We start from the raw sequence: 87318 nt of genomic DNA, 5'->3' as shown, positions 1-87318 counted from the left end.
AGAAGCGCGGCCAGGCTGACGAGGCCGGGCAGCGGCTGCCGGGGCTGACTGCCTGGCGCAGCGCGGAAGCCGCCTGGAAGAGCCGGCTGGCCCGTGTGTATGGGCAGGCCGGTACGGGCCGCTTCCGCCGAACGGGCAGCGGCAGCGCTTGCTGCGGCTGAAGCGGCTGCACAGGCTGCGCTGCAGGCGGAGGAGCCGGCCCTGCGCGAGTGCGGCGGCACCTACCGGCGTGCGGTAGAGGTCGCAGCCGAGCTCGGCGGGCTTCGCCGGGAGCGCGCCGCCGTGCTGGGGCGCCGCGAGGCCGTCTCCAGCGGGCTGGCTGCCGCGCAGGAGCGGATGAACCGGGAGCGGGAGCTTTTGGCCCGCGGCCAAAAGAAGCAGCAGGAGCTGCAGCAGAGCCTGCTGCCGCTGGCGGTCCGCTCCCAGGAACGGCAGTCTCTGCAGGAAGCGATGCAGAGACTGCAGGGGCTGCGCTCAGCCGAGACCCAGCGGGACTCGGCTGAGCGCGAGCGCCAGGGCCGCGCGGCGGTGCTCGCCGCCGCAGAGGCGCGCCTTGCCGCAGCCGGAGGCCGGCGGCAAGAGCTGGCCGTGCAGCGCGGCGGGCTGGTCGCCGCAGCCGCGCTGCACCTGGAGGTCCTGCGGGCTGCAGAAGCCGCCGCAGGAGAGGCCGCCGTGCGCCTGGAGCAGCACGGCGGCGCGCTGGAAGCCGCGCGCAAAGAGCAGGAGGTTCACCGGCTCTCGCTGGCACTCGCCGGTGAACTCCAAAGCGGGCTGCCTTGCCCGGTCTGCGGCAGCGAACATCACCCCTCGCCTGCGTCCGTCCAGGACGGCGGCGGGGACGATGAGCTGGCCGGCCGGCTGGAGCATGCGCGCCTGCTGGCCAGACAGGCGCTGGATACACGCCACCTGTTCCGCAGCCTGCTGGAACAGGACGGAGCGTGGCTCGCGCAGGTGTACGGCGAGAGCATGCCGGAGCTTCCGGCTGCAGCCGGTCTGGAGCAGGTCAGCGCTGCGGGCATGCACTCTGTGCCGGGGGCAGACGAGACGCTGCATGCCGGCCTGCTGACAGAGCTGGAAGACAGGCTGGCCGGCTGCAAAGCCCGCTCCGGCAGTCTGCGCAGCGACGCTGCGCAGTGGCAGCGGGCCATGCAGGAGCAGCAGCAGCTGTACCATAAGGAGGAGGCTGCCGTAGAAGCAGAGGCAGCCTGGCTGGCCGGGCTGGTGAGTAAAGCCCGGGAGCTGGCAGGTCAGGCGGACAGTCTGCACCGGGAGTGGGCCGCGCTGTTTCCCGGACTGGCGGCGGATGAGGCAGAGGCTGCTTACCGTGCGGTGCTGCTTAAGGATGAGCAGGCGGAGGAGATCCGGGGCCGTCTGGAGATCAGCGTGAAATTTCTGGATGACAAAAGCGCTGCCGTTCAAGCGCTGCAGGAGGAAATCTCCGGTCTGGATAAGGAGCTGGCTCACTTACACGCCCAGCTGGAAGGCAAGGAAGCGCTGGAGCGCGAGAAGGCGGAGCGCCTGCAGCAGTGGACAGGCGGCCGTGCTGCTGCGGAGCTGCTTGCTGAAAGTGAGCGGCAGCTGCAGCAGCTGCAGGCTGCGCTTGAACGGAGCAGGCTGAGCCATCGTCAGGCAGCCGAGAAGGCGCAGCATGAGCTCAAGGAAGCGGCGATTGCCCGCCAGGCGGCTGAGTCAGCCGGGGAGCATTATGCTGAGGCATCTGCACGCTGGCAAGAGAGCCTGGAGTCATCGCCGTTTGCTTCAGCCGCTGAGGTTGAGGCTGCGGCACTGCCGCCTGAGGAGCGGAATGCTGCGATGCTGAGCGTACGGAGCCACCGCGAGGAAGAGGCCGAAGTGAACCTGCAGCTGCGGAGCATAGCCGGGAAGCTGCAGGGTGCAGCCCTCAGTACGGAGGAGTGGCAGGAGAGCCAGGCTGTACTTCGCCAGTGCAGGGAGGACGATGAGGAGGCGCTGCGCAGCCGGGCACGGGCCGAGCGGGATCTTGAGGATCTGCAGCAGCGCCATATTCGCTGGATGGAGCTTGAGGGACAGCGGATCGGCCACGCTGCGCTGCAGGACCGCCTGTCGAAGCTGCAGACGGTCCTGCGCGGCAATGCCTTTGTCGAGTATATTGCCGAGGAGCAGCTGATGCAGGTCTGTCAGGCAGCGTCGCAGCGGCTGCGGTTTCTGTCCAAGCAGCGCTACGCGCTGGAAGTGGACTCCGGCGGAGGCTTTGTGATCCGTGACGACGGGAACGGGGGCGTCCGCCGTCCGGTCTCGACTCTGTCCGGGGGAGAGACTTTCCTGACCTCACTGTCTCTGGCGCTTGCCCTATCGGCGCAGATTCAGCTCCGCGGACAGTATCCGCTGCAGTTCTTTTTCCTGGACGAGGGCTTCGGCACTCTGGACCCTGACCTGCTGGATACGGTGATTACATCCCTTGAAAAGCTGCACAATGACCAGCTGTCTGTCGGCATTATCAGCCATGTTCCGGAGCTCCGGGCCAGACTGCCGCGTAAGCTGATTGTGGTGCCTGCCGAGCAGGGAGGCGGGGGATCGCACATTCTTTTGGAAAAAATGTGAAATTGGGGGTGTGATGTGATGTCGATCACAGAGACACCATCATGCCCCTGTTATAATACAGCTAAGCCGACATCATTTAGAAACACCTCGGCGGACGTATGACCGGGATGTACTCCTTTTCATACGTTCGCCGCCGAATCAGCCTTTCAGCTGATAGGGTGTTTCTTTTTTTTTTGTCTACCGGCCATTTAACGGATTATCTTCCGCTGTACCTGATACAGTTTGCTTGTGGTCTGGATGCTGTACTGTACCTAATACAGTTATCCTTCAGCAGCAAGGCAGCAGGCGTGCCTGTAGGAGGTGTTAGCCCTATCGGGCTGAACCCTTCTAAATGATGCGTTACTACATAAAATGGATGATCAGCATCTGCTAAGCCCCCCCTCATTATCATCATCGGCAATCCCTGCCGGAATGCCTCCCCGTAAACTGGTTTACAGCAGCTTTCGTATTGCCCAAAAATCCTGTATGATAAGACTCATAAAATAATATGGCGGAGAAGGCCGGACATTCCGACCGGGCAGGCCTGTATCCATCGTGATCATTCGCCTGTACGGTAACACGTTGTGCTGCTTATTCAAGCATCGCCGCTCCACACAACCTTGAGAAGGAGGTGTTGTATTGGAAACTGTTTTCAGCAAAATCATTGAGGGCACCATACCTTCAAAAAAAGTGTTTGAGAACGAACGCATTCTGGCATTTCATGACATCCAGCCTGCGGCACCGGTGCATGTGCTGATCATTCCCAAGAAGTTCATTGCTTCGATGAATGATGTGACTGCGGAGGATTTGCCGCTGATCGGTGAGATTCATGCCGTGGCCCAGCAGATCGCTGTAGAGCTTGGGGTTGCTGAGACCGGATACCGCTTGATTAACAACTGCGGACCCGACAGCGGACAGGCAGTGCCGCATCTTCATTACCACCTGATTGGCGGTGCCAAGCTGGGCGCCCTCGTCGGTATTTCGGATTCACACGCATAGCGCTGTATCCAATAACAGACCGCCTGCCAGAAAAAAGAATAACACGAAGGTTGACACCTTATTTCGGTTTGACCTATAATGAAAGTTGATGAACCGTGTTATGCTCTTGGACGGTCTGGTCGGAGGGAGGGAAAACTGGTGTCTGAAACGAAAGTTCGTAAAAACGAGACAATTGATGCTGCACTTCGTCGCTTTAAACGTTCCATCGCTAAAGATGGTGTCTTGGCTGAGGTGAAGAAACGCAAGCATTATGAGAAGCCAAGCGTTAAGCGCAAGAAGAAGTCTGAGGCTGCTCGTAAGAGAAAGTTTTAGGAGGATTACTGAGTCATGAATCTTAGCGAACGATTGAACGAAGATATGAAGCAAGCGATGAAGAGTAAGGACAAGTTCAGACTCTCCACCATTCGAATGGTTCGTTCTACGATAAATTATTCTGAAATAGAATTAAAGAGAACATTAGACGACAACGAAGTGCTTGATATCCTTAGTCGTGAAATCAAACAGCGCAAAGATGCCCTCCAAGAATTTGAATCAGCGGGTCGTGAAGAGCTTGCCGCGAATACGAAGGCAGAAATCGAGATTATCATTAAGTATCTTCCTGCGCAGCTTTCCGAAGAAGAAATTAAAGTAATTGTACAGCAGACCGTCCAGGAAACCGGTGCTTCTTCGAAAAGTGATATGGGTAAGGTCATGAGCGCACTGATGCCTAAAGTCAAAGGTCGCGCCGATGGTAAACTTGTGAACCAGGCGGTTCTGCAATTTCTGCAATAATATAGCGCTGACACCCCTTGTATAAGGGGTGTTTTTCATTTTCAGGGGACAAAGGCTAAGCATATGCTTACCGTTGTCCCTTTTTTTATATCCGGCAGAGTGGAGTCACATTTTGAAACGGATTGCCGGAAAAAGGCGTACTAGGAGTATGAATTGGGTTATCATGAGTGAGGGGAGGTTCAAATATGAGCAGATTCCGGAAAATGATTGTATCCTGCACTGCCGCTATGCTGCTGCTGTTGCTCTGCATACCGGTTATGGCCGGAGCATCCGGAACAACAGACAGGCAGGCCGGAGTTGCCCAAAGCGGCCCCGTTTTTATTATTCCGGTAGACCAGGAGATTGAACGCGGCCTGCAGAGCTTTCTGGAGCGCGGATTTGCAGAAGCGGCGAACTACGGCGCTGTTCTGATCGTGCTTACGATTGATACGCCGGGAGGTCTGGTGAACTCGGCCGAGCAGATTGGAACAATGGTCAGAGACAGTGAGATTCCGGTTACCGCCTTTATTAAAGGCGACGCTGCGTCGGCAGGAAGTTACATAGCGCTGAACGCGGACACCATAATTATGAAGCCCGGGAGCATGATCGGTGCGGCTTCGCTGGTGGATATGAACGGGAACAGCGTGGATGACGCCAAGATGAATTCTTACTGGAAATCGAAGATGGTGGGGGCAGCCGCGCTGAACGGCCGTGATCCTGACATTGCTGCAGGAATGATGGATGTGAACCTGGTGGTGAACAAGCCTGAGCTTGGCGTGAGCAAAACGGCAGGACAGATTATTGCACTGACCAGTGACGAGGCGCTGAAGGCAGGATATGCCGAGCATCTGGCGGCAACACCGGAAGAGGCGGTGGCCTGGCTGGGCTACTCGACTGACGACATCTTTCATGTTCAGCAGACAGGTGCTGAGAAAATGTCGCATTTTCTGACCAATCCGGTTGTAATGACCATTCTGCTCTTTGTCGGGATTGCCGGCATTGTCATCGAGCTGCTTGTGCCGGGCTTCGGCATTCCGGGTATCATCGGGACTTTGGCCTTCGCCCTGTATTTCTTCGGTAACTATGTGGCAGGCTTTGCGGGAGCGGAGACATGGCTGCTGTTTATTCTCGGGCTGGTCATGCTTGTCCTGGAGCTCTTTGTCCCCAGCTTTGGGATTCTCGGATTGCTTGGTTCCATCTGTCTGATTGCGGGGGTTGTACGGGCAGCCTTCAGCTATACGCATGCCCTGCTGAATCTCGGGATCGCATTTGCCGCTGCGGCGGTAGTCATTGCGGTCGTGGTGGTAATATTCAAGGAACGCGGTATCTGGAACCGGTTTATTCTCCATGAGAGCCTGACCAAAGAAGAAGGTTTTGTGCCTGCACTGGAAAGGCTAAACCTGATCGGCGCAGCGGGAATGAGCGTCACTCCGCTCCGGCCGGCGGGAACTGCGGTATTCAGCGGAGAACGGGTGGATGTAGTCACCGAAGGCAGCTTTATCAGTTCTGAACGCCCCGTTTCCGTCGTGAAGGTGGAGGGCGGGCGTGTGGTCGTCAAGGAAATGATTGAATGACCCTGCTGTCCGTTAGGCGGCAATGAATCGCTCTTGAATTAGCTTTGAAAAAAATGTTAACGGAGGTTGGGAACAGGTATGGGTGAAGCTTCTTTGATTCCTATTTTGCTGATCGCGGTTGTCGTGATCATTGTGTTGAGTGTGTTCTTCAGCTTCTTCCCGGTTATGCTATGGATTTCTGCATGGGCATCCGGCGTGAGAATCAGCATTATTACGCTGGTGGCGATGAGACTGCGCCGGGTTACGCCGAGCCGGATTGTTAATCCTCTGATTAAGGCTATCAAAGCCGGACTGGGGCTGAATATTAATCAGCTCGAAAGCCATTACCTCGCCGGAGGTAACGTTGACCGGGTCGTCAATGCGCTGATCGCGGCGCAGCGGGCCAATATTCCGCTTGAGTTCACACGCGCAGCGGCTATTGACCTGGCCGGACGTGACGTGCTCCTGGCGGTGCAGATGAGTGTTAACCCGCGTGTCATTGAAACACCGATTGTTGCTGCAGTAGCCCGGAACGGGATTGAGGTAAAGGTAAAAGCACGGGTAACGGTCCGGGCCAACATCGACCGGCTGGTCGGCGGTGCGGGTGAGGAAACGATTATTGCCCGTGTCGGGGAAGGTATCGTTACAACAGTAGGTTCCAGTAATTCACACAAAGACGTCCTGGAAAACCCTGACTCGATTTCCCGGACCGTTTTGTCGAAGGGGCTTGACTCCGGTACGGCTTTTGAAATTCTCTCGATTGATATTGCGGACGTTGATGTCGGCAAAAATATCGGGGCGTACCTCCAGACTGAGCAGGCTGAAGCCGATAAACGCATCGCCCAGGCGAAAGCCGAGGAACGCAGAGCGATGGCGGTTGCCCATGAGCAGGAGATGAAGGCAAAGGTTGTCGAAATGAAGGCGCTCGTTGTCGAATCGGAATCCCGGGTACCGCTGGCTATGGCGGAAGCGCTGCGTTCCGGTCAGCTTGGTGTTATGGATTATATGAATCTCAAGAACATCGAAGCGGACACGCAGATGCGCGGCTCACTCGGTAAAACGAACGACGGGGACGATCACAACCGTCCGACCAATAAATAAGGGGATGTGAGATCCCATGGGCAGTCTGATTTATATTGCTGTGATTATTCTGGTCGCAATCTTCACCAATGTGAATAAAGCGGCCAAAAACAAGAAAAAACCTAATGCAAGCGGCGGTATGCCGACCTTTGGCGGCGGGGGGGATGACCAGCCGATGCGGAGAGACCGGCGTCCGGGGCCTGACGGCAGTGCCGCGCGTCCGGCCGCAGCCGGCAGCGGCTTCCCTTCACCGGACAACGGCCCGGCGGCCAGCGCTTCGTCAGAGCAGCATGAGCATGAGCTTGCACCAGCCTGGCAGGAGCCCCCGCATGTGCCTACTCCTGATTATGAGACGGGTGAGGGAATGTCTTACGAGCAGCCCGGAGAGCAGGAAGACAGCGTGCAGGTCCGTACAGATCGGATGCAGCGCGAGCTGGAGCGCCTCCAGGCTGCTTATGATGTAATAGCGGCATATGGGCTGGACGAGGGCGCAGAAGGGCCTGTAGCGTCCCTGGAGCATGCCAGAGCCGCTGCTTCTCCGCTTCCGGGAAGTGCTGGCGGCAGCCGCCAGGCGCTGCGTAACGGGCTCGTCTGGTCAGAAATTCTCGGACCCCCGCGCTCGCGGAGGCCGCATTCAACCAGAAGATAATAAGCTGCAGTAAACATAGCCTCTATTCGGCGGTAAGAACCATAGTGCCGTGAAGCTAAGCCTTCGGACCCTACTCACAGGGTCTGAAGGCTTTTTGCTTGTAAGGGTCTTGCCAGGCTTGCAGGATTTCCGGACCTAATTTCTTCACACCCGTGTGAGTAATTCTCATAAAAAGCTGCAGTGCCGCATAAGGTGTAAAGAAGGCAGGAAGGGGGAGAAGTCTACATATGACCCGTATCGGCCGCAGGCTGCGGGGATGGACAAACGGGGTACTGGATCTTCCGCAGGATGTGCTGCAGGAGCTGCCCCGGATCACCCTGATCGGCAATAAAGAGCTGTATATTGAGAATCACCGCGGTGTGCTGCATTTTTCGTCCGCCCTGCTAACAATCGCTTTAGCCAAAGGGGCGCTTGAAATTTCCGGCCAAGAGCTGAAAATCCGCAACATTCTCGGCCAGGAACTGGCCGTAGAAGGCGTTATCGGAGAAATCAGATACAAGGGAAGCGAGGAGAAAACATGAAAGAGCCGCCTCTGTCAGTGCTGCGGGGGTTCGTTACACTGCATGTGACGGGACCTGCGGTGGAGAAATTTATCAATGCCGCAGCCGAAGCCGGCATCGTCATCTGGGAAGTGAAGCCTGCAGGGGACGGCGCTTCCCTGAATTTGCTGCTGGATGACTTTTTCCGCCTCCGGCCGATTTTGAAAAGTACAGGCTGCCGCATGCACGTTACCGCCAGAAACGGCCTCCCCTTCCGGCTGGCGAGGCTGTGGAGACGCAAGCTTTTTTCTGCAGGTATCCTGCTGTTCGGGGTGATGATTCTGCTGTTCTGCTCGATGGTCTGGACGGTCCGGGTCGATGGGAACCAGCGTATCGCCTCGGATGATCTGCTGGCAGCCGCACGGCAGGAGGGGATTTATCCGTTCCAGTGGATCTGGCGCATGGATGAGCCGGACAAGCTCTCCAAGAGGCTGATCTCCCGGGTGCCGGGTATTTCCTGGATCGGTGTGGAGCGGACCGGGACGAGCATCACGATCCATATTGTAGAGGCGGATCAGCCGGAAAACCGCCCGCTGCTGAGCCAGCGGCATCTGATCAGCAGGACAGATGCGGTCGTTACAGGAATTTATGCCGAGCAGGGCCGGCCGGTCGTCGGCATCAATTCCCGGGTCAAAAAAGGGCAAATCCTCATTTCCGGCGCATTGGGTGATAAGGAAAACATAGAATACGTTGTTGCCAAGGGCGAGGTGAAGGGCCTTGTCTGGCATGAATATAATATCGAGGTTCCGCTTAAAACCACCGGCAGCTCCTATACAGGAGAGCGGAAGGACCGGACTTATCTTGTCCTCGGAGACTGGGCCGTTCAGCTATGGGGCTACGGCAGCTCCGGCTTCAGTAAATCCCGCACGCTGACTGAGAACAATATGCTGTCCTGGAGATCTCTGCAGCTGCCTCTCGGGGTTATGACAGAGAAGGAGCTGGAAGTGGAGTATACGTCTGCGGTAAAGACGGCGGAAGAAGCTAGAGCGGAAGGAATTGCCCGGGCAAAAAGTGATATTTTAGCCCGTTACGGCACCGACAGCACCATTAAAAGTCAAAAAATTTTGCATGAGAAGAAAGACAATGGTAAAGTTTATATGAAAGTGCTGTTTGAGGTGGAAGAGAGAATTGCGGAAGAACTTCCGATAGTAAACAACTGAGGAGAATGAGGCTACTTGTCAGAACAGACTGCAAGCATACGTATATCTTTGCAAAATGCGGGAGAAGCGCAATCGCTGTTCGGCCCGCAGGATGGATTTCTCAAGATTATCGAAAGTGAAATTCCGGCAGTGATTGACTCGCGGGAAGCAGAAATTACGATCCGCGGGGCAGAGCGTGAAGTGGACATGCTGGAGCAGCTGTTCAATGTTCTGCTGTCGCTGATCCGCAGCGGTTACATGCTCAGCGAACGCGATATTCAGTATGCTGTGGAGCTTGCTAAGGAATTCCGCGCTGACCAGCTGCTGGATCTGTTCAAAGGTGAAATTACAACCACCTTCCGCGGCAAGCCGATCCGTGTTAAGACCATCGGCCAGAAGCATTATGTGACTACGATCAAGAAACGCGACATCGTCTTCGGCATCGGCCCTGCGGGAACAGGTAAGACCTACCTCGCGGTAGTACTGGCCGTCTCGGCCCTCAAAGAAGGCTCTGTCAAGCGTATCGTGCTCACCCGTCCTGCTGTAGAAGCAGGAGAAAGCTTGGGCTTTCTCCCGGGCGATCTGCAGGAGAAGGTTGACCCGTACCTCCGGCCGCTCTACGACGCGTTATACGACGTTATGGGGCCTGATCAGGTGGCTAAGGCACTTGAGCGGGGACTCATTGAGATTGCACCGCTTGCTTATATGCGCGGACGTACACTCGACGATTCTTTCATCATCCTGGATGAAGCCCAGAATACGACGCCTGAACAAATGAAGATGTTCCTGACCCGGCTCGGCTTCGGCTCGAAGATGGTCATCACCGGTGACGTTACCCAGATCGACCTGCCGCGCGGCAAGAAATCAGGATTAATCGAAGCTAAGGCGATTTTATCCGGCATTGAAGAACTCGGCTTTGTCTATTTTGCGGAACAGGATGTTGTAAGGCATTCTCTGGTGCAGAAGATTATCGTAGCCTATGACCGCTCTGCCGAAAACCTCGACTAACAAAGGGGACTGTCCTCATGGCTTCAAAGCAACCATCGAAACTAAGCGGATTCGTATACAGCAATACCGGATGGAAGTATAGCGCGTTGACGCGCTATGCTCTTTTCCTGTTCCTGGGGCTGGTCTTCTACTTCAGCCTGTCGTCTGACCTGCTGCCGAAACGTTATGATATCAAAGTAAATACTACCAGCGCCAAAGAGATTACGGCTCCCAAGCAGATATTGGATAACAAAGCCAAGCTTAAGGCCCAGGAAGCTGCGGCAGAGGGTGTACAGAACAAATATGCCATCATACCGATCCGGGCGGACAGCCTGGTTACTCTGCTGCTGGACCGGATCGACAGCCTGAATCAGGATGATCTGATCTCGCAAAGTGACAAGATCGGCATTTACAAGGATGTTATCCCGCAGCGGGCTAATGATTTTGTTCAGAGCTTTATTAATTCCAGCCGCAACGCCGGTACCTATTCAGATACGCTCCTGGAGGAGATCCAGACCGGCATTGCTGAACAGGCTTACACTATTCCTGAAGAGACTTATATCAAAATTCCGCGGCTGACTACCCAGGATATCATTGAGATGAAGCAGGTTGCCCGGGAGATTGTCATCAAGCTGATGAATGACCAGATTGTCGACGCCCAGACCGCCCGCGCCAAGGTGGCGGAGCAGGTCAGCGTCAGCTCGCTCAGCCAGCGCACAGCCCGCGAGGTGACTCAGGAGCTGGTCCGGCTGGTTATTATGCCTAATAAATTTTTTGATGAGGAAGCGACGAAAGAAGCCAAGGTCGAAGCCCGTGAGAACACGCCGGATGTATTTATTGAACAGGGCGATGTGCTGGTAGCCAAAGGCGAGACGATTACCCCTGAGCTGTACACATTGCTGGATGAGAACGGGCTGCTGAGCAATGAGGTCAATTACTGGCCGCAGTTCGGGCTGCTGCTGCTGTCGGTCATGCTCTCAGCGGGGCTGATGGTGTTTATCCGGTACTCCGGAGGCGCAGCCAGCTCGGGATTCAAGTACAATAACTCGCAGCTCCTGATGCTGATGCTTGTTTTTGTCATCACCATGATCACTATGAAGCTGGCTGCCTTCCTGCAGACCGATGTCCGCTACTATGTAGGGTTCCTGGCTCCGGTCGCCATTGGGGCCATGCTGATAGCTATGCTGCTGGATATGACCCTGGCCTATTTCTGCTCCATCCTGTTCAGTGTGCTGGCGAGCATTATTCTGAATGTGCAGCAGAATACCGTATTTGATTTTAACTTCGGCTTCTTTGCCCTGGTAGTGTCGTATGTTGCTATATTTGCCACTCACCGCGCGGGCCAGCGTTCCACACTGCTTAAGGGCGGAATCATGGTTTCCTTGTTCGGCACAGTTACTGTGTTTATGCTGAAGCTGCTCGGCGGGGGGGGCTGGAATGATACGCAGACCTTGTATTCGCTTGGCTTTGCTTTTGCCGGCGGGCTGCTGACAGCAGTGCTTGTAATCGGGCTGATGCCGTTCTTTGAGGCCACCTTCGGGATCCTGTCAGCGCTGAAGCTGGTTGAGCTGTCCAATCCGAATCATCCGCTGCTGCGCAAGCTGCTTACAGAAACGCCGGGAACCTATCATCACAGCGTGATGGTCGGCAATCTGTCGGAAGCGGCGGCGGAAGCAATTGGAGCAGACGGTCTGCTGTGCCGGGTAGGCTCCTATTACCACGACATCGGCAAGACAAAGCGGCCGTTTTATTTTATTGAGAATCAGAACAATATGGAGAATCCGCATGACTCGATTGAGCCGGCGCTCAGCAAATCCATCATTGTAGCGCATGCCCGTGACGGGGTGGAGATGCAGAAGGAGTACAAGCTGCCTAAGCCGATCCGCGACATTGCCGAGCAGCATCACGGCACGACGTTCCTGCATTATTTTTATCATAAGGCGCTTAAGATCGCGGAGGAAAAGGGTGTCACGCCTGACTTCACCGAAGAGGATTTCCGTTATCCTGGGCCGAAGGCGCAGTCCAAGGAAGCCGCTGTGGTTGGTATCGCCGACAGTGTGGAAGCAGCGGTCCGCTCACTCCGCAAGCCTACTGTTGTTCAGGTAGAAACGATGATTGAAAAGATAATTAAAAGCAGGCTGGACGACCACCAGTTTGATGAATGTGACCTGACGATCAAGGAGCTGGACATTATTGCCCGGACGCTCAAAGAGACGGTCATGGGGATTTTTCACTCGCGGATCGAATATCCTGAAGAAGTGAAAAAACCGAAGAAAGAGGAAGGGGCGGCTACAACATGAGTCTGGCCATCAACTGGAACAACGAGCAGGAAGAATACGAGATAACGGATGCTCTGATAGCGCTCCTTGACAGCATTCTGCAAAAAGCAGGCGAAGCCGAAGGGGTTGAAAAGGGTGAGGTAGATCTCACTTTTGTTGACAATGCGCGTATACATGAGCTGAACCTGGAGTACCGGGGAATCGACCGTCCGACAGACGTGCTGTCCTTTGCCATGAACGAGGCGGGAGAGGACGAGCCGGAGATTATATATGCTTTTGATGATGATGAATACGGAGAGGTCCCGAATTCGCTGGGGGATATTATTATCTCTGTTACACGGGCTAAGGAGCAGGCTGAGGAATACGGCCATTCCCTGGAGCGGGAGCTTGGCTTCCTGTTCGTTCACGGCTTCCTGCATCTGCTGGGCTATGACCATCAGGATGCGGAATCAGAGGCTGAAATGATGTCCAAACAGGAGAATGTACTGGCGCAGGTAGGGTTAACCCGCTAATGGCCAAAAATACGGCGGTAGGCCACAAAAAATTCTGGCATTCATTCCGGTTTGCAGCGCACGGCATTGCCTCCGCGTTCAAATCTGAGCTGAATATGAAGGTGCATAGCGTTCTGGCTGTAGCGGTGCTTGCCGCTGCGGCGTTCTTCAGGCTTCCTCCTTTAAGCTGGATACTGCTGCTGCTGGCAATAACGCTTGTACTGAGTACAGAACTGCTGAATACAGCAATTGAAGCGACGATTGATCTGGTATCGCCGGATATTCATCCCCTGGCTAAGACCGCCAAAGATACCGCCGCAGGAGCTGTGCTGCTTACGGCGGTTTTTGCCGTTATTGTGGGAATCTACGTTTTTTATCATCCGGTGATGGACTGGATCGCAGGATTTATGTCATAATCAGTTTACAACTTCAGCCAAAGCCTGAGGCGGACCGGCATTTATGCCCTCCGCCATCTTGCATGAGGCTGCTGTGCAGCATTATTGCAGGTGTGCCGGAATTTCATGGTGTGTAGACCGGCGGGCCTTGCTAATCACAAGGTAAGTGAAAGCTTAGGAAGCGGGATTAACCCGTAAAGTAATGCAAATCGTTAACGCCGGCAAAACGATATAGATAAAACATGAAAAAGTATACTATGCTGAACAAGCCTTTAGGAGGGCCACTATGGAATCTGCTCTACTTCTCCAGGAAGCGATTAAGGCCAGAACCAATGCATATATACCGTATTCCCGTTTTGGCGTCGGCGCAGCCCTGCTGGATCAGGACGGTCATGTCCACCACGGCTGCAATATTGAGAATGCCGCCTACGGCCCGACGAACTGCGGCGAACGGACCGCGCTGTTCCGTGCTGTCGCGGACGGCCACAAGCCCGGCACCTTCCAGGCGATCGCAGTCGTTGCAGATACAGACGGGCCTGTCTCCCCTTGCGGCGTCTGCCGCCAGGTAATGGTAGAGCTCTGCAGCCCTGATATGAAGGTGATCCTTGGCAACCTGAAAGGCGACATTGTGGAGACAACCGTGCGTGATTTGCTGCCAGGCGCGTTTACAACCGCCGATTTGGAGCAGGGGCAGGCGCCCGAGTAGACTGGCCGGCTGCTTTCAGGTTGCTGGCTGGTTAATGCCTCGCTAGTTGCTGCCAGGCCGGGTAATATCTGGCTGGTTATTATTAACTAGGCAGCTGCTGCCTGCCGGATTTCTGACGTTCCAGTTTAGCTGCACTTTGTACAACTAAACCAAGCTAGATTTGTCTGCAGCTGAGATTAACTGCAGTTTGTGCAACTATATTGCTGTTTTTTGACCGAAAACACTCAAATGTCTAAAAATAACTGCACAGAATACAGCTAAACCGGTAAAACACCTGGTTCGTGCTTAAATAATTGTACAAAATACAGTTAAAGCTGTGCTGTTCGGCTTGCCGTTTCCGCCAATCCCGGCCCAGCTAAAAAGCACACAAAATTGTTATGTTAGTTGACTAATATCCCTGTATCGCTGAGTGCTCCCTTAAGTAGGATGAGAGGACCAAAGGTTTTGATTAGTTGACTAATATCCCGGTCACCAACAGTCCAGCGTGTTCCCGCAGGGAACGAAAGCGCTCATAGCGCCAAATGTCTGTTCGAAGCGCCGATAACTACTAAAACGCCCATTTCCGGGTGTCCAGAGGGCCGGGGCCCTTGGGGTCTCCCTTGGCTAAGGGGGATTTAGGGGGATCGAAAAAAGGGTTTAAGCTTTTTCATTTTTGTTTTAACACGAAAGGGAAGATCATATGAAATTCAAATCAGGATTTGTCGCTATTATCGGCAGACCAAATGTAGGTAAATCAACACTCATGAACCAGGTGATCGGGCAAAAAATCGCCATTATGTCGGACAAGCCCCAGACAACGCGCAACAAAATCCACGGGGTGTACACAGCGAACAATTCGCAGATTGTGTTCCTGGACACGCCGGGTATTCATAAAAGACAGTCCAAGCTGGGTGACTACATGAACCAGACGGCGCTCAGCACCCTGCATGAAGTAGAGGCTGTGCTGTTCCTTGTGGATGCTTCGGAAGGGATGGGCGGCGGTGACCGTTTTATCGCGGAGCAATTGAAAGAGGTTAAGACACCGGTAATCCTGGTTATGAACAAGATTGACAAAATCGAGCCTGAAGTACTGCTTCCGCTGATTACGGAGTACAACAAGCTGCATACGTTTGCTGAAATCGTTCCGATTTCCGCTAAGGTTGGCAGCAACGTAAACACCCTGCTGGAACAGATTTCCAAGTATCTGCCGGAAGGGCCGCAGTATTATCCGGAGGACCAGGTAACAGACCATCCGGAGCAATTCGTCTGCGCCGAGCTGATTCGTGAGAAGATTCTTCACATGACCCGCGAAGAGGTGCCGCATTCCATTGCGGTAGGTATAGAGGATATGCGTGTTGAGCCGAACGGGGTAGTGCATATCAGTGCAATTATTTTTGTAGAACGCGATTCGCAGAAGGGAATTATTATCGGCAAGCAGGGGGCGCTTCTGAAGGAAGTCGGCAGACGGGCCCGCACGGATATCCAGAACCTGCTGGGATCGAAGATTTTCTTGGAGCTATGGGTAAAAGTGAAAAAAGACTGGCGCAACCAGGACCGCGTTCTGCGCGATTTAGGCTTCCACAAAGACCTATAATTCTGTATCCGCGGCTGTTATGGCAGGAATTGCAAGGATAAACCTCAGCACAGCGCACATCCTAGTTCTGAAGAGACATCGTGTTTCCGAAGAAAGGATGAATACGAATGCGAGACTTTTCGTGGAAGTATTTTGCAATGACTGGAGATGTCGATGCATATCTGCTGTACAGGCAAGCCGCAGATCCGCTGGAGGCGGGCGGACCGCTGATTGCGGAGGAAGAGCAGGTTCTTGATGAAGAAGCAGAGTAAAGACTGGTTGCTTGCCGGATGGTTGGGGGAAGAGGCATGCTACACAGGGTGGAAGGGATCGTCATCCGCAGTATGGATTACGGCGAAGGGAACGCCATCATTACGCTTTGCACCGAGAACGCCGGCAAAGTAGGTGTTCTTGTTCGCGGCGCCAAAAAGGTCAAGAGCCGCCATGCTGCGCTGATCCAGCTGTTTACAACCGGCGAATTTGTATTTTTCCGCAACAACGGGGGACTGGGTACCCTGAACGCAGGGGAAATTATTCAGTCCCGTCACGGGCTGCGGACAGACCTGATCAAAGCAGCGTATGCTTCATACGCCTGCGAGCTGCTGGACCGTGTATTGCATGACGAGGAGACCGGCAGCTTCTGGTTCCGCCAGCTGTCGGCATGTCTCAGTGCACTGGAGGAAGATAAGGAACCGGGCATCATTATTAATGTATTTGAGATGAAAATACTGCAGGCTGCAGGGTACGGACCGGAGCTGGATCAGTGTATCGTCTGCGGGCGGGAAAAGGCTGATGAAGAGCTGCGGATCAGTCCGCGGCTCGGCGGCGTCTTATGCCGCAGCTGCAGGCACAATGATCCGCCGGCGGTGGAAATTTCTCCGCGTGCCCTGAAGCTCCTGCGCCTGTTCGCTGCCCTTGACCTGACACGCCTTGGCAATGTCGATGTAAAGGAAGCGACCCGCAGCGAGCTGAAGACCGTAATGCGCGCCTTTATGGATGCCCAGCTCGGGCTGAGGCTGAAGTCACAGGGCTTCCTCGACCAGCTGGATAAATACAATATTTGACGAATCCCGAATTTTCCGTTACTATGGGAACAGTTTCTTTTGTAACTAGATGCCGATGTAACTCTGAAGCCTCAGAGATGTGCAGGGATCGGGAAAGTAATGAACGCATTTGCTGCTTAAGCGAGCCGGGGGGAGTGGAAGCCCGGTAGCACAAGGTTCATGAACAAGGCACCCGGGAGTACGGATTCGGCAGAATGAAAAGTGGATTTCGTCTATTCGTGTTGCAGCGGTGCATACAGCAGCCGGCAATGCGGTACGTAATCAAGTAGGGTGGAACCGCGGGAGTATATGTTAAGCTCTCGTCCCTATGTCTGGACTATCAGGCATGGGGGCGGGAGCTTTTTTGCATGCAGTATCAGGGACTTGTCCGGGTATTGCAGCATAGAAGAACGCCGCCTCCATCGCGGCACAGTAAAGAGCCTCACGGCAGCAATGCCAACAAACTTGTAAAGCGAAGGAGTCGGTAGTATGAATTTTCAGCAGATGATCTTAACGCTGCAGCAGTTCTGGGCAGAACAGAATTGTATTCTCGTCCAGCCGTACGATACGGAAAAAGGGGCGGGAACGATGAACCCCATGACGTTTTTGCGCTCACTGGGACCAGAGCCTTGGAAGGTAGCTTATGTGGAGCCTTCCCGCCGCCCGTCCGACGGCCGTTATGGCGAGAATCCAAACCGTTTGTACCAGCATCACCAGTTCCAGGTCATTATCAAGCCTTCGCCGGACAACATTCAGGAGCTATATCTGGATAGTCTGAAGGCGCTGGGAGTAGACCCTCTTTTGCATGACATCCGTTTTGTTGAAGATAACTGGGAGAATCCGTCGCTGGGCTGCGCTGGCCTTGGCTGGGAAGTGTGGCTGGACGGAATGGAAATCACGCAGTTCACTTACTTCCAGCAGGTTGGCGGAATTGAGACCAGTCCGGTAGCTGTTGAGATTACTTACGGCATGGAGCGTCTGGCTTCTTACATTCAGGAAAAGGAAAATGTGTTCGACCTGGAGTGGGTAGACGGAGTGACTTACGGGGATGTGTTCCATCAGCCCGAGGTCGAGCATTCCACGTATACTTTTGAAGTATCCGATGTGCAGATGCTCTTTACCCTGTTTAACACTTACGAACAGGAAGCACGCAGAGCGATGGATAACCATCTGGTATTCCCGGCCTACGATTATGTGCTGAAATGCTCGCATACCTTCAACCTCTTGGATGCGCGCGGAGCAATCAGTGTAACGGAACGGACCGGCTTTATTACAAGAGTGCGTAATCTGGCCCGTACGGTTGCCGCGACCTATATGGAGGAACGTGAGAAGCTGGGCTTCCCGCTGCTGAAGAAAGAAGGTGCTGAGCATGTCTAAAGATATTTTGTTCGAGATTGGACTTGAGGAAATTCCGGCCCGGTTTATCCGGGCGGCGATGGAGCAGCTTCAGGAGAGAACGGCCAAATGGCTGGAAGCTTCACGCATTGAGCACGGCGGAGTCACGGCTTATGCCACACCGCGCAGACTGTCTGTACTGGTAAAGGATGCTGCCGAGAAGCAGGCCGATGTCAGTGAAGAGGTAAAAGGCCCTTCGCGTAAAATCGCACTTGATGCAAACGGTGACTGGAGCAAGGCGGCGCTTGGTTTTGCCCGCAGCCAGGGAGTAGAGCCGGAACAATTTACCTTCAAAGAGCTGGCAGGCGTTGAATACATCTATGCGACCAAGAACAGTGACGGTGTTGAAACTTCCTCCCTGCTGAGTGAGGGGCTTACCGGTATTGTGAACGCGATGACTTTTCCGAAAAATATGCGCTGGGGCGCGTATGACTTCAAATTTGTCCGTCCGATCCGCTGGCTGGTAGCTTTGTTCGGCCAGGAGATTGTTAATCTGGAAATCACCGGTGTCAAAGCAGGTAATGTCAGCCGCGGGCACCGTTTCCTGGGTACGGAGACTGTCATTGCCCAGCCGGCAGATTATGTTGAAGCGCTGCGTGCGCAGCATGTGCTGGTGGATGTGAAGGAGCGCGAGGAGCTGATTCTGAACCAGATCAACAAGCTGGCCGCAGACAAAGAATGGACCATCGCGATTAAAGAAGATCTGCTGGAGGAGGTTCTGTTCCTGGTGGAGACACCGACGGTCCTGTTCGGCACCTTCGATGAATCATTCCTCAATATTCCGCAGGATGTGCTGATTACCTCGATGCGTGAGCACCAGCGTTATTTCCCTGTACTGGACAGTGCGGGCAAGCTGCTTCCGTTCTTTGTAACAGTGCGTAACGGTAATGCCGGGTCGCTTGATGTCATTGCAAAAGGAAATGAGAAGGTACTGCGCGCCCGCCTGTCGGATGCCAAGTTCTTCTATGAGGAAGACCAGAAGCTGCAGATCAGCGATGCCCTGGCTAAGCTGGAATCAATCGTCTATCAGGTAGAGCTGGGAAGCATCGGTGACAAAGTCCGCAGAATCCGGGCTATTGCTGACCGCCTTGCTGCTAAACTTGGACTCTCTCCCGCTGCTGCTGCAGAAGTCAGCCGTACTGCAGACATCTGCAAATTCGATCTGGTAACGCAAATGGTAGGTGAATTCCCTGAGCTGCAGGGTACGATGGGTGAGGACTACGCCCGCAAAGCCGGAGAAGCCGAGAATGTGGCAAAAGGAATCTTCGAGCACTACCAGCCGCGTTTTGCCGGAGACAGCGTGCCATCGACTGAAGCAGGTCTGGTGGTCAGCCTGGCCGATAAAATCGATACGATCGTCGGAAGCTTCTCCATCGGAGTAATCCCGACCGGCTCCCAGGACCCTTACGCGCTGCGCCGTCAGGCCGCAGGAATTGTGCAGATGCTGCTGGAGCATAAGCTGCCTGTCAGCTTGCAGGAAATTTTCACTGCAGCAGTGGAAGTTCATGAAAGTTTGCGCGGAGAGAAACATTTTGCCCCTGAACTGCGTAATAACCTGTACGAGTTCTTCGGCCTTCGTGTGAAGCGCCTGCTTTCTGACGACAATATCCGCTACGATGTTGTAGAAGCTGTAACAGCTGCAGGATTTGACGATATTGTTGATGTTGTCGGCAGAAGCCGTGCGCTAACAGAAGCTGTAAGTACTCAGGATGATTTTAAAATTACCGTGGATTCCCTGACCCGCGTCAGTAATTTGGCAGCCAAAGCTGCAGAGGGTGTCGCTATCCAGCCTTCTCTGCTGAAGGAAAATGCCGAAGTGAAGCTGTATGAGACATGGCAGGGCATTCATGAGCCGTACCAGCAAGCACTATCAGCCCGTGATGCCGCTGAAGCACTCCGTATTCTGTCCGGTCTGAAGGATGCCGTCACCGGATTCTTTGATTCCGTAATGGTCATGGCTGAGGACGAGCAAATCCGTTCGAACCGTCTTGCGCTGCTGGCAGGTGTGGATGCAGACTCCCGGGCCTTTGCCGATTTCGGCAAGCTGGTGTGGTAATCCATTTGCTGTAGAATCACTTTTTTTAAGCCGTTCGCCTAAAAAATGTTGTGATTTTGTGTGAACTATGGTATAGATCGATGGTTTGGGGTATAAATATACGGAACGGTGCCAATGCGTAAGTTGACATCCGTTCCGTATTTATGCTTTATCGAAAGAAGGATTTCGGTTTGCGTAAAGCGTATATATATTACACAGGACCTGGTGATGGCAATGGAAAAGTCCCAAAGAATGAAAATTGTAGTCGACGGGGACGCATGTCCGGTCAAAAAAGAAATTATCGCCTGCGCCCGTACCTTTGGCGTACCTGTTCTCATGGTTTCTTCCTATGACCATGTGCTTCAGGCGGAAGAGGGGGTTACTGTGGTTCAGGTAGACCGGGGAGCAGATAGCGCCGATCTTTATATCGCCAATCATATTACTGCCGGGGATATCGTGGTTACCCAGGATTACGGTCTGGCTGCCTTGGCGCTGGGCAAACGCTGCCGGGTGCTGTCGAACCGCGGACAGGAATATGAGGATTCCAAGATGGATTTTATGCTGGAAGGCAGGCATGCCAGAGCAGTGGAACGCAGGCGCGGACAGTATTCCAAAGGGCCGAAAGCGATCACCGCTGAGGAAAAAAATCTTTTTCAACATAAACTGACAAAACTTTTAACACTTTTGCAGGAGAATGTGCAGCTATAGCGAATTATATTTATTTGTATAAGAGATGAAGGTGGATAAAAGTGGCAAGCGGACACGGTAATATTCCGGAAGAAGTTATCGAGAGCGTGCTGGCGCGGCATGATATTGTAGAAACCGTCAGCAAGGTTGTCCATCTCACCAAGCAGGGGAAGTATTTATGGGGCCTCTGCCCGTTCCACTCGGAGAAATCCCCTTCCTTCACAGTAACCCCTGACCGGGGAGTATTTCATTGCTTTGGCTGCGGTATGGGCGGAAATGCCATCAAATTCAGGATGGAAATCGAAGGACTCTCCTTCCCCGAAGCAGTCAGAATAATGGCGGAAGAAAGTGATATTGCTGTTCCCGAGGGGAAGGGCGGAACACTGTCTCCCCCGGATCCTGAACGGGACCGGCTGATTTCAGCTTATGAATTGTCGGCAAAGTTTTATCATTTTCTGCTGAAGAATACGGAATACGGCACAGCCGCAATGAATTATTTAAGATCCCGGAACTTCAGCGACAAAATGATTGACCAGTTTCAGATCGGTTTTGCTCCGGACCGCTGGGATACGCTGCTGCAGTTCCTGGAGAAACGCGGGTTTGATCTTGCCGAAATGGAAAAAGGCGGGCTGCTGTCTGCCAGAGGTGAAGGCAAAGGCTATATTGACCGCTTTCGCGGACGGATTATTTTTCCGATCGCGAACCGGATGGGTAAGGTGGTTGCTTTTGCCGGAAGAATCCTCGGAGACGGTCAGCCAAAGTATCTGAATTCCGCGGAGAGCAGAATATTTAACAAAAGCCGGATTTTGTACAATCTGCACCAGTCCAAAGCATCCATCCGCAAAACGCGGCAAATTGTCCTATTTGAAGGATACGGCGATGTCATTTCGGCCTGGGAAGCAGGGGTGCATAACGGTGTGGCTACTATGGGCACGTCTCTTACAGAAAGCCATGTAGCACTGATGAAAAGTCTGGGAGACGAGATTGTGCTCTCCTATGACGGCGACAAGGCGGGACAAGCTGCAGCGCTGAAGGCAATCCCGATGCTGGAGGAAAGCGGGCTGCGTGTGAAGGTGGCCGTACTGCCGGGCGGAATGGATCCTGATGAATTTATCTCCCGTCACGGCGGGGAGAGCTTCATGGAGCGGATCATTGATTCTGCGGTCTCAGCCATAAAATTTAAGCTTATATATCTGAAAAAAAACCATATACTCCTAGAGGAAGACGGCAAAATCGCCTATGTCAAGGAGGCGCTGCAGATTATTGCCTCTCTGCAATCCTCAACCGAGCGGGAAGTATATTTGCGGGAAATATCCTCCGAGCTGGAGCTGTCTTATGACAGCCTGAAGCAGGACTGCAACCTACTCCGGGCATCGATGCAAAAAAACATGCCTGAAGGGGATAATAACGACAAAAGGTGGAATAATGGTAGGCATAAAAAAGGGCAGGTGCAAACACCGGCTTTGCTCCCCGCTTATCATGCTGCAGAACGGAGACTGCTGTCATTAATGATACAGGACCCGGATGCTGCCGCCTATGTGGGCGAACGCCTCGGAGAAGAATTCAACATCGATGATCATGCGGCAATAGCTGCTTATCTATATGCCTACTACGCGCAAGGAAAACCACCCGGCATCAGCCGGTTTCTATCATCGCTTCAGGATGACCGTCTGGAGAAAACCGCTACGGCAATATCCATGATGGACACCCCTCCGGACTGGAACACGCAGGTTCTGGATGACTGCATCCGTGAAGTGAGAAAATACCCTGTACAGCGCAAGATGGAGCAGAAGCGTGAAGAGATGATTCAAGCGGAGAAATCCGGTGACTTTTTGCGTGCGGCACAAATAGCAAGTGAGATTATAACCCTAGAGAGACAATGAGGAACTGACAGGATGTACCTAGGGAGGAGGGAGTCGAATTATGGCGAACGATCAGCATACTGAACTGGAAGCAGAATTTACTCTGGATCAGGTTAAGGACCAGCTTATTGAACAAGGTAAAAAAAGATCATCTCTGAATTACAAAGATATCATGGAGAAACTGTCGCCGTTTGATCAGGACCCCGAGCAGATGGAGGAGTTCTACGAGCAGCTCAGTGATCACGGGATTGAAGTGGTTAATGATAACGAGGATGAAGGCTCTCCGCTGCGTCAGGGTGAGGACAGTGAGAATAACGATAGCGATGATTTCAGCTTTGACGACGACTTGTCGCTTCCGCCGGGAATCAAAATTAACGACCCTGTCCGGATGTATCTAAAGGAAATCGGCCGTGTGCCCCTGCTCTCTGCGGATGATGAAGTAGAGCTGGCCATGCGGATCAAGAACGGTGACGAGGAAGCGAAGCGCCGTCTGGCGGAAGCCAACCTCCGTCTCGTTGTAAGTATCGCCAAACGTTATGTCGGACGCGGCATGCTGTTCCTGGATCTGATTCAGGAGGGCAACATGGGTCTGATCAAAGCGGTTGAAAAGTTTGACCACAACAAAGGCTTCAAATTCAGCACCTATGCCACATGGTGGATCCGCCAGGCGATTACCCGTGCGATTGCCGACCAGGCCCGCACGATCCGTATTCCGGTGCATATGGTGGAAACGATCAACAAGCTGATCCGTGTCTCCCGCCAGCTGCTGCAGGAACTGGGACGCGAGCCTTCGCCGGAGGAAATTGCGGCTGAGATGGAATTGACCGTGGAGAAGGTCAGAGAAATCATGAAGATTGCTCAAGAGCCGGTATCGCTGGAAACGCCGATCGGGGAAGAGGATGACTCGCATCTGGGCGATTTCATTGAGGATCAGGAGGCGCTGGCGCCTGCGGATGCAGCTGCTTATGAGCTGCTGAAGGAACAGCTGGAGGATGTACTGGACACGCTCACCGAGCGTGAAGAGAACGTGCTTAGACTCCGTTTCGGTCTGGATGACGGACGGACAAGAACACTTGAGGAAGTAGGCAAGGTCTTTGGCGTAACCCGTGAGCGGATTCGTCAGATCGAAGCCAAGGCGCTGCGCAAGCTGCGTCATCCGAGCCGCAGCAAACGGCTTAAGGATTTCCTCGAATAGATGTACTATACCCGGACCTTCTGCTGCACGGCGGCAGGAGGTCCTTTGCGCTTAAGAACAGCCTAAGCACCAGGGGGAAATGGGGGATCGGGCGTTGAATCTGGAAAAACGTGAGACCATTATTAAAGAGATTCAATACTGGAGAAGAAGCAAGCTGCTGCCGGAGCAATACTGTGATTTCCTGAGTAACCTCTATAATGACGAGGATAAAATCAAGGACAGTAATCCGGTGTCACTGCAGAATCTGCAGCAGGGAAGCATCAAAATATGGCTGTTTGGTTTTGGAATAATTTCCTTGATTTTCATGATTAGTCTTTATTTTAGCGTTTTTCCCTGGCCTTTGCAACTTGCAACGGCACTATGTGTCTTAGTCGTCTGTTACGGCTATTCGGCTATTTACCGGGACCGGAATCAGAGCATCAGCCTGCTGCTGGCCGGAGTCGGCAGCATCCTGACACTGGGCTTCGGCTTATGGCTGATTGCCCTGCATAACCTTGATCCTGATTTCTGGCGGCCTCTGCTGATAGCCGTGTGCGGACTGCTCTGGAGCGCGCTGGGCTTCATGCTGCGGATTGGATTGCTGCATTACTGCGGAATAGCCTTCTGGGCACTGCTGTATGCCGGATTCTCCGGGCAGATGCGCCCTGAGGCGTCCATGCTGGAGCTTGAGCTGCTCTGGCTGCCGCTGTGTGTAATCATGGTGTGGCTGAGCTGGCTGCTCTATCACAAGGTAAGCGGCGTGTCAGGCGTCTATCTGGGTGTGGGGGTTTCACTGTGGTTAATGCCGGAAGTTGATGCGCTGTGGCTAAGAGATGGCTTTCCGGATTGGGTATCGCTGTTACTGATAGTGAAGATTGCGGTAGGGCTGGCTCTGCTGTTTATTTTCCGAAAAAAATGGATAACGTGGGTGGCATCATGAACAAAGTAAAATTATCAGACCGGCTGCAGCTTCTGCTGGAACAGGTGCCGGAGGGGAGCAGACTTGCCGATATCGGCTCTGATCACGCCCTGCTTCCGGTAGCCGCTGTCGAGAGCGGCAAAGCTGTCTCTGCAATTGCCGGTGAAGTAAATCCCGGTCCGTATGATGCGGCGCGCAAAGGCGTTGCAGAAGCCGGATTAGGCGCAAGAATAGCCGTCCGCCGAGGTGACGGCCTGGAAGTGCTGGAACCCGGAGAAGCGGACTGTATCTCGATCGCCGGCATGGGCGGATCGCTGATCGCAGCCATTCTTGAACGCGGCCGGGTGCTCGGTAAGCTGGAGGGTGTTAAGACCCTGGCGCTGCAGCCGAATGTCGGTGAGGATATTCTGCGCCGCTGGCTGCTGAATAACGGCTGGGTTGTCACAACTGAGCATATTCTTGAAGAGGACAGCAAAACGTATGAAGTACTGACTGCGCTGCCGGAAGGACAGGCCTTCGGTCTGACAAATGAGCAGCTGTATCTTGAGCGTGTGCTGCCGGGCGGCGCTGTTGTGAGTCCGGAGCTGCTGCTGCAGATGGGCCCCTGGCTGCTGGAGAGACCGAATGCGGTGTTCTTTGCCAAATGGCAGGGTGAAATAACCAAGCTGGAGGGAATATTGGCTTCACTGTCCCGTTCTGAGCTGGAATCGGCAGAAGAGAAGCGGAATGCAATCCGGACGCAGATCAAGAGAATTTCGGAGGTGCTGGAATGTTTGCCAAAGGACAGACTGTAATCAGCTACATGGAGCAGCTTGCCCCGAAGCATCTGGCTGAGGAATGGGATAATGTGGGCTTGCAGCTTGGCAGCCTGCAAAAGGAAATCACCGGTGTACTGGTTGCGCTAGATGTAAATGATGCAGTCGTGGATGAAGCGGTTGCCAAGGGCTGCAATCTGATTATTGCGCATCATGCGATTATTTTCCGGCCGGTCAAAGCAATTCAGACTGACACCCCTATGGGTAAACTATACGAAAAGCTGATTAAAAACGATATTGCCGTCTATATCAGCCACACCAATCTTGATGTGGCTGAAGGCGGAATGAATGACTGGATGGCTGAAGCACTGGGTATTGTAGGCGGTGCGCCGATCAAGGACATTCATACGGATCAGCTGTCGAAGCTGGTCGTGTTCGTTCCAAAGGACCATCATCAGAAGGTGCTGGATGCAATCCTGAACGCAGGTGCGGGCTGGATCGGCAATTACAGCCACTGCAGCTTCAACATAGAGGGCTATGGTACGTTTGTGCCGCGCGAGGGCTCAGACCCTTATATCGGTGAAGCCGGCAAAATGGAGCGGGCCGAGGAAATCCGCATCGAAACGATTGTGCCGCTGTCTGTCCGCAACAAGGTGGTGCAGGCGATGCTGAAGGCGCATCCTTATGAAGAGGTTGCTTATGATCTCTATTCTATGGATCTTAAAGGCCGCAGCTTCGGTCTGGGCCGGGTAGGCAGGCTTGAGGAGCCGGTAACACTAGGGGAATTCATCGAAACGGTCAAAAAAGGACTGGACGTGGAACATGTCCGTGTTGTCGGTGACTTGAACCGCAAAATCCGCAAGGCCGCTGTAATGGGCGGCTCGGGGGCTAAGTATTATAACAGTGCTATTTTTAAAGGAGCCGATGTGCTGGTAACGGGTGATATTGATTACCATACCGCACAGGACGCCCACCTGGCCGGGATTACACTGATAGATCCGGGCCATAATGCCGAGAAGATTATGAAGGTCAAGGTAGCGGCGTTTATGAGCGGCAAGCTGACCGAGCATAAGTATGATACAACAGTCTTTGCTTCGGAAATCGGCACAGAGCCGTTCAGATTCCTCTAGAACCCTTTTATTTGTACTTGTGCAGGCTGGTGCAAGTCTGTATAATATACAATGTTGTTCGGGAAGTTTGACAGACAATCGCCGGCGGCTTGCCGCGGGAGGAAAGTCCGGGCTCCACAAGGCAGGGTGCTGGATAACGTCCAGTCGGCGCGAGCCGAAGGATAGTGCCACAGAAATGGACCGCCGATGGCCGCTTTCGGGCGGCACAGGCAAGGATGGAACCGAGGTGTAAGAGACCCCGAGGAACGCTGGTGACTTCGTTCCTGGTAAACCCCATCTGGAGCAAGACCTAATGAGACACAGCACTTCCTTAACCGGAAGGGCAGCCTTCGCCTGAGGCGTGTCTAGGTTGGTCGCTGGAGCTGTGCAGTAATGTACGGCCTAGATAGATGATTGTCGCTTATGGTGGGAGGGTTGTTCCCGTATGAACCACAACGAGCACAGAACCCGGCTTACGGCAAACTTTCCTAACTGACAACCTATTGTGACTGATATAGCTACTTATGAAGCTTATATACGGCAAGCTAGCGGCCCTCCTCTGGAGGGCCGCTTTTCTTTGTTCTTTGATATGCGTGCAGGGGACATACTGAGGTTAAAGGTGTCATTGAAGTCCGTCTTGCTGTGTCTCAAGGTCAGCTTAGTATCTCAGAAGTACCTAACCAGAGCCTGCTTAAGCCAGTGTGTCGACTGCCCCGGCTACCGACAGCCGGTAGTTCTCCAGCGCCTTCTCGAGCCGCCGTACAGCAGACGGCAGCAGCTCAGGCGGTGTGTGGGTGAAGTTGAGGCGCATGGCATTTTTCAGCGGGGATGCGGCATAGAAAACCTCTCCGGGTACGAAGGCAACGCCCTGCTCTACCGCGAAAGGCAGCAGCTTGGAGGTATCTATACCCTCAGACAGCTTCAGCCACAGGAACATCCCGCCGCGCGGCTCGTGGAAGCTTGCATTCTTCCAGCACTCTCCGCTGAGCTCACCTGCCAGCAGCTTCATCCGGGCGTTGTACTCGCGTGAGATGAGGCGGATATGAGCCTCGATGTCGAAGTGCAGAAGCAGTTCATGCAGGGCGCGCTGATCAATAGCGCTGGAGTGCAGGTCGGCAGCCTGTTTGGCTTTGGCGATGACGCTAATCAGTTCGGAAGGACCGGTGATCCAGCCGGTGCGCAGAGCCGGTGCGACAATCTTGGAAAAGGTTCCGGTGTATACTACACACGGGTCTTCACCGGAATTTCTGTCGATGGCTGCCATCGCGGGCGGATAGGCGCCGGGAGTTTCATCAAAGGCAATCTCTCCGTAAGGATTATCTTCAAGGATCAGCACATTATAGCGCCGGCATAATTCAACAGTCCGCTCCCGGCGCTCTCTGCTCCAGCTGCTTCCGGAAGGATTGTTAAAGGTAGGGACGGTATAGAGCACCTTAGGCTGGTGCAGCTTCAGCTGCTCCTCCAGATGACCGGGCAGCATCCCCGATTCATCGCTATCTACCGTAATGAGCTCAGCCTGGTAGGAGTGGAGCACCTGCAGGGCAGCCAGATAAGTCGGAGCTTCAACCAGCACCTTATCCCCCGGATCAAGCAGCACCTTGCAGAACAGGTCAATTGCCTGCTGGGAGCCTGTGGTAAGCAGCATATCGCCGGCCTGAACCGGAATGCCCTGACGCCCAAGTCTTGCAGCTACCGCTTCACGCAGCGGAGCATAGCCTTCGGTGAGCCCGTACTGCAGCGAGGAAGCGCTGCCCGAGAGGGCGCGGTTATAGGCATCACGCACCGCTTCCAGCGGGAAAAGCTCTTCTGCCGGCAGCCCGCCGGCCAGCGAAATAATATCTTTGCCTTGCGTAACCTTAAGAATGTCGCGAACGGCTGATGACCCGAGATGATGGGTCATCCCGGCGTAACGGATCTTCATAGAAATATATCTCCCCGCAGTTGAATTTTGTTGTATCATAACGGCATAGCGGTATAACAGTAAAGCGACGAATATAACAGTTGGGAGGCAGGCAGATGCATATCGATTTAATCCGCAGCAGCAGCAAATCCCTGCCGCAGCAGATCAGTGAGACGCTGGCTCAGCGTATCACCTCCGGTCTTCTGCAGCCGGGGGCGCGGCTTCCTTCCGTCCGCGGACTGGCGGGTTCCCTAAAAGTCAGCCAGGTCACGGTAAGCAAAGCCTATGACGATCTGGAAAGCCGCGGCCATATCATCTGCAGCCAGGGACAAGGCTGCTTTGTCGCCCGCAGGCCGCATCTAGGGCAGCAATCCGGCACGGCATGGCAGGACGGATATGATGATTTTTTGCCGCGGGCCCAGCTTTGGCGTAATTTTGACTTCTCAGGCGTGAAATATCCGTTTCATCTTGCAGCCATTCATGCAGAGCTGCTTCCGCTGGATTTTATCGGGAACGCAATGTCCAGACTTGTAACGGACCAGCCTGAGTTAATGGCTTCGTACGGTAATTTTCAGGGGGATGCCGAGCTGCGTGAGGTCATGCACCGGCATCTGCACAGCCGGGGAGTAGACGTGCATTCCTCCGATATCATGATTACGAGCGGTTCCCAGCAGGGAATTGATCTGGTGGCACGGACCTTCGTCGGTCCCGGAGATACCGTATACCTGGAGGCTCCAAGCTATACAGGAGCAATCGATGTGTTTGCCGGACGGGGAGCGGAGATGATCTTCGTGCCGATAGACAGCGAGGGTATGAGGGTGGATGTGCTGACAAGACTATGTGACACGCACCCGCCGAAGGTGATTTATACGAATCCGGCTTTTCAAAACCCGAGCGGTGTGACAATGAGCATGACAAGAAGACAGCGGCTGCTGGAATTGGCCAGAAGCTACCGCTGTCTGATTGTCGAGGATGATCCGTTCAGTGACCTGTATTTCCGCAAGCCGCCTCCGCCGCCAATCAAATCAATGGACACCGAGGGGCATGTAGTCTATATGAAAAGCTTCAGCAAAGTCATTGCGCCCGGCTGCCGGATTGCCTGTGTAGCTGCCGGAGGCAATATCCTCTCCAGGCTGATTGCCGCCAAATCGGCTAGCGATCTGGGCAGTCCCCTGCTGAACCAGCGGGCGGTGCTGCCGTTCATTGCCCGCAGGTATGATGCTTATGCAGCGCAGCTGCGGATATCCCTCCGCAGCCGGATGGAGAAGGCAGTAAGACTGCTGCGGCAATATGCCCCGCCGGGAGTGACCTGGAATGTGCCGGAGGGCGGCCTTAACCTGTGGCTGCAGCTGCCTGCGGCAGAGGGAATCGTTAAGCTGCGCACTCAGGCTGAGCAAGCAGGCGTTTCTTTTCTGCCGGGCGATGTCTGTTACTCCGGCGAGGTTGCCTCACGCCATATCCGGCTCTGCTATTCGCAGATGACGGAGGATGATATGGAGCAGGGGCTAAGGCTGTTTCTGCAGCTGCTGACAGAGCATCTTAGAGCTGACCCCAAAGCATGATCTGGGCAGCTGCCGGATACGGTATTATTCAATCTGCTGTACCCGTGTGCTGCTGCAAGTTCTTCAGCTCCCGGCCGACATGCCGGGGGTACAGCTGCAGCGGGACATCCTGTCCGCCTGCGGCCTGCAGTGTCTTATAAATATCAACCTGGCCCCAGCCGTAATATTTGTCATGGCCGGCATCTCCGAGGTCAACGGCATTTGCGGTCATCAGCTCCATGACCTCCCTGTTGCTTAGAGCCGGATTCAGCGAACGGATGAGCCCGGCCAGCGCGGCTACATGCGGACTAGCCATGGACGTCCCTGAAAGGGCGGCGTACTGATTGTCCGGATATGTGCTTGCTATGCTTTCACCGGGAGCGGCAACATCAATGTAATCGCCGTAATTGGAGAATGACGCTCTCTCGCCGTATGAATTGGTGGCAGCGACAGCGATGACCTCCTCGTAAGCAGCCGGATAGCCGGGGCGTTCTGTATTGTCGTTCCCCGCAGCTGAGACAATGACCACATCGCGGTCATAGGCATACTTAATGGCATCATGCAAAAACTGCGAATCGGCGTAGTTGCCCAGGCTCAGGTTGATTACCTTAGCACCGTTGTCGGCAGCCCAGATGATGCCCTCGGCAACGGAATAGGTGGTTCCCGCCCCGGAGTTGTCGAGCGCTTTTACAGGAAGAATCTTGTTGTACCAGCTGATGCCGGCCACACCCTCCTCATTGTTGATTATAGCCCCTATAATGCCGGTCACATGCGTTCCGTGTCCCACATCATCGTCCGGTGCAGAACCGCCCGAAATGGCGTTGTATCCGGCCAGCAACTGGCCCTGCAGATCAGGATGAGCGGCCTGGACACCGGTATCCACCACAGCGACAATCACTTCCTTGCTGCCCTTGGATAGCTTCCAGCCCTGTTCGGTTTCAATAGCCGGCAGGTTCCACTGGTAGGTGGAGAACAGCAGATCATTCGGCGTAATTACCCCGTCGCTCTTATTTTCGTATACAGTATCATTGGTTAAATACATATAGTGGGGCTCAGTATACTCAGGACTCCATTTGGATGCAAAATAAGTTTTGAGCTGCGAGTAGTTCATTTTTTCTGAACGGAAAATATAAGCATAACCCAGCTTACGCGGCTCTTTGCAGCGGATGTCGGCTGTTATCGTCTGCAGCTGTGCAGGGGTGGGATGGCCGTTCTTGAACCGCACAACAATTTCATTCTCGTAAAAATGGCTGGCGTTCTCATTGTCATGTCCGGTCTTGACCGTTATATCCTGCAGGGTGTCGGCATGGACCGATTCCACCCGGTATTTGCCTTCCTTCGGATAAGGAATCAGCCGCAGGTTTTTGAGCTGATGATCGGCCACACGGTTCAGAATATTCTGGCTGATCAGGGCGATGACGCCGATATTTCCTTCCCGGTCACGCTGAGCCGTAAAGTAATACTTTTTATCTCCGATAATAAAGGAAGGTGATTCGTAGGACTGGTGCCCTTTGATTGCGGCTTTTGCTGTATCCAGGTATTTCAGCAGCTGTTTATTCTCCTGATCGGTGCCTTCCGGCATTCCGGATTTAAAGGTGCTGGTCTTCTGGGTCCGGTAATCGATCCACATCAGCATGGTGATATGCCCGTGTCCCTGCTGCAGGCGCTTGGCATATGCTGAAATATCATCAGGGGAAGCACCATGGGTCTCGGACAGCATCGTGCGCAGATGTTTACTTACATCCGTCCGGTTTAAATGATCGGTAGCGCTGACATCCTGCACGAGTGAGGCTTTTTTAACCGTTTTTTCCTGTACGGGATTGGGAACGGCAGGAATTGCAGCCTGCTTCAGCTTTGCTTCCTCAGACGGGCGCAGCAGAAAGGTCAGCAGGACGACGGTAAACGCAGCGGTCAGCAGACCGGCAACTGTTACATTTTTTCGTGACATATTTTGCGCTCCTTCAAGGTATCGTATAGCTGTAGGTTTAGAAGAGCGCGCCGCTTTTATGCATCGGAGAAAAGGATGACGTGTCCCATGTTTATGTGATAATATCAAAAGGAATAAACGGCTTGAACAGCTTCTTGATATTGCAACAAAATCATCCGCTAAGGAGCGGTCCGGTCATCGCTGAGGTGCATCGGATGGGATTTTGTTATAATATCAACAAAGGACTAACATAACAGCAAGGACTAATAAGGGGGAGCAACCGCCATGTCAGCAGCTAATGTGCAGAAATTATGTGAATCGACGAGAGACAAACTTAAATCCGTAATCGGAAAAATGGAGCTATTCCTGAATACTCATGCATTGCCTCAGCTCGTAACTGAAGAAGATGAGGAAGCAGCGGCATTCTATCAAGGTTTCCTGTCTGATCTCCGCCATCTGCTGGTCTTCTCCGAGATGTCTTACGAGAAGCTCGGGGTTGCTTTGCGCCGTGCTACGTTTGATGAGGAATTTGCGCAAAAAGCGCTTTATAACGTATATCACTATGGAGTGAATAACTTCTTTTATCCTAAAAATGAAAGCTACTCCGAAGACGGGCGCTACGCCTACACAGGCCAGGATGCCATTCGTTTCCGTAAAAAGCCAGTCCGTCAAGCGCGCGATATTATCATGGATATTACCAAAGTATATGAAGAGCTCCGGGACGATCTCAGCTACTATGAGAATGATTACCTGACCGAAAAGCGGATGCAAAATCAGGTATAGAAATTCAGATGTAACCTGAACGGACGGAGCTACATTTTAACTGAATATTCAACAGAACATGGGACTGTGTCTGCCATAGAAAATATGGCAGGCACGGTCTCTTTTTGCTGATGATCAGCCGCATACAGATCAGGACGCGCGGACATAATGATCCTGAGGTGATGATAAAATGTCAAACGCCAAACCGCTTGTAAGATGCAGCGTCAGCAATTGCCATTATTGGGGCTCACAAAATGTATGCAGGGCCGAGGAAATCGTCATTGAGATCGACAAGCATGCAGGGAGCAGCTTCAATGAGGAATTTGCCGAGGAGATGACCTTTCAGAATCATCAGGACAACGCCGGCACTTCATCCGCAACCTGCTGTCTGACCTTTAAGCCGGGCGAATAGGGGGACATCCGATGGACTCGAACAATGAAGGAAGCAAGCAGGAGCGGGCTGTGCGCAGAAAAGTGATTCTCCGGCCGCGCAGCAGGGTAGATTATCCCAGAATGGATCCTTCTCATCAGGAAGAATATGCTGCTGAAGTGAGCCCGCCGCTTGTGCGTCCGCAAAGAGCGGCGGACAGCAGCACAGAGGTCCGGGACACAGCCGGTGAGCATAGTGACAGTAAGCAAATGGGCTATGTTGCCCTCGGTTTTGGAATTGTTTCGCTGTTCATCTGGTCCATTATAGCCGGGCCAATCGCTGCTGTACTTGGTTATTATGCCTATTCCCGCGGGCAGAAGACAGCAGGGGCATGGGCAATGGGGCTGGGAATTGTATCTGCCCTAAGCTATTTTGTAATGATTCCCTTTGCCAGATAGCTGTTCTGAACCTCAATAGTCTATATCGAAACAGGCTTTTAGACCTATCTATAAGGGTCGGAAGTCTGTTTTTTGTGGTCTGTATATAGCATTTACTGAAAATGAATTGTAAAATATAGGCGTATCTTAAATTTAAAATAGAGCCTCTATGTACCAGGAGATCATATAAAGATTGAACCGGAAAGAAGGTTGTACAGCATGAGTATAGAATCAGCGGCAGCAAACGGGCTTGGACAGCTGAAATGGGTGAATCTGCGCAGCAGCTCAGCAATTGGCCAGTCAGGCAGCAATAGCACAGCAGAAGCCTCCGGCTCCACAAAAGCCGAATTTGCCGCGATGCTCAGCCAGGCTGCCCGGCAGTCTGCGGAGGGAGGCAGCACCCTGGAAGCCGGTGCTACAGCAATGAGCAGCCTGATCTGGCAGCAGCTTGGTGCGACTGGCATAGGCTACAGCAGTATCTCCTCAGGAACCGAAGAGACTGTGCCAACGGACTATGAGGAGCTGATACAGACGGCAAGCGTCAAATACGGCGTGCCGGCCGATCTGATTAAGGCAGTTATCGATACCGAGTCCTCCTTTAATCCGAATGTCGTTTCGTCGGCGGGAGCCAAAGGGCTAATGCAGCTGATGGATGGAACAGCGAACGGTCTGGGTGTCTCTGACCCCTTTGACCCTGCCCAGAATATCGATGGAGGCGTGCGTTACTTATCCTACCAGCTGAAGCGTTATGACGGAGAAGAGAAGATGGCGCTGGCCGCTTATAATGCAGGTCCGGGCCGGGTAAATAAGCTCGGTGTAAGCAATGATGAAGAGCTGATGGACAAGTTGGGTCAGCTTCCGAAGGAAACTCAGGCCTATATTGCCAAAATTGAACGCGCCCGTGCTGAATACGCGCTATAATAACAGGATCAAACGAAAGCTGCCGGAACTCACTGGCGGATCTGACGTTTGGTCCTTTTTTTGCTTGCAGGCTTTATAAGAATTGCACAATAAGGTATTCTATAGGTCTCTATGTACCGTATGAATGGATTAGCCGACCCTAACAAAGGAGAATTTAAATATATGCTGTATTGGGATTATGCTGCTGCAAGCCCGCCGTATGAGGAGGTCGTGCAGACGATGGAGCAGATCATGAGGCTTATTTACGCGAACCCATCCTCGCTGCACCGGGCCGGGACAGAAGCCGCGAGGATGCTGACACGTTCCAGAGAGGTCTGTGCTGCTGCTCTCGGGGTAACGCCGCAGGAGATTTTGTTCACGTCGGGAGCAACCGAAAGCAACAACCTGGCGGTAAAAGGAGCGGCCATGCAGTATCAGGGCCGGGGGCGCCACATTGTTACCACACAGATCGAGCATCCTTCTGTGTACGAAAGCTGCCTGCAGCTGCAGGCACTGGGCTGGGAGGTTACCTTTGTGGCACCTGACAGCAATGGCGTAGCAGATCCGGCCGGGATTGCCGCTGCTGTCCGGCGGGATACCGTCCTGGTCAGCGTGATGCATGTCAACAATGAGACCGGTGCTGTACAGCCGCTTACGGAAATCGGGCGGCTGGTTAAGGCAGCCAACCACCGCACGCTGTTCCATGTGGATGGCGTGCAGGGCTTTGGTAAGCTGGCAACAGAGCTGAAGAAATGGCAGGCCGACCTGTACAGCCTGTCTGCCCATAAGCTCCGCGGTCCGCGCGGTGTAGGCATACTGTATGTCAGAGAGGGCGTTGCACTGTTTCCGCTGCTGACCGGCGGATCGCAGGAGCTGGGGTACCGGGCGGGAACGGAGAACACAGCCGCAATCGTCGCTTCTGCCAAGGCAGTACGGATGAGTGCAGAAAATAGAGTAACGTATAGTAATCAGGTTACACTGCTGCGGAACCGGCTGCTGGATTTTGTGTCGGGTATTCCGGAGTTTATGGTGAACAGCACATATAGCGGGGCGCCGCATATTGTGCATTTTTCCTATCCGGCTGTTAACGGTGAAGTAATGGCCCGCAAGCTGGAAGAGCTGGGGATGACCGTCTCAACCCGGTCTGCCTGCTCTTCAAGGCTGGCCGAGCCGAGCCGCATTCTGCTGGCTATGGGCAGGGATGCCTCTGCCGCGCTCGGCGGGGTACGGATCAGTCTGGGCGACACTCATACAGCTGCGGATATCGCAGCTCTGGAGCAGGCACTGCTGGCTGCAGTGCAAGCATTAAAGCTAGTGGAGAGAGGCAGGAATAAACAATGAGCGAGAATGGAACTTCTTCCGGGGCAGGCCGCGGAAGCAGTATAGATTATGCGGATATGCTGCTGCTGCGCTTCGGGGAGTTTATGCTGAAGGGCAAAAACCGCAACCGGTTTGAAAAGACGGTGCTGCGTCATGTTAAAGAAATGGTGAAGCCTTATCCGGAGGCTGTACTGAGCAAAGAATTCGGGCGGATCTATGTTACGCTGAACGGAGAGCCGGCACGTGAACTGGCAGAGGCGCTGAAGAACGTGTTCGGCATTGCTTCAATCAGCCCGGTCAAGGTTGCCCGTTCGGATTTCAATGAGATTCTGGAAGCCAGCCGGAAATTCCTTGAGATTATTGCCCCGCCGCAGGGGACAACCTTCAAGGTTAGCGCGCGCCGTGTATGGAAAGACTTCCAGTATGGCTCGATTGAAATGAATAAGCTGATTGCCACGCCGCTGCTGCAGGGTTATCCCGGGCTGCTGGTTGATGTGAAGTCGCCGGAGCTTGAGCTGAAGCTGGAGATCCGTGAGGGGGCAACCTATATATTCTGTGACCAGATTGACGGAGTCGGCGGATTTCCGCTGGGAACGAACGGCAAGGCTATGCTGCTACTCTCCGGCGGAATCGACAGTCCGGTAGCTGCCTGGTCCTCAATGCGCCGGGGGCTTGAGGTTGAGTGTGTCCACTTCTACAGCTACCCGTACACAAGTGAGCTGGCCCGCCAGAAGGTGGTGGACCTGGCGCGTGTACTTTCGCGGTACGCCGGCGTCATAAAGCTGCATCTGGTGCCGTTCACCGAGGTGCAGACCTCTTTTACCGGAATCGGACAGGACAACCTGATCATTACGCTTATGCGGCGGGCGATGCTAAGAATTACCACCAAGCTGGCTGAGCGCGAGGGTGCGCTGGCTATTGTAACAGGCGACAGCCTGGGCCAGGTGGCAAGCCAGACCTTGTCCAGCATGAATGTTATCGGCAGGGCTACCCCACTTCCGCTGCTCCGTCCGCTTGTGATGATGGATAAGAGCGATATTGTGGAACTTTCGCAGAGAATCGGAACCTATGACCTGTCGATTCTGCCTTATGAGGACTGCTGCACCCTGTTTGTTCCGAAATCGCCCACAACCAATCCGAACCTGCGGATTACTGAAAAAATCGAGGCTACACTGCCCGGATATGCAGCACGGCTGGATGAAGCAGTTGCTGGAACCGAGACGGTTATCATCACACCTTATGGTGACGAGAAGCCGCATGATCTTGTGCCTGCCCAGCCGGGGCTTCAGGAAGAATGGTTCTAAGCTCTAATCCGGATAAGCAGAAATAATAGGACAGGAAGCATAGCTTGCCCGCTGTGGACATACATGTAATACATGTAGTCCGGGGAGGTAAGAAGCTTATGGATTCAATAGTTTTACTTGGGGAAATTCTGATGATCAATCTTGTGCTGAGCGGAGACAATGCGATGGTGATCGCAATGGCCAGCAAAAATCTGCCGGAGAAGCACCGGAAAATGGCGGTCTGGTGGGGGGCGGCAGGAGCAGTGGCTCTGCGATGCGTGCTGACGTTCGCGGCTGTACTGCTGCTCAAAATCCCCTTTATTCAGGCGGGCGGGGGGATTCTGCTGCTGTGGATTGCCTTCAAGCTGCTGCTGGATGAGGAGGACGAGGTCACTGTACGCGATGAGGGCTCGAGTGTATGGAAATCGATCCGTACAATTCTGCTCGCAGACTTCATCATGAGCCTCGATAATGTATTGGCCATTGCCGGAGTTGCTAAAGGGGATCTCTCCCTGATTGTCATCGGAATCATGCTTAGTATTCCGATTGTCGTCTGGGGAAGCGGAATTATCGTCAATTGGCTGCACCGTTTTCCGGTTCTGGTCTACATCGGTGCATTTATTCTCGCCCATACGGCGGGGGACATGCTGCTGCAGGATGCCAAGTTTGGGCTGGTGGTCTCATTCTTCCTGCCGTCCTATCATACGCTTCTGCCGGTTGCGCTGGGCATCATTGTTGTTTTGACAGGCGTATTCAGGAAAAGGCTGGTATCGGCCTGAACTGAAGCGGGAATAATGGAGGCTGTGCCTGAAGCTGGATAAGCTTGGGTGCAGCCTTTTTGCTTTTCTCGGGTAAACGCGGTTTCCGCCGGGAAAAAGCTGCGGAATGATGGCGTTTTATGGCTGTTTCAGCTAAAATATAAATGGAATCCAGCGTAAAGAAGTGAACTTTGAAGGGATGGGTGAACATTGTCATCAAATAAAGACATGAAACTGGGGATATTCATTGCCGCCGCCGGCCTAATCATCTTGTTTGGAAAGCTGGGGGTATTCGGATTTCTCGGACGGGCCCTGTGGCCGCTCGTAATTCTGATTCCAGGCCTGTTCCTGCATGTGCTATTCTTCAGCCGCCGCGCTTCAGCTGCTGTGCTGATCCCCGCCGGTATCCTGACGGTGTACGGGCTTCTGCTGGGCTTCTGCAATACTTGGGGCTGGGGATACATGCGCCATCTGTGGCCGGTCCTTCTGCTTGGCGTAGCTGTCGGTCTCTATGAATATGCTTTTTATTCTCACGCCCGTAGCGGCGGCATTACAGCAGTTGCAGTCATTCTCGGTGTGCTGAGCCTGGTGCTCCTGGTGTTTAGTATGATTGGTACAGGAGTCTTCTATTTGCTCGGCATTATACTGGTTGCTGCCGGAATCTGGCTGATGCTGGGCCGCAGGAAGCAGGGAAGCCCTAAAAAATGGAATGGCGGCTGGTAATCAAGCAAATCGAATTAGAAAATTTACACGGAGTTGGAAATCGTTTTTTCATAAAAAGACTTGCTTTTCATGGTACTTTCACTATAGAATTAAGAAATGTTGGAGCGTCGGCTTTCTGCCAGGCGCTTCTTTTGTGAGACTGCCGTGAGAAGTCATGAATTTAAACATTTTTAATTTGATAAATGAGAGGATTTGGATACAAATCATGCATTCAAGAACAGAAATCCGCAATATCGCGATTATTGCCCACGTTGACCATGGTAAAACCACACTTGTCGATCAGCTGCTGCAGCAATCCGGTATTTTCAGCGCCCACGAAACCCTGCAGGAACGTGCAATGGACTCCAACGATCTGGAGCGGGAACGCGGAATCACTATCCTTGCCAAAAATACTGCCATTACCTATAAAGAATTCCTGATCAACATCGTAGATACCCCGGGACATGCTGACTTCGGCGGCGAAGTGGAACGGATTATGAAGATGGTTGACGGCGTACTGCTCGTTGTTGATGCTTATGAAGGCTGCATGCCGCAGACGAAGTTCGTTCTGCGCAAAGCGCTGGAGCAGAATCTGACTCCAATTGTTGTTGTGAACAAAATTGACCGTCCGGCTGCCCGTCCGAAGGAAGTTATCGACGAAGTTCTGGATCTGTTTATTGAGCTTGAAGCGAACGATGAACAGCTGGAATTCCCGGTTGTGTATGCATCCGCACTTAACGGTACATCAAGCCTTGATCCTGAGAAGCAGGACGATAACATGCAGGCACTGTACGACACCATCACTAAGTACATCCCGTCACCAACCGAAAAAGTTGACGAGCCGCTGCAGTTCCTCGTAACCCTGATGGATTACAACGAATATCTGGGACGTATTGCTGTTGGACGTGTCAACCGCGGCGTGATTAAGCAAGGACAGTCCGTAACGGTAATTATGCGTGACGGCAAGAGTAAGACTGCCCGTATTGAGAAGCTGTTTGGCTTCCAGGGCCTGAAGCGTGTTGAAACCGAAGAAGCCGGTGCAGGCGATATCGTTGCGATTGCCGGTATCAAGGACATCAACATCGGTGAGACGATTGCCGATCCGGCTAACCCGGAAGCATTGCCGGTTCTGAAAATCGATGAACCTACTATGCAAATGACTTTCCTCGTGAACAACAGCCCGTTCGCAGGTAAAGAAGGTAAATGGGTAACTTCCCGTAAACTGCGTGAGCGTCTGTTCAAAGAGCTAGAAACAGATGTCAGCCTTCGTGTAGATGAAACAGACAGCCCGGATGCCTTTATCGTATCCGGACGCGGTGAGCTTCACCTCGGGATTCTGATTGAGAATATGCGCCGTGAAGGCTATGAAATGCAGGTCTCCAAGCCTGAAGTAATTGTGAAGGAAATCGACGGAGCCAAAATGGAGCCGCTTGAGCGCCTGCTGATTGATATTCCGGAAGAAAGCATGGGTTCCGTTATGGAGAGCCTTGGAACACGCAAAGCCGAAATGGTCAACATGATCAACAACGGTACTGGCCAGGTACGTCTGGAATTCCTGATTCCTGCACGTGGCCTGATCGGCTACAATACACACTTCCTGACACTGACCCGCGGATACGGCGTAATGAACCACGCGTTCGACAGCTATGCTCCGCTGATCGGCGGCCAGGTTGGCGGACGTCACCAGGGTGTGCTGGTATCCAGCGAAACCGGAACAACGACATTCTACGGCATGATGGGTGTTGAAGACCGCGGTATCCTGTTCCTGGAGCCGGGTACTGACATTTATGAAGGTATGATCGTTGGCGAGCATACCCGCGATAATGATATTATCGTTAATATTTGTAAGGAAAAAGCACTGACTAACGTGCGTTCCGCTACAAAGGATGAAACGGTAAAAATGAAAACTCCACGTATGTTCTCGCTGGAAGGTGCGCTTGAGTACCTGAACGACGATGAATATTGTGAAATCACTCCTAAATCTGTTCGCCTCCGTAAAAAGATCCTGAACAAGGGTGAGCGCGAGCGTGTAGAAAAACAGCGTAAGCAGGCTCAAGCAAGCCAGGCTTAAGCTGACCATTCATGCCGCCGGATGATTATTCCGGCGGCTTTGTTATGTCCTTTGGCAATTGCTTAAATTTGAGGATTAATATGGGCAGGGATGATATAATGTAAGCGATCTTTAGATCCGAAGAGGAGTGACGGGCTATGCAGAGCTGGTTCGCTGATCATCCGATAGTCGCTTATATCGTCATTTTTGTTTTGCTGACTTATGTGTATAACCGTGTCTTCCGTGTTAATCAGAAGCTGCCGGTCGGCAAGGAAGTTGTGCTCTATCTGATGATGGCCCTCGGCTCCGGCATGCTGCTGATCTTTCAGCACGACAAGCTGCCGATCATTCAGTGCCTGCTGGTCGCAGTGGGGCTTATGCTGCTGGTACGGGTCCGCTATCTGGTGGAAGCCCGGCAGAAACGGAAGGCTGCAGCGGAAGACAAACTCCGGTAAGCGCAACTTTTGCATGCGTATCTCGTCTATTTAGTAGCTTGAACCAAAATCCATGTGAACTGAAAAGGACTTTATTCCATTATGAATAACAGCAAGGGAAGCCTGCCTCCAAGATCAAACGGACCACAGGGGAACAGAGGACAACAGAACCGGACTGCCCCGCAAACCAAAACAAATAAGAAAAAAACTAAAAAACGCGGCTTTTTTGCAAGATTAACCAGAATGCTGCTGATGCTGCTGCTGGTTGCAGTGGTTGGCGGACTCGGGTACGCCGGATATCTGTACTATAAGTTTGAGAAGGGCGGCTTCGGGACGGACCAGGCCGTCGACAGCGGGCAGCTTGCCTCGGCGAAGCCGCTGACCATGCTGCTGCTTGGCACTGACAACCGTCCGCAGCATCCCTCCAATCTGACGGATGTCATTATGGTGGTTGCACTCAATCCGAAGACAGAATCGGCAACCGTTGTTTCGCTGCCCCGGGATACCTATGTAGAGCTTAGCGGCTACAAGAAGAATAAAATCAATGCGTATTACGCCCGCTTTAAGGGCAGAGAGGACAGCTCAGGTATCTCTGCCAAGGATGAGATGAAGACGATGATGGGCAAATATCTGGATGTTGATATCGACTATGTCACTGTGCTTGATTTTCAGGGCTTCCGCGATATTGTTGATGAGCTTGGCGGGGTAGATGTGAATATCAGTGCGGATATGTGCTATACCGACAGTGTAGACGGCACGGATATCAATCTTACAAAAGGTCCGGCCCAGCTGAACGGTGATGATGCGCTCGATTATGTACGCTACCGCAAATCCAACTGCAGCCCTAAGACGGCGGCTTCAGATGACTTTGACCGGAACAAGCGCCAGAATGAGGTGCTGAACGGTCTGGTCGGACAGATGCAGTCGCTGGGCGGTGTGCTCAAAATCGGCAATGTAATGGATGCCGTCGGCAGCAATCTGACAACCGACATTGAGAATGAGCAGATCAAGAGCATGATTGCTACGTACTGGAAGATTTCCAAAGAGAATATCGCTTTCGTGCCGGTGACAGGAACCTGGCGCAGCCCGTATGTATATATTAACGATACAGAGCTGGAGAATGCGAAGAAGAGCCTGCAGAGTACGCTGGCCGGAGTTGCAGATACATCCGGGACACCCTGAGCACGTTATGGTAACATCTCGAAATTGAATGCAAGTTTGCGCGTGTGCTATAATATAATAAATTGAATGCACATTTGCCGCATAGGGGGCCTGTACTTATGTCCGAAGCCGTTGCTCAGCTCAATGAAACCCTGCTATCCATGCTGCAATCAGAAACGTTTGTTCTTCTTAACACAGTAGATGCGGAATCCGGAGGACCTACGTCCACGGCCATATCCTGGATTTATGCCGTGAGCCCTTCTGTCGTGCGCCTGGCGGTCGATCACCGCTCCAGACTGGTAAATAATATGAAGGTCAATCCGCTTGTGACGATCACCGTTTTTGGCGAGGGTACTGTTCATGCTATTAACGGGCGTGCTGCTGTGAGACAGGATCCGCTGCAGGATGTGCCTTTTAAGATGTGCTGCTTTGACATTGAAATTGAAGCGGTCCGTAATGCGCTGTTCTACGGCGCAATGCTTGAGTCCGCCCCGAGATATGCGAAGGTATACGACGCGCGTGCGGCTGAGAAGCTGGACGGACAAGTGTTTGCCGCCATGCAAAAAGCCCAGTGATAACCTCACTAGGCTTTTTTTGTCCACTCTTTATACCAATATAAGGGAGTGATTCAGCGGCGAAGCTTCTACTGATTGTTGTTCTGGGGTTTAGTATCCTCGGGAAGCTGCGGGATAATCCGGCCGATGATGTCCGCCATTTCTGAGGCAAAGCCGGAAATAGGGTTACCCTGCGAGATATGCCGGCTCATATCCTTCAGCCGGCCCGACAGATCCATATCGGCTGTGACCAGTGCCTTGACGCCGCGGGGGTCCTTGCGGATTGCCTCGGCTACTGAATATTTAATGCTTCCTACCCGGGAGCGCGTAAGTGCCCCGTCAACATCAATCCCGACTACGGCAAGTTTGTTCATTACGACACAGTGGGCTCCGTTTACACCTGGAACTCTTTGGGCCAGCTGCTCGAAGTGATCCTTCAGTGCAACATCACCGCTGTCCTGTACGTCAGAAGGTTGTCCGCTGTTATTGAGGCTTGCGCCGTTGTCATTTGACAGCTTCTGCACCTCATGCTTCCCCTGGCTGCTTAACGCTTCAGGCGATTGTTTACTCTGAGGAGAGGGTGATGACTCTTTATTAGCGATACCGCAGCTTGTCAGCAGCAGCAGTACCAGCAACAGACACATTGATTTTCTCATATGAAATACTCCTTTCAGTCCAAAATCAGTACTTTACCTTATGTTGCCCTTGCTGAAAAGAGTTATGTATGATCAATCAAACCAGGCGCTGTGGAGGGGATATCATGAAAAAGATATTTGTACTGGACACTAACGTGCTTTTGCACGACCCCAATTCGATTTTTGCGTTTAAGGAGAATGAAGTAGTCATTCCGGCAGTAGTTCTGGAAGAAATCGACTCCAAGAAGCGCAACGCCGATGAAATCGGCCGCAACGCCCGCACCGTGTCACGCTTGTTAGACGGACTCCGTGAGCTGGGCCACTTACACAGTGGTGTAGTGCTTGAGCATGGAGGCACGCTGAAGGTGGAACTGAACCACCGCAGCTTCGTAAAGGTACAGGAAATGTTCGGGGAAGTCTCGAATGATAACCGGATATTGGCTGTGGCGCTTAATTATCTCCTGGAGGAGAATGAAAAAGCTGAACCGCGTCCTGTGGTACTCGTCAGTAAAGATGTGCTCGTCCGTATTAAAGCGGATGTGCTTGGAATAACGCCGGAGGACTATCTGTCCGACCGCACGGGTGATCTGAATGAACTCTATTCAGGCTATCAGTCCCTGCTGGTTCATCCTTCACTGATTGATGAATATTACAGCAACCGCTCCCTGTCCGTGAAGCAGCTGAACTTATCGTTTAAGCTGTATCCTCATGAATTTGTAATTCTGAAGGATGAGATCGGCAGCGGCAAGTCGGCATTGTTAAAAGTAAACGGAGATGCTTCAAGGCTTGAGCCGCTCTATCTCGGCAACGACGCAGTGTGGGGCATCAGCGCCCGTAATGCCCAGCAGCGGATGGCGCTTGAACTGCTCTTGAATGAGGACATCCCGCTCGTTACTATTACCGGCAAGGCGGGTACAGGCAAGACGCTGCTGGCCCTGGCGGCCGGACTGTTTAAGGTAGAAGATGAGCACCGCTACAAAAAGCTGCTGATCGCCCGTCCCGTAGTTCCGATGGGGAAGGATATCGGTTATCTGCCAGGTGAGAAGGATGAGAAGCTCCGGCCATGGATGCAGCCGATTTATGATAACCTTGAATTCCTGTTCGATACTAAAAAAGCCGGGGATATTGATAAAATCCTGATGGGCCTGGGCAGTATCCAGGTTGAGGCGCTCACCTATATCCGCGGGCGTTCCATCCCGTCGCAGTTCATCATTATCGATGAGGCGCAGAATCTCTCCCGCCATGAGGTAAAGACCATCGTCTCCCGTGCCGGTGAAGGCAGTAAAGTTATCCTGATGGGCGACCCTGAGCAGATTGACCATCCGTATCTGGATGCGGCCAGCAACGGCCTCAGCTATATTGTTGAAAAGTTCAAGCAGGAGGGCATCAGCGGCCATATCACTCTTGAAAAGGGCGAGCGTTCCCGCCTGGCCCAACTGGCTGCCGATCTGCTGTAAATATATGCAGCGGGCCAAAGCCCGTGACTGCATACACAAAAGCCGGGAGGATACTGCCTCCCGGCTTTTGCCTGCCCGCCCACCCACCGGGGCGGGGTTCTGGTTTGGACTTGAAAATACTATAAGGGAAAAGTGGCGGAGGGGAATTTTGGAACTGGAGGAGCGGAAGCGTCCGCCTTTGTCTGCGGATTTCCACTGCGGACAGCGGTTAAATGAAGAAATCTGCAGACAACAGCGGCCGGAAGTCCAAGCATTCTCCGGAGTCACGGCCAATCCTAAAAGAGATGTTCAGGTTTAAACGGGATCTCCGCCGCGTCACATATATAATAGAAAGAGAACGTTTTCAAAGCCGAAAGACAACCACCGCAACATCTGGTAAAATAGGGAAGGAACGATTAGCCGGGAGGGACAGAAACATGCTTAAACGCAAAAACTATTGGCTGCTGTTCGCGGTATTGCTGCTGGCGCTGACAAGCTTGTCGCCAAGCATGGAGCTGGACACCGCCGAGGGGGACTACCCGCCGAGACAGCCGCAGAGGCTGTCCGAGCAGCCGGATTCCGGGGACAAAAATAATGTAACCAGCCTGAACATCCGGGTATCGATGAGCAGCGTGGAGCTTAAGGCGCTGCAGCGGATCAGCAGCAACTTTACACTTTCAACCGGAATCCAGGTATTTATCACCAATGTGGACAATGAAGAAAATGCGGCTATGCTCAAAACAGAGCTGGCGACTATGGAGAGCCCCGACATTATTATGACTGACGGGCGGAATATTGCTGACCTGGCAACGCGCGGTTATCTGCTGCCGGTAGATGTATACCAGAGCGTGCCGGGCAGTGTGCCGCTGACGGTGCTGATTCCGCAAATGCAGTGGAACGGTTATAACTGGGGAATTCCGCTGGATATAGATCCTTATGTACTGGTGTATTCACCGCAAAGGCTGGCTGAATTGGGCTTTGCCAAACTGCCGGAAAGTCTGGAAGAATGGAGCGGGCTGCTGAATCAGCTGCGGGGGCAGCAGGAACAGGAGGAGGAGCCGGGCACTGAGAAGTACCTGCTGGCTATGGACAGCCGCAATGCTTACGGTTTCTCTGCTCTGCTGGAAAGTATGGGGTTAAGCATGACTGGGGACTATACCTCTGCGCTGGACTGGATACAGGTGGCCTGCAGTTCTTTTTATCTAAGCAGCCGCTTCAATACGGAGCTATGGGACATGCTTCAGAGCGGTAAGCTGGCGCTGGCAGTCCTTCCCTTGTCCGAATGGCAGAAGAACGGCAATGCTTCGCTGTCGGTCAAGGCGCCGGCTAAGTCCGGCACCATATATGAAGCGATGCAAAGCCGGTTTTTTGCACTTCCGGCGGGCTCGGCGAACCCGGAAACCGCAGTGACCTGGCTGGCCTATATAACCTCTGCTACGGCACAGCTGGAATGGCTGGAGAATACGAACCGGCTGCCGGCGCTGGAAGAGCTGTACAACCCGGCACAGCCGGAAATCGCCGGCCTTCCGTTTGACACAAACCTCCTCATTGCAGAAGAGGATGTTACTGCACAGCCGGACGGGCTCAGCTGGGATGCCGTTTCCGATGCGGTTACCCTGCTGCTGACCGGCAAGCTGGACGCAGCAGGGTATACAGCAGCAATGGGACTGGACTCAGAATGAAATGGACAGCTTCACATACAGCACGCCGTCTTTGCTTTCTACTTCGGTAGCATGCAGGAAGGAGACAATTTTGCCGGGATAGAAGCCGAGGTCGAATTCATCCTCAAGGTCCCGGCGGGTCGTTTCCGGCAGCTCAAGACCGTTAAATACTACACTGTCGATATGGAACATCAGGCCGCTAACCGGCTCCTCCTGAATGCTGTAACGGCCGGTTAAGGTAAGCGTCAAGCCGCCGCTTGAGCCGGAGGCGATGACACTGCCGCTTTCGAACCTGAAGCTAAAACCTTCAAATAATTTGTTCTGTGAAACCAGAAATTCGTTCAGATCCTCTTCCTTCAGAGCCAGATTGTAGGTCATTCCCTTGCGGGTGAGGATGCCGTCACGCCCCTGTATGAACTGGGGCAGCCGGTTCATGGCTGAAGACAGCGCCTTGAAATAAGTTTTTACCTCGTGCAGGCCGATGTTCTCCCAGTATTTCGTGAATTCATTCAGGAGCGCACTCATGCTTTCCGGATCACTGCTTGCCCTGATGCCGCCTTCGATCTCCTCGTTCAATGCGGCCACCCGTTCCTGCTGCTCCACAAGCGCGCTTTTTAGTTCCTCCAGCTCTCTTGAGCTGCGCTCTGCAGCCGAGAGTGTTGCCTTCAGATCCTTGAACTCCCCTTCATACTTCCTAAGAATATCATGGTCCTGCCTGATAATAATCTCGTAATAATCATACAGGGCGAGCACCCGGCCGATGCTTTTGGCTGACAGCACAGCCGAGAGCAGCCCGTCCCTTTCACCCATATAATAAGAACGGACAATGGCGCCTGCACGCTCCTGCTGGCCGGATATTGCAGTTTGCTTGACAGCAGCCTGTTTTGTCAGCTCGGCTGCTTTCTCCTCCAGAACGGCTTGCTCGGCAGTAATTCTGGCGATTTCTTTTTCAATTTCGGCAGATGACAGCGTCTTTTCCAGCAGCCTGCGAGTCTCTTCATTATCCGGGAAGGAGAGCGGAGGGGCGGCTGCGGTGCCGTTACCTGCTGAAGGGTAAGCTGCCCGGGGAGGCAGAAGTACAGTAACTGAGATGAGGATGATCAGGAATACGAACCTTCGGATTGCCTTGTTGCGGGAGAGCACTACACCACCACCTTTTGCAGAATAGACCCGTATGTACTATTACTATGTTTTGTCCTGTTAAAATATCATACCCTGTTTTCCTGCAGCCGCACACAAAATAACCCCACAAAGTGGGGCCTTGGCGTAGAAGTTGGCTCAGATCCCTTGCAAATACCCCGAACGGCCCCTCAAAAAGAGGAGGTGATCCTTTATTAAGGAGCACCTCCGTATGATCTGTTGCAAAAGTTACAGCGGCAGCCCCATCTGAAAGACCGTCCAGTAGCTGAAGCCCGTGAAGGTTACGATCATATAGCCCCAGAAAAGCAGAATATACGTCTTCTCCGTAAATTTCATATAGCCCAGTACAACAAAGAATGCGGTTTGTAAAAAGAAGAGCAGAGCCATTTCCGTTAAGCCGCCGGCGAAGGCCATAAGCCCGATGGTAAGCGTGAAGAATCCCAATACGCGGAACATACGGTCCAAGAGAGTATCCCCCTTCTTAGAAATGATTCCCGAAAAGTGCTTCTTTGGATCTATTATACCTGCCGCATAAAAAACTGTAAACGAATTCATTGAAAAAAATGTACATTTTTATAATAATTATGATTTTTGCAATTGACATATTCTTTCGGCGGAAAATATAGCGTTCTGCGTATGAGGTGTAAACAAAATGGAAATACAATTTAGTATCAAATAGATTCTATGAACTCTAGCAGAGGCATAGAAATGGAGTAAGCAGCTTTTATCCTATTCACTATCCGGCGGAGCTGCCGGTTATGAGGATGGTTATTTTAAGATGTTGTTAGGAGGGTTAGGCTTTATGACAGCCGTTAGACAGGATGCTTGGAGTGCGGAAGATGATTTGATATTGGCCGAAGTGACACTGCGTCATATCCGGGAGGGCAGTACTCAGCTTGCTGCTTTTGAAGAGGTAGGGGAAAAGATCGGCAGAACCTCGGCAGCCTGCGGTTTCCGCTGGAACAGCTGTGTCCGGAAAAGCTATGAGGATGCCATCGGTATCGCGAAAGGCCAGCGCCAGAAGCGGAGTTATCTGAAAAAGCAGCCGGTAAACAGAGGAGCCCAGGTAGCCGGCCTGATTCTGGGGGACATTGAAGAAGAATACGGTCGAAGTGACAACTTAAATGAAAGCTCACTCTCCATTGATGCAGTCATCCGGTTTTTGAGACAGTGGAAGGGTACCTTTCAGGAGGCAGGCCGCCAGCTCAAAATGCTGGAGCGGGATCTCAGGGATAAAGAGGATGAGCTGCTGGAGCTGCGGTCAGAGAATGAGCGGCTGTCCAAAGAGGTGAATCTGGCCCAGAGCGATTACAGGGTTGTGAACGATGATTACAAGGCGCTAATCCAGATTATGGACCGGGCACGCAGACTCGCGTTCCTTAATGAAGAAGAAGAAGAGCTGAAAACAAGATTTAAAATGGATGCAAACGGAAATCTGGAACGAATGGAGTAAAATCTGTACCGTAGAAGCTGCAGACGATTGCCGGAAGGCAAGCGTTGAGCGGCTTTTATTTTTTTTGCAATTAGGGCCAGCAGCAGGCTATAATGAGGGAAATTATTGGAAGGATGGCTAAGCGGCGTGAAAATAGATATAATCGGAGCGGGATCAATGGGCCTGCTGCTTGCAGGAAAGCTTATCCATGCCGGCTTTGACATCAGATTATGGTGCCGGAGCAGGGAACAGTCTGCTGCCCTCCAAAAAGATGGATTAACTGTCAGCTATGGGGACGGGACGGAGCCTGTATTTGTTCCCGGAACTAGCTTCACTGCTTTCGAGGCAAGGGATTTCGCGGGAATATATCTGTGTGAGCCCGGTGATTGGGTAGCGGTAACGCTCAAGCAACAGGCATTTCACCAGGAGCTGCCGGATATGCTGAAGCCCTTGAAGAACTGCAGGATGCGGGCGGTCTGCTTTCAAAACGGTTACGGACATTTAGAAAAGCTCCGGCAGCTGCTGCCGTATGCTTCTGTCTGGGCGGCTGTAACTACAGAAGCGGCCAAACGGAAAACATTAACAGAGGTTATTCATTCCGGCAGAGGAGAAATATACATAGGGCAGGAAACAGAGGGTCATACTATTGCTGAAACGGACAAGCTGTCTCTGGATAAGGCGGCGGAAAGTTTCACGGATGCACTCTTCTCAGCAGGATTCTCCGCCTCTATGTCGAACAAAGTGAATACCCTGATTTACCGGAAGCTCTTGATCAATGCCGTAATTAATCCGCTTACCGCATTGTGGCGCATTCAGAACGGCGAGCTGCTGGCCTCCCGTCAGCGGGTTCAGCTGATGAAGGAGCTCTACGCAGAAGCAGTTGCTGTATATGATGCCTGCGGTATTACCTACCAGGAGGATGCCTGGGAGCATATTACCGAGGTGTGCCGTGCAACTTCGGGGAATATCTCCTCTATGCTGGCTGATGTGCTTGCCGGAAGGCAGACTGAAATCCGCTGGATTAACGGTAGTATTGTGGATTTGGCTGAGCGCCGGGGGATTCAGGTTCCACTGCACCGCTGGATTTGCCAGCTTGTCGAAGGCATGAGTGCGAGAGAGAGGTGAAGCTGATTGGAGCTGCTGCAAAATTCATTTGTAACATTGGGAGTCATACCGGTTGTTCCTTTTTTAATTGTCTATTTTATCGGAACAGGGCTGAAAAAGGACAGAAAACGAACGTTAATGCTGGCAATGGATGTGACAACCTTATTTTTATTGCTTTCTGTTTCTGCTTTATTTAATCTTCTGTTTGATGCGCGATTCGGGTTTTATTTTATACTGCTTATTGTATTAATATCCGCCGGACTGATTGGCGGCGCCCAGAACCGCCTTAAGGGAAAGGTTGACGGAAGGCGCTTATTCCGGGCAGTTTGGCGGCTCGCGTTCTTTTTTTTAGGCGTTCTGTACATTCTTTTTCAGATCATAGTCCTTATACAATACATATCACAAGCGATGTAATGTTCCGCTGCTCCGGTGAAGCGTCACTGTCACAAAATTTTCTGTTTTAAAAAAAAATGTGTTTTCAGAAAATATTGCTCTAGATTTTTTTGACCACTGGTTGTATAATCATAAACCATATACCACATTCTATTTAGGGGGAACTGCTAGATGAAGAAGAGTAAAAGTCTATTGCTCATGATTGCATTGGTTCTTGTAATCGGCACAGTGCTTGCTGGCTGCGGCGGTAACAACAATGCAAACAGCGGCAACGCAGCGGCGACTAATGCGCCAAGTGACAATGCTGGAACGAACACAGGTAACACCGGTGGTGAAAAGCTGGCTGCTGATCAAACGCTCAAAATTAACTTGAGCTCCGAGCCTCCAACGTTTGACCCGCAACAAGCTCAAGATAGCACATCCAATGCTATTCTGAAATTGATGTATGAAGGACTTACCCGTCAAAATGCAGAAACAGGACAAGCTGAAGAAGGCGTTGCAGAATCCTGGGATATTTCCGCTGACGGCCTCGTGTACACTTTCCATCTTCGTGACTCCAAATGGAGCAACGGCGACGCTGTAACTGCTAACGATTTTGCTTTTGCTTGGCAACGCGTCCTTGATCCTAATGCAGAACAAGCAGCTCCTTACGCTTACCAACTGTACTACATCAAAGGTGCTGAAGATTTCAACACTGGAAAAATCACTGATTTCAGCCAAGTTGGTATCAAAGTAACTGATGAAAAAACACTTGAAGTAACATTGGCTAACCCAACACCTTATTTCTTGGGTCTGCTGTCTTTCTATACGTACTACCCAGTACACAGCTCTGTTAAGGACAATGCAAAATGGGCAACTACAGTAGATACTCAAATTACTAACGGTCCTTTCACATTGACTGAATGGACTACTGGTCAATCCCTGGCAGTAACTAAGAACCCTTCTTACTACGCTGCTGATGATATCAAAGCACAACAAATCAATTTCTCCATCGTAAACAGCGGCGCAACTGAGCTGCTGAGCTACAAAAACGGCGAACTTGACCGTGCAGGCGGTCCAATTGGTGAAATTCCAACTGAACAGCTGCCAATCGTTGAAAAAGAATTTCCTAACGAGTTCTCAAGAAAAGGTATCGCGAGCGTTTACTACTACCAGTTCAATATAACTGAAAAACCATTCACTAACGCAAAAATCCGTAAAGCACTGGCAATGGCGATTGAACGTCAGCCAATCATTGATAACATCACACTGGGTGGACAATTGCCGGCATTCGGCTTTGTACCAACAGGTATCCAGAGCAACGAACAAGAATTCCGTACTGCAGTAGCTGATTCCCAGTACTTCAGTGAAGATCTTGCCGCAGCTAAAACATTGCTTGATGAAGGTCTGAAAGAAGAAGGCCTGGACAAACTGAGCTTCACAGTTACTTACAACACAAGTGAAGGTCACCAGAAAATTGCAGTAGCTATTGCTGACCAATGGAAAAAAGCCCTTGGCGTTGAAGTTAAGCTGGAAAACAAAGAGTGGGGCGTGTTCATCGAAGATAGACACAACCTGAACTACCAAGTAGCACGTGCCGGCTGGTCTGCGGATTACAATGATCCAATGACATTCCTGGATATGTGGGTAACTGGCGGCGGTAACAACGATAGCGGTTATGCTAACCCTGACTATGATAAGCTGATTCAGGAAGCTAAAGCTTCTGCTGACAATGCTGTTCGTCAAGAAAAATTCGTAGCAGCTGAAAAAATCCTGATGGATGACATGGTTGTTATTCCAATCTACTACTACACTAACAACTCCCTGACTAAAGAGTACCTTAAAGGTGTAACTCTTGACTTCAGCGGTGCAATCGACCTGTCCCGTGCTTACCTGCTTGAGCACTAGGATCTAACAAAAAAATCTAATACAGTAATATAATAGTCTGAAGTTTTTATATTACTTCGGGATATATATGTGGAACTCCATATATATCCCTTTTTTTTTGTATCGGCTGATAAATGTGATTATTTGGGAAAAATAGAAATTTGATCAGTTAGACAAATGATTGTTTTTTCCTTACAATAGGTAAGTAAAATTATTGTCGAAGGAGGTGATGGCGGGCATGATTCGTTATGTTTTTAACAGATTTCTCCACATGGTAGTATCGCTGTTTGTATTGATTTCTGCGACCTTTTTCCTAATGAAAGCAATTCCGGGCGATCCGTTTACAGCTGAGAAAAAAATTCCGGAACAAATTTTGCAGCGTCTATATGCGCAGTATAATCTGGACAAGCCCGTCTTTGAGCAGTATCTGCTTTATCTGAAGAATATTTTAAAGGGTGACCTGGGCATTTCAATGAAAATGCTCAACCAAGAAGTAACCAATATTATCTCACAGACATTCTCCTCATCACTCAAGCTTGGGGTTGTCGCTATTATTGTAGCGGTTATCGTAGGTGTAGCGTTGGGGATGCTTGCGGCTTTATATCATCGTAAGCTGATTGATAATGTCGCAATGGTAATGGCTGTTCTCGGTATTGCGGTACCGAGCTTTGTTGTGGCTTCACTGCTGCAATATTTGCTGGCTTATCACTGGAAGATATTCCCTGTAATGGGCTTCAAGGGACCTATGAACTATTTCCTTCCGGTTATGGCGCTTACCGCATCTCCGATAGCCGTAATAGCTCGTCTAACCCGCTCCAGCATGCTGGAAGTGCTGCATTCAGAGTATATTAAGACTGCTAAAGCCAAGGGCTTGAGCTGGTTTGAGATTGTGTCCCGTCATGTACTGCGTAATGGTATTTTGCCGGTTATTACCTATGTTGGACCTATGACCGCTAATATTATTACCGGTTCGGTCGTTATTGAACAAATCTTCGGTATAGGTGGTATTGGTAAACAATTCGTTCAAGCCATTAATACCCGTGATTATCCGATCATTATGGGAATTACAATTTTCTATGGCGTTATTTTGATGGTTGCACGTTTCCTTACGGATGTCGCTTATGTTGCTGTTGATCCGCGTATCAAACTTGCGGGCAGAAAGGGGGATTAAATGTTGGCTGCTAATAATACGGTTAAACAGGCTGAATTAAAGCCTGAGGACTTTCAGACAATTGGAAATAACCATAAAGAAGCAGAAGTAATTCAGCGTGAGAGCCTTTCCGCCTGGCAGGATGCGTGGGAGCGTCTGCGTCAAAATAAGATGGCTATGACAGCATTGATTATCATGATTTTAATTGCTATTTTAGCCATTGTGGCGCCACACTTGGTTCCCTATACTTATGACTCGAATGATTTGATGAGTACGAATAAGCCTCCTTCATGGGATCACTTGTTCGGAACAGATGATTTTGGTCGTGACGTATTTGTCCGCACCTGGATGGGAGCCCGCATCTCCCTTATTGTTGGACTTGCGGCCGCATGTATTGACTTGATTTTCGGAGTTATTTATGGTGGTATTATGGGTTTCTTCGGCGGGCGTATCGATAACATTATGAACAAGTTCTCCGAAATTCTGTACTCCATTCCTTACCTGCTTGTAGTAATTATGCTGTTGGTTGTCTTTGAACCAAGTTTGGGAACGATTATACTTGCCCTAACCATTACAGGCTGGATTAACATGTCATGGATAGTACGCGGCGAAATTATGCAGCTTAAGAGCCGTGAATTTATTCTTGCCTCGCGCTCAATGGGGGCGGACTGGAAACGCCTGTTGTTTAAACACCTTCTGCCTAACGCAATGGGACCTATCATTGTTACCGTTACACTTTCTGTACCAAGTGCGATTTTCTCTGAGGCGTTTCTGAGTTTCCTTGGTCTGGGTGTACAAGCACCGGTTGCATCCCTGGGTTCGATGATTAATGACTCACTCACAGGCTGGATGTACTATCCTTGGCGTATGATTTTCCCGGCTCTGGTTATCAGCTTAACCATGCTTTCCTTTAACATTTTCGGAGACGGACTACGCGATGCATTAGATCCAAAGCTTAAGAAATAGCTGTCTGTAACGGCTGTTTTAAAGTGGATTCTGAATAAATGGAATATTTTCTCAGGAAGATATTGGTATGATATTTCAAGACCCGATGACTTCTATGAACCTGACGATCAAAGTGGACAAACATTTAACCGAAGTTTTGATCTAACATCAGAAAATGTCAGCGGCCAAAGCGAAAATTAAGGTTTTTAAGATTCTTGAAATAGCCAGCATCCGAATGCTGAGGCTCGCTTTAACCAATATTCCACGGACTTTTCAACGGAATCTACTCTGCTGTAAAGTAGAGATATAGGATTGCTATGTGGAGATTCTGTCTAAACAGCAAATAGGGCGGGCTACTGATCAAGATCAACAGTGCTCTCCCGGATTTGATTAAGACGTCGGCTGGCTTATGGACTCTGTGCATTGAATTGAATTATGCATGTGTACGGACAGCTTGGCCCCGGCGCTACAAAATTCAGCAAAACGCAAATAGCGCTCTGTTGGGATTTTTATTCGATGGCCAAGGAGGTGCAGTACGTTTGAGTAAGAACCTTATTGAAGTAGAAGGACTTAAAAAATATTTTAATGTTGGAAAAGGCAAAATCCTTAAGGCAGTTGATAATATCAATTTCTCCATTCGTGAAGGTGAAACCCTTGGCATGGTTGGTGAATCAGGTTGCGGTAAAACTACTGCTGGCCGTACGGTTCTCCGCCTATATGAACCTACTGCCGGAAGTGTAAAGTACAATGGAACGGATATTTACAGTCTGTCCCCAAGTAAAATGAAAGCTATGCGCCGCGATATGCAGATGATCTTCCAGGATCCTTACGCATCGCTTAATCCGCGTTTTACGGTCTCGGATATCATCGGCGAAGCACTTGATATTCACGGCATGGCCGGAAGCCGTGCTGAACGTAAAAAACGGATTGAAGAGCTGCTGGATATGGTTGGTCTCAACCATGACCATGCTACCCGTTATCCGCATGAATTCTCCGGTGGTCAACGCCAGCGTATCGGCATTGCCCGTGCACTTGCGGTAAACCCTAAATTCATCGTCTGCGATGAGCCGATCTCCGCACTCGACGTGTCAATCCAGGCGCAGGTTGTCAACCTGCTTAAAGAGCTGCAGGACCGTCTGGGTCTGACGTATCTCTTTATCGCGCATGACCTGTCCATGGTTAAGCACATCAGTGACCGCGTAGCGGTAATGTACCTGGGCAGAATGGTGGAGCTCGCAGAGAGTGAAGAGCTGTATGCCAACCCGCTTCATCCGTACACCAGATCGCTGCTCTCAGCGATTCCGGAGCCGGATCCGGAAGCGGAAGCAAACAAAAAGCGGATTCTTTTAAATGATGAGCTTGGCAGCCCGATTTACTCGGCTGACGATAAATCTAACGACAGTGACTTTGAGCTTGTGGAAGTTTCCAAGGGTCATTTTGTCGCTAAAAAGTTTGCTTAGAACAGACAGTGTTACAGATGCAGGCGGGAGCGTTCAGCTCCCGCCTGTTATGCGTAAGCCGGATTTCTTTGACGCGCGCCCTTACTTTGGATACAATCATATAGAGTTTATGGACTAGATGTTTACATATAGCAGGACTACTGAACAGGAGGCAATAACTTATGAAGGCAGTACCGGAACCGATACCGGGCGGCTCTAAGCTCGCGCGTGATTATATAGGTCAGTATGAAACAGTAGACAAGCTGTATGGCGGGGATTTCAGAAATGAAGACAGCCGGGCTGCACGGGCGGACTGGCTGGATCGAACGGAGCATCAGCGTGCCGGACGTGCCGGGGTAGCTGAGGTCCTGCGATGTTACAATCAGCAGCACAACAATCATTCTGAAGTGATGGCGTCACTAGACCTGCTGGAGCAGTCTGGAACACTGGTGATTACCGGCGGACAGCAAAGCGGCCTGTTTACAGGACCTCTCTTTGTGGTCTATAAGGCGGCAACAGCGATTCTGGCGGCAAAAGAAGCTGCTGCCCAGCTTGGCCGGCCTGTCATTCCGCTGTTCTGGATTGCGGGTGAGGATCATGACTGGGACGAAGTCAATCATACGTATGTATTAAACAGGGGCGGCGAATTCACCAAGATCAAGCTGGACAAGCCCGAAGGACCGCGGGCTTCAGTCAGCGGAATCACAGTGCAGCCGGAAAGCTGGCAGCAGGTAACGGAGCTGCTGGACGGCATGCTGCAGGAAAGTGAATTTAAACCGCGGATTATGGAATTTATCCGCAAATCAACAGAGAGAGCCTGCAGTATGAGTGAGGCTTTCGCCAAGCTGCTGGGATCCCTGTTCGGCAAATTCGGACTTGTTTTGCTGGATTCTGCCGATCCTGCACTGCGCGCTCTGGAACGTCCATTCTTCGCTACATTGATTGAACGGAATGATGAGCTCGAGACGGCTTACAAGCAGGCGGCCGACGAGATTACAGCTGCCGGATATGAACTGCAGGCTGATGTGACCCCGGGCAACGCGAATCTCTTCTATATACATGAAGGCGCGCGGCTTCTGCTGCATAAGGCCGGGGATACGTTCACCGACCGTAAGGGGACGGTATCCTTTACCCGGGATGAGCTCCTGTCCATGCTGGAGGCACATCCAGAGCGGTTCAGTAACAATGTTCTGACCCGTCCGCTGATGCAGAATTATGTCCTGCCGGTGCTGGCTACCGTGCTGGGACAGGGGGAAATTGCCTACTGGGCAATACCGCGTAATGCCTTTGCCGTGGTAGATGATCAGATGCCGCTCATTATGCCGCGGATGTCTTTTACAATAATTGAAGGTACGCTTCACAAGCATATGGAGAAATACGGCCTTGCGTTCAATGATGTCCGTTCCGGACTTGACAGCAAACGCAAAGAGTGGCTTGCAGCCCAGGATGAACTAGAGCTGGACCGCCGTTTCCTTGAGGTTAAGGAGTCCTTCACGGCGTTGTATGAGCCGCTGATTGAACAGCTCGGCAGTATTCAAGCCGGACTGCTCAAGCTGGGCCAGAACAATAAGGAGAAGATTCTGGATCAAATCTCATTCCTGGCGGGCAAAGCCCAGGATGCAATGGAGAAGCAGAATGAAGCCGCGCTTCGTCAGTGGGAGCGGATAGAACTCTCGCTTATGCCTGCAGGCAAGCTGCAGGAGAGAGCCTATAACGTTATGTATTACCTTAACCGTTACGGTCTGGCCTGGCTCGATGAGCTGATGGAAATGCCTGCTGACTTCAGCGGAGCTCATCGCATTATATATATGTAGGAACACGATTTAATCCATAATCTTAGGAGGTTGTTACATGAGTTCATTGTCGAAACAGAACAGTATCGTTGCAGATATGTCGCTTGCCCCGGAAGGCCATCTCAAAATCGACTGGGTCCGCCAGCATATGCCGGTGCTGAACCGCATCCGCGAGCAATTTGAAGCCGAGCAGCCGTTCAAAGGGCTTAAGGTGTCGATTACTCTGCATCTGGAAGCCAAAACGGCCTATCTTGCTAAGGTTGTCCAGGCTGGTGGCGCCGAAGTTACAATTACAGGCTCCAATCCCCTCTCTACACAGGATGATGTTTGCGCAGCACTTGTCGAAGACGGAATTACAGTATTCGCCAAATATAATCCGACACCGGAGGAATTCAAGTCGCTGAACATTAAAGCGCTGGAGAGCAAGCCTGACTTAATTATTGATGACGGGGGCGATTTTGCTACCTTGCTGCATTCCGAGCGGCCTGACCTGATGGAGAATATCCGCGGCGGTGCAGAAGAGACTACGACTGGAATTATCCGGCTTAAGGCGCTGCAGAAGCAGGGCATCCTGAAGTTTCCGATGGTAGCGGTCAATGATGCTTATTGCAAATATTTGTTCGACAACCGTTATGGGACAGGGCAGTCCGCCTGGGACGGCATCGTCCGCACAACCAACCTGATTGTAGCCGGTAAAACAGTCGTTGTCGTCGGTTACGGCTGGTGCGGCAAAGGTGTGGCAATGCGTGCCAAAGGCCTTGGAGCAAACGTAATCGTAACTGAAGTAGATGCGATCAAAGCAGTTGAAGCGCATATGGACGGCTTCCAGGTTATGAAGATGGAGGAAGCGGCGAAGCACGGTGATTTCTTCGTTACAGTAACCGGTAACCGTTATGTTATCCGAGGTGAGCATTACGATGTAATGAAGGACGGAGCAATCCTCTGCAACGCCGGACATTTTGATGTGGAAGTGAATAAGCCTGAACTGGCTGAACGTTCTGTATCCCAGCGCGTTGTCCGCAAAAACATTGAGGAATATCAGCTAAAGGACGGACGCAAGCTGTACCTGCTGGCTGAAGGCAGGCTGGTTAACCTCGGAGCCGCTGACGGCCATCCGGCGGAAATTATGGATACTACTTTTGCACTGCAGGCTCTATCGCTAAAATATGTAAATGATAATTACAAAAATATCGGTGTCAAGGTAGAAAACGTCCCGTATGAGCTGGATGAGCAGGTAGCCCGTTACAAGCTGGAAAGCTTGGGGATTTCTATTGACAGTCTGACTCCGGCGCAGGTCGAATATCTTGACAGCTGGAATCTGAATGATTAACTAGAGTGTGTATGGATTAGCCTAATGCCCGGAAGCCATACAGTGGCCCGGGTATTTTGCTGTTTATGGGCTTTATTCGCTGATGGATCTGCGTAAAACTCAACCTGATTTTCAACTTCGTTATATTTCCCATACGCCCCTCCTGGATATGTCCGGCTAAAATCTGGATTCAAATAGGATTCAAGATAGTATATACCCCTTTTTCTGCTGTTTCACGCTTTGCTGTCTATTTTTCTCAGGATCTGAGTCTGCAAAGGAATGGGATGGCTGGAAGGAACGTTGAAATGATAGCTTGACAAACAAGAAAAAATTACCTTTGGTGTGAAAAAGGTTTTTGATTTTTAATGGCGAATCTATTATGCTTAGGTGGTGTAAAGTGGGGTAAAGTGGGGAATTGGTAACGGGGAGTGGGTAAATCGATGTTTATGGGGGAGTTCCAGCATAGCATTGACGACAAGGGCCGGATCATTATCCCGGCTAAATTCCGTGAATTGCTCGGAACCTCGTTTGTTGCAACCCGCGGCCTTGATTCCTGCCTGTTTGTTTATCCCATGGAAGAATGGGGAATCATGGAGCAAAAGCTCAAAAGCCTTTCGCTGATGAAATCGGATGCCCGTGCCTTCAGCCGCTTCTTTTTCTCAGGAGCGACGGAATGTGTATGGGACAAGCAGGGCAGGGTTAATCTGCCGGGGAATTTGCGGCAATATGCCAAGCTGGACAAGGACTGTGTTATTCTGGGCGTTTCGAACCGGGTGGAAATCTGGAACAAAGAGCTATGGGAGCAGTACTTCAAACAGTCAGAAGAATCGTTCAACGAAATTGCCGAGAAGCTGGTGGATTTCAACTTTGACCTATAATACACAATACAATTCGAATACTGCCCTGGAGGGATGCAGCTTGTTTCACCACATCACGGTGCTTAAGGAAGAAGCGACAGAGGGGCTGCACATCAAAGAGGATGGCATATATGTCGACTGTACACTTGGAGGAGCCGGACACAGTTCACTGATTGCGTCCAAGCTTAGCGGTAACGGCCGGCTGATCTGTCTGGATCAGGATGACTGGGCTCTGGATAATGCTAAGGAGCGTCTGGCTGAATACGGGGAGAGGGTAGTGACGGTTAAGACCAATTTCCGGGATCTGGAGCAGGTCCTGAAGACACTGCCGTTCGTACCGCAAAAAGACGGAGTTCCGCAGGTGGATGGTATACTGTTTGATCTCGGCGTATCTTCACCCCAGTTCGATGAAGGGGAACGGGGATTCAGCTATAATCACGATGCCCCGCTTGATATGCGGATGGACCAGTCTGCAGAGCTGACCGCAGCCGACATTATCAACACTTGGTCTGAACAGGAAATTGCCCGCGTGCTGTTCCAGTACGGGGAAGAGAAGTTCTCACGGCGGATTGCCCGCAAAATTATCGAGAGGCGTGAAGAGCAGCCGGTTACAAATACCGGTGAGCTGGTAGAGCTGATCAAGGAAGGGATTCCTGCAGCTGCGCGAAGAACAGGAGGCCATCCGGCCAAACGCAGCTTTCAGGCGCTTAGAATTGCCGTGAATGATGAGCTGGGCGCTTTCGAGGAAGGGCTGCACGGAGCTGTGCGCTGTCTGGCGCCTGAAGGAAGAGTCTCGGTTATTACGTTTCATTCACTGGAAGACCGGATCTGCAAGCAGATATTCAGCAGTTATTTGAGCAGATGCACTTGCCCGCCTGACTTTCCGTTCTGCGTATGCGGCGCTGAAGGCAAGCTGAAGCTGGTGAACCGTAAGCCGCGGGTGCCTTCCGAGGAAGAGCTCGAGCACAACCCGCGCGCACGTTCCGCAAAGCTGCGCGTTGCAGAGAAATTATAGAAAACGACGATAAAGGAGAGTCAGAGAGATGGCCTATACCCGCGGCAATTTAGCAGTTCAACCTAAGAGAAAACAAGAGGTAAACCCGCTTTACCGCGAGAAGACAAAAGTTGTCACCAGACGGATGGTACTGCCGACCCAGGAGAAGCTGATCTATATGCTGACACTGGCGGCATTTGTGCTGGTGGCTGTCGCCCTGATTTGGCGTTACGTCCACATTTATGATTTGAACCTGCAGGCTCAGAAGCTGGATAGCAGCATTGCTGAGACACAAAAGCAAATTGCCACTTATCAGATGGAGAAGCAGACGCTGGAGCAGCAGGTAGCCGACAAGGCCAAAAAGCTTGGATATGTCCAGCCGCCTGAAGATTCCGCGATTTATGTGTCTGCGAACGGTAAAGCAGCTGACGAAAACAATAATTAGCGGCGGACAGGCTGCAATAATAGAGTTTGTGAGGTTTCCTTATGGTAAAGAGAATTAAACTTCGCACGCTGTTTATAGGAGGGTGTATTACCCTCTTTTTTCTTGTTTTAGTCGTCCGGGTCTTCTGGATTCAGGTGATGCAGAATGACTTCTGGCATGAGAAGGCAGTTACCCAATGGGCCCATACCTCTGTCATCAAAGCAAAGCGGGGGAGTATCGAGGACCGCAACGGCAGTGTTCTTGCCAGTGATGTGCCGGCATATACGGTGGTTGTGAACCCTGAGGTTATCGCTGAAAAGGGCATCGGTGAAGAGGTAATTAAGGGTCTCCACGAGCTGCTGGGCAAACCGGAGGCTGAGCTGAAGAAACTGGTAGAAGCCAAGGATGATAAAGGGAATTACCTGAAGAACCGCGAAATCCGCAACGAGGGCTGGAAGATTGATAAAGAGCTTGCGGATAAAGTGAGGGAATTCTATAAAGGGCTGGAGGAGAAGCATAATACGCTGGAGACCGGAGTCGGACTGATTACGGAGCAGAAGCGTTATTATCCGAAGGGTACTCTTGCTGCGCATATTTTAGGCTATACGAACCGTGACGGCGAAGCCATCATGGGGCTGGAGAGTTATTTTAACAAGCAGCTTCAGGGGACGAATGGCAAGCTCTACTACCAGAGTGACGGCAAAGGAATCAAGCTGCCGGATTCCCAGGATACTTATCAGCCCGCCGTCAACGGCACCAATATCAAGCTGACCATAGACAGCACGATTCAGCGTTATATTGAGGAAGCGATGCAGAAGGCTTACGACCAGTACAAGCCGAAGAGTATAACGGTTATTGCTGCTGATCCGAATACGATGGAAATCCTGGGTCTGGCTAATATGCCGACCTTTAACCCTAATGAATTCTGGAAGTACGCATCTGATCCCGGGGTGTTTTTCAACCATGCTATCAAAACGAGATTTGAGCCGGGCTCCACGTTCAAGATCGTCCCGCTTGCCGGAGCGGTGGAGGAGAATTTATTCGATCCTGACGCAACCTTTATGTCCGGTTCGATCCGTATCAAAGGATACGGCAAGCCGCTGTATGACCAGAATCGAAGCGGTTATGGCCAAATCACCTTCCTGGAAGGCGTGAAGCGCTCAAGCAACGTGGCCTTTGTCAAGCTTGGTTATGAAATGCTCGGTCCGGAGAGGCTGCTGCAGTACGTGGAGGATTTCGGATTTAACGATCTTACCGGCATTGACCTGCCGGGTGAAATCAGCGGGATTGTTAACCCGACACCGAACAATGCTTCGGAGAACGCTACGATCGCATACGGGCACGGTAAAGTGCTTGTTACTCCGATTCAGCAGCTTACCGCCATATCGGCCATCGCCAACGGCGGCAAGCTGATGGTGCCGCATGTGATCAAGGAGACCTCTGATCCCAATACGGGCCAGACTACCATAACCCAGCCGCAGGTGGTGCGTCAGGTTATTTCCGAAGAAAGCGCCAGGGAAACCGGCAGCTACCTGGAGCAGGTGGTTGCTGACCTCGACCATGGAACCGGGCGTCATGCCTACATTGAAGGCTACCGGGTGGCAGGCAAGACGGGGACGGCAATCAAGCCTGACGGTAAGGGCGGGTATGACCGCGACAAGGTACGCTCTTCCTTCCTTGGATACGCACCTGCCAATAACCCGAAGATTGCAATCTATGTTGTCATTGACGAGCCTGCTGATGCTGTCGGCGGCGGCGCTGCGGCAGGTCCGGTGTTCAAAGAAATCGTGTCCGAGGCATTGCCTTATATGGGAGTTCCTAAGGTGACAGCGGCTGTTGAAAGCAATGCCGCTGTCACTGGCAAAGCTACACCTGCCGCACAGCGCTCCGCACCTGACCTGACTGGAAAAACGATGCAGGAAGCCAGAAAACTGCTGATTGAGCAGGGCTTCGATTTCGAAACAGTCGGCAGCGGCAGCGGTGTAGTCAGCCAGTATCCGGAGGCGAAGACTCTGCTTGCTTCGGGGCAGAGAATCTATCTGTTAAGCCAGCAGAGCGATCAGGCATCCATACCTGACCTTAAAGGACAATCGCTGCGGGATGCGCTGGAGGTACTCAATCTGCTTAGGGTGGCCATCTCTGTAGAGGGTGAAGGATATGTTACCGAACAGACGGAATCCACTTCAAACGGTAAAAAGCTGGTGCAGCTCAAGCTGAGTCCGCTCAATGCCTACGGCGAGGATATTCCGGTATCAGCAGCAGAAGATGAAGCAGGGGATGCCGCGGGAAGCGGCGGATAGCCGTCCGTTTGGCTGCTTGTTTTTTGAATCTGCTGATCTCTGCCTTTACCGTTGAACCGGGCTTGTTCTAACCCCTGTTTGTCCCGAATAGTCATGAAGATAAGAGATCATGTCTACTACGAGGGAAAGCGGGGAACGCGAAATGAAGGTTTCAAAGGTTGTAACCCGGCGGAGAATGCTGTGGACACTGCTGGGACTTGCTGTGTTGTTCGGTTCACTGGCTGTACGTCTTGCCTATGTGCAGCTTTATCAAGGCGAAAAGCTTAGTGCCAAGGCGGAAGAGTCTTGGCGCCGTAATATTCCTTATACTGCCAAACGCGGTGAGATACTCGACCGCGAAGGGGTGTCTCTGGCCTACAATGTCAGCTCTCCTACCGTTTATGCCGTCCCCGTGCAGGTGAAGGATAAGCAAAAGACCGCTCAGCAGCTGGCTCCGCTTCTCGGTATGACTGAGGAGAAGCTGGTCACTTTGATGTCCAAACGTGAGTCATCGGTCAAGCTACAGCCCGGCGGCCGCAAAATTACGATGGAGCTTGCCGCGAGCATCCGTGATTTGCAGCTGCCGGGCATCGTTGTGGCTGAGGATAACAAACGGTACTATCCCTACGGTGATCTGGCGGCACATATTCTCGGTTTCACCGGAATTGATAACCAGGGCATTACCGGAATAGAGAGTATATACGATAAGCTGCTTCAGGGAATCGGCGGTAATATCTCCTATCTGTCTGATGCGGGCGGGCGGCTGATGCCGGGCTCCGCTGAGAAATACTCCGAGCCGCAGGAAGGTCTTAGCCTGCAGCTGACCATCGATAAGCAGATTCAGTCCATTATGGAGCGTGAGCTGGATCAGGCGATGGTAAAATATCAGGCCCAGGGCGCATGGTCGATTGCCATGAATCCGAAGAATGGGGAGATCCTGGCGATGGCCAGCAGGCCGGGCTATGAGCCGGGCTCCTACAAAGAATATGATGCCGAGGTCTATAACCGTAATCTGCCTATCTGGATGACCTATGAGCCGGGCTCTACCTTCAAAATCATTACGCTTGCGGCTGCGCTTGAGGAAAAAAAGGTGGATCTGCAGAATGAGCGTTTTTTTGATCCCGGGTTTGTAGAGGTCGGCGGCGCAAAACTGCGCTGCTGGAAAAAAGGCGGCCACGGCAGCCAGACCTTTCTTGAGGTGGTTGAGAACTCCTGTAACCCCGGATTCGTTGCGCTGGGGCAGCGTCTAGGCAAAGAGACACTGTTCCAATATATCCGGGACTTTGGCTTCGGTACAAAGACCGGAATTGATCTGAACGGGGAAGCCAGCGGTATTCTGTTCAAGCTCTCTCAGGTTGGGCCGGTAGAGCTGGCAACGACAGCTTTCGGCCAAGGTGTATCCGTGACCCCGATTCAGCAGATTGCTGCAGTGTCGGCTGCAATTAACGGGGGCAAGCTGTATACCCCGCATGTGGCCAAGGCATGGATTAATCCGGAGACCGGAGAGACGGTATCAGAGGTACAGCCCAAGGAGGTCCGGCAGGTTATTTCGGAAGAGACCTCTAAGAAGGTGCGGGCTGCCCTTGAGAGCGTGGTTGCCAAAGGCACTGGCCGGCCGGCTTTTATTGACGGCTACCGGGTGGGCGGCAAGACAGGGACAGCACAAAAAGTTGTGAACGGCCGCTATTCTCCGACAGAGCATATCGTATCCTTTATCGGCTTTGCTCCTGCGGATGACCCGCAGATTGTAGTGTACACCGCAGTTGACAATCCAAAAGGCCTGCAGTTCGGGGGGGTTGTGGCTGCTCCGATTGTCCAGAACATTCTGGAGGATTCTCTCCATTATCTGAAGGTGCCGGAGCGTAAAGACCAGCTTCCCAAAACCTATAAATACGGGGAAACGCCAATTGTTACGGTTCCGGATCTTACCGGCGCTACAGTTCAGGATATTTACGAGGATCTGAATATGAATTTTACTCTTGCCCGTTCAGGCACCGGCAATACAGTAATTAATCAGGCTCCAAAGGCGGGAGCCAGAGTTGAACAAGGTTCGACAATCAGGATTTATATGGGTACTTCCAGTCAATGATAGAGGTAAGACCAGTCTTCTTATCCGAATTTGCAGAGTGAGGGATTAGTTATGAAATTGAATGAATTATCTGCTTGTCTTGCGGCTTCAAGCCTGCTGGGTGACGGTGAAACCGAGATTATCAATCTTCAGGCGGATTCCCGAAAGGTTCAGCCTGGCGATTTGTTTATCTGCCTGCCGGGCTTCACGGTGGACGGCCATGATTACGCACCGCAGGCAGCAGCTGGAGGCGCTTCGGCACTGGTTGTGGAACGTAAGCTGGATATCGATTTGCCGCAGCTGATTGTCGATGACTGCCGGTTCGCAATGTCCGTGCTCGGGAATGCCTTCTTCAGCTCGCCGAGCAGCCGGATGAAAATGATCGGCGTTACAGGGACGAATGGCAAAACGACGACCACTTACCTGATCGAACGGATCATGTCTGACTATGGACTCAAAACCGGTCTGATCGGCACAATCCAGCTGCAGTATGATGGTCAGGTCTATCCTGCGTCAGGTACTACACAGGAGTCGCTGGAATTGCAGCGGACCTTGAACGACATGGCTCTAAAAGGCGTGGAATGCTGTGTAATGGAAGTATCCTCACACGCGCTTGAGCAGGGACGGGTAAAGGGAACGGATTACCGCACAGCTATTTTTACAAATCTGACCCAGGATCATCTCGATTACCATCATACGATGGAGGAATACCGTGCGGCTAAAGGGCTGTTCTTCTCGCGTCTGGGCAATATTATTTCGCCATGGAAAGAAGAACGCAAATATGCTGTACTAAATGCAGATGATGAGGCCAGTGCTTATTTTGCCGCCCAGACCGCAGCGGAAGTGATTACATACGGTATTGACAGCAAAGCTAATGTCCGGGCATCACAAATCTCCATTACAGCAAAAGGAACATTTTTCCATGTGAATACGTTTAAGGGAGAGGCAGATATTTCGCTGCGGATGGTGGGCAAGTTCAATGTGTACAATGCGCTCGCTGCTATAACCGCCGCACTCCTTGAAGATATACCGCTGGATGAGATCAAAGCAAGTCTCGAGTCAGTAGCCGGCGTAGCCGGACGTGTGGAGTCGGTGGATGAAGGCCAGGAGTTTGCAGTCGTTGTTGACTATGCCCATACGCCGGACGGACTGGAAAATGTGCTGAGAGCCGTTTGTGAGTTTGCCGGAGGCAAGGTACTGACTGTGTTCGGCTGCGGCGGGGACCGGGATAAGACGAAACGTCCGCTCATGGGTAAAATTGCCGCTAAATACAGCGACCATGTCTTTGTTACTTCGGATAACCCGCGGACAGAGGACCCGCTTGTGATCCTGCAGGATATCGAAGCCGGACTCAGGGAAGACGGCGTTCCGCAGGAACGTTACGAGACCGTTCCGGACCGCCGGGAAGCTATCAGAAAAGCTATTGAAATGGCAAGCCCCGGCGATGTAGTATTGATTGCGGGGAAAGGTCATGAGACCTACCAGCTGATCGGCGGAGTGGTCCATGATTTCGATGACCGCCTTGTCGCCAAAGAAGTTATAAGGGGCCGAAGCTATTGATTATAAGAACATTGCAACAAATTGCTGTCATGTGCGGAGGAGAACCGGGCTCTGCTGCTGATACTGAAATTGTACTTTCCGGAGTCGTTACCGATTCCCGTAAAATAACGGCTGGCTGCCTGTTTGTGCCGCTTGCCGGCGACCAGTTTGACGGACATAACTACAGTGCGGCGGCACTCGCATCGGGAGCTGCTGCCACCCTGTGGCAAAAGGATAAAGGCGCAGCACCGGAAGGTGCCGTTATTCTGGTTGAAGATACGCTGGCTGCGCTGCAGCGGCTGGCGGCTGCTTATTTGAGTGAAACAGCCTCGCAGGTTGTTGGCATTACAGGCAGCAACGGTAAAACGACTACCAAGGATATGGTTGCCGCCCTGCTGGAAGGACAGTATAAGGTCCACAAAACCCAAGGAAACTTCAATAACCATATCGGGCTGCCGCTAACCGTCCTCTCTATGAATGAGGATACAGATATTGCCATACTGGAGATGGGCATGAGCTCACGGGGAGAAATTGCCCTGCTTGCTTCACTGGCATCTCCTGATATTGCTGTCATCACGAATATAGGCGAATCCCACCTGCTTCAGCTCGGCTCGCGCAAGGAAATTGCCAGAGCCAAGCTTGAGATTGCTGAAGGGCTGAAGCCTGGTGGACTCCTTATTTACAATGGGGATGAGCCGCTGCTCGCTGAAGTGATGGCTGAACCATCCTTCCATGCACCTGCAGGGATGAAGAAGCTGCGTTTCGGCTTCGCCGGGGATAATGACGCGTATCCTACCGGGATGATGACACATACAAACGGAATGACGTTTACAACCGTCTATCTGACTGAGGAGCGGGCTTTTTCCCTGCCGCTTCCGGGCCGCCACAACGTTAGTAATGCATTGGCTGCCCTGGCAGTTGCCCGGCATTTCGGCATTACCGAGACGAATATTGAAGAAGGGCTGAAACGGCTCAAGCTGACTGGTATGCGGATCGAAGTGATGCTGACTGCCTCAGGGCTGACGCTGCTGAATGATGCCTATAATGCCAGCCCTACTTCCATGAAGGCGGCGATAGATGTGCTCCAGTCCATGAAAACCGGCGGCAAACGGATTGCCGTGCTGGGGGACATGCTGGAACTGGGGCCGCATGAAGCAGAATATCACCGGGAAATCGGCGAGTACCTCGACCCTGAGCTCACGGATATGGTTATGACCTATGGTCCGCTTTCGGCGTTACTGGCCGAGGAGGCAGTCAAGAGCTTCGGTCCGGAGCGGGTTTTTGCCTTTACTGACAAGGAGGAGCTGTCCGCTGTCCTGAACACTACATGCAGCTCCAAGGATATTGTGCTGTTCAAAGCTTCCAGAGGCATGCGTCTGGAAGAGGCACTGTACAGCTTGAATGAACATTTTAAACAGACCTAAACCATTGGAGGGGGTGTACCCATGGATTATCAACTTCTGCTGCTGACAATTGCTGTATCCTTTATCCTTGCGGTCATTGCCGCTCCGCTGATCATTCCGCTGCTGCGCAGGATGAAATTCGGACAGCAAGTAAGGGACGACGGACCGCAATCCCACTTGAAAAAGGCGGGAACGCCTACGATGGGCGGCATCATTATTATGGTGGCTTTCACGTTATCCTTTTTGAAATTTTCTGTAGTGAACTCGGATTTTTATGTCCTTCTGGTGGCTACGCTCGGTTACGGGCTGATCGGGTTCCTGGATGACTATATCAAAATTGCCTTTAAACGCTCATTGGGACTTACGGCGCGCCAGAAGCTGGCCGGACAGCTTCTGATTGGCATCGTGCTGAGCATTCTGCTGATCAATGCCGGCCACAATACCGGAATCAGCATTCCGGGCACAGATATCAGCTTTGACTGGGGCGCATGGTTCTACTATCCGTTTATCGTCATCATGATGATGGCCGTAACGAATGCGGTGAACTTCACAGACGGTGTAGACGGACTGCTCTCCGGCGTCAGTGCTATTGCACTTGCCGCTTTTGCAGTTGTGGCCATGCAGGCAACCTCGATTGCCGCCGGAGTCTGCGCTGCTGCGATGATCGGGGCTGTACTCGGCTTCTTGGTGTTCAATGCCCACCCTGCCAAAGTATTCATGGGCGACTTCGGTTCCTTCGGGATCGGCGGCGCCATCGGGGCGATTGCCATTGTTACCAAAAGCGAACTGCTCTTTGTAGTCATCGGCGGTGTATTCGTCATTGAAATGCTGTCCGTTGTATTACAGGTGGCTTCCTTTAAAACACGCGGCAAACGTATTTTCCGCATGAGCCCGATTCATCATCACTTTGAGCTGGGCGGCTGGTCGGAGTGGCGCGTTGTCACAACTTTCTGGGCGGTGAGCCTGCTGCTTGCGGCAGCAGGACTAATATTGAGCAAGGGGTTGTAAGGAATGAAGCATCCAGATGAATACCAAGGCAGGCAGGTGGTCGTCCTGGGGCTCGCGAAAAGCGGCGTCCAGGTGGCCAAGGTGTTGCATGAACGCGGCGCGGTTGTTACGGTCAACGATAAAAAGGAAAGAGATCAAAGTCCCGAAGCTTCCGAACTGGAATCTTTGGGAATTTCTGTTATATGCGGCGGGCATCCGGACGATCTGATCCATGAAGGTGTAAGCCTGGTGGTGAAGAATCCGGGAATCCCGTATTCTGTGCCTCCTGTACAGAAAGCACTTGAGCTGGGCATTGAAATTGTAACCGAGGTGGAGGTGGCTTACCGTATCTGCGCAGCCCCTATGATCGGTATTACCGGCTCTAACGGCAAGACTACAACCACTACCTGGGTGGGGAAAATGCTGGACGCCGCCGGGATGAATCCGATAGTAGCCGGCAATATCGGTACGCCGTTATGCCAGGCAGCCCAGGAAGCGGGCGGAGATAACTGGATGGTTGTTGAGCTGAGCAGCTTCCAGCTCAAGGGGACAGAGAGCTTCCGCCCCAAGGTTGGCGCCCTGCTGAATGTAGCGGAGACTCATCTCGACTATCACGGCGGCATGGAGGACTATGTGGCCTCTAAGGCCAGACTGTTCGCTAACCAGGAGTCTGAAGATACAGCGGTACTGAATTGGGATGATCCGGTCTGCCGTGAGCTCGTACCTTATATCAAAGCAGGTATTTTACCTTTCTCTATGACTGAGGAGCTGGTTCAGGGCATCTTTGTCCGGCCCTCCTACGTACCGGACACCGAAGATGATCTGGAGCGGGTAATTGTCTACCGGGATTACAGCGAGAGCGAAACTGAGATTGCAAAGGTCAGCTCTATCGGTCTGCCGGGCCGCTTCAATGTGGAGAATGCGCTGGCAGCCTGCGGAATTGCCATCGCTGCCGGTGCTGACCCTGCTGTGCTGGCTGAGGTGCTGGCGTCGTTCCGCGGCGTCGAGCACCGGCTGGAGTATGTGGCAGAAAAGGCGGGTACTGCCTACTATAACAACTCTAAAGCTACCAATTCCAAAGCGACTACGATGGCACTGGGCTCCTTTAAGCAGCCGCTGGTGCTGATTGCCGGAGGCCTTGACCGGGGCTCGGACTATTTGGAGCTGCTGCCTGTTCTGGAGGGGCTTAAAGGTATTGTAGTTATGGGCGAAACCCGGGACAAGCTGGCCAAAGTTGCCGCTGTGGCAGGAGTAAAGCACATCATCTCCGTCGATAATGGGGATAGCGCCGCCGCCGTGCTGCAGAAGGCTGTGCGGGAGGCTTCTGCACTTGCAGAAGCTGGAGACGTTGTGCTCCTGTCTCCTGCATGCGCCAGCTGGGATATGTTTACATCCTATGAAGAGCGCGGGCGTATTTTTAAAGAGGCGGTGCATAACCTTTAAGTAGGGGGGTGGATAAGCCCCTACTACGGATGCAAGAGGTGTGCTCCTGATGAACAAACCGCGTCATGCGCCTGACATCTGGCTGCTGATTCCCATACTTGCCCTGCTGGTCATCGGCATGGTGATGGTTTACAGCGCCGGTTCTGTGCTGGGCTTCCGCAATTATGGCGATTCGTTTTATTTTGTCAAAAGACAGCTGCTGTTCGCCGGGCTCGGCCTTGGCGCCATGTTCGTAACGGCCAACACGGATTATCTGGTGCTGAAAAGATTCGCAAGGCCTGCACTGATTCTATGCTTCATTCTGCTTGTCCTGGTATTAATCCCGGGTATCGGGGTAGTCCGCGGCGGTGCACGGAGCTGGCTGGGGATCAGCAGCTTCGGCATCCAGCCCTCGGAGTTCATGAAGATGGGGATGATTCTGTTCCTGGCCAACTGGCTGGGCAAGGATGAATACGATATCTCTACCTTCACGCGCGGGCTGCTGCCGCCGCTCGCCCTGATCGGCTCGGCGTTTGCGCTGATTATGCTCCAGCCGGACCTCGGCACTGGCACTGTCATGTTCGGAGCGGCGCTGATGATGGTTTTTACAGCCGGAGCCCGGATGAAGCATCTGCTCTCGCTGGGGGCGCTTGGCGTGCTGGGTTTTGCCGGTCTCATAGCCGCCGCGCCTTACCGGCTGAAGCGGATAACCGCTTTTTTGGATCCCTGGTCCGATCCGCTTGGCGCCGGCTACCAGATTATCCAGTCGCTTTATGCGATTGGTCCCGGCGGTCTCGGGGGCCTCGGCCTCGGAATGAGCCGGCAGAAATACAGCTATGTGCCGGAGCCGCAGACTGATTTTATTTTTTCCATACTCGCTGAGGAGCTTGGTTTCATCGGGGGGATTGCAGTGCTGGTCCTGTTCCTGATTCTGATCTGGCGGGGGATGAAGGTGGCGATGAGCCTGCCTGACCGGTTCGGCAGTTATCTGGCGGTAGGAATCGTCAGTATGGTGGCTGTACAGGTCATTATCAATATCGGCGTGGTTATCGGCCTGATGCCTGTGACAGGCATCACACTCCCGCTGATCAGCTACGGGGGCTCTTCATTAACCCTGATGCTTACAGCACTCGGCATTTTATTGAATTTATCCCGTTATGCGAGGTGAGAGACATGCGTATCGTATTAAGCGGCGGAGGCACCGGCGGGCATATTTATCCCGCCGTTGCTGTCGCCAGGCAGCTGGAAGCGGAAGAGAGCGGATCAGCCTTTCTCTATATCGGCGGCAAACGCGGTCTGGAGAGCAGACTGGTTCCCCAGGAGAAGCTTCCCTTCAAAGCTATTGATATTACCGGTTTCCGCCGGAAGATTTCCATGGACAATGTAAAGACCATTATGCGTTTTCTCAGAGGGGTCAAAGCTTCAAAGGAAATGCTGAGAGAGTTCAAGCCTGATGTTGTTATCGGCACAGGAGGGTATGTATGCGGACCTGTGGTATATGCCGCCTCCCGTCTGGGCATTCCCACACTGATTCATGAGCAGAACGCGATCCCCGGCCTGACCAACAAGTTTCTCAGCCGGTACGCCGACACGGTAGCCGTCAGCTTCGAGGGCACAGAGTCTGCTTTTCCGGGCGGCAAAAATGTGATCTACACCGGTAATCCCCGGGCTACCACGGTCACAGCTGCAAGCCCGCAGCGCGGCTATGCCTCGCTGGGTATTCCGGAAGGCAGTACGGTGGTGCTTGTAGTCGGAGGAAGCGGCGGAGCGAAGGCAATCAACCAGGCGATGATTGAAATGGTGCCGTTTGTGGGTAAGGGTAATGGAGCTCATTATGTTTATGTTACAGGCGAATCCTACTTTGAAGAGACCCGCAAGGCGCTGCGTCAAAAGCTCGGGGGAGAGCCAAGCTGGCTCCATGTGCTCCCTTACGTGCACAATATGCCTGAGGTGCTGGCCTGTACCTCACTGATTGTGAACCGGGCAGGCGCATCTTTTCTGGCCGAGATTACGGCTCTGGGTATCCCCTCCGTCCTCATTCCGTCCCCTAATGTGACGAACAATCATCAGGAAGCGAATGCAAGGCAGCTGGAACGTGAAGGTGCGGCAGTTGTACTGCTGGAAAAGGATTTGACCGGTAAGGCTCTGCATGAGTCAGTGCAGCGGATAATCGGGGCAGAATCACTGCGGAGCAGCATGGCGGAATCGTCCAGACGTCTGGGCAAACGGGATTCCGCTGCGCTGGTCGTCAGCGAGCTGCGGCGGCTTGCCGCCACACGGAAAGCATAAGACGTTAGTCCCGTTCTCAGTGACTTTGAACGCTTTGTCCCAATACGTGGTCTCATGTTATCCTCCTGCTGTCACACACCCGGGGTTATGAACATAGGATAATCCTATAATCGTGACAATCACCCATGGTTCTTCCTGTCAAGTGAACTGCTGTAACAGGCGTTTCTCCCGGCGGTTCAAGACCGCTTTACAGGAAGTTTCCGGTGGCGGGTGAGCGGTAATCTCGGAGGTGATACATTGGACAAATTGGTGATTGAGGGTGGAAGTCCCCTGTCAGGCACCATACGTATCCATGGAGCAAAAAATGCGGCACTGCCGATCCTGGCGGCAAGCCTGCTGGCCGAAGGAGTTCACTCACTGCATAATGTGCCGAAGCTGCTGGACATCGAGACAATGCTGAATATTTTGGGGCGGCTGGGCTGCAGGGCTGTGCATGAAGGGGAAACAGTGACAATGGATACGTCAACCTTAAGCACTTCCCATGTTCCGGAGGATTTGATGCGGCAGATGCGGTCTTCCATTTTTTTGATGGGGCCGTTACTATCCAGGTTTGGCGAAGTGACGATCTATCAGCCGGGAGGCTGTGCGATCGGAGAACGCAAGATTGACCTTCACCTTCAGGGCCTGAAGCTCCTCGGGGCAGAGATTGAGGAGAGCAACGGCAGGATATCCTGCCGGGCTGCGAGACTGACAGGGAGCGACATTCATCTGGATTATCCCAGCGTCGGAGCCACAGAGAATATTATGATGGCTGCGGCAACGGCTGAGGGTACAACTACCATATCAGGGGCAGCGAGGGAGCCGGAAATTCAGGATCTGCAGAATTTCCTGAATGCGATGGGGGCCCAGATTATCGGCGCAGGTACTGATACAATTACAATCCGCGGAGTCACAAAGCTCCATCCGTGTACGTATGAGGTCATTCCGGACCGGATTGTCGCCGGGACGGTTATGATTGCAGCTGCCGCTACACGCGGAAGTGTTACGCTGACCCATACCAATGCGGGACATTTAACCTCACTCATCCACGTGCTGAGGCGGGCAGGTGTTCAAATCACGGTCTGCAATGATATAATTAATGTCAGCTGCATGGGGCGTCCGCGTGCGGTAGAGCGGATTGTGACATCACCCTACCCCTCTTTTCCAACGGATCTGCAATCTCAGGTAATGGTGCTGCTGTCGCTTGCCGACGGTTTCAGCGTTATTAAAGAGACGGTATTCGAGGGACGCTTTAAGCATGTGGAGGAGATGGCCCGGATGGGGGCTGATATTTCCACAGACCTGAACCGCGCGTTTATCCGCGGTGTGCAGCGGCTGTACGGGGCAACAGTGGAAGCAACGGACCTGAGGGCGGGAGCAGCTCTGGTTATTGCCGGACTCGCAGCCCATGGGACTACAGTAGTAGAGCAGGCGCATCACATTGACCGCGGTTACGACGGTATCGAGCTGCTGTTCCAGAAGCTGGGTGCCCGCATCAGCCGTAAAGTGCCTGTACCGGGTCCTTTTGATTTGGCCAATTAAAGCTCCCTGTCTCCTTCGGCTTTCAGCCATGGAAGGAGACAGGGCCTTATTACGGAGATATGAGAATGCCTAAAACCCGATTGCCTCGACTGAAAGAGGACAAGCCTGTAAAAAAAATGAGCCGTAAAATCACAGTTATCCTGCTGCTGCTGTTTGTAGCGCTGCTGGCGGTTATCTTTTTCCGCTCGTCTGTTAGCCGTATTACGGAAATTAATTTTCAGGGCAACAAATACGCGACCCGTGAGGAGCTGCTGGAGGGCAGCGGCCTTGTGATCGGCGGACAGTTTTTTGCCGCCTCTGCTGAATCCGTAGAAGCTGCACTGAAGCAGCTTAGAACGGTGCAGGAGGCGACAGTGACTAAGAAATTCCCCGGGATTGTGAATATTACAGTTGAAGAGTTTCCGGCTGTAGCCTATGAGCTGGATCAGCAGGGTGTCCTTGAAGCTATTCTGTCCAGCGGCACTGCTGTAGAGGTGAATGAGACCGGAATTGCCGTGGAGAAGCCGATACTGACCGGCTGGAAGGAAGATGATCCTTACAAAGCCAAGCTGTGCCAGGCTTTAGCCGTTATCTCTAATGAATTGACCAGCGATATTTCTGAAATTGTTCCTTCACCGACCTTATCCTTTCCGGACCGGATCAAGCTGTATACCCGTTCACGTTTTGAGGTCATCACAGCAATCTCGCTTCTGAAGGACAAGGTTGAATATCTGAACCAGGTGATAGAGACGGAAGAGCCCGGCCTTATAAAGATGCTTGAGGCTGATACGTATGTACCTTTTGCGGCGGAAAATGAGGATAATGAGGACATACAAGAGTAAATAGTCCCTACTAATAATGCGGAAAAAATGCTACAATCGGTTTTACGGGCAATAAGGTGAATCCCTCTTTTTTCTGCGGATTTTTTGAAAAAGAAGACCTGGCTATGGCTGCATTTTTCTTTTTATCCTTATATTTCTTTTTTACCCGGAACTCCATATTATCCCATTCAAAAAAATTGTAGAAAAAAGAGGGAAAGGAATCGTGATGTTGAATATGTACAAAGAAGCTTCCCGGCAACGGGAATCGTGTGATTCTTCAGCATCATCTTTTATTATGATTATAACAGGAGGTGCCATAGGGCTTGAGCAACAATGACATCATTGTTAGTTTGGACATCGGTACATCCAAAGTGCGGGCAATTATCGGGGAAGTTACTAATGGAACCTTTAATATTATTGGCGTTGGATCTGCTGATTCAGAAGGGATTCGCAAGGGTGCGATTGTAGATATCGATCAGACTGTGCAATCGATCAGAAGCGCTGTGGAGTATGCGGAGCAGATGGTCGGTATTCAAATATCTGAGGTCTATGTCGGGATTTCCGGCAATCATATCGGTCTGCAATCCAGCCATGGCGTCGTTGCCGTCCAGAATGAGGACCGGGAGATCGGCGAAGAGGACATCGACCGGGTGATCAAAGCGGCAGAAGTCATTGCTATGCCGCCTGAACGGGAAGTCATCGACGTTGTTGCCAAGCAATATATCGTTGACGGCCTGGAAGGAATCCAGGATCCCCGCGGCATGATCGGAGTGCGTCTGGAGGTTGAGGCGACGATTATAACCGGGGCGAAGACGCCAATACATAATCTGCTTCGTTGTGTAGAGAAATCAGGGCTGAAGGTAAAAGATCTTGTGCTGATGTCTCTTGGAGCCGGCGGATTGGCGCTGTCCAAAGACGAGAAGTCGATGGGGGCTGTGCTGGTTGATATCGGTGCAGGCTCAACGACGATAGCCGTTTATGAAGAGGGTTCCCTTAGCGCTACTTCCACGATCCCGATCGGCGGAGAGTTTGTAACCAATGATATTGCATACGGGCTCCGTACGCTTACGGATCAGGCGGAGAAGGTAAAGCTGAAGTACGGCTGTGCCTGGATCGATGATGCCGCCTCGGATGTCGTATTTAAAGTGCTGCGTATCGGCAGCAATGTGGAAAAGGAATTTAACCAGGAGGATCTGGCGGCCATCATCGAGCCCAGAATCCAGGAGATCTTTCACCTGATCCGTCAGGAAGTAAAGCGTCTCGGTTACAATGACCTTCCCGGAGGTTATATACTTACGGGTGGTACTGTATCCATGCCGGGGGTTCTAAAGGCGGCACAAACTGAATTGTCAGCTTCTGTACGCATCGCTGTACCTGATTATATCGGAGTCCGCGACCCGGGCTTCACCGGCGGTGTAGGTATTCTGCATAACGTCGTCCGCCGTTTCCGTGTACGCGGCAATAACGGTGTAAGCGCAAATAAGAAGACGGTCAACCGAAGTAAGCAAAGCGCTGCTCCCAGCCAGGAGATTGACAAGAAGCCGGGTCTGATGGAGCGTATAAAAAATATGTTTAGCGAGTTCATATAAGCGTAAGTCCAGATATACTTGGACTGGCCATCCAAGCACTATTCAAGGGGGAGATGGAATCAATATGTTGGAATTTGATTTTGAAATGGAGAGCTTGGCGCAAATTAAGGTCATCGGCGTAGGCGGCGGCGGAAGCAATGCTGTCAACCGTATGATTGAAAACGGCGTTCAGGGTGTTGAGTTCATCACAGTTAATACAGATGCCCAAGCGCTGCATATGGCCAAATCGGAGCATAAACTGCAAATCGGGGACAAGCTTACCCGGGGACTGGGCGCAGGTGCCAACCCTGAAGTAGGTAAGAAAGCTGCCGAAGAGTCCCGCGATCTGATATCTAATACGCTTAAAGGTGCAGATATGGTGTTCGTAACGGCTGGAATGGGCGGCGGTACAGGTACAGGCGCAGCTCCAGTCATTGCTGAAATCGCCAGAGAATGCGGAGCATTGACCGTAGGTGTTGTGACCCGGCCGTTCACTTTTGAAGGCAGAAAGCGTGCTAATCAGGCAGAACTCGGGATCGAAGCATTGAAGGAAAAGGTTGATACACTGATCGTTATCCCGAATGATCGGCTCCTGGAAATTGTAGACAAAAAAACTCCGATGCTGGAGGCATTCCGTGAAGCGGATAATGTGCTCCGCCAGGCTGTACAAGGGATATCTGATCTTATTCAGGTTCCCGGCCTGATTAACCTTGACTTTGCTGATGTGAAGACGATCATGACTGAGCGCGGCTCAGCGCTTATGGGGATCGGTATTGCTACCGGCGAGAACCGTGCTTCTGAAGCAGCCCGCAAAGCGATTATGAGTCCGCTGCTTGAGACTTCAATCGAAGGTGCGCGCGGGGTAATTATGAATATTACAGGCGGCTCCAACCTTTCATTGTATGAGGTGAACGAAGCGGCTGAGATCGTTACAGCTGCGTCCGATCCAGAGGTTAATATGATTTTTGGTGCCATCATTGAGGAAAGCATGAAGGACGAAATCAAGGTTACGGTTATCGCTACCGGGTTCGAACACAAGCCTTCCCCGGTTGCACAGACCCGCCGTCCGGCTGCCAGCAGTGAACCTGCTCCTGCTGCTGATAAGAACAACAGCAATAATCTGCGGCCGTTCGGTAATCAGACAACCTCTGATCAGCTTGATATCCCGACCTTCCTGCGCAACCGCACGCGCGGCAATAACGACTAATACACGTTAATAGTTTTCTACGGAAGCACCGTATCTCTCAGTCGCAGACTGGGTAGATGCGGTGTTTTTTTGCTTTTCAGCTGATATAATACGGATAACGGGAGTGGTGAACAGTATGGAATTGCTTGACCCCCGGGTGGATTTTGTTTTCAAGAGAATTTTTGCTAGTGAGGCTAATAAGGATGTACTGCTGGCTTTTTTTGAACCGGATTCTGCTGGATGCCGGGACTGCCCCGCTGGATGAAGTAGTGCTGCTGAACCCCTATACGGATAAAGAGGATCCGGGAGACAAGCAGTCTATTTTTGATATCTGGGCAAAGACGGTTGACGGCAGGCTGATTAATATTGAAATGCAGCTGTTTAACCAATATGATATGGAAAAGCGGACTCTCTACTACTGGAGTAGGCGTTATTCGAGTCAGATGCAGACCGGCGGTCGGTATATAGAGCTTAAAAAATGTATAACAATCAATATTCTAAATTATATTGTGCTGCCGAATGAACATACCCATAGTGTGTTTCATCTTCGGGAGGACAGCAGCGGTGCGCCGCTTACCGATGATATAGAAATTCATTTTCTCGAATTGCCAAAGCTGAAGAAGCCGGCTGTACCCGGTGAAGAAGGTCTGGTAAATTGGCTGCTGTTCCTTAAAGGAAAAGACAATGAGAACTGGGAGGTACTGAAGATGAATGAACCTGCACTGCAAAAAGCGATGGAAACGCTGGAATACCTGAGTCAGAATCCTGAAGCCCGGCGCAGATATGAAGACCGCCAGAAGTTTCTGCACGATGAAGCTTCGCAAAGAGACGGCGCGCAGAGAGAAGGATTCGCAAAGGGCCTGGAAGAAGGCCTCCAAGAAGGTATGAAAGAAGCCAAGCAGGAGATTGCTAAGAATTTACTGCGGATGGGGATGAGCCACCAGGCGATTCAAGCTGCTACGGGACTTACGGAAGAAGATATCAAAATGTTGAATTAAAATAATACTCATGCGAACCAGCCCTTCCGGGCTGGTTTTTCTTTTATATGAATACAAGGTCATGCACGGCTATATCTCGACAAAAAAACCTGCTGAACGCCCCCCATGTTTAGACAGACTTTGAAAGCGGGAGTTTCTATACTAATCTTATCGTCTTAAAAAGAGAGCCTGCTCCGGTCTTCCGGCAGGATAGCGGCTCTTAGGCAGGTGAAAATACTGGTAGTTTACATCGACTTGATTTTCGCCGCCAATCTGCTGATCGACGGAGTGCTCATATGGCTGACAGGCTGGCTGGTCAAAGAAAAGATCGCCTGGTGGAGGCTGTTTCTCTCCGCGCTGGTTGGCGCGTTGTATGTGGTGATGATGTTCGTTCCGGAGCTTTCATTTCTTTATACCTTCATGATTAAATTCGGATTGTCAGTGCTGATGCTGCTGATCGCCTTCGGGTACAGGAGCCTGCAGGGCTATCTGCGTGCTCTGGGAGCCTTTTATGTCATTAATTTTGCAGCGGCCGGCGGTATATTGGGCATCCACTACTTGCTGCAGAGCACCGGGGACATCTGGAACGGTATCCTGTTTACCAGTACAGGGGGCCAAGCCCACCGGCTGAAAATCGGATTCTGGTTTGTGCTAGCAGTGCTTCCTGTCGTTCTGCTGCTCTTTAAGCTAATCCATTCTTCACGGGTTCGCAGAGAACAGCTGGAATCCTATATCGGTGAGGTGACGGTAGAGATTGAAGGCGTAAGCGTTGTCTGTCTGGGGCTGCTGGATACAGGGAACCGGCTGAATGATCCGCTTACACGGATTCCGGTGATGGTGATGGAGGCTTCACTCTGGGAGGGGCATCTGCCGGATACGTGGAAAGGTAAGCTGACGCAGATGAGCGCAGACCAGCTTCTGCTGGAGACGGACGGGCAGTCTTTTGCCTGGCAGGACAGGTTGCGGCTTGTCCCTTACCGGGGTGTTAACCGCGGGGCAGCCTTTATGCTTGCACTGAAGCCGGATCTGGTGAAGATAAAGCTTGGTGAGGAGAGCTTCTGCAGCAAAAGAGTGCTCATCGGGCTGGATGGCGGAACACTGTCGGGAGACGGTGCGTACCGGGCGGTCATACACCCTGACCTGGCCCAAAGAGAGCACGCGGCTGAAGCTGCGGTGACTTGTTGAAATCGCCCCAAGAGGATGGTCAAGGGCATCCGGGGGAATTGTGCACTTCTTGGAGGAGGAAACGATAATGGTCAAATGGAAGCTTACGCTGCAGCTGCAGTACTATCGGATGCTTTTTCTGCTGGGGCTGAAAAGCCAGGAAATCTATTATATCGGGGGAAGCGAGGCATTGCCTCCGCCTTTAACAAGGGAAGAAGAGGAATATCTGCTTCAGCGGCTCTCTACAGGAGATGCGGCAGTCAGAGCTATGCTGATTGAACGCAATCTGCGGCTGGTTGTATACATCGCCCGTAAATTCGAGAACACAGGCATCAATATTGAGGATCTTGTCTCTATCGGCGCCATAGGGCTGATTAAGGCGGTAAATACATTTGATCCTGAGAAGAAAATCAAGCTGGCTACCTACGCCTCGCGCTGCATTGAAAATGAAATCCTGATGTATCTGCGGCGCAACAGCAAGACGCGCAGCGAGGTTTCCTTTGATGAACCGCTGAATATTGACTGGGACGGCAATGAACTGCTGCTCTCCGATGTGCTGGGCACTGAAAATGACACCATATACCGCAATATTGAGGAGCAGGTGGACCGCAAGCTGCTGCAGAAGGCGCTGGAGAAGCTCAGTGAGCGGGAGCGGCTGATCATGGAGCTGAGATTCGGGCTGCGGGGCGGAGAAGAGAAAACCCAGAAGGATGTTGCCGATCTGCTGGGAATCTCGCAATCTTACATCTCACGTCTGGAAAAGAGAATTATCAAGCGGCTGCGCAAGGAATTCAACAAGATGGTGTGACTTAAAAAGCAAGGAATAAAATGCCGGACCGGGGAGATAATGTACAGTAATGTTTCTCCTTGGGAGGTAAATCATCATGACCCGAAACAAAGTCGAGATTTGCGGTGTGGATACTTCCAAGCTGCCCGTTCTAACGAACGTGGAAATGCGGGAGCTGTTCACTTCGCTGCAGCAGCAGGGCGAGCGTTCCGCCAGAGAGAAATTGGTTAACGGTAACCTCAGACTCGTTCTTAGCGTTATTCAAAGGTTCAATAATCGGGGAGAGTTCGTAGACGATCTGTTCCAGGTTGGCTGCATCGGTCTGATGAAAGCCATCGATAATTTTGATTTATCGCAAAACGTGAAGTTCTCCACCTACGCGGTACCGATGATTATCGGTGAGATCCGGAGGTACCTGAGAGACAACAATCCGATCAGAGTGTCGCGTTCGCTGCGTGACATCGCCTACAAGGCGCTTCAGGTCCGTGACAGCCTGACTAACCAGAATTCACGGGAGCCGACGATCTTCGAAATCTCCCAGGCGCTTGGCGTTCCGAAAGAGGATGTAGTATTCGCCCTGGATGCAATCCAGGACCCGGTCTCTTTATTCGAACCGATCTATCATGACGGAGGGGACCCGATTTATGTAATGGACCAGATCAGCGACGACAAAAACAAAGATGTCTCGTGGATTGAAGAAATTGCCCTGCGTGAAGCGATGCGGAAGCTGGGACAGCGTGAGAAGCGGATTCTGTCGATGCGATTCTTCGAAGGTAAAACCCAGATGGAGGTAGCGGATGAAATCGGCATTTCCCAGGCCCAGGTGTCACGGCTTGAAAAATCGGCCATCCAGCAGATGCAGAAGCATGTGAAGTCCTAAAGCTGACAATGAGAAGAAGGGTATCCGCAACTGGCTTGCTTCGGCGGCCGGAGGGATACCCTTTTATAATGCACCCCCCCCCCGGTTCTGTAATTATTCCTGCATGTTGCCAAGCCTGAGGGACATATACTCAGCTATAGGCCGGATTGTACAGGGGTGACAAGATGAACGAAGAGTCTTTTAATGCAGGCAAAAAAATGAAAATCTCGGATTTCCAGACCAAGGATGTCATTAATATCGTAGACGGAAAGCGGCTGGGGCAGATTAGCGATCTCGAGCTGGACCTGCGCCGCGGAGTCATTGATGCAATCATCATTCCCGGCTTTACCCGCTTTATGGGACTGTTCGGCGGCGGCACGGATCTCATTATCCCATGGCGTAATATCGTCAAGATCGGTGCGGATGTTGTACTTGTCAAAATAGAAGAGGCCAGGCTGCCTCAGGGTCAGGAAGAGCGTGAAACGATGTATCTGGAGCGGGGGGACCGCAGTGAACGGCGCACTTATTAATTCGGTGCGTCTTTTTTTACCGTTTGTGGTAAAGAGCTTGGGAAGGCTGTATCTGTACAAAGCTTGAGCAAGCCTCGTAGACCTGGCCTCGTGTTGTAGGGTACACTTAAGCGGAGGTGAGAAGATGGAACCGTTTATTCAAGTTAAGGAGCTGCCTGTGCGGCTGCAACTGAGTCCGTGGCTGAAGCATTCCGGAATAACTGCCGGATTTACAGGCAGAGAGGGCGGAACAGGCAAGCCGCCATATGACAGCTTCAACTGTGCTTTTCATGTGGGCGATGATCCGGAGGCTGTGCTTGCTAACCGTAGCAGGCTTGCAGACAGTCTGGGCTTTAGTCTGGAGGACTGGACCTGCGGGGAGCAGACTCACGGAACACATATAGCAGTTGTAACTTCAGCAGAGCGCGGGAAAGGCAGCAGGGACAGGGCATCGGCCTTTCAGTCTACGGACGGGCTGCTGACTAACGTGCCGGGAGTGCTGCTCACTTCCTTTTATGCGGATTGTGTACCGCTGTATTTCTATGATCCGGTGAACCGTGCGGCAGGACTGGCCCATGCCGGATGGAAAGGCACTGTTGCAGAAATTGCCGGAGCAATGGTCAGTAGAATGGCGGAGGCCTACGGAAGCCGTCCGGGTGATATTACAGCAGCCATAGGCCCGTCAATCGGAGAATGCTGCTATGAGGTTGATGAGTATGTGATGAAGCATGTCCGTGTGCTGGAGCAGACGCTGACCGGGCTAGCCTCCTTGGAGGCTGCACCGCCGTTATACAACGTCTCGCAGAGTGATAAGGATAAAAGTATGCTGAACTTGAAAGAAATGAACCGACGCATTATGATTAAAGCAGGAATTTTGCCGACTCATATCGAATGTACAACATGGTGTACAAGCTGTAATCCGGATCTGTTCTTTTCATACCGCAAGGAACAGGGAGTAACAGGAAGAATGACGAGCTGGATCGGAATAAAGGAGAGCTGAAGTTGGGTTTGACACTGCAGGAAAGAAAAGCCGCTGTAGAGGAACGTGTAGCACGCGCCTGTGCGGCAAGCGGCCGGGATGTAAAGGACGTCAAGGTTATCGCAGTGACGAAATATGTATCGCTGAACACAGTGGCTGAGGTATTTGAGGCAGGCCTCGAGGAGATCGCTGAAAGCCGCTGGCAGGATGCCGAGCATAAGTGGAATGCACTTGGAGACAAAGGAACCTGGCATTTTATCGGTCATCTGCAGACCAATAAGGTAAAGGACGTTATCGGAAAATTTGAATATATACACTCATTAGACCGGTTATCACTGGCACGTGAACTGCAGAAAAAGGCGGGTGCTGCCGGAATAGATGTGAAGGTATTTCTTCAGGTGAATATCTCCGGTGAAGATACAAAGTTTGGTCTGCCCCCTGAAGCTGTGCCTGAGTTTCTGCGGGAAATTGCTCCGCTTGACCGGGTAAAGGTCATCGGTCTGATGACTATGGCGCCTCATGAAGAAGATCCGGAGCTTACCCGGCCTGTGTTCCGCGGACTCCGGGAGCTGCGTGATGAACTGAATCTGCTGGCCTTGACACCTGAGCCTATACAAGAGCTGTCGATGGGAATGTCGAATGATTTTGAAGTGGCGATAGAGGAAGGAGCCACCCGGGTTCGCCTGGGGACGGTATTAGTAGGTCACGAGGAGGGAGCTTGATGCGCGTGATGAACCGGTTTATGAATTTTTTGGGTTTGCAGGAAGAAGAGGAAGTTGTGGAGCGGGAACAAATTACCCGTGATGATGAGGAGTATGAGCCGGCCCCTGTAGAAACCCGCAAAAATCAGCGGGCTAACGTCGTCAGCATCCATTCGCAAAAAAATGTGAAGGTTGTGCTGTACGAGCCGCGCTCCTATGAGGAAGCTCAGGAAATTGCCGATCACCTGCGTTCCCACCGCACCGTTGTTATTAACCTGCAGCGTGTGCGCAATGACCAGGCGATGCGGATTATTGATTTTCTCAGCGGAACTGTTTATGCCCTGGGTGGAGGAATCTCCAAGATTGGGGGCAATATATTTATGTGCACACCGGATACCGTTGAGATTCAAGGCTCCATTACGGAAATCCTGGGAGACGACCAAGATTACAACAGAATGAGGTGAACAGGTTTTGAACGAAATATCTTCCATTATTAACATCCTATTTCAGATTTACTATTACATGATCATTATATACATTCTCATGTCCTGGTTACCTAACCTACGTGAAAATTTCATCGGTGAGCTGCTGGGTAAGCTAGTTGAACCTTATCTGAGCCCGTTCCGGCGGATTATTCCCCCGCTGTTTGGAACACTCGATATTTCCCCGATCGTTGCATTGTTTGTCCTTCGCTTTGCAGTAGTGGGGCTTCATTCTATCGTGGCGATGATTTTCGGCTAAAACGATGAGAAATGAAATTTACGGGCACTTCCATCCGGACGAGCGGCAATTTGTGGATAAGGCCTGGGAATGGGTCAGCCATGCCGGGGACTATCATGAAGTGAAGCTGACCGAATTCCTTGATCCCAGACAAGGGTATATTCTGCAGACGCTGGTGAACCGCCATCCTGACGTAACGATACGCTGGGAAGGCGGCTCTGAAAGCGCTGAACGGAAGCGGGCGCTCGTTGCACCCGATTACCGGGACCTTTCGGAAGAAGATATGGAGCTTAAGGTTCTGGGTATCTCCTCCGGCGAGCAGAAATTTCTCACCCTTGAGCATGGCGACTATATGGGAGCTATTCTTGGACTTGGTGTTAAAAGAGGGAAGATCGGCGATATTCATGTGCTGGAGGACGGCTGCCATGTTGTCGTGGCATCAGATATTGCCGATTATCTGTCTATGAATCTGACCGGTGTGCACCGGGTTAATGTCAGTACTGAGGTCCTTCCTCTATCTGAGCTGCGAAGCAGCGGAGTCAAGCTAGAAACAATGGACATTACAGTAGCCTCCTTACGGCTCGATGGAATTGCAGCGGATGTGACCCGGCTTAGCCGGAGCAAAATACTGGTTCCGATTAAAGCAGGGCGCGTCCGGGTCAACTGGAAAGTGGAAGAGGATCCTTCCTGTGCGCTTAAGGATGGAGACATGGTCTCCATTCAAGGATTTGGCCGGTTTAAGGTACTGGAGATAGGCGGCCTGACGAAAAAAGACCGTTACCGGGTCAGGCTCGGTAAATTTGTCTAAAGCCCCGGCAGGAATCTGCAGGTGCTTGTCGAAATTCATTATCTCTAGGGATTCGATTCTTAAATGCAGTATTGTTTTATTCTTCTGCGCCGTGTGGGCATAATAAAGTCCAGAGGCGTACAAGGTCCGAAATTTCCAGGAGGTGCACAGCATGCCATTAACGCCGCTCGATATACATAACAAGGAATTCTCCCGGAGAATCCGTGGTTATGATGAGGATGAGGTCAACGAATTTCTTGATCAGGTCATTAAGGATTATGAGAGCGTCATTCGCGAGAATAAAGAACTGCAAAACCAGCTTCTGTCCATTCAAGAGCGTCTGGATCATTTTGTGAACATTGAGGAAAGCTTATCCAAGACCATCATTGTCGCCCAGGAAGCGGCTGATGATGTAAAGAACAATTCCAAGAAGGAATCACAGCTGATTATCAAGGAAGCGGAGAAGAATGCCGACCGGATTATTAACGAGGCCTTGTCCAAATCCCGCAAAATTGCGATTGAAACCGAAGAGTTGCGTAAGCAGGCCTCTATCTACCGCACCCGGTTCCGGACACTGGTGGAAGCACAGCTGGAGCTGCTCTCCCAGGATGACTGGAGCGCACTCGAAAGCCGCGAGACCAGTGACAATCTGCTCTGAGTTGTAGCGGACGGAGTTAACCGGACAGCAGGAATTGGAGCTGTGAGCAGATTAGGCAGCCGCGGTGTTGACATTTTTTCGTAAAACGTCTATAACTAAAGCATATCTGTGTGATGTTTATATGTATTCGATGACGGGACAAAGTACGATAAGGTTGTGTTCTCCAGAGAGTCGGCGGTGCTGCGAGCCGGTTGTTCAACCCTTAACGGAAAATCTTCCCCTAGAAGCTGAGCCGAAGCGATTCATTCGTGCGTAGGTTTATGCCGTCTGCCGGACGTTATCCCGGACCCGCATAGCAGAATTTTGTGCGGAACTGAGATTGTGCTGTATTCACTCCCCTTAAGGATGTGCGTCCAGCACGAATTAGGGTGGTATCGCGAGCGTCGTCTCGCCCCTTTGGGGGCGGGGTGACGCTCCTTTTGTTGTGGGGCGATCCCCCTAAATCCCCCTTCCGAAGGGGGACCCCAAGGGCTGGCCGCCCTCTGGACACCCGCAACAAGGGCTCCGCGGAGGGAGTTTACGGTGGCGGACGGGAAGGATTACTGCGGCGGGGGAGCGGCCCTTCTTAGGCTCCCCTGGCGGGGACGCCTGCGGGGCCTTGCCTTTAAGGCAAGCAGCGGCTGCGCCCCGCCGCCTTCAGGCGTCCCGCCCAGCGCTGCCCTACGGGATCGCGGGGCGGGTGCCCCAACAAGAGCAAGGCGTCCCGCCCAGCGCTGCCCTAACGGGATCGCGGGGGCGGGTGCCCCAACAAGAGCAAGGCGTCCCGCCCAGCGCTGCCCTA

Annotated in this window: 79 protein-coding genes, 1 other RNA gene, 1 pseudogene and 1 other annotated feature; of the genes and pseudogenes, 76 read left to right on the top strand and 5 right to left on the bottom strand. The window is 52.1% G+C overall.

What is annotated here, in order from left to right; all coding sequences use genetic code 11:
* The first annotated feature begins 99 nt into the window (after nucleotides 1-99).
* From BN3772_RS05590 to rnpB, 26 genes are all read left to right on the top strand, one after another.
* Nucleotides 100-2580: an SbcC/MukB-like Walker B domain-containing protein gene (locus tag BN3772_RS05590; RefSeq protein ID WP_052380392.1), complete on the top strand. Its 2481-nt coding sequence runs from the start codon at nucleotides 100-102 to the stop codon at nucleotides 2578-2580.
* A gap of 618 nt (nucleotides 2581-3198) precedes the next feature.
* Entirely contained in the window at nucleotides 3199-3558 is a 360-nt protein-coding gene (locus tag BN3772_RS05585) for a histidine triad nucleotide-binding protein (protein ID WP_042179434.1), read from the top strand.
* Nucleotides 3559-3696: 138 nt separating this feature from the next.
* Nucleotides 3697-3870, top strand: a complete 174-nt coding sequence (gene rpsU / locus BN3772_RS05580; RefSeq protein WP_005547957.1) for a 30S ribosomal protein S21 — start codon at nucleotides 3697-3699, stop codon at nucleotides 3868-3870.
* A gap of 15 nt (nucleotides 3871-3885) precedes the next feature.
* Nucleotides 3886-4329: a GatB/YqeY domain-containing protein gene (locus BN3772_RS05575; protein ID WP_042179432.1), complete on the top strand. Its 444-nt coding sequence runs from the start codon at nucleotides 3886-3888 to the stop codon at nucleotides 4327-4329.
* A 185-nt stretch (nucleotides 4330-4514) separates the two neighbouring features.
* Entirely contained in the window at nucleotides 4515-5882 is a 1368-nt protein-coding gene (locus BN3772_RS05570; protein WP_042197590.1) for an NfeD family protein, read from the top strand.
* 78 nt (nucleotides 5883-5960) lie between these two features.
* Nucleotides 5961-6962: a flotillin-like protein FloA gene (floA, locus tag BN3772_RS05565; RefSeq protein ID WP_042197586.1), complete on the top strand. Its 1002-nt coding sequence runs from the start codon at nucleotides 5961-5963 to the stop codon at nucleotides 6960-6962.
* Between the two features lie 16 nt (nucleotides 6963-6978).
* Complete coding sequence (locus BN3772_RS05560) at nucleotides 6979-7590, top strand: hypothetical protein (RefSeq protein WP_042197583.1); 612 nt, start codon at nucleotides 6979-6981, stop codon at nucleotides 7588-7590.
* Nucleotides 7591-7817: 227 nt separating this feature from the next.
* Nucleotides 7818-8111, top strand: a complete 294-nt coding sequence (gene yqfC, locus BN3772_RS05555; protein ID WP_042197580.1) for a sporulation protein YqfC — start codon at nucleotides 7818-7820, stop codon at nucleotides 8109-8111.
* Nucleotides 8108-9289, top strand: a complete 1182-nt coding sequence (yqfD, locus tag BN3772_RS05550) for a sporulation protein YqfD (RefSeq protein WP_042197577.1) — start codon at nucleotides 8108-8110, stop codon at nucleotides 9287-9289. Before yqfC ends, yqfD begins: the two co-directional genes overlap by 4 nt.
* A 15-nt stretch (nucleotides 9290-9304) precedes the next feature.
* Nucleotides 9305-10276, top strand: coding sequence for a PhoH family protein (locus BN3772_RS05545; protein ID WP_042197574.1), 972 nt, complete (start codon nucleotides 9305-9307; stop codon nucleotides 10274-10276).
* Nucleotides 10277-10293: 17 nt separating this feature from the next.
* Complete coding sequence (locus BN3772_RS05540) at nucleotides 10294-12555, top strand: HD family phosphohydrolase (protein ID WP_042197571.1); 2262 nt, start codon at nucleotides 10294-10296, stop codon at nucleotides 12553-12555.
* Complete coding sequence (gene ybeY, locus BN3772_RS05535) at nucleotides 12552-13046, top strand: rRNA maturation RNase YbeY (RefSeq protein ID WP_042197569.1); 495 nt, start codon at nucleotides 12552-12554, stop codon at nucleotides 13044-13046. Before BN3772_RS05540 ends, ybeY begins: the two co-directional genes overlap by 4 nt.
* Complete coding sequence (locus BN3772_RS05530) at nucleotides 13046-13441, top strand: diacylglycerol kinase family protein (RefSeq protein WP_042197566.1); 396 nt, start codon at nucleotides 13046-13048, stop codon at nucleotides 13439-13441. Before ybeY ends, BN3772_RS05530 begins: the two co-directional genes overlap by 1 nt.
* 265 nt (nucleotides 13442-13706) lie before the next feature.
* Nucleotides 13707-14126 carry a cytidine deaminase gene (locus BN3772_RS05525; RefSeq protein ID WP_042197563.1) on the top strand — a complete coding sequence of 140 codons (420 nt, stop codon included), beginning with the start codon at nucleotides 13707-13709 and terminating at the stop codon, nucleotides 14124-14126.
* Between the two features lie 679 nt (nucleotides 14127-14805).
* Entirely contained in the window at nucleotides 14806-15699 is an 894-nt protein-coding gene (era, locus tag BN3772_RS05520) for a GTPase Era (protein ID WP_042179406.1), read from the top strand.
* Nucleotides 15700-15806: 107 nt separating this feature from the next.
* Nucleotides 15807-15950: a YqzL family protein gene (locus tag BN3772_RS05515; RefSeq protein WP_081947721.1), complete on the top strand. Its 144-nt coding sequence runs from the start codon at nucleotides 15807-15809 to the stop codon at nucleotides 15948-15950.
* 36 nt (nucleotides 15951-15986) lie between these two features.
* Nucleotides 15987-16742 (top strand): DNA repair protein RecO, encoded by a 756-nt coding sequence (recO, locus tag BN3772_RS05510; protein WP_042197560.1) that lies wholly within the window; start codon nucleotides 15987-15989, stop codon nucleotides 16740-16742.
* Between the two features lie 468 nt (nucleotides 16743-17210).
* Nucleotides 17211-18098, top strand: a complete 888-nt coding sequence (gene glyQ / locus BN3772_RS05505) for a glycine--tRNA ligase subunit alpha (protein ID WP_042197557.1) — start codon at nucleotides 17211-17213, stop codon at nucleotides 18096-18098.
* A complete protein-coding gene (gene glyS / locus BN3772_RS05500; RefSeq protein WP_042197554.1) occupies nucleotides 18091-20172 on the top strand; it encodes a glycine--tRNA ligase subunit beta in 2082 nt (693 codons plus the stop codon). The genes glyQ and glyS overlap by 8 nt, the downstream gene beginning before the upstream one ends.
* A 231-nt stretch (nucleotides 20173-20403) precedes the next feature.
* Entirely contained in the window at nucleotides 20404-20859 is a 456-nt protein-coding gene (locus tag BN3772_RS05495; RefSeq protein WP_425280419.1) for a YaiI/YqxD family protein, read from the top strand.
* Between the two features lie 41 nt (nucleotides 20860-20900).
* Nucleotides 20901-22721, top strand: coding sequence for a DNA primase (gene dnaG / locus BN3772_RS05490; RefSeq protein ID WP_042197549.1), 1821 nt, complete (start codon nucleotides 20901-20903; stop codon nucleotides 22719-22721).
* Nucleotides 22722-22761: 40 nt separating this feature from the next.
* Nucleotides 22762-23895, top strand: a complete 1134-nt coding sequence (gene rpoD / locus BN3772_RS05485; protein ID WP_042179394.1) for an RNA polymerase sigma factor RpoD — start codon at nucleotides 22762-22764, stop codon at nucleotides 23893-23895.
* 94 nt (nucleotides 23896-23989) lie between these two features.
* On the top strand, nucleotides 23990-24814 hold the full coding sequence (locus tag BN3772_RS05480) for a hypothetical protein (protein WP_042197546.1): 825 nt from the start codon (nucleotides 23990-23992) through the stop codon (nucleotides 24812-24814).
* Nucleotides 24811-25587, top strand: coding sequence for a tRNA (adenine(22)-N(1))-methyltransferase (locus BN3772_RS05475; protein ID WP_042197542.1), 777 nt, complete (start codon nucleotides 24811-24813; stop codon nucleotides 25585-25587). The genes BN3772_RS05480 and BN3772_RS05475 overlap by 4 nt, the downstream gene beginning before the upstream one ends.
* Nucleotides 25563-26678: a Nif3-like dinuclear metal center hexameric protein gene (locus BN3772_RS05470; RefSeq protein ID WP_042197539.1), complete on the top strand. Its 1116-nt coding sequence runs from the start codon at nucleotides 25563-25565 to the stop codon at nucleotides 26676-26678. Before BN3772_RS05475 ends, BN3772_RS05470 begins: the two co-directional genes overlap by 25 nt.
* A gap of 62 nt (nucleotides 26679-26740) precedes the next feature.
* An RNA gene (gene rnpB, locus BN3772_RS05465) (RNase P RNA component class A) lies at nucleotides 26741-27148 on the top strand.
* 200 nt (nucleotides 27149-27348) lie between these two features.
* Here rnpB and BN3772_RS05460 read toward each other — a convergent pair.
* A complete protein-coding gene (locus BN3772_RS05460; protein WP_042197536.1) occupies nucleotides 27349-28578 on the bottom strand; it encodes an aminotransferase-like domain-containing protein in 1230 nt (409 codons plus the stop codon).
* Nucleotides 28579-28673: 95 nt separating this feature from the next.
* Here BN3772_RS05460 and pdxR point away from each other — a divergent pair, with 95 nt between their 5' ends.
* Nucleotides 28674-30119, top strand: a complete 1446-nt coding sequence (gene pdxR / locus BN3772_RS05455; protein WP_042197532.1) for a MocR-like pyridoxine biosynthesis transcription factor PdxR — start codon at nucleotides 28674-28676, stop codon at nucleotides 30117-30119.
* A gap of 28 nt (nucleotides 30120-30147) precedes the next feature.
* On the opposite strand, the gene BN3772_RS05450 is transcribed toward pdxR, so the two are convergent.
* Nucleotides 30148-32046 (bottom strand): S8 family peptidase, encoded by a 1899-nt coding sequence (locus tag BN3772_RS05450; RefSeq protein ID WP_042197529.1) that lies wholly within the window; start codon nucleotides 32044-32046, stop codon nucleotides 30148-30150.
* A 264-nt stretch (nucleotides 32047-32310) separates the two neighbouring features.
* On the opposite strand from BN3772_RS05450, the gene BN3772_RS05445 reads away from it, so the two are divergent.
* From BN3772_RS05445 to BN3772_RS05390, 12 genes are all read left to right on the top strand, one after another.
* The gene (locus BN3772_RS05445) at nucleotides 32311-32808 is read left to right on the top strand and encodes a YpuI family protein (protein WP_042197525.1); all 498 of its coding nucleotides are present in this window, start codon (nucleotides 32311-32313) and stop codon (nucleotides 32806-32808) included.
* A 169-nt stretch (nucleotides 32809-32977) separates the two neighbouring features.
* Nucleotides 32978-33199 (top strand): DUF1540 domain-containing protein, encoded by a 222-nt coding sequence (locus tag BN3772_RS05440; protein WP_042197522.1) that lies wholly within the window; start codon nucleotides 32978-32980, stop codon nucleotides 33197-33199.
* A gap of 11 nt (nucleotides 33200-33210) precedes the next feature.
* Nucleotides 33211-33615, top strand: a complete 405-nt coding sequence (locus tag BN3772_RS05435; RefSeq protein ID WP_042197519.1) for a hypothetical protein — start codon at nucleotides 33211-33213, stop codon at nucleotides 33613-33615.
* 198 nt (nucleotides 33616-33813) lie between these two features.
* Nucleotides 33814-34515 (top strand): lytic transglycosylase domain-containing protein, encoded by a 702-nt coding sequence (locus BN3772_RS05430; protein ID WP_042197516.1) that lies wholly within the window; start codon nucleotides 33814-33816, stop codon nucleotides 34513-34515.
* Between the two features lie 162 nt (nucleotides 34516-34677).
* Nucleotides 34678-35835: a cysteine desulfurase family protein gene (locus BN3772_RS05425; protein WP_042197513.1), complete on the top strand. Its 1158-nt coding sequence runs from the start codon at nucleotides 34678-34680 to the stop codon at nucleotides 35833-35835.
* A complete protein-coding gene (gene thiI / locus BN3772_RS05420) occupies nucleotides 35832-37118 on the top strand; it encodes a tRNA uracil 4-sulfurtransferase ThiI (RefSeq protein WP_086074419.1) in 1287 nt (428 codons plus the stop codon). Before BN3772_RS05425 ends, thiI begins: the two co-directional genes overlap by 4 nt.
* 98 nt (nucleotides 37119-37216) lie before the next feature.
* On the top strand, nucleotides 37217-37876 hold the full coding sequence (locus BN3772_RS05415) for a TerC family protein (RefSeq protein ID WP_042179363.1): 660 nt from the start codon (nucleotides 37217-37219) through the stop codon (nucleotides 37874-37876).
* Nucleotides 37877-38065: 189 nt separating this feature from the next.
* Nucleotides 38066-38578, top strand: a complete 513-nt coding sequence (locus BN3772_RS05410; RefSeq protein WP_042197511.1) for a hypothetical protein — start codon at nucleotides 38066-38068, stop codon at nucleotides 38576-38578.
* A gap of 205 nt (nucleotides 38579-38783) precedes the next feature.
* Nucleotides 38784-40628, top strand: a complete 1845-nt coding sequence (gene typA / locus BN3772_RS05405; protein WP_042179359.1) for a translational GTPase TypA — start codon at nucleotides 38784-38786, stop codon at nucleotides 40626-40628.
* Nucleotides 40629-40765: 137 nt separating this feature from the next.
* On the top strand, nucleotides 40766-41062 hold the full coding sequence (locus tag BN3772_RS05400) for a YlaH-like family protein (RefSeq protein WP_042197509.1): 297 nt from the start codon (nucleotides 40766-40768) through the stop codon (nucleotides 41060-41062).
* Between the two features lie 81 nt (nucleotides 41063-41143).
* A complete protein-coding gene (locus tag BN3772_RS05395; protein ID WP_042197507.1) occupies nucleotides 41144-42223 on the top strand; it encodes an LCP family protein in 1080 nt (359 codons plus the stop codon).
* Nucleotides 42224-42321: 98 nt separating this feature from the next.
* Nucleotides 42322-42777: a PNPOx family protein gene (locus BN3772_RS05390; protein ID WP_042179352.1), complete on the top strand. Its 456-nt coding sequence runs from the start codon at nucleotides 42322-42324 to the stop codon at nucleotides 42775-42777.
* Nucleotides 42778-42845: 68 nt separating this feature from the next.
* Here the strand turns inward: BN3772_RS05390 and BN3772_RS05385 are convergent, their stop codons facing one another.
* Nucleotides 42846-43412, bottom strand: coding sequence for a YhcN/YlaJ family sporulation lipoprotein (locus BN3772_RS05385; protein ID WP_042197505.1), 567 nt, complete (start codon nucleotides 43410-43412; stop codon nucleotides 42846-42848).
* 104 nt (nucleotides 43413-43516) lie between these two features.
* Here BN3772_RS05385 and BN3772_RS05380 point away from each other — a divergent pair, with 104 nt between their 5' ends.
* Nucleotides 43517-44848 carry a PhoH family protein gene (locus BN3772_RS05380; RefSeq protein WP_039875998.1) on the top strand — a complete coding sequence of 444 codons (1332 nt, stop codon included), beginning with the start codon at nucleotides 43517-43519 and terminating at the stop codon, nucleotides 44846-44848.
* Between the two features lie 416 nt (nucleotides 44849-45264).
* On the top strand, nucleotides 45265-46509 hold the full coding sequence (locus tag BN3772_RS05375; RefSeq protein WP_042197503.1) for an extracellular solute-binding protein: 1245 nt from the start codon (nucleotides 45265-45267) through the stop codon (nucleotides 46507-46509).
* Here BN3772_RS05375 and BN3772_RS05370 read toward each other — a convergent pair.
* Both BN3772_RS05370 and BN3772_RS05365 read right to left on the bottom strand, forming a co-directional pair.
* The gene (locus tag BN3772_RS05370) at nucleotides 46501-47631 is read right to left on the bottom strand and encodes a coiled-coil domain-containing protein (RefSeq protein ID WP_244444686.1); all 1131 of its coding nucleotides are present in this window, start codon (nucleotides 47629-47631) and stop codon (nucleotides 46501-46503) included. The two genes, BN3772_RS05375 and BN3772_RS05370, sit on opposite strands and share 9 nt — an antisense overlap.
* A gap of 225 nt (nucleotides 47632-47856) precedes the next feature.
* A complete protein-coding gene (locus BN3772_RS05365; protein WP_042179346.1) occupies nucleotides 47857-48093 on the bottom strand; it encodes a DUF2626 family protein in 237 nt (78 codons plus the stop codon).
* A 337-nt stretch (nucleotides 48094-48430) separates the two neighbouring features.
* On the opposite strand from BN3772_RS05365, the gene BN3772_RS05360 reads away from it, so the two are divergent.
* The 35 genes and pseudogenes from BN3772_RS05360 (at nucleotide 48431) to BN3772_RS05185 (ending at nucleotide 86537) form a co-directional block, all read left to right on the top strand.
* Entirely contained in the window at nucleotides 48431-49081 is a 651-nt protein-coding gene (locus tag BN3772_RS05360; RefSeq protein ID WP_042197499.1) for an RsfA family transcriptional regulator, read from the top strand.
* Between the two features lie 126 nt (nucleotides 49082-49207).
* On the top strand, nucleotides 49208-50185 hold the full coding sequence (locus BN3772_RS05355; protein ID WP_157643547.1) for a ketopantoate reductase family protein: 978 nt from the start codon (nucleotides 49208-49210) through the stop codon (nucleotides 50183-50185).
* A gap of 6 nt (nucleotides 50186-50191) precedes the next feature.
* Nucleotides 50192-50578 carry a DUF3397 domain-containing protein gene (locus BN3772_RS05350; protein WP_042179340.1) on the top strand — a complete coding sequence of 129 codons (387 nt, stop codon included), beginning with the start codon at nucleotides 50192-50194 and terminating at the stop codon, nucleotides 50576-50578.
* Between the two features lie 150 nt (nucleotides 50579-50728).
* Nucleotides 50729-52444 (top strand): peptide ABC transporter substrate-binding protein, encoded by a 1716-nt coding sequence (locus BN3772_RS05345; RefSeq protein WP_042197495.1) that lies wholly within the window; start codon nucleotides 50729-50731, stop codon nucleotides 52442-52444.
* Between the two features lie 217 nt (nucleotides 52445-52661).
* Nucleotides 52662-53594 carry an ABC transporter permease gene (locus tag BN3772_RS05340; RefSeq protein WP_042179336.1) on the top strand — a complete coding sequence of 311 codons (933 nt, stop codon included), beginning with the start codon at nucleotides 52662-52664 and terminating at the stop codon, nucleotides 53592-53594.
* Nucleotides 53595-54539: an ABC transporter permease gene (locus BN3772_RS05335; protein ID WP_042197493.1), complete on the top strand. Its 945-nt coding sequence runs from the start codon at nucleotides 53595-53597 to the stop codon at nucleotides 54537-54539.
* A gap of 518 nt (nucleotides 54540-55057) precedes the next feature.
* Entirely contained in the window at nucleotides 55058-55978 is a 921-nt protein-coding gene (locus tag BN3772_RS05330) for an ABC transporter ATP-binding protein (protein ID WP_042179332.1), read from the top strand.
* Between the two features lie 161 nt (nucleotides 55979-56139).
* Nucleotides 56140-57771 (top strand): bacillithiol biosynthesis cysteine-adding enzyme BshC, encoded by a 1632-nt coding sequence (bshC, locus tag BN3772_RS05325; RefSeq protein WP_042197491.1) that lies wholly within the window; start codon nucleotides 56140-56142, stop codon nucleotides 57769-57771.
* Nucleotides 57772-57808: 37 nt separating this feature from the next.
* Nucleotides 57809-59080 (top strand): adenosylhomocysteinase, encoded by a 1272-nt coding sequence (locus BN3772_RS05320; protein WP_042197489.1) that lies wholly within the window; start codon nucleotides 57809-57811, stop codon nucleotides 59078-59080.
* Nucleotides 59081-59499: 419 nt separating this feature from the next.
* Complete coding sequence (gene mraZ, locus BN3772_RS05315) at nucleotides 59500-59937, top strand: division/cell wall cluster transcriptional repressor MraZ (protein WP_042197488.1); 438 nt, start codon at nucleotides 59500-59502, stop codon at nucleotides 59935-59937.
* A 40-nt stretch (nucleotides 59938-59977) separates the two neighbouring features.
* Nucleotides 59978-60931: a 16S rRNA (cytosine(1402)-N(4))-methyltransferase RsmH gene (rsmH, locus tag BN3772_RS05310; RefSeq protein ID WP_042197486.1), complete on the top strand. Its 954-nt coding sequence runs from the start codon at nucleotides 59978-59980 to the stop codon at nucleotides 60929-60931.
* Between the two features lie 28 nt (nucleotides 60932-60959).
* Nucleotides 60960-61355 (top strand): hypothetical protein, encoded by a 396-nt coding sequence (locus BN3772_RS05305; RefSeq protein ID WP_042179321.1) that lies wholly within the window; start codon nucleotides 60960-60962, stop codon nucleotides 61353-61355.
* Between the two features lie 41 nt (nucleotides 61356-61396).
* On the top strand, nucleotides 61397-63634 hold the full coding sequence (locus BN3772_RS05300) for a penicillin-binding transpeptidase domain-containing protein (RefSeq protein WP_042197484.1): 2238 nt from the start codon (nucleotides 61397-61399) through the stop codon (nucleotides 63632-63634).
* Between the two features lie 142 nt (nucleotides 63635-63776).
* Nucleotides 63777-65702, top strand: coding sequence for a stage V sporulation protein D (locus BN3772_RS05295; RefSeq protein ID WP_042179316.1), 1926 nt, complete (start codon nucleotides 63777-63779; stop codon nucleotides 65700-65702).
* A 51-nt stretch (nucleotides 65703-65753) separates the two neighbouring features.
* Complete coding sequence (locus BN3772_RS05290) at nucleotides 65754-67241, top strand: UDP-N-acetylmuramoyl-L-alanyl-D-glutamate--2,6-diaminopimelate ligase (RefSeq protein ID WP_042197480.1); 1488 nt, start codon at nucleotides 65754-65756, stop codon at nucleotides 67239-67241.
* Entirely contained in the window at nucleotides 67238-68644 is a 1407-nt protein-coding gene (locus BN3772_RS05285; RefSeq protein WP_042197478.1) for a UDP-N-acetylmuramoyl-tripeptide--D-alanyl-D-alanine ligase, read from the top strand. The genes BN3772_RS05290 and BN3772_RS05285 overlap by 4 nt, the downstream gene beginning before the upstream one ends.
* A 21-nt stretch (nucleotides 68645-68665) precedes the next feature.
* Nucleotides 68666-69631: a phospho-N-acetylmuramoyl-pentapeptide-transferase gene (gene mraY, locus BN3772_RS05280; RefSeq protein WP_042179308.1), complete on the top strand. Its 966-nt coding sequence runs from the start codon at nucleotides 68666-68668 to the stop codon at nucleotides 69629-69631.
* 3 nt (nucleotides 69632-69634) lie between these two features.
* Complete coding sequence (gene murD, locus BN3772_RS05275) at nucleotides 69635-71053, top strand: UDP-N-acetylmuramoyl-L-alanine--D-glutamate ligase (protein WP_042197476.1); 1419 nt, start codon at nucleotides 69635-69637, stop codon at nucleotides 71051-71053.
* A 49-nt stretch (nucleotides 71054-71102) separates the two neighbouring features.
* Nucleotides 71103-72200: a stage V sporulation protein E gene (gene spoVE / locus BN3772_RS05270; protein WP_042179303.1), complete on the top strand. Its 1098-nt coding sequence runs from the start codon at nucleotides 71103-71105 to the stop codon at nucleotides 72198-72200.
* 5 nt (nucleotides 72201-72205) lie between these two features.
* The gene (gene murG / locus BN3772_RS05265; protein WP_042197474.1) at nucleotides 72206-73321 is read left to right on the top strand and encodes an undecaprenyldiphospho-muramoylpentapeptide beta-N-acetylglucosaminyltransferase; all 1116 of its coding nucleotides are present in this window, start codon (nucleotides 72206-72208) and stop codon (nucleotides 73319-73321) included.
* 237 nt (nucleotides 73322-73558) lie between these two features.
* Nucleotides 73559-74842 (top strand): UDP-N-acetylglucosamine 1-carboxyvinyltransferase, encoded by a 1284-nt coding sequence (murA, locus tag BN3772_RS05260; protein WP_042197472.1) that lies wholly within the window; start codon nucleotides 73559-73561, stop codon nucleotides 74840-74842.
* 65 nt (nucleotides 74843-74907) lie between these two features.
* Complete coding sequence (locus tag BN3772_RS05255; protein ID WP_042197470.1) at nucleotides 74908-75663, top strand: cell division protein FtsQ/DivIB; 756 nt, start codon at nucleotides 74908-74910, stop codon at nucleotides 75661-75663.
* A gap of 302 nt (nucleotides 75664-75965) precedes the next feature.
* Entirely contained in the window at nucleotides 75966-77231 is a 1266-nt protein-coding gene (ftsA, locus tag BN3772_RS05245; protein ID WP_042179293.1) for a cell division protein FtsA, read from the top strand.
* 64 nt (nucleotides 77232-77295) lie between these two features.
* Nucleotides 77296-78417, top strand: a complete 1122-nt coding sequence (ftsZ, locus tag BN3772_RS05240; protein WP_042179291.1) for a cell division protein FtsZ — start codon at nucleotides 77296-77298, stop codon at nucleotides 78415-78417.
* A 115-nt stretch (nucleotides 78418-78532) separates the two neighbouring features.
* Nucleotides 78533-79394: pseudogene (locus BN3772_RS05235) on the top strand (Rpn family recombination-promoting nuclease/putative transposase).
* Nucleotides 79395-79610: 216 nt separating this feature from the next.
* Nucleotides 79611-80558: a sigma-E processing peptidase SpoIIGA gene (gene spoIIGA / locus BN3772_RS05230; RefSeq protein WP_042197599.1), complete on the top strand. Its 948-nt coding sequence runs from the start codon at nucleotides 79611-79613 to the stop codon at nucleotides 80556-80558.
* A gap of 64 nt (nucleotides 80559-80622) precedes the next feature.
* Entirely contained in the window at nucleotides 80623-81345 is a 723-nt protein-coding gene (gene sigE / locus BN3772_RS05225; protein ID WP_042197596.1) for an RNA polymerase sporulation sigma factor SigE, read from the top strand.
* A 76-nt stretch (nucleotides 81346-81421) separates the two neighbouring features.
* Nucleotides 81422-82204: an RNA polymerase sporulation sigma factor SigG gene (gene sigG / locus BN3772_RS05220; RefSeq protein WP_039875939.1), complete on the top strand. Its 783-nt coding sequence runs from the start codon at nucleotides 81422-81424 to the stop codon at nucleotides 82202-82204.
* A 164-nt stretch (nucleotides 82205-82368) separates the two neighbouring features.
* Complete coding sequence (locus BN3772_RS05215) at nucleotides 82369-82713, top strand: YlmC/YmxH family sporulation protein (protein WP_042179287.1); 345 nt, start codon at nucleotides 82369-82371, stop codon at nucleotides 82711-82713.
* Between the two features lie 124 nt (nucleotides 82714-82837).
* Nucleotides 82838-83692, top strand: a complete 855-nt coding sequence (pgeF, locus tag BN3772_RS05210; protein WP_042197466.1) for a peptidoglycan editing factor PgeF — start codon at nucleotides 82838-82840, stop codon at nucleotides 83690-83692.
* Between the two features lie 8 nt (nucleotides 83693-83700).
* On the top strand, nucleotides 83701-84393 hold the full coding sequence (locus BN3772_RS05205; RefSeq protein ID WP_042197593.1) for a YggS family pyridoxal phosphate-dependent enzyme: 693 nt from the start codon (nucleotides 83701-83703) through the stop codon (nucleotides 84391-84393).
* Complete coding sequence (locus tag BN3772_RS05200; RefSeq protein ID WP_042179283.1) at nucleotides 84393-84836, top strand: cell division protein SepF; 444 nt, start codon at nucleotides 84393-84395, stop codon at nucleotides 84834-84836. The genes BN3772_RS05205 and BN3772_RS05200 overlap by 1 nt, the downstream gene beginning before the upstream one ends.
* Before the next feature lie 7 nt (nucleotides 84837-84843).
* Nucleotides 84844-85113 carry a YggT family protein gene (locus BN3772_RS05195; protein WP_081947718.1) on the top strand — a complete coding sequence of 90 codons (270 nt, stop codon included), beginning with the start codon at nucleotides 84844-84846 and terminating at the stop codon, nucleotides 85111-85113.
* Between the two features lie 4 nt (nucleotides 85114-85117).
* On the top strand, nucleotides 85118-85900 hold the full coding sequence (locus BN3772_RS05190) for a YlmH family RNA-binding protein (protein ID WP_042197464.1): 783 nt from the start codon (nucleotides 85118-85120) through the stop codon (nucleotides 85898-85900).
* 151 nt (nucleotides 85901-86051) lie between these two features.
* Complete coding sequence (locus tag BN3772_RS05185; RefSeq protein WP_039875924.1) at nucleotides 86052-86537, top strand: DivIVA domain-containing protein; 486 nt, start codon at nucleotides 86052-86054, stop codon at nucleotides 86535-86537.
* Nucleotides 86538-86658: 121 nt separating this feature from the next.
* Nucleotides 86659-86936, top strand: a binding site (T-box leader).
* The last annotated feature ends 382 nt before the right edge of the window (nucleotides 86937-87318 follow it).

This window comes from Paenibacillus camerounensis (assembly GCF_000723885.1).
In the GTDB taxonomy this organism is placed as follows: Bacteria; Bacillota; Bacilli; order Paenibacillales; family Paenibacillaceae; genus Paenibacillus_AQ; species Paenibacillus_AQ camerounensis.
Note: the sequence above shows the minus strand (reverse complement) of the source record. Positions and strands in the feature narration are given on the sequence as shown.

Excerpts from the sequence above, each read along its gene's own strand:
- BN3772_RS05590 (WP_052380392.1), top strand. The coding sequence starts at position 100 with ATGGGCAGGCCGGTACGGGCCGCTTCCGCCGAACGGGCAGCGGCAGCG.
- BN3772_RS05575 (WP_042179432.1), top strand. The coding sequence starts at position 3,886 with ATGAATCTTAGCGAACGATTGAACGAAGATATGAAGCAAGCGATGAAG.
- BN3772_RS05570 (WP_042197590.1), top strand. The coding sequence starts at position 4,515 with ATGAGCAGATTCCGGAAAATGATTGTATCCTGCACTGCCGCTATGCTG.
- floA (WP_042197586.1), top strand. The coding sequence starts at position 5,961 with ATGGGTGAAGCTTCTTTGATTCCTATTTTGCTGATCGCGGTTGTCGTG.
- BN3772_RS05560 (WP_042197583.1), top strand. The coding sequence starts at position 6,979 with ATGGGCAGTCTGATTTATATTGCTGTGATTATTCTGGTCGCAATCTTC.
- yqfC (WP_042197580.1), top strand. The coding sequence starts at position 7,818 with ATGACCCGTATCGGCCGCAGGCTGCGGGGATGGACAAACGGGGTACTG.
- yqfD (WP_042197577.1), top strand. The coding sequence starts at position 8,108 with ATGAAAGAGCCGCCTCTGTCAGTGCTGCGGGGGTTCGTTACACTGCAT.
- BN3772_RS05540 (WP_042197571.1), top strand. The coding sequence starts at position 10,294 with ATGGCTTCAAAGCAACCATCGAAACTAAGCGGATTCGTATACAGCAAT.
- ybeY (WP_042197569.1), top strand. The coding sequence starts at position 12,552 with ATGAGTCTGGCCATCAACTGGAACAACGAGCAGGAAGAATACGAGATA.
- BN3772_RS05530 (WP_042197566.1), top strand. The coding sequence starts at position 13,046 with ATGGCCAAAAATACGGCGGTAGGCCACAAAAAATTCTGGCATTCATTC.
- BN3772_RS05525 (WP_042197563.1), top strand. The coding sequence starts at position 13,707 with ATGGAATCTGCTCTACTTCTCCAGGAAGCGATTAAGGCCAGAACCAAT.
- era (WP_042179406.1), top strand. The coding sequence starts at position 14,806 with ATGAAATTCAAATCAGGATTTGTCGCTATTATCGGCAGACCAAATGTA.
- BN3772_RS05515 (WP_081947721.1), top strand. The coding sequence starts at position 15,807 with ATGCGAGACTTTTCGTGGAAGTATTTTGCAATGACTGGAGATGTCGAT.
- recO (WP_042197560.1), top strand. The coding sequence starts at position 15,987 with ATGCTACACAGGGTGGAAGGGATCGTCATCCGCAGTATGGATTACGGC.
- glyQ (WP_042197557.1), top strand. The coding sequence starts at position 17,211 with ATGAATTTTCAGCAGATGATCTTAACGCTGCAGCAGTTCTGGGCAGAA.
- glyS (WP_042197554.1), top strand. The coding sequence starts at position 18,091 with ATGTCTAAAGATATTTTGTTCGAGATTGGACTTGAGGAAATTCCGGCC.
- BN3772_RS05495 (WP_425280419.1), top strand. The coding sequence starts at position 20,404 with ATGAAAATTGTAGTCGACGGGGACGCATGTCCGGTCAAAAAAGAAATT.
- rpoD (WP_042179394.1), top strand. The coding sequence starts at position 22,762 with ATGGCGAACGATCAGCATACTGAACTGGAAGCAGAATTTACTCTGGAT.
- BN3772_RS05475 (WP_042197542.1), top strand. The coding sequence starts at position 24,811 with ATGAACAAAGTAAAATTATCAGACCGGCTGCAGCTTCTGCTGGAACAG.
- BN3772_RS05470 (WP_042197539.1), top strand. The coding sequence starts at position 25,563 with ATGTTTGCCAAAGGACAGACTGTAATCAGCTACATGGAGCAGCTTGCC.
- BN3772_RS05460 (WP_042197536.1), bottom strand. The coding sequence starts at position 28,578 with ATGAAGATCCGTTACGCCGGGATGACCCATCATCTCGGGTCATCAGCC.
- pdxR (WP_042197532.1), top strand. The coding sequence starts at position 28,674 with ATGCATATCGATTTAATCCGCAGCAGCAGCAAATCCCTGCCGCAGCAG.
- BN3772_RS05450 (WP_042197529.1), bottom strand. The coding sequence starts at position 32,046 with ATGTCACGAAAAAATGTAACAGTTGCCGGTCTGCTGACCGCTGCGTTT.
- BN3772_RS05445 (WP_042197525.1), top strand. The coding sequence starts at position 32,311 with ATGTCAGCAGCTAATGTGCAGAAATTATGTGAATCGACGAGAGACAAA.
- BN3772_RS05440 (WP_042197522.1), top strand. The coding sequence starts at position 32,978 with ATGTCAAACGCCAAACCGCTTGTAAGATGCAGCGTCAGCAATTGCCAT.
- BN3772_RS05435 (WP_042197519.1), top strand. The coding sequence starts at position 33,211 with ATGGACTCGAACAATGAAGGAAGCAAGCAGGAGCGGGCTGTGCGCAGA.
- BN3772_RS05430 (WP_042197516.1), top strand. The coding sequence starts at position 33,814 with ATGAGTATAGAATCAGCGGCAGCAAACGGGCTTGGACAGCTGAAATGG.
- BN3772_RS05425 (WP_042197513.1), top strand. The coding sequence starts at position 34,678 with ATGCTGTATTGGGATTATGCTGCTGCAAGCCCGCCGTATGAGGAGGTC.
- thiI (WP_086074419.1), top strand. The coding sequence starts at position 35,832 with ATGAGCGAGAATGGAACTTCTTCCGGGGCAGGCCGCGGAAGCAGTATA.
- BN3772_RS05415 (WP_042179363.1), top strand. The coding sequence starts at position 37,217 with ATGGATTCAATAGTTTTACTTGGGGAAATTCTGATGATCAATCTTGTG.
- typA (WP_042179359.1), top strand. The coding sequence starts at position 38,784 with ATGCATTCAAGAACAGAAATCCGCAATATCGCGATTATTGCCCACGTT.
- BN3772_RS05400 (WP_042197509.1), top strand. The coding sequence starts at position 40,766 with ATGCAGAGCTGGTTCGCTGATCATCCGATAGTCGCTTATATCGTCATT.
- BN3772_RS05395 (WP_042197507.1), top strand. The coding sequence starts at position 41,144 with ATGAATAACAGCAAGGGAAGCCTGCCTCCAAGATCAAACGGACCACAG.
- BN3772_RS05390 (WP_042179352.1), top strand. The coding sequence starts at position 42,322 with ATGTCCGAAGCCGTTGCTCAGCTCAATGAAACCCTGCTATCCATGCTG.
- BN3772_RS05385 (WP_042197505.1), bottom strand. The coding sequence starts at position 43,412 with ATGAGAAAATCAATGTGTCTGTTGCTGGTACTGCTGCTGCTGACAAGC.
- BN3772_RS05380 (WP_039875998.1), top strand. The coding sequence starts at position 43,517 with ATGAAAAAGATATTTGTACTGGACACTAACGTGCTTTTGCACGACCCC.
- BN3772_RS05375 (WP_042197503.1), top strand. The coding sequence starts at position 45,265 with ATGCTTAAACGCAAAAACTATTGGCTGCTGTTCGCGGTATTGCTGCTG.
- BN3772_RS05360 (WP_042197499.1), top strand. The coding sequence starts at position 48,431 with ATGACAGCCGTTAGACAGGATGCTTGGAGTGCGGAAGATGATTTGATA.
- BN3772_RS05345 (WP_042197495.1), top strand. The coding sequence starts at position 50,729 with ATGAAGAAGAGTAAAAGTCTATTGCTCATGATTGCATTGGTTCTTGTA.
- BN3772_RS05340 (WP_042179336.1), top strand. The coding sequence starts at position 52,662 with ATGATTCGTTATGTTTTTAACAGATTTCTCCACATGGTAGTATCGCTG.
- BN3772_RS05335 (WP_042197493.1), top strand. The coding sequence starts at position 53,595 with ATGTTGGCTGCTAATAATACGGTTAAACAGGCTGAATTAAAGCCTGAG.
- bshC (WP_042197491.1), top strand. The coding sequence starts at position 56,140 with ATGAAGGCAGTACCGGAACCGATACCGGGCGGCTCTAAGCTCGCGCGT.
- BN3772_RS05320 (WP_042197489.1), top strand. The coding sequence starts at position 57,809 with ATGAGTTCATTGTCGAAACAGAACAGTATCGTTGCAGATATGTCGCTT.
- mraZ (WP_042197488.1), top strand. The coding sequence starts at position 59,500 with ATGTTTATGGGGGAGTTCCAGCATAGCATTGACGACAAGGGCCGGATC.
- BN3772_RS05305 (WP_042179321.1), top strand. The coding sequence starts at position 60,960 with ATGGCCTATACCCGCGGCAATTTAGCAGTTCAACCTAAGAGAAAACAA.
- BN3772_RS05300 (WP_042197484.1), top strand. The coding sequence starts at position 61,397 with ATGGTAAAGAGAATTAAACTTCGCACGCTGTTTATAGGAGGGTGTATT.
- BN3772_RS05295 (WP_042179316.1), top strand. The coding sequence starts at position 63,777 with ATGAAGGTTTCAAAGGTTGTAACCCGGCGGAGAATGCTGTGGACACTG.
- BN3772_RS05290 (WP_042197480.1), top strand. The coding sequence starts at position 65,754 with ATGAAATTGAATGAATTATCTGCTTGTCTTGCGGCTTCAAGCCTGCTG.
- mraY (WP_042179308.1), top strand. The coding sequence starts at position 68,666 with ATGGATTATCAACTTCTGCTGCTGACAATTGCTGTATCCTTTATCCTT.
- murD (WP_042197476.1), top strand. The coding sequence starts at position 69,635 with ATGAAGCATCCAGATGAATACCAAGGCAGGCAGGTGGTCGTCCTGGGG.
- spoVE (WP_042179303.1), top strand. The coding sequence starts at position 71,103 with ATGAACAAACCGCGTCATGCGCCTGACATCTGGCTGCTGATTCCCATA.
- murG (WP_042197474.1), top strand. The coding sequence starts at position 72,206 with ATGCGTATCGTATTAAGCGGCGGAGGCACCGGCGGGCATATTTATCCC.
- BN3772_RS05255 (WP_042197470.1), top strand. The coding sequence starts at position 74,908 with ATGCCTAAAACCCGATTGCCTCGACTGAAAGAGGACAAGCCTGTAAAA.
- ftsZ (WP_042179291.1), top strand. The coding sequence starts at position 77,296 with ATGTTGGAATTTGATTTTGAAATGGAGAGCTTGGCGCAAATTAAGGTC.
- sigG (WP_039875939.1), top strand. The coding sequence starts at position 81,422 with ATGACCCGAAACAAAGTCGAGATTTGCGGTGTGGATACTTCCAAGCTG.
- BN3772_RS05215 (WP_042179287.1), top strand. The coding sequence starts at position 82,369 with ATGAACGAAGAGTCTTTTAATGCAGGCAAAAAAATGAAAATCTCGGAT.
- pgeF (WP_042197466.1), top strand. The coding sequence starts at position 82,838 with ATGGAACCGTTTATTCAAGTTAAGGAGCTGCCTGTGCGGCTGCAACTG.
- BN3772_RS05200 (WP_042179283.1), top strand. The coding sequence starts at position 84,393 with ATGCGCGTGATGAACCGGTTTATGAATTTTTTGGGTTTGCAGGAAGAA.
- BN3772_RS05190 (WP_042197464.1), top strand. The coding sequence starts at position 85,118 with ATGAGAAATGAAATTTACGGGCACTTCCATCCGGACGAGCGGCAATTT.
- BN3772_RS05185 (WP_039875924.1), top strand. The coding sequence starts at position 86,052 with ATGCCATTAACGCCGCTCGATATACATAACAAGGAATTCTCCCGGAGA.